Genomic DNA, 114,049 nt, shown 5'->3' on the forward strand with positions numbered 1-114,049 from the left:
AGGCTGGCATCCACCTGGGCCCCGGCGCTCAACTGCTCGGGACAGTGTTCCACCTGGTGCCAGATGATCGAGCGCTGCACCGGGTCGCGCACCGTGCCGAGGATGTCCACGCGCGTGCCGTCGTCCAGGGTGAAGTGGCCGCTGTCGCCGGGTTGCCCGCCGCCGGTAGGGTAGAACAGCGTGTGCTCCAGGGCGATGCCGTGTTCGCTGACGGCAATCACCCGGGCGCTGAAGGCGTTCTGGTAGGGCGCGCTGTCAAACAGCGCCAGGGTTTCCATGGTGTGCACAGACATGTTCAACCTCCGACAATCAATGGGCTGGCTTGCAGCAGGTGACGCACCATTGCGCTCAAGCCAGGGGGGGAAAGCAGGGTGATTTCAAATTCCGGCCCGCAGACTTTCAGGTTCAGCGGCAGGCGTGGCAGGCGGTCGCCCATTTCGATGTGGCGCAGGCGAAATTGCAGGTGATGGCGTTCTTTCACCGTGGGTTCGAGCATCAGCCCCTGCAACGGGTGAAAGTCGGCGTCCAGCACCGTGACCTTGTGGTTGGCGTTGATCTCGCCGACCACGTGCAGGCGCTCATCGAGAGCGAAGGCGCCGAGGTAGCTGCTGTGCTCCGATTCGTCGTTCTTTTGCAATTGGATCTGGTTGACCACCTTGACCTTGGTCCCCGCCGGTACGTCCTGGGTGATCACGCACGCTGGGCTGATGAACACGTTGTCGCCGATCTGCACGTAGCCCAGCACGCGGGCGCCGGAGCCGATTTCGACGTTGTTGCCCAGGCGCGGGTGGCGCTTGCCGTCGGGGTTGTTGGCGATGCCGCGAGCGCCGAGGGTCACGCCGCAGAGGATGTAGCAGTCGTTGCCGATCTCGCAGGTTTCACCGATCACCGTGCCGTAGCCATGGTCGAGCACAAAGCGCCGACCGATGCGTGCTGCCGGGTGAATCTCCGCGCCGGAGAGGATCTTGCCCTGGTTGCTGAGCTTGAGGGCAATGCGCGAAAACATCCCGTTGGTCTGGTCGGGAAAATGCCACACCCGGTGCGCCAGCCGGTAGAACAGCACCGCCTTGAACGAGGCATAGGATTCCAGGATCAACTCGCCGCGTCCGCGCGACGCCGGGTCGCGGTAGGCGTAGGCAATCAGGTCCTCGGCCACCGCCTGGGCGGCGCTCTGGACCAACGGCGCCAAGTGCGGCTCCAGCTGCTTCATCTGCGTGGGCGTCAGGGTCTTGATGAGGTGGGTAAGCAATTCATCGTGCAGATGTTGCATGTCGATAAAGCCGCCCATGGAGGCACCCCCGAATTCTGGATGGTTGGATAACCGGTTATTCAAAACTGGGCAGGTAGCTGTCGGCATTGTCGTAGACCATGGTCAACACCACCGTTTCGGGCGGTAACTCCGGGGCGAGCTTGGCGATGGCCACCATATTGGCGGCCGAGGACAGGCCCAGGCTGATGGCATCGGTACGCATGATGCGTTTCATCATGTCGAGGCATTCCATGCGCGACACCTTGAGCATGCCGTCCAGCACGTCCAGGTTGAGGATGCTCGGGATCAAGCCGATCGACAGGCCCTGGATATGGTGGGGTGCGTGCTGGTTTTTCAGCAGGTCGCATTCCTCCGGTTCCACGCCCATCACGCGCAGGGCCGGCCAGGCGGCCTTGAGGGTTTCGCCGATGCCGGTGATATGGCCGCCGGTGCCGATGCCGCTGACGAAGTAATCCACGCGCTGCTCACCGAAGGCGCTGAGGATCTCCGGCGCGGTGGTGTCGCGGTGGGTCTGCGGGTTGGCGCCGTTGCGTTGCTGGTTGAGCATCACGTAGCTGGGGTTTTCCAGTTGCAACTCCATGCATTTCTCGCCATGGGAATTGTTGCCGAGGCGGCTGTCCGACAGCACCACCTTGGCGCCATACAGGCGCAGCAGTTTCTGCTTTTCGGGGCTGTAGTTATCCGGGATCACCAGCACCACTTTGTAGCCGAGCACGTTGCCAGCCATCACCAGGCCAATGCCGGTGTTGCCGCCGCTGGGTTCGATAATGGTTTGCCCGGAGTCGCGCATCAGCACGCCGCGACGCTCGGCGTCGAGGATCATGCCCAAGGCGATGCGCGCCTTGTGGCTGCCGCCGGGGTTGAGCGATTCCAGTTTGGCGTAGACCTCGATGCCGAGGTCTTCGGAAAACTGCGCCAGGCGCACGATCGGTGTGTGGCCGATGGCGTCGAGAATTGAGTTATGCAACATCAGGTCGTTACCCAGGGCCGTGATCAGTACAAAGGCATATCGGGTTCGACGTCGCGAACCCAATGTTTCATGCCGCCTTGCAGAACTTTGGTGTTGGCGAAGCCGGCCGCCAGCAGGGTGCTGGCCGCTTGCTCGGCGCGGGTTCCGGCGTAGCAGATCAGGTAGTGAGTGTTGTCTCGGCTGAGGCTGTCGAGCTGACCGTCCAGTTCGGCGAGGGGGATATGCACCACGCCCGGCAACTTGCAGACCTCCAGTTCGCTGGCGTCGCGCACGTCCAGCAGTACGTCGGCGCTGCTGTGGCGTTCGAGCAGTTGTTTGAGTACCCGCGGCTTGATGTAGCGCTCTTCGGCCAGGCTGGGCTTGCTCGGTACGGCGTCGGCGCAGACTGTCGGCGCGAGGGGTGCGCTGTGGCGCAGTTCCGAACAGCACGGGCAGTCGGCGCGGCGCTTGAAGCGGATCTCGCTGAATTTCATCGCCAGCGCATCGAAGCGCATCAAGCGGCCGGACAAGGGTTCGCCGATGCCGATCAGCAACTTGATCGCCTCGGTCGCCTGGATCATCCCGACTACCCCCGGCAGCACGCCGATCACTCCGCCAGCGCTGCAATTGGGCGCCAGTTCCGCTGGTGGTGCCTTGGGGAACAGGCAGCGGTAGCAGGGCCCGCCTTTGTAATTGAGCACGCTGATCTGCCCGTCGAAACGGTAGATGGCGCCGAACACCAGGGGTTTGCCCAACTGCACGCAGGCGTCGTTGACCAGGTAGCGCGTGTCGAAATTGTCGGTGCCGTCGATCACCAGGTCGTAGGCGCCGACCAGTTCCAGGGCGTTGTCGGCGGTCAGCGCGGTGTCGTGGGCATTGATCTGGATGTGGCTGTTGAGGTCTTGCAAGCGTTGCTTGGCGGACGCGACCTTGGACATGCCCAGGGTGCTGTTGCCGTGGACGATCTGGCGTTGCAGGTTGCTGCTCTCGACCACATCGAAATCCACCAGCCCCAGGGTGCCGATGCCGGCCGCCGCCAGGTACAGGCTGATGGGTGAGCCCAGGCCGCCGGTGCCGATGATCAGCACCTTGGCTTTTTTCAGGTTCAACTGGCCTTCGCGACCGACGCCGGGCAGGGTGATATGGCGCACGTAACGCTGCACTTCTTCATTGCTCAGACTGTCGACGTCGATGCCGCCGGAGGTGGCGAGCAACACTTCGATCCTGGCCTTTTCCGGTAGCCGGTCGTCCGCCTCGATCAATGCTTCCTCAGCAGTAAACAGGAAGTGTTCCTTGAGCTGATTGTTGTTCTCGTGGAACAGGTGCATACGCAACTGCGGGTGGCTGTCGCAGAGGTTTTCAATGACTTCGCGCAATGTCGATCCGGTGCCCTCAAGGGTCGATTCCGGCAGCTTGGCCACGCGAACCAGAATGTCGGGGAAAGAGACAGCGTTCATGGACAACTCCGTGTGCAGGTCGTTGAGGGGTTGAAGGGCGAAATGCTTGCCATCCCAGGCAAACAGCTTCGAGCCCAGGGCCTGGCCCTGGCGAACATCCACCACCAGGTAGCTGACGGGGTAGATCGGCTCGCCCATGAACAGCGCCTTGTCCTGGTCTTCGTCGCTGAAATAGGCACCGACGTCGGGGTGGGAGTGGTAGATCACCACCACCGGGTTGTCGCTGCGAAGTGCCTTGTTCAGCAGCAGCGTGTCGGCCACGGAAAAGGTGTAGCCGTTGGCCGCGCTGCGCGGGTACATCTCGGGGTTCTTGCGGTGCAGCTCGTTCTGGATATTGCGGCCCAGGTACACGCTGCCGTCGGCGAAGACGAAGCCACAGCATTCCTCGGGGTAGCTGCGGCTGGCGTGGGCATAGATCTGTTCCAGGGCTTCTGGGCGGAGGACGTCCATGTTTCTCTCGCGTTCAAAGAGGCTCAATTTTTCTTGGCCATGAGTTTTTCGATGGGCAACTTGGTGATCGCAAAACCGGCCAGCAGAATGGCCGAATACAGCATGAGGTCGCGGGAAATCGCCACGCCTTCGTACCAGGCGCCGATGATCACCGCGAACACCGGGAAGATGATGAACACGAACGAGAGGATGATCGGGCTCAGGCGCTTGAGCAGCATGAAATACACGATGAACCCGCCCACCGATGCGACCAGGCCCAGGTAGAACAGGGCGCCCCACGAACGCAGGGTGATGGCTTCGAAAGTCGGTGTTTCAAACCACAGGCCGGCGACGAACAGCATCAGCCCGGCGATCCCGATGGGCAGTGTGTTGTAAGTGATCACGCTGATGGCGCTGCCTTTTTGCTTGGTAATGACGTAGCACAAGGCATGCATGATCGCGGCGCTCAGAATCGCCAGTACCCCGAAGAACTCGGCGTGGTCCAGGTGCAGGCCCTGGCTCCTGATGATCATGTAAAGGCTGCCGAAGCCGATACCGATGCCGACCACCTGGGAAAAGTAGATGCGCTCGCGCAGGAACAGCGCGGAGAAAATCAGGATGAACACCGGCATGCAACTGAACAGCAGCGCGGTGAGGCCGGACGAAACATGCATTTCGCCGTAGTTGAGCAGGTAATAGGGCACGCTGAAGTAGGACAGGGTCACGAACACGAAGAACCAACGGCTTTCCCGAGGGAACAGGATTGGCTCGCGGCGCACCATGGCAAAACACAGGAACAGCGGGAACGCGATCAGGAAGCGCAAGCCGGCGGAGGTCAGCGGCGGCACGCTCTCCACGGCGATTTTGATGCCGAGCCAAGTGGTACCCCAACTCAGGCAAACGATGAGAAACATCACACTGGTCACCAGGCCGGCCAACCACTGTTTTTGAGTTTTGGTTTTTGCAGCGTTTTCGAGAACGGCGGACATTGGCATCGTTTATTGCTTCCCTGAGCCGGAATTGAACTCTATATTGAACTTGTAATGAGTTATTTTTTTCGGCGATTGAACCCGTAAAAGCACACTATTAGGGCTAAAGATGGCTGTCAAAACAAATATTGACATGGTGTCAATTATGCGTGAGGGGTTGTCCAATGGGCAGGGCGTCAAGTACAAGCGCCTGTCCGATGTCATGGAACGGGGCATCCTCGAGGGCTTGATTGAACCGGGACGGAAACTGCCGCCCCATCGGGTACTTTCCGACAATCTGGGGGTGACCATCGGCACCATCAGCCGGGCCTACGGCGAGCTGGAACGCCTGGGGTTGGTGGTGGCACGGGTAGGTGACGGCACGTTCGTGCGCAAGCGTGGGATGGAGCGCCAACGGGATGAAGGTTTCCGCAACTTCAGCGAGGAGCCGCGCCAATACTTCGACATGAGCCGCAACATGCATATCCCGGGGCAGGAGACGGTGTTCCTGGCGCAGAGTTTCCAGACCCTGTCGACCAACGCCAAGTTTCTCCAGGATATCAGTGCCTACACGCCGGACGCCGGCCTGCCGCGTTACCGCGAAGCGGGTGCGCAGTGGCTGGTGCAGCGCGATTTTCATCCCATCCCCGAGCAGGTCATTTGCGTCAACGGCGGCCAGCACGGGTTGCTCTGCGCGATGATGGCGCTGCTGCGCGCCGGCGACACGGTGGTCACCGAACAATTGACGTATCCAGGGCTGATCACCGCCGCGCGCATGCTCGGTGTGCGCTTGATCGGCCTGGAGATGGATGACGAAGGTGTGCTGCCCGGGGCACTCGATGAAGTCTGTCGCAATCACCGGGTTTCGGCGTTGTACTGCACGCCCACCATCCAGAACCCGACCACTGCCGTGTTATCGGTCGCACGCCGCGAGGCGCTGGTCAAAGTCTGTCGTGAGCACAACCTGCTGATTCTTGAGGATGAAGCCCACGGTGTGCTGGTGGAAGACCGACCGCCGCCCCTGAGTTATTTCGCGCCCGAGCGTACGATTTTGATCAGCAGCTTGAGCAAGGCCGTGTCGGCGGGGCTGCGTGTCGGCTATGTGCATGCGCCGCCGGCATTGGTCAGCCGTATTTCAGCGGCGCTGCGTTCGACCTGCTGGATGGCCACGCCGGTGACCCTGGAGTTGGCGACCCAGTGGATCGAGAACGGCACGGCGGAATACCTGCTGCGCCAGCAGATCAACGAGATCAGCCGACGCAAGGCGTTGGTGCAGGGCCTGTTGGCCGGCCTGGAATACCGCACGCACCTCAATAGCCCGCACTTCTGGATTGAAGTCCCGGAGCCTTGGCGAGCGTCGGAAATCGAGGCGGAACTCAAGCAGAATAATTACCTGATCGCCACCGCCGAGGCGTTTGCCGTGGGGCAGACCGCAGTGCCGCAGTTTATCCGGGCGAGTATCTGCAATACGTCGGGAGATGATCAGTTGTTGCGGGCGGGGTTTGATGCGCTGGCCACTGCGTTGGGGCAGGGCGGTGGGCGCTTCCACCTTTAGGCGGGTTCGCCGAGTTATCGTTCATCGTGAGCACGCCAGCTCCCACCTTTGGAATGCATTTTCCTGTGGGCGCGGGCTTGCTCGCGATGGTGTCGGTTCAGACAAACAGATTATTTAAAGCGGCGTTCGACGCCTTTCTCCACCAGAATTTTCGCCGAGATCTCTTCCACCGAGAAATGCGTGGAATTGATGTGCGCAATGTTCTCTCGACGGAACAGATTTTCCACTTCGCGCACTTCGAATTCGCACTGGGCATAGCTGGAGTAGCGGCTGTTGGGCTTGCGCTCGTTGCGGATGGCCGTCAGGCGGTCCGGGTCGATGGTCAGCCCGAACAGCTTGTGCGAATGCGCGCGCAGGGCCGTCGGCAGCGTCAGGTGTTCCATGTCGTCTTCGGTCAGCGGGTAGTTGGCCGCGCGGATGCCGAATTGCATGGCCATGTACAGACAAGTCGGGGTCTTGCCGCAGCGCGACACGCCCACCAGGATGATGTCGGCCTTGTCGTAGTAGTGGGTGCGGGCTCCGTCGTCGTTGTCGAGGGCGAAGTTCACCGCCTCGATACGCTCCATGTAGTTGGAGTTATGCCCAATGGAATGGGACTTTCCGACGGAATAGGAGGAATGTTCACTCAACTCTTGTTCCAGCGGCGCCAGGAAGCTCGAGAAAATGTCGATCATGAAACCATTGGACGTAGCAAGGATCTCACGAATGTCTTGATTGACGATGGTGTCGAAAATGATCGGACGAAAGCCGTCTTTTTCTGCCGCCAGATTGATTTGTTGTACCATGGCCCGCGCTTTATCCGCGTTGTCGATATACGGCCGCGTGAATTTGGCGAAAGTAACGTTTTCGAACTGCGCGAGCAGGCTTTGGCCCAGTGTTTCGGCTGTGATGCCGGTGCCGTCGGAAATAAAGAAAGCAGATCGTTTCATTTGAGCCCTGGGCCTTAAGCTGATGGCGAATCTTGGATATGATAGGCGCGATTTTGCCGTCCCTCTGTGGGCCGCATTCTCACTTATTTTCCAGGTCCAGGCCACAAGCGCTGGCGAATGCTCCTACTGAGCAGCCGGCGTCCTGAGCTTTTCCAATACAGAAAGTGGAGAGATCACCTTGGTAGAGTACGTAGTTTCCCTCGATAAGCTCGGCGTCCATGATGTGGAGCACGTAGGGGGCAAGAACGCATCCCTCGGCGAGATGATCAGTAATCTTGCAGGCGCTGGCGTCTCGGTGCCAGGTGGTTTTGCCACCACCGCCCAGGCTTACCGTGATTTTCTCGAACTGAGCGGCCTCAACGCCCAGATCCACGCCGCGCTGGACGCTCTGGACGTCGATGACGTCAACGCCCTGGCCAAGACCGGCGCCCAGATCCGTCAGTGGATCATGGAAGCCGAGTTCCCCGAGAAACTCAACGAAGAAATCCGCACGGCGTTCGCCACGCTGTCGGCCGGCAACCCGGACATGGCTGTCGCCGTGCGCTCCTCGGCCACCGCCGAAGACTTGCCCGACGCCTCTTTCGCGGGCCAGCAGGAGACCTTCCTCAACATCCGCGGCGTGGAAAACGTGATCCGCGCAGCCAAGGAAGTGTTCGCTTCGCTGTTCAACGATCGCGCCATTTCCTACCGCGTACACCAAGGTTTCGACCACAAGCTGGTGGCCCTGTCTGCCGGCGTGCAGCGCATGGTGCGTTCGGAAACCGGCACCGCCGGTGTGATGTTCACCCTGGATACCGAATCGGGCTTTCGTGACGTCGTGTTCATCACCGGCGCCTACGGCCTCGGCGAAACCGTCGTACAAGGCGCGGTAAACCCGGACGAATTCTACGTACACAAGGGCACCCTCGCAGCGGGTCGCCCGGCCATCCTGCGCCGTAACCTGGGCAGCAAGGCCATCAAGATGATCTACGGCGACGAGGCCAAGGCCGGTCGCTCGGTGAAAACCGTCGACGTGGATAAGGCCGAGCGCGCGCGCTTCTGCCTGACCGACGCTGAAGTCAGCGAGCTGGCGAAACAGGCGATGATCATCGAGAAGCACTACCAGTGCCCGATGGACATCGAGTGGGCCAAAGACGGCGACGACGGCAAGCTGTACATCGTGCAGGCGCGTCCGGAAACCGTGAAGAGCCGCACTTCGGCCAACGTCATGGAACGCTACCTGCTCAAGGAAACCGGCACTGTGCTGGTGGAAGGCCGCGCCATCGGTCAGCGCATCGGCGCCGGCAAGGTGCGGATCATCAAGGACGTGTCCGAGATGGACAAGGTCCAGCCCGGTGACGTGCTGGTCTCCGACATGACCGACCCGGACTGGGAACCCGTGATGAAGCGCGCCAGCGCCATCGTCACCAACCGTGGCGGGCGTACCTGCCACGCGGCGATCATCGCCCGTGAACTGGGGATTCCTGCGGTAGTCGGTTGCGGCAACGCCACCCAACTGCTCAAGGATGGCCAGGGTGTGACCGTGTCCTGCGCCGAAGGCGATACCGGCTTTATCTTCGAAGGCGAGCTGGGCTTCGACATCAAGCAAAACTCCATCGATGCGATGCCTGACCTGCCGTTCAAGATCATGATGAACGTCGGCAACCCGGACCGTGCCTTCGACTTCGCGCAACTGCCGAACGCCGGTGTGGGCCTGGCTCGCCTGGAATTCATCATCAACCGCATGATCGGCGTCCACCCCAAGGCCCTGTTGAACTACGACGGCCTGCCGCCGGAAATCAAGGACAGCGTCGACAAGCGCATCGCTGGCTACAACGACCCGGTGGGCTTCTATGTCGAGAAGCTGGTGGAAGGCATCAGCACCCTGGCCGCGGCGTTCTACCCGAAAAAGGTCATCGTGCGTCTGTCGGACTTCAAGTCCAACGAATACGCCAACCTGATCGGCGGCAAGCTCTACGAGCCGGAAGAAGAAAACCCGATGCTGGGTTTCCGTGGCGCCTCGCGTTACATCAGCGAAGCGTTCCGTGATTGCTTCGAGCTCGAGTGCCGCGCCCTCAAGCGCGTGCGCAACGAGATGGGCCTGACCAACGTCGAGATCATGGTGCCGTTCGTCCGTACTCTGGGCGAAGCGAGCCAGGTGGTGGACCTGCTGGCCGAAAACGGCTTGTCCCGTGGTGAAAACGGCCTGCGCGTGATCATGATGTGCGAGCTGCCATCCAACGCCATTCTGGCCGAAGAGTTCCTGGAGTTCTTCGACGGTTTCTCCATCGGCTCCAACGACCTGACCCAGCTGACCCTGGGCCTGGACCGCGACTCGGGGATCATCGCGCACCTGTTCGACGAGCGTAACCCTGCGGTCAAGAAGCTGCTGGCCAACGCCATTCAGGCCTGTAACAAGGCCGGCAAGTACATCGGCATTTGCGGCCAAGGCCCTTCCGATCACCCTGACCTGGCCAAATGGCTGATGGAACAGGGCATCGAAAGCGTCTCGCTGAACCCCGATTCGGTGCTGGAAACCTGGTTCTTCCTGGCGGAAGGCCAAGCGTCCGCCTAAGGTCGACGCGTCAAAAGTGCCGGTCAATCGTCAGGTTGGCCGGCATTCTTATCTGTACAGGGCGGAACTCCTTCCGGACGCCGCCCTTTTTTGTGCAAGAGCATTATGCAAAGCAGCAGCAACCTGTTTCCCGTCGCCCTGATCAGCGCTGAACGTCGTGGCGACCTGAGTGAAGATGTGTACCGGCTCAAACCCGGCAACAGTCCCGACGGCACCGTCGAGCTGGCCGTGACGCGTCTGGGCCTGGCCGATGTCGCGCAAAACCGCGGCATCCCTGTGATTTTGTTACATGGCAGCTTTTCCAACCGGCGCTTCTGGTACTCGCCCAAAGGCGTCGGCCTGGGCGCCTACCTGGCACGCCAGGGGTTCGATGTGTGGATACCGGAAATGCGCGGCCACGGCCTGTCCAAGCGCAATCAGGACTACACCCGCAATCGGGTCGCGGACTACGCCCGCTACGATTTGCCGGCCATCGGTGCGTTCGTGCGCGAACAGAGCGCGCAGATTCCCCACTGGATCGGGCATTCCCTGGGCGGCACCACCCTGGCGGCGGCCTTGGGTGGCCAGTACCTCGGTGCGCCGGCGGTGGCTTCAGTGGCGCTGTTCGGCAGCCAGGTCAGTCGCACCTACTGGCCGTTGAAAATTCCACCGCTGGAGTGGGGCGCTCGCTTGCTCCTGAAGCGCTTTGGCCAGTTGTCCGGCCCGCGGCTCAAGCGCGGCCCCGAGGACGAGCCGGTGGGCGTAATGATCGAGACCATGCGCTGGCATGGCCTCTTCGGCCGGTTTGGCGAGGCTGGTCGTGATTGGTGGAAAGGCCTGGCGGAAGTCGACGTGCCGCTGCTGGTCGTCAGTGCCGCCGGCGACCAGCAGGACCCGGACTGGGCCTGCCGCAAGCTGTACGAACAAGTCGGCTCGGCGCCGCGGCAATACCTGCGCCTGGGGCGCCAACAAGGTTTTACCGGGGATTTCGGGCATGTGGAGATGTTGGTCAGCAAAGCGGCCCAGGCCGAGGTCTGGCCGTTGGTGGCGCAATGGCTGAAAGATCCGCTGACACCATTGTTGGGTGCTCAGGCTGATGCATTGGTCGTAGTTTGACGCAGCGCTCTGCCAAGGGCGTTTCGCTCGTCTTTGGTTGCGGCTAAGATATGACGCGTTAAATGCTTCTGGTCATATTCAGTCGCGCAGTGGCTATTGCGTAACGGCGAAACGGATGGGATGTTTTGCTGCTGCTTCGGCCGGCGCCTCTTTCGAAAGACACGTCTTTGACAGAAAGGAAATTTTCAATGAACCACTACGTCACTCCCGATCTTTGCGACGCCTACCCGGAACTGGTGCAGGTGGCCGAGCCGATGTTCAGCAACTTCGGCGGCCGCGATTCCTTTGGCGGCGAGATCGTCACCATCAAATGCTTCGAAGATAACTCCCTGGTCAAGGAGCAGGCCGACCAGCCAGGCGCCGGCAAGGTGCTGGTGGTCGACGGTGGTGGCTCCCTGCGTCGCGCGCTGCTGGGCGACATGATCGCCGAGAAAGCCGCGAAAAACGGTTGGGAAGGGCTGGTGATCTACGGTTGCATCCGGGATGTCGACGTCGTCGCCCAGACCGACCTCGGCGTGCAGGCGTTGGCTAGCCACCCGATGAAGACTGACAAGCGCGGCATTGGCGACTTGAACGTGGCAGTGACCTTTGCCGGTGTGACATTCCGTCCGGGTGAATACATCTACGCCGACAATAATGGCGTGATCGTGTCGCCCAGCCCGCTGAAAATGCCTGAATAAACCGCAATAACCGACAGGGGTGAGGATGTTCGAGGAAGAAAACGCGCAGTGGGGCCTGGTGCATGCCCTGGTGCTGGATGGTAAAGGCGGTGCGCGTTCGATTGCCCGAACTGAGCTTGACCAATTGCAACTGCAGCCCCAGGAAAGCCTGTGGCTGCATTGGGATCGCAGCCACCCGCAAACCCAGACTTGGCTGCGCAAGGCCAGTGGCTTGAGTGAGTTCGCCTGTGACCTGCTGCTGGAGGAGAACACCCGCCCGCGCCTGTTGCCGTTGCCGGACGCGGAACTCCTGCTGTTCCTGCGCGGGGTCAACCTCAACCCTGGCGCCGAGCCGGAAGACATGGTTTCGGTGCGTATCTTCGCCGCTGCCAGCCGGGTGATTTCCCTGCGCTTGCGCCCGTTGCGCGCCACCGATGAGTTGCTGGTGCAGTTGGCGGATGGCAAGGGGCCAAAAACCGCGTCTGAACTCATCCTGTATATGGCGCAGTACCTGACGCACAAAGTCCAGGACCTGGTGTCCGACCTGTCTGAAATCGTCGACGTAGAGGAAGAAAAACTCGATACCGACGAACGGTATACCCCGGAGCATGGCAGCATTTTGCAGATCCGTCGGCGAGCGGCCGGGCTCAAGCGATTCCTGGCGCCGCAGCGGGATATCTTTGCCCAACTGACGCGGATCAAATTGTCGTGGTTCTGTGATGACGATGCCGACTATTGGAACGAATTGAACAACAGCCTGACCCGCTACCTGGAAGAACTCGAATTGACCCGGGAGCGCGTGGGGCTTGTGCTGGAGGCCGAAGATCGGCGCCTGAGCGTACGCATGAACCGTACAATGTACCGCTTCGGGATCATCACCGGGATCTTCCTGCCGATGAGTTTTCTGACCGGCTTGTTAGGTATCAATGTGGGGGGCATACCGTTCTCCGCCAGCCCTTATGGATTTGTGATTGCCTGCCTGTTGATGGTCTCGGTGGCGCTCGGACAATGGTGGCTATTTCGACGATTGCGCTGGGTTTGAGCTGAATATGACCTGAACGTAGGAAGGGGCCGATGTGACCTCAGGAATTTAACCCTCGTCTTTTAAATCACTTGCGAGAGGTCTTTATGCACGATCCGTTCGAACAGTCTTTGCGTGACATGCTCAATGCTTCGCCATCCAACCGGGATGACGATGCCTGCCTGGGCCGCGTGTTGAAAACCGCCAACCGTCAGGTCGGGGCGGGGGATCTGTTCGGTCTGCTCGGTCGTTGGCTGCCGGCGTTGATGATGGCCCTGAACAATGGTTCGGCCCACGTCTCGCCGGTTTCCCGTCGTAAACCTCTTGCTCGCACTGCTGATAAGGCTGATTGAATATGGAACTTGATCTCTGGACCCAGAGCCTGGTCACCGCGATGACCGCATTGTGGACCAAGGTGGCGAATTTCATTCCCAACCTGTTTGGGGCGCTGGTCCTGGTATTGCTGGGTTTTGTCGTGGCCAAGCTGCTCGACACCCTGCTGTCCAAGCTGCTCGCCAAACTCGGTCTGGACCGTTTGATGGCAGGCACCGGCCTGACCAAGCTGCTCGGCCGCGCCGGGCTGCAAGTGCCGATCTCGACCTTGATCGGCAAGATCGTTTACTGGTTCGTTTTGTTGATTTTTCTGGTTTCTGCGGCTCAATCCCTTGGCCTTGAGCGAGTTTCAGCTACGCTGGACATGCTGGCACTGTATTTGCCGAAGGTATTCGGCGGCGCGCTGGTGCTTCTCGTCGGCGTTTTGCTCGCACAATTAGCCAACGGGTTGGTACGCGGGGCCGCTGAAGGGGTCGGGCTGGACTACGCGGCAGGCCTGGGGCGAATCGCCCAGGGGCTCGTGATCATCATCAGTATTTCCGTCGCGATCAGCCAGTTGGAGGTCAAGACTGACCTGCTCAACCACGTGATTGTGATTGTTTTGATTACCGTTGGTCTGGCCGTTGCGCTGGCCATGGGTCTGGGAAGTCGGGAAATTGCCGGTCAGATTCTGGCGGGAATCTATGTGCGTGAGTTGTATCAGGTAGGGCAGCACGTGCGTGTGGGCGAGGTCGAGGGGCAAATCGAGGAGATCGGTACGGTCAAGACAACTGTGCTGACTGATGACGGCGACCTGGTGTCGCTGTCCAATCGGATTCTCCTGGAGCAGCAGGTCAGTAGCCGCTAACCCGGCAAACCCTGCTAATGTACGCCGCCGCGAACCCGGGTGACCGGGCTGTGGCGGACATTGACCTGACTGTCGGCACGACTTGTTTTGAATAAAGCCCAAACGCTGTCCACGCGCTATGACCCCCGTGAGCTCTCTGATGAGGAGTTGGTCGCGCGCTCGCACACGGAGCTGTTTCACGTAACACGCGCGTATGAAGAATTGATGCGCAGATATCAACGCACTCTGTTCAACGTTTGTTCAAGGTATTTAGGGAACGATAGAGATGCGGATGATGTCTGTCAGGAAGTGATGCTCAAGGTGTTGTATGGCCTGAAGAACTTCGAGGGCAAATCGAAGTTCAAGACCTGGCTCTACAGCATCACGTACAACGAGTGCATCACGCAGTATCGTAAGGAACGGCGAAAGCGTCGCTTGATGGACGCCTTGAGTCTGGACCCCCTTGAGGAGGCGTCTGAAGAAAAGACGCCGGCACCCGAGGAGAAGGGCGGACTTGATCGCTGGTTGGTGCATGTGAACCCGATTGACCGCGAAATTCTGGTGCTACGTTTTGTCGCAGAGCTGGAATTTCAGGAAATCGCTGACATCATGCATATGGGTTTGAGTGCTACAAAAATGCGTTACAAACGTGCTCTTGATAAATTACGTGAGAAATTTGCGGGCGAGACTGAAACTTAGTGCGTGGCAAATATCTCTTACGTGTAGGCAAGTTCTGTTAGACTTGTCGCCGAGTTGTCCCCCGGTTTGTGGGACTGCTTTACAATCACCAGATGGGGATTTAACGGATGAAACTGAAAAACACCTTGGGCTTGGCCATTGGTTCTCTTATTGCCGCTACTTCTTTCGGCGTTCTGGCACAAGGCCAAGGCGCAGTTGAAGGCGAGCTGTTCTACAAGAAGCAGTACAACGATAGCGTCAATCATATCGAAGACGGCTTCAACCCAGGCGCTCGCATTGGTTATTTCCTGACCGACGACCTGTCGTTGGACTTGTCCTACGACAAGACCAACCACACCCGTTCGAACGACGGTACCGGTAGCCAGAAGATCAAAGGCGATACCACCAGCCTCGTGGCCCAGTATCACTTCGGTCAAGCTGGCGTCGACTCCCTGCGTCCATACGTAGAAGGCGGTGTCGGTCACCAGAGCCGTGGCAACGTTCGTGCTGACGGCCACAGCGGTCGCGACCAAACTACCCAGCTCATCGCTGGTACTGGCGTGAAGTACTACTTCACCAACAACCTGTACGCTCGTGCCGGTGTTGAAGCTGACTACGCACTGGACAACGGCAAGTGGGATTACTCCGCACTGGTCGGCCTGGGTGTGAACTTCGGCGGTAACGCTGGCGCAGTTGCTCCAGCTCCTACCCCAGCACCAGCTCCAGAGCCAGTTGCAGAGCCAGAAGCACCGGTTGCTAACGTTGTTCGTGTTGAGCTGGACGTTAAGTTCGACTTCAACAAGTCCGTGGTTAAGCCTAACAGCTACGCCGACGTGAAAAACCTGGCTGACTTCATGAAGCAGTACCCAGCTACCCACGTAGAAGTGGCTGGTCACACTGACTCCGTGGGCCCAGACGCCTACAACCAGAAGCTGTCCCAGCGTCGTGCTGACGCTGTTAAGCAAGTCCTGGTTAAAGACGGCGTAGCTCCTAGCCGCATTAGCTCGGTAGGTTACGGCGAATCCCGCCCAGTTGCTGACAACGCAACTGAAGCTGGCCGCGCTATCAACCGTCGCGTAGAAGCTGCTGTTGAAGCTCAAGCTGCTCAGTAATTACTGAGTAGTAGAAAAAAACCCGGCTTCGGCCGGGTTTTTTTTCGCCTGGGGTTTGCCTCAGGCGCTGGCTGCCGCTGCGACGCTCGCTGCTTGCGAGGTGGCGGCGACACTGCCGATCACCAGGATCGCCGGGCTCTTCAGGGCGAACGCCTGTGCATCCTCGTGCATCTGCGACAAATGGCTACGGTACTCCCGCTGCTGCGGCAATGAGGCATTTTCGATCATTGCCACGGGCATATCCGCGGCCATCCCGCCTTCCAGCAACTGCTGACGAAGCTCTTCCAGCTTCGCCACCCCCATATAGATCACCAGCGTCGTCCCGCCTTCCGCCAGCGCGCGCCAATTAAGGCTGCTGTCGTCCTGGGTGTGCGCTGTGACCAGCGTCACGCCGCGGCTGACACCACGCAAGGTCAGTGGAATCGCGCAGTTCGTCGCGCCCGCCAGCCCGGCTGTGATCCCGTTGACCAACTCGACTTCGACGCCGCGTTCGCGCAGCCACATCGCCTCTTCGCCACCGCGCCCGAAAATGCACGGGTCGCCGCCCTTGAGCCGTACCACGCACTTGCCCTGGCGGGCGTAGCGCAACATCAGGCGGTGGATGAAGTCCTGCGGCGTTGAGCGGCAGCCCCCACGTTTACCGACGGTGATCACCCGCGCTGCCGTGCAGTGTTCCAGTACCTGCGGGTTGACCAGATCATCGATCAGCACCACATCGGCGCAGTTCATCGCCCGAACCGCCTTGAGGGTCAACAGCTCCGGGTCGCCAGGGCCCGCGCCCACCAGCCAGACTTTTGCGTTCATGTGTTTTCCCTCGTCTAGAGATGACGTCAGCGGTGAAAGAGTAAGTAAAGAAGCGTCAGATTGATCAGCATCGAGAGCAACCCCAGGGTGCGCCAGACCTTCAAGGGTTCCCGCTCCAGCAACGGCCGGGGGCGGACACTCAGTTCCCGTCGGTCTGCCTGCTCCAGCACCAGCAGCCATTCTTCGGCGGTTTCATAGCGTTGTGCAGGTTGAGCCGCCACCGCGCGCTCGAGGCTGAGCGGTAACCAGTCCGGCAGGTCGGGGCGGTAGCGGCTGGCGCTGACCGGTTGGGTGAATCTGGGCCGTTGGAAAGCCTCAATTTCACCGTAGGGGTAATGCCCAGTCAGCAAGTAATACAGGCTGACACCTACGCTGTATAAGTCTTGTTGGGCTGTGGGACGGTCGCCCTGGAACGCTTCGGGCGCGATAAAGCTTGGTGTGCCGGGCAGTACATGCGCGCGATCCTCGGAGAGACCCGGGCAGTAGGCCAGGCCGAAATCCAGTACGCGCAACTCACCATCGTCACCCAGCAGCAGGTTCTCCGGTTTGATGTCACGGTGCAGTATTTGCCGACGATGCAACAGACCCACCGCCCGCAGTAAACGTTCGGCCACGAATTGCCATTGCGCCAGGGGCAATGGGCCCTGTTGCAGGAATAATTGCGCCAGGGTTTGCCCCGGATATTCACGCATCACGTAGTACAAGTGCTGACGCCCGCTGGCCGCGTGGACTTCAGGAAACGCGCGCCCGGCCACCCGCCGCAGAAACCATTCCTCCGACAGCAAGGCTTGACCGGCGTCGTTGTCATCGTCACGGCTGAGGGGCAGGGTTTTCAGCAACCAGGGTTGCTGCTGGGCATCGCGGACCCGGTACAGCAACGACTGGCGGCTCTGCGCCAATACGCTTTCCACCTGCCAGCCTTCGAACTGTTGCCCGGCTTTCAGCGCGGGTGGCAGCGGCCATTGCTGCAATTGCACCAGCGCGTCGCCCAGGGTCGCGGCGCCGAGTTTATCGATGCGTACCAGCAGGGCACTGGCGTTGTCCTGGCTGCCGGCCAAGTGTGCGGCGGTGACCAGGGTGTGTACCGCCAGATCGAGGTCGGTCTGCTCGCGCAGGATCGCACTGATGCTGTGATCACCCAAAGTCGCCCACACCCCATCGCTGAGCAGCAGGAAGCATTCGCCCTCGCGCAATTGGCCGTCGAGAAAATCCAGCACCAGGTGTTGATCCAGGCCGAGCGCGCGCTTGAGCACATGCTGCATGCCCGGCTGTTCCCATACATGATCTTCACTGATGCGCTGCAATTCGCCGTCCAGCCAGCGATACGCCCGGCAATCGCCGACGTGGGCCAAGGTGAAGCGTTGCCCGCGAAACACCAGGGCACTGAGGGTGGTCAGCAACGGCTGGCCACCGCCATTGGCCCGCAGCCAGCGATTCTGCGCGAGCAATAGACGTTCGAGCGCCTGGGCCACGCCCCAGGTTTGCGGCGTGGCGTAATAGTCCAGGGCCAGCGCCTGCAAGGTCGAGCGTGCGGCCAGACCGCCGTCGGCGCATTGGCTGACACCGTCGGCGATGGCGCACAGGTAACCCTTGCTCGCGGCCAGCTCCGCCAGGGGCGTGACCACGCGCAGGGCGTCCTGGTTCTCGGCGCGCGGGCCGATGGCGCTGGCCTGGGCGACGCTCAGGTGCAGGCTCATCAGACGCGCGCGGCGGTCACGGCAGCCGAGCCCCAGGTGGTTCTCCAGCGGCGCTTGACGCCGTGCAGGCCGAACCAGGCCAGTACGCCAAGGCTGGCGAACAACCACAGGGCCAGTTGATAGCTGCCGGTGCTTTGTTTGATCGCACCCATGCCTGCTGCCAGGGCGAAACCGCCGATACCGCCGGCCATGCCGATCAGGCCGGTCATTACACCGATCTCACGGCGGAAACGCTGGGGCACCAACTGGAACACCGCGCCATTACCGGCGCCAAGGCCGAGCATGGTGCAGACGAACAGTGCCAGGGCCGCGTAGGAGCTGGGCAAGTTGAAACCCACCGCAGCGATGCAGATCGCCGCCACGCTGTACATGCCCAGCAACGTGCGAATCCCGCCGAAACGGTCGGCCAGGGCGCCGCCGAGTGGGCGCATCAGGCTACCGCCGAACACGCAGGCGGCGGTGTAGTAGCCGGCGGTTACCGGGCTCAGGCCGTATTGGTCGTTGAAGTAGCCGGGCAGGGCGCTGGCCAGGCCGATAAAGCCGCCGAAGGTCACGCTGTAGAAAAACATGAACCACCAGCTGTCACGGTCGCCGAGGGCCTTGAAGTAATCGGCCATGGATTTGGCCTTCGGGCGTTCGGGGGCATTGCGCGCAAGCCAGGCGAAGATGATCAGGGTCAGGATCAACGGAATCAGGGCGAAACCGAACACATTGCTCCAGCCGAACGCCGCTGCAAGCACCGGTGCCAATATGGCTGCGAACACAGTGCCCGAGTTGCCGGCGCCGGCGATGCCCATGGCTTTGCCCTGGTGCTCCGCGGGATACCACTGGGACGCCAACGGTAGGGCGACCGCGAAGGACGCTCCGGCCATCCCCAGGCACAGCCCCAGCAACAGGGCTTGTTCATAGCTGTGGATGCCGAGTTTCCAGGCGCCGAAGAGTGCGGCGATCACAATCACCTGGCCGATCAGCCCGGCGGTCTTGGGCGAGAGTCTGTCCGCCAGCATGCCCATCAGAAAACGCAGCACTGCGCCTGCCAGGATGGGGGTCGCCACCACCAGGCCGCGTTGTTGCGTGGTCAGGTGCAGGTCGGCGGCGATCTGCACCGCCAGCGGGCCCAGTAGGTACCAGACCATGAAGCTCAGGTCGAAATACAGGAACGCGGCAAACAGGGTCGGGGTGTGCCCGGATTTCCAGAAGCTTGATTTCATCACGCACCTCAACGGTTGGGAGTCTTGTAAGAAGGCCTGGTGATGGAACAGCCGGCTACGGCCGCCCCACCGGCCCCGTGTCAAAGGGCCAAAACAAAAAAACGCCGCCACCGGGTTCGCGAGGGCAAACCGGGTGTGCGACGTCTTTGTCGTGAAGGGGCAACCGCCGTTGGTTACCTGTGTTGAATACTTAGCAAGTCCTGGGCCAATCTGCCGTAGCCGCTGTCGAGGAGGGTTAGCCCAGCAACTCGCTCATGGCGATGATCTGCTCCGCCACCTGGATCAGTTTCTGCTGGCGGCTCATGGCCTGGCGGCGCATCAGGGTGTAGGCCTCTTCCTCGTTGCAGTTCTTCATTTTCATCAGCATGCCTTTGGCCAGTTCGATGCGCTTGCGCTCGGCCAGCTGTTGATCGCGGGCCTGCAGCTGGGCGCGCAGGGCCTGGTCGCTTTCGAAGCGGGCCATGGCCACGTCGAGGATCGGCTGCAGGCGTTGGGCCTGGATACCTTCGACAATGTAGGCGCTGACGCCGGATTTGATGGCCTGGCGCATGACGTCCGGGTCGTGCTCGTCGGTAAACATCACGATCGGATGCGGTCGGTCGCGGCTGACCAGCACCACTTGCTCCATCACATCGCGGCCGGGTGACTCGGTATCGATCAGGATTACGTCCGGCCGCACCGTTTCGACGCGCGCAGGCAGATCGATGGTCAGGCCCGACTCATCGATCACCTCAAACCCGGCCTCGGTCAGTGCCGCCTTGAGGCGCCCGACCTTGCGCGGTGTGTCGTTGATCAACAGGATTCGCAACATATCGGTCCTCCTGTCAGCGCAAGGCGTGGCGGCTGGTGTGGTCAGCCAGGGCATGCAGGCGGAAGCTGCGGGCGTAGGCGGCGGGGGCGGAGCCATCCCAGATCTTGCCGTCGATCAGTTGGCTGCTGCGCATGTCCTGGACGTTCGCGGTGACGCCGACGGCATCGGCTGCCTGGCGATACAGCTCCAGTTGCTGCACTTGGCGGGCAATGCCGAGGTAGTCCGGGTCTTCGCGCAACAGGCCCCAGCGGCGAAACTGGGTCATGAACCACATGCCGTCGGAGAGGTAGGGCACGTTCACCTCGCCATCGGCGAAAAAGCGCAGTGCGTGGGGATCTTGCCACTGGTTGCCAAGCCCATCGTCGTAAGTCCCGAGCAGACGCGGCTCGATGCAGTCGAGTGGCGCGTCGAGGTACTCGCGGGCGCTGAGCAGCTGCGCGGTGGAACGGCGGTTTTCGTGGCTCGCCTCGATAAAGCGGCTGGCCTCCAGAATCGCCATCACCAGTACGCGGGCGGTGTTGGGGTATTGGTCGACGAACGCTTGGGTGCAGCCGAGCACTTTTTCCGGGTGGTCCGGCCAGATCGCCTGGCTGGTCGCCAGGGTGAAGCCCTGGTTCTGCTTCACCGCACTGGCGCTCCAGGGTTCGCCGACACAAAAACCGTCGATGCGCCCGGCCAATAGGTGCGCCACCATTTGCGGCGGCGGTACCACCACACTGTTCACATCCTGCAATGGATGGATACCTTGGCTCGCCAGCCAGTAATACAGCCACATGGCGTGGGTGCCTGTGGGAAACGTCTGGGCGAAGGTCAGTTTTGTTCGGCTTTGGTGCACGTGGCGATCCAGTGCCTCAGGAGTGACCACCCCTTGCTGTTGCAGGTCGTGGGACAGGTTGATGCTCTGCCCGTTCTGGTTCAGCCCCATCAGTACCGCCATATCGGTGGCGGCCACGCCGCCGATGCCCAGGTGTACGGCGTAGATCAGCCCATACAGGCTGTGGGCGGCATCCAGTTCGCCGCTGACCAGTTTGTCGCGCAGGTTGGCCCACGACGACTGACGCTTGAGGTTCAGTGTCAAGCCATAGGGTTGCGCGAAGCCCTGGGTGGCCGCGACCACCAGCGAGGCGCAATCGCTCAAGGCCATGAAGCCCAGGTCGAGGCTGCTCTTTTCCGGGGCGTCACTGCCGTTGACCCAGGCCAGCGGGTCGTTTATCGGGCTGTTGCCGTCCGAATCGTTCATCAACACCTACCTTTTCGTTCAAAAAAAAGCGTCGCTCCCTCAGATGGCGGCGCGAGCCATTGCGGGTAACGACGCCTTTGTCCGTAAGCCCGCTCCGACGTTGGCGCGCGCTCTGATACAGAGTGCATAGCAAGGCACATGCCACGGGCGGAACGGCGTGTTACGCCGTCAACTTTCCATCAAGATTGAAACGCCACAGGCTTTCAGTATGGCCGCTTCCCTATGCCAGACTGCCCAGGAAACCCCACGGTGTACGCTGATTCTCCGACAACGATGGCCGCCCATCGGCTGTGCCGCTGGCTGTTTTACGCGGTGTTGATGCTGGGCTGTGCGTCTGCCCGGGGTGAGACTTACCAGGCGCGGGACGAAAGCCTGCACACGTTTTTCAGCGCGTTGTCGCTGCCTCTCGGCCTGCCGGTCGTTGTCAGCCGGGCGGCGGCTCGGCAACGCGTAGACGGAACCTACGATTTCAGCCGGGCACAGCAGGTGCTGGAGGCGGTAGCCGAGCAGCATCACCTGATCTGGTACAGCGACGGGCAGGTGCTCTACCTCTACGCAGCAGATGAAGCGAAGAGCTCGGCGGTGACGCTGCGGCATATTTCCGTCTCAAGGCTGCGCGAGTTCATGCGTCGCTCGGGGCTCGATGAGTCCCGCTACCCGCTGCGGGAGAGCGGGGGCCGGATGTTCTATGTGTCCGGGCCGGCGAACTATGTCGACCAGGTGCTGCACCTTACGCAATTGATGGACCGCCAGCGGGCCGCGCTCCGTGTGGGCCAGCAGGCGTTTGGCGTGGTGCAGGTGCTCAATACCCATGTGGCGGACCGCGAGTACGTCATGGGCGAGGAAAAGGTCAATGTGCCGGGCATGGCGTCGCTGATCGAGACCGTGCTTTCCCGCGAACAACAGGCGCCCGCGCAACGGCCGCCCGGCTTGCTGGCCGACAAGAGCCTGGCCGTGATTCCTTACCCGGATACCAACAGCCTGCTGATCAAGGGCAAGCCTGCCCAGGTGCGTTTTATCGAGCAATTGGTGGCGGAGCTGGATGTGCCCAAGCGCGCGATCGAGGTTTCGCTGTGGCTGGTGGATGTGGACCGTGACGAACTGAAGAAAATCGACCAGGCCTGGGCCGAGGAAACCCACACATCAACTTCGGCGACCCGGGTGCTGGAGCCGTTGGAGGACAATCGCCTGATGGCGCAGATCGCCGTGCTGGAGCGACGACGGCGCGCGCGGGTGGTGACACTGCCGGTGATTCTCACCCAGGAGAACGTTCCTGCGGTGTTCCAGGATAACCACACACTCTACGTGCCGGGGCCCGCCGCCGCTCGCACCGACTGGAAACCCATACGCTATGGCACCCAGGTCAGCGCGTTGCCGCGGTTTGCCGAGGCGAACGAGATCGAGATGCTGCTGAGCCTTGAGGATGACCGCCAGATGGGCGAGGCGGGGCGGCGTCAGAAAATGACCGCAGTCGGGCGGGTCAGCGTCAGCAGTGTCGTTCGGATGCCACAGGGGAAACGCCTGTGGTTGGGCGGGTTTCGCCGGGATGTTGATGCGCAGGGGCGTGCCACTGCGCCTGGCCAGCGTGCCGAAGTACGGCTGTTTGTGATTCAGGCCCGGGCCGTGGGCAACGAGCTCAAGACCCTGGATGGCACCGTCGGGCCGCCACCGCTGACTCAGCCGCAATACGAACGGGTGCACCGTGCGTTTGCGCGGTCGATTCGCGATGTCGATCAATGAGGTAGGCGCTCGTCATGCATCTGGAAATTCTTTTGCAGGAACAACTGATCACGCGCAAGCGGCTGGCGTTGTTTGCACCGGGGAAAGTGCTGCCGCTGGCACCGGAGGTCATCCATTGCGTGGAAGTGCGCGTCAACGGTCAGTTACTGGCTCTGGGCGAGCTGGTGCAGTTGGAAGACCGCCTGGGGGTTGAGCTGCTTGAGGTCTACCAGGAGTGGGTATCGCCTTAGTTATCAGTTCCAGTGAGATTTCTTACAAGGCGATTCCGGAAAGCCCTGCTGATATGGGCTTTCTCCTAGGGTGGCTCGGGGAGGCTTTTTTTATAGTCGTGCAGTCGGCGTATGCGCCATTTCTGGAAATCAGGATTTCAATGTCAGTGGTTGGATGCAGAGGTGTGTATGGCCGTGGTGAATGATGGAGGGATGACGATTTCCCTGGTCTTTGGCCGCTGGACCCTGCATGGCGATGGACGCTTGACCGGCGAGGACGCGGATATCCAGTTGCCGCCCAAGGAATGGCAAGTGCTGCGCTTGTTGTTGGTGTCCGGTGGTGCGCTGATGACCAAAGACTGTTTGCTTGAAATGGCTTGGCGCCAGGGGGAGGTGTCGGAGGAATCGCTGACACGCTGCATTTATTCGTTGCGTAAACATCTGCGCGCCGACAAAGGGTTTATCAAGACGATCTATGGCAGGGGCTATCGCTTTACATGCCCGGTGCGGCCAGCCGAGCGCGCCTCGTTGCAGCCCATCGATGTTTGTTCGGCCTGTGGCAGGTAGCCCCGGGATGCGCAATGCGTGGCGCAAGGGCCTGTTGCTGGTGGTGCTGATGGGCAGCAATAAGGCGCTGGCGTATTGTTGGGATGAGGTGGCCACTCGCTACGATCTTGAGCCGGAATTGCTGCAAGCCATTGCTGCCGTAGAGTCGGGTTACCGTGCGGGCGCGATGAATTACAACAATCGCAACGGCACCCGCGATATCGGCCTGATGCAGATCAACAGCATTCACTTGCCCCGCTTGCTCAAACTAGGCATCACCGAAGACCGGCTGTTGAGTGAGCCGTGCCTGTCAATAGAGGTCGGGGCCTCGATTCTTGCCGAGTTCGTTCAGCGCTTCGGCTATAACTGGACGGCCATCGGCGCCTATAACGCAGGCCCGGGGCCTGGTCCACAGCGTGAGGCGTTGCGCTTGCAGTACGCACAGAAGGTCTGGGCCCGTTACGAAGCGTTGGTCGCGCATCGCTACTGACGATTGGGCGGCACGCCTCGCACGCAGGCCGCCAGCCCGGCTATAATCGCCGCCACTTATCGCCGCCATCCGAGTCTAGCCCGCCCATGTATACCCTGGCCCGCCAGCTGTTGTTCAAACTCTCCCCGGAGACTTCCCATGATCTGTCCCTGGACCTGATCGGTGCCGGTGGCCGCCTGGGGCTCAATGGCCTGGTATGCAAGGCACCGGCGAAAATGCCGGTTTCGGTGATGGGGCTCGACTTTCCCAACCCGGTCGGGCTGGCTGCCGGCCTGGACAAGAACGGTACGGCCATCGATGGCTTTGCGCAGTTGGGTTTCGGTTTCGTCGAAATCGGCACCGTGACCCCGCGCCCTCAACCGGGCAACCCCAAGCCGCGCATCTTTCGCCTGCCGGAGGCCGAGGCGATCATCAACCGCATGGGCTTCAACAACCTCGGTGTCGATCACCTGCTGTCGCGGGTCCAGGCGGCGAAGTACAAGGGCGTCCTCGGGATCAACATCGGCAAGAATTTCGATACGCCGGTGGAGCGCGCGGTGGATGACTACCTGATCTGCCTGGACAAGGTCTACGCCCACGCCAGCTACGTCACGGTGAACGTCAGCTCGCCCAACACCCCGGGCCTGCGTAGCCTGCAGTTCGGTGACTCCCTCAAGCAATTGCTCGAAGCCTTGCGCCTGCGCCAGGAAGACCTCGCCGTGCGCCATGGCAAGCGTGTGCCGTTGGCGATCAAGATCGCCCCGGACATGACGGATGAAGAAACCGTGCTGGTCGCCCAGGCCCTGGTGGAGTCAGGCATGGATGCGGTGATTGCCACCAACACCACCCTCAGCCGTGTCGGCGTTGAAGGCCTGGCCCATGGCGACGAGGCGGGCGGCTTGTCGGGCGCTCCAGTGCGTGACAAGAGCACGCACATCGTCAAGGTGCTGGCCGCCGAGCTGGCCGGGCGTTTGCCGATCATCGCGGTCGGCGGTATCACCGAAGGCAAGCACGCGGCCGAGAAGATCGCCGCTGGTGCGAGCCTGGTGCAGCTGTATTCCGGCTTTATCTACAAAGGCCCGGCGCTGATTCGCGAGGCGGTGGACGCGATCGCGGCATTGCCCAAAAAGGCCTGACACACGCCCAATAAAAAGGGCTCCTCAAGAGGAGCCCCTGGGCCGAAGCCCGCCGCCTGGATAGGGCGTGCGTGGTTAAGTCGTTAGCTATATTCGTGCTGGTGTCGGAATTGAATGCCCTTGATTAGCCGACCGCGTGAAGTTCGTTGAGTCTGTGGATGCCCGCAGTGCCTGTCATACCGTCCCAGTTGTCGCCGCGTCCTTCTCGCCAGCCGTTGATCCAGGCTTGGCGTACCGACGGTAGAGTAAATGGGCAAAGCTCACGGGATTTGCCATGAACGCCGTATTGATATCCGCGTAAAAATGCTCTTTCCAACGGATCACGCTTAAGTCTTCTCATAGGGTGTTTCCCTCACTTGTTGACTGTCTTGATATCCTTCGGCCTCGTCTGAGGCCGGGCAGAGTTTTTCTGCCGTTGGTGCGGCCCGCTGCCGGCGTGGCGAGCCAATGTGCCAGCGTCGTTGTGGCGCTGACCTGTGTTGAGTTCTAACCAATAGGTCACATGGATTCAATGATCGTTTTGTCATAAGCACGTAACAATAACGATGTTATAGCCATAAGCTGGGATGGCTTTTCGCCCCTTTTATTGGGCAAAGCCGGCTATGATGTGCCTTACGAAGAGAATGGCTTAATCCCTTGCTGAAAAAGCCCGCCCGTTGCAGTCGGTTATTATTCGACGAAGGGTCTGAATATTTCTTTTTGTTGCATAACTTATCTCTCTGCCCCGTCAATCAAGGCCCACAGGCCCGCCAGACGGGGTGGGACGGCACATTCGTGCCACGCGGGCACTCTTCAAGAAAAGTGCTTGATTGAAAACCGAGCCGGCGATGCGTCGCCCGTTCATTTATTGCTGAAAAGCCTGGATTGCCCATGTCGGACCGTTTTGAACTCTTCCTCACCTGCCCCAAGGGCCTCGAAGGCCTGCTGATCGAGGAAGCCGCCGGGCTTGGCCTTGAGGAAGCCCGCGAGCACACCTCGGCCGTGCGCGGCATGGCCGACATGGAAACCGCCTACCGCCTGTGCCTCTGGTCGCGCCTGGCCAACCGCGTGTTGCTGGTCCTCAAGCGCTTCCCGATGAAGGACGCCGAAGACCTCTACCATGGCGTGCTGGATATCGACTGGGCCGATCACATGGTCCCGGACGGCAGCCTGGCGGTGGAGTTCAGCGGTCACGGCTCGGGCATCGACAACACCCACTTCGGCGCGCTGAAGGTCAAGGATGCGATTGTCGACAAGCTGCGCACCCCGACCGGCGAGCGTCCGTCCATCGACAAGATCAACCCGGACCTGCGCATCCACCTGCGCCTGGACCGTGGCGAAGCGATTCTCTCCCTCGACCTGTCCGGCCACAGCCTGCACCAGCGCGGTTACCGCCTGCAGCAGGGTGCCGCACCGTTGAAGGAAAACCTCGCTGCAGCCATCCTGATCCGTGCCGGCTGGCCGCGCATCGCTGCGGAAGGCGGCGCGTTGACCGACCCGATGTGCGGCGTCGGCACCTTCCTGGTGGAAGGCGCGATGATCGCCGCCGATATGGCGCCCAACCTCAATCGCGAACTGTGGGGTTTCACCACCTGGCTCGGTCACGTCCCGGCGTTGTGGAAGAAACTGCACACCGAGGCCAGCGAGCGCGCTGCCATCGGCATGAACAAGCCGCCGTTGTGGATTCGTGGCTACGAAGCCGATCCGCGCTTGATCCAGCCTGCTCGCAACAACATCGAGCGTGCCGGTCTCAGCCATTGGATCAAGGTGTACCAGGGCGAAGTCGGCACGTTCGAGCCGCGCCCGGACCAGAACCAGAAAGGCCTGGTGATCTGCAACCCGCCCTACGGCGAGCGCCTGGGCGACGAAGCGAGCCTGTTGTACCTCTACCAGAACCTCGGCGAGCGTCTGCGCCAGGCGTGCATGGGCTGGGAGGCGGCGGTGTTCACCGGCGCGCCGGACCTGGGCAAGCGCATGGGCATCCGCAGTCACAAGCAGTATTCGTTCTGGAACGGCGCTTTGCCGTGCAAATTGCTGCTGATCAAGGTCAACCCGGACCAGTTCGTCACCGGCGAGCGCCGCACCCCGGAGCAGCGCCAGGCCGAACGTGAACAAGCCGCCTACGACCAGGCCCCGACCGAGCCGCAAGAGCGTCAGTACAACAAGAACGGCAACCCGATCAAACCTGCACCGGCGCCGGCCCCTGTGGTCGAACAGGCGCGCCTGAGCGAAGGCGGGCAGATGTTTGCCAACCGCCTGCAAAAGAACCTCAAGCAACTGGGCAAGTGGGCCAAGCGTGAGGGCGTGGATTGCTACCGCGTCTACGATGCCGACATGCCGGAATATTCCATGGCCATCGACCTGTATCACGATTGGGTCCACGTGCAGGAATACGCCGCGCCGAAATCCATCGACCCGGAAAAAGCCTCCGCGCGCATGTTCGACGCATTGGCGGCCATTCCCCAGGCGCTGAACATCGACAAGAGCCGCGTGGTGGTCAAGCGCCGCGAGCGTCAGAGCGGCACCAAGCAGTACGAACGCCAGAGCGCCCAGGGTAAGTTTACCGAGGTCAGCGAAGGCGGCGTGAAGCTGCTGGTCAACCTCACCGACTACCTCGACACCGGCCTGTTCCTCGACCACCGGCCGATGCGTATGCGTATCCAGAAAGAGGCGGCCGGCAAGCGTTTCCTCAACCTGTATTGCTACACCGCCACCGCCAGCGTGCATGCGGCCAAGGGCGGCGCGCGCACCACGACCAGCGTCGACCTGTCCAAGACCTACCTGGACTGGGCGCGCCGCAACTTCTCCCTCAACGGTTTCTCCGACAAGAACCGCCTGGAGCAGGGTGATGTGATGGCGTGGCTGGAAGCCAGTCGCGATGAGTTCGACCTGATCTTCATCGACCCGCCGACCTTCTCCAACTCCAAGCGCATGGAAGGGATCTTCGACGTGCAGCGCGACCACGTGCAACTGCTCGACCTCGCCATGGCGCGCCTGGCACCGGGCGGCGTGCTGTACTTCTCGAACAACTTCCGCAAGTTCGTGCTTGAGGACAACCTCAGCGAACGCTACGCGGTCGAGGAGATCAGCGACAAGACCCTCGACCCGGATTTTGCGCGTAACGCGAAGATCCATCGGGCCTGGAAAATCACTGCTCGCTGATTGCTCCACTCATCAGCCGCAAGCCTGGAATTATCCGGTCTTGCGGCTTTTTTACGCTGGTCAAACGGAGGGCCGCTCGCTATAACTAAATGTCCGGCCAAAGTGATCCCCCCACACGCTGGCGTTGTGAGTGTTGCCTATGCCGTTGCAAGCCGTTCGCCCGAAGATCCTAGGTTTTATCAATGAGCAGGTATCGGCTTGGTTGATGGCATTGGTGGTGTTTCTGGGCGGTAGCGCTTTGACGATCATCGTCGCCTGGGCGACATCCGATCTCTATCAACAGCAGGGGCGCCAGCGTTTCCAGCTGTTGGTCAATGAGCGATTCACCCGTCTGCAGGAGCGTTTCGAGGACCAGGAGCAACGCCTGACCAGCCTGCAACGCTTCTTCGTCAATTCCAATGATGTGTCCCGCGACGAGTTCGACGGTTTTGCCCAGCCTTTGCTGCTGCGTTCCCGGGCCTATGCCTGGGCGCCGCGGGTTATGCGTGATCAGCGCGCTCAGTTTGAACAGGACGTATCGCGCCAGCGCGGTCTGCCGTTCAGCATACGGGAACTGAATTCACGCGGTGAGTTGGCCCCGGCGGTGGAGCGCGATGAATACGTGCCGGTCCTGTACAGCCAGACCCGAAGCCTGCTCGGTTCGCCGCTGGGCTTTGACCTGCTGGCCCAGCCACTGCGGCGCTCGACCCTGGAGCGCGCACAAGCGAGCGGCAAGCTGGCCGTGTCCCAGCCCATGCAGTTGGTGGGGGTGGAACCGGCCTATGCCACCGGCGTGTTATTGGTCGCGCCGGTCATCTCCCCGGGCGGAACGGAACCCTACGGCTTTGTGATGGCCGTGATCAGCATGCGCCAGTTGATGGCCGACGGCTTGCCCAAGTCGGATCGCGATAATCTGGTGACGCAGATCGTCGACACTTCCGACCAGCAAGGGCGCCTGTTGTACGAATCCAGCAATGCCCTGGCCAACAGCGATCTGGTCGCCGCGCGTCGCCTCACCCTCGGCGATCATGTCTACGCCCTGAACCTGCGCCCCAGCCAGGTGTTCGAACAGGGCAACGGCTCGTCGTTGGTCCCGATCCTGGCCGTGGGCGGGCTCTTCAGCCTGTTGCTCAGTGTCTTGCTCTATATGTTGGTCAGCCAGCGTCAGCGCGCCTTGAAACTGGTGGAGCAGCGTACCGTGCAGCTACGCCTGCGCGAGCAGGAACTGCGCAGCGCCCATGGCCAGTTACGCAGTGTGCTGAACGCCGCGACGCAGGTTGCGATCATTGCCACCGACTTGCACGGCGTGATCAACACCTTCAACGCCGGTGCCGAGCAGATGCTGGGGTTCAAGGCCGAGCACATACTCGGCCGCTCGACCCTGGAGAGCCTGCATGTGGCGGCGGAGCTGGATGTGCGTGCGGCGAGTCTGAGCATTGCATTGGGCCGGCGAATCCCGCCGAGCCAGGCGATGCTGGTGGAGAGCCCGGGCAGCCCGCACGAGGCGCGCGAGTGGACCTTGGTGCGCGAGGATGGCAGCCGTTTGACGGTGAATATGTTGGGCACCGTGTTGCTGGATGACCATGGCTTATGGGTCGGGCACCTGGCGATGTACCTGGATGTCACCGAGCAAAAACGCGCCTACGAGGCCCTGGCCGTGCGCGACCGTCTGCTGAAAAAACTCAGCGCCCATGTCCCGGGCGGGATCTTCCAATTCACTCTGGAACCCCAGGACAAGTGGCGGTTTGTCTACGCCAGTGATGGCATGCGCGATATCTATGAGATCGACACAGGGGTGCTGCAACGGGATGCAACGCAGGTCTTGGAGCGCATCCACCCGCTGGACGTCGAGCGGGTGCGTGCGTCGATCCGCTTATCCGCGTTGCAATTGAGCCACTGGCGCGAAGAGTACCGCGTGCAACTGCCGCAACGGGGCCTGCGCTGGATTCGCGGTGAGGCCACGCCGGAAGAACTGCCGGGCGGCGGTACGCTGTGGCACGGCTATGTGTCGGACATTTCCGATCTCAAGCGCGTGGAAGAAGAACTGCGCGCGCTGTCCATCACCGATGCCCTCACTGGGATCCATAACCGTCGGTATTTCCAGGATCGTCTCAAGGCTGAGATGGTCCGCCTCAATCGCACCTCGGGGGCGTTGTCGGTGATCATGCTGGATATCGATCACTTCAAGCGTATCAACGACCAGTACGGCCATGCGGTCGGCGACGGGGTGTTGCAGGAACTGTGCAAGCGCATCAGCCAGCGTCTGCGCCGCACCGATGTGTTCTGTCGCCTGGGTGGCGAGGAGTTCATGGTGTTATGCCCCAACACCGACGGCGCCCAGGCCTACGGTTTGGCGATGGAGCTATGGCGGGCGCTGCGCGATGCGCCGATGGGGACGGTGGGAGTCGTCACCGCCAGCTTCGGGGTGGCCAGTTGGCGGGTCGATGAGGGGATCGACGGGTTACTGCTGCGCGCGGATTCGGCGGTGTACGTGGCCAAGCAGGCGGGCAGGGATCGAGTCGAAGCGGAACGCTTGCCGGTGTGAATGTCGACGTCGTACACAACCTGTGGGCGCGGGTTTGCCCACAGGTTGTGGCGGTGTCTAGAGGACTGGCGCCGCTGCCGCCAGCTTTGGCTGGCGGTACAGGTCCAGCAGCACCTGGTCGAGCACCGACGACGCACCCCACGGCTTCGGATCGTTGAGGATCGCCACCACCACCCAGGTATTGCCGTTGTTGTCGCGGCTGAACCCGGCGATGGCGCGCACGGTGTTCAAGGTACCGGTCTTGACGTGGGCTTCACCGCGCATGGCGGTGGTCTTCAGGCGTTTACGCATGGTGCCGTCGGTGCCGGCGATTGGCATCGAGCTGATGTATTCCGCGGCGTAGGGGCTTCTCCACGCGGCTTGCAACATGGCCGCCATCTCACGCGCGCTGACGCGTTCGGCACGGGACAGGCCCGAACCGTTCTCCATCACCAGGTGCGGTGAGGTGATGCCTTTTTTCGCCAGCCACTGGCGTACCACGCGTTGCGCGGCCTTGGCATCGTCGCCGTCGGCGTCGTTGCGGAACTGCGCGCCCAGGCTCAGGAACAACTGCTGGGCCATGGTGTTGTTACTGTATTTGTTGATGTCGCGGATGATTTCCGCCAGGTCCGGCGAGAAGGCCCGCGCCAGTACCTTGGCGTCCTTGGGCACCGGTGCCTGGATGTCACGGCCCTGGATGGTGCCGCCCAACTCCTGCCAGATCGCCCGCACGGCGCCGGCGGTGTACGTGGCGTGGTCGAGCAACGACAAGTAGGTCTGCGAGCTGCAGCCATCGCCCAACTGGCCGCTGACGGTCACGGTGATGCTGCCATCCGCCGCCGTCACCGGGTTGTAGCGCACGTCGCCGGTACATTGCTTGGCGTTGGACGCCTTGACCTGATTGTCGATGCGAATGCTGGCGATCGGCGGCTCGACCGACACGATCACGCGTCCCGAATCGTTGCGGGTCACGAAGCGCAGGGCCTTGAGGTTGACCAGCAAGGCATCGGGCTTGACCAGGAACGGTTTGTTCTCGTCATTGCCGTCGTCATTGAACTCCGGCAGTTGCGGCGGGATAAAGAAGCTACGGTCCAGCACCAGATCGCCGGTGACTTGCTGCACGCCATTGGCCCGCAGGTCGCGCATCAGCAGCCAGAGTTTTTCCATGTTCAGCTTGGGATCGCCGCCGCCCTTGAGGTACAGGTTGCCGCGCAATACACCACCGCTGAGGGTGCCGTCGGTGTAGAACTCGGTCTTCCACTGGTGGTTGGGGCCGAGCATTTCCAGGGCTGCGTAGGTGGTGACCAGCTTCATGGTGGAGGCCGGGTTCACCGAGACGTCGGCATTGAAGACGGTGGGGGTGCCGGGGCCGTTCAACGGCAGCATCACCAGGGACAATGCGGTGTTCTGCAACTTGGCCTTCTGCAGGGCCTGTGCAACGTTGGGTGGCAGGGTGTTATTGATCGGGGCGGCGGTGGCGGAAAAAGCCAGCGGCAGGAGAACGCCGGCAAGGAGCAATGGACGCAAAGATTTGATCATAAGGAATAAAACCCTACTGCTGAGGAGGGTGAAAAAGGCGAGGGGTATGTAAGAAAATCCCTCAGTAGTCATGAAAGTGTCGGCATTATGCCCCAAGCTGGAACCACTTGTAGCTGAACGATAGCTGCTAATCGGGGTTTTTTTTCCAGGCATTTCGCCGCCTGTCCCAGAGAGTCGGGCAATCGCTGCCTTAAGCTGCTAAAGTGCCGCCCGTTATTACTTATGAGGATTGTTCCAATGGCGACTAACCGTTCCCAGCGTCTGCGCAAAAAACTGTGCGTTGATGAATTTCAAGAGCTGGGTTTCGAACTGAACCTGGACTTCAACGAAGGCCTGAGTGAAGAAGCTATCGACGCTTTCCTCGAAGCATTCATCAAAGAAGCCATGGAAGCCAACGGTCTGGGCTATGTCGGCGGCGATGACTACGGTCTGGTTTGCCTGCAGAAGCGTGGCTCGGTCTCCGAAGCGCAGCGTGCTGCCGTTGACGCCTGGCTGAAAACCCGTTCCGAGCTGACCAAGGCTGAAGTCAGCCCGTTGATGGACGTGTGGTATCCGGAAAAGCCGATCAACGCGGCTAAGTGATACTAAACAAAACGGCGACCTGAGGGTCGCCGTTTTTTTATGCCTTGCGCCAGTTCAGAATCAGCAGCGTCAACACCCCCGCCACGATCCCCCAGAACGCCGACCCGATGGAAAACAACGTCAAGCCTGACGCGGTGACCATAAAGGTGATCAGCGCCGCTTCCCGTTCCTTCGGCTCATTCATGGCGATGCTCAAGCCATTGATGATCGAGCCAAACAACGCCAATGCCGCAATCGACAGCACCAGTTCCTTGGGCAATGCTGCGAACAAGGCCGCCAATGTGGCGCCGAACACCCCGGCAATGCCGTAGAACACGCCACACCAGACTGCCGCCGTGTAGCGCTTGTTACGGTCTTCATGGGCGTGGGGCCCGGTGCAGATCGCCGCACTGATCGCCGCCAGGTTGATGCCGTGGGAGCCGAACGGCGCCAACACCAGCGAGGCCAGGCCGGTGACGGTGATCAGCGGCGACGCTGGCACGTTATAGCCGTCGGCGCGCAACACTGCGACGCCCGGCATGTTTTGCGAGGTCATCGCTACCACGAACAGCGGGATGCCGATGCTGATGGTCGCCGCCAGCGAGAAGTGCGGTGTGGTCCAGACCGGCGTTGCCACTTCCAGGTGAAAGCCGCTGAAATCCAGGAGCCCCATCAGCCCGGACAGCACGCTGCCGATCACCAGCGCGGCGAGTACCGCATACCGCGGCGACAGGCGTTTGATGAGCAGGTAGGTGAAAAACATCCCCAGCACCAGGCCGGTGCGATGCTGCGCGGCGACGAAAATCTCGCTGCCGATCTTGAACAGAATCCCCGCCAGCAAGGCCGCCGCCAGCGACGCCGGGATGCGTCTGACCAGTTTTTCGAAGCTGCCGGTCAGCCCGCAGAGCGTCACCAGCACCGCGCAGGTGATGTAGGCGCCGATGGCTTCGCCGTAACTGACGCCGCCGAGGCTGGTGATCAACAGCGCTGCGCCGGGTGTCGACCAGGCAATGGTGATCGGTGTGCGGTAGCGCAGGGACAGGCCGATGCTGCACACCGCCATGCCGATGGAAATCGCCCAGATCCACGAGGAAATCTGCGCGCTGGTCAAACCGGCGGCTTGGCCGGCCTGGAACATGAGCACCAGGGAGCTGGTATAGCCGGTCATCATGGCGATGAAACCGGCGACGATGGCCGAGGGAGAAGTGTCGGCCAGTGGGCGCAAGGGCGCTTGGGTGGCGTCGGTCATGGCGAGGTGTTCCTTTTACCTGGGAGTTTGCCAGTGAAGGCGCAGATTCAAGCCTAAACTCAAACGTAACGACTCATTGCAATACAGCCGGGCTCGCAAACAGCCGTACAGTGTGTTGGCGCATGGGGTTGTGTACAATGTGCGCTGATTTTAGCTGATACTTGCCAGCGCCTCTTTGTTGCCGTATTACCGTTAATTCGCCGCCGTTCTCCCGATCCGAGTGCCCATGAACGAACAGTTGCAACCTCTCAAGAAACAACCGCGAGCCAGCAAGACCGGCCGCAGCGGAACCCAGGACGATATCGTCTACGCGCATATCTTCGAGGCGATTCTCGAACAACGCCTGGCACCCGGTACCAAATTGAGCGAAGAGGCACTCGGCGAAATCTTTGGCGTGAGCCGCACCATCATTCGCCGCGCGCTGTCGCGCCTGGCCCATGAAGGCGTGGTACTGCTGCGGCCCAATCGCGGCGCGGTGGTGGCCAGCCCGAGTGTCGAAGAAGCGCGCCAGGTGTTCCTGGCCCGGCGCCTGGTCGAGCGGGCGATCACGGAGCTGGCGGTGCAGCACGCCACGGCGGAGCAGTTGGCCGAGTTGCGGCAGATGGTCAACGACGAACGCGACAGCTTCTCCCGCGGCGATCGCGGTGCCGGTATCCGCCTTTCCGGCGAATTCCATCTGAAGCTGGCCGAAGCGGCGAAGAACGCGCCGCTGATCAGCTTCCAGCGCAGCCTGGTGTCCCAGACCTCATTGATCATCGCGCAGTACGAAAGCGGCAACCGTTCGCACTGTTCCTACGATGAACACAGTCAGTTGATCGATGCGATCGAAGCCCGAGACGCGGCGCTGGCAGTGAATTTGATGATGCATCACATGGATCATATCGACAGCAAGCTCAACCTCGACGAGGAAAGCGCGTCGGATGATTTGCATGCGGTGTTCTCGCATTTGTTGCAGAGCAAGAAGCCGGGGCGTTCGTCGGTCAAACTCTAAGCCCGATCAAAAAATGTGGGAGGGGGCTTGCCCCCTCCCACATTTGGGTTTGTGGCATATCTGAAATTAGCGTTGGTGGACCAGATTACCGGCCGCATAGGTCTGCAACACCGCCCGGTCATCCCCCAACGTCATCAATACAAACAACCTCTCGGCAATGTCCTTGGCCTGCTTCATGCGATAGCTGAGCAGTGGCGTGGCGTTGTAGTCCAGCACCAGGAAGTCCGCATCGGTACCCGGCTGCAACGTGCCGATCTTGTCCTCCAACCGCAGCGCCCGCGCACCGCCCAGGGTGGCCAGGTACAGCGACTTGAACGGGCTCAGTCGCGCGCCTTGCAGTTGCATGACCTTGTAGGCTTCGTTCAACGTCTGCAGCAACGAGAAGCTGGTGCCGCCGCCGACGTCAGTGCCCAGGCCCACGTTGAGTTTGTGCTTCTCGGCCATCGGCAGGTTGAACAGCCCGCTGCCGAGGAACAGGTTCGAGGTCGGGCAGAATGCGACTGCCGAGCCGGTCTGCGCCAACCGCGCGCATTCGTCATCGCACAGATGCACGCCGTGGGCAAACACCGAGCGTTCGCCCAATAGCTGGTAGTGGTCGTACACATCCAGGTAGCCGCTGCGCTCGGGGAACAGCTCGTTGACCCACTCGACTTCCTGCTTGTTCTCACTGATGTGCGTCTGCATGTACAGGTCGGGGTATTCGCCCAGCAGTTGCCCGGCCAGCGCCAATTGCTGCGGCGTGCTGGTAGGTGCGAAGCGCGGCGTCACCGCATAGTGCAGGCGGCCCTTGCCGTGCCAGCGTTCGATCAGCGCCTTGCTCTCCTGGTAGCCGGATTCGGCGGTGTCGGTCAGGTAGTCGGGGGCGTTGCGGTCCATCATCACCTTGCCGGCGATCATGCGCAGGTCGAGTTTTTCGGCGGCCTCGAAGAATGCCTGCACCGATTGCGGATGCACGCTGCCGAACACCAGCGCGGTGGTGGTGCCGTTGCGCAGCAGTTCCTTGATGAAAATCTCTGCGACGTCCTCGGCATGGGCCTTGTCGGCGAACTGGCGCTCGCAGGGGAAGGTGTAGGTGTTGAGCCAGTCCAGCAACTGTTCGCCATAAGCGCCGACCATGCCGGTTTGCGGCAGGTGGATATGCGTATCGATCAGCCCGGGGGTGATCAGCGCGTCCTGGTAGTGGGTGATTTCGACCTCGGCGGGCAGGTGCGGCAGCAGGTCGTGGGCGTGGCCCAGGGCGCTGATCCGGCCGTTGTCGATGACCAGCAGGCCGTCTTCGAAATACTCATAGGACGCCTCGATCCCCACTTCGGCGGGGTCGGCGAGGCTGTGCAGGATGGCGGCGCGGTAGGCTTTGCGAGTCGAAGGCATGGTGATCTCAATTTAGATAGCTTGGCTGCGACGCGAAGCCGGCAGCAGTTGGGCAATGGGTTCGGCGCTCGCGGTGTGCTGGCCGAAATGGGCGTTATAGGTGGCGATGATTTCGCCGGCGATGGAGATGGCGATTTCCACCGGCAATTTGCCCTTCACTTCGCTAAGGCCCATGGGACAGCGCATGCGTTGCAGTTGTGCGGCGTCGACGCCGCGATCCCGCAGGCGGTGTTCGAACTTGACGCGCTTGGTCTTTGAACCGATCAGGCCGAAGTAGGCAAAGTCATTGCGCTTGAGCAGGGCGGCGCTGAGTTCCAGGTCCAGCGCGTGATTGTGGGTCATCACGATGCAGTAACTGCCCACGGGCAGGTCGGCAATTTCGTCGACCGGTTCTTCGCTGACGATTTTGCGCACGCCTTGTGGGATGTGTTCCGGGAACTCTTGCTCGCGCGAATCGATCCAGCGCACCCGGCACGGCAGGCTCGCCAGCAACGGCACCAGGGCGCGGCCGACGTGGCCGGCGCCAAATACGGCGATCTGTGCCTGCACCTGGCCCATGGGTTCGAACAGCAGCACGGTCGCGCCGCCGCAGCACTGGCCCAGGCTCGCGCCGAGGCTGAAGCGCTCCAGATGGGTGTGTTGCTGGCCGCGGGCGAGCATGTCGCGGGCGATCTGCATCGCTTTGTATTCCAGGTGCCCGCCGCCGATGGTGTCGAACGTGTGTGCGGCACTGATGACCATCTTCGAACCGGCATTGCGCGGCGTGGAGCCGAGCTCTTCGATGATGGTCACCAGCACGCAGGGTTCGCCCTGGTTTTGCAGGTTGGCGAGGGCGCTGATCCAGTTGTTCATGTCTACCTCAACATTTCTGTTGTCAGTTCTACCGTCATCGGGGGCAAGCCCCCTCCCACACTTGAATGTATTCACAGATCAAAAATGTGGGAGGGGCAAGCCCCTTCCCATACTTGAATGTATTCACAGGTGAAAAATGTGGGAGGGGCGGTGCGACGATTCGACTTGCCCCCGATGGCAGCGCCTCGATTCAGAGCGAAGCCATCTCGGTTTCAGCCTCAACCGCCTTCGCAGCCCCCAACTTCCGCATCTGCTCACAGCCCCACAACACCCGCTCAGGCGTCGCCGGCGCATCGATGTTCGGCTGGTGGCGATAGTCACCCAGGCTCGCCACCGCATCCTTGATCGCGCACCACGAGGCAATCCCGAGCATGAACGGCGGCTCACCCACGGCCTTAGAATGGAACACCGTGTCTTCCGGGTTCTTACGGTTTTCCACCAGCTTCACGCGCAAATCCAAGGGCATGTCGGCCACGGCCGGAATCTTGTAGCTGGCCGGGCCGTTCGTCATCAGCTTGCCCTTGTCGTTCCACACCAGCTCTTCCATGGTCAGCCAGCCCATGCCCTGGATAAAGCCGCCTTCGACCTGGCCGGTGTCGATGGCCGGGTTCAGCGATGCGCCGACGTCGTGGAGAATGTCGGTGCGCAGCATCTTGTATTCGCCGGTCAGGGTGTCGACGATCACTTCGCAGCAGGCCGCGCCGAACGCGAAGTAGTAGAACGGCCGACCGCGCGCCTGGCTGCGGTCGTAGAAGATTTTCGGGGTCTTGTAGAAGCCGGTGCTCGACAACGACACCTGGGCGAAATACGCCTGCTGGATCAGGCTTTCAAAGCTCAGGATCTGCTCGCGCACGCGCACATGGCCGTTGTGGAATGCCACGTCCGCTTCGCTCACCGCGTAGTGGCGCGCGGCAAATTCCACCAGGCGTTGCTTGATGGTTTCGGCGGCGTTCTGCGCGGCCTTGCCGTTCAGGTCGGCACCGCTGGAGGCGGCGGTCGGCGAGGTGTTGGGCACCTTGTCGGTGTTGGTGGCGGTGATCTGCACACGGTCGATGTCCACCTGGAACACCTCGGCCACCACTTGCGCGACCTTGGTGTTCAAGCCCTGGCCCATCTCGGTGCCGCCGTGGTTCAGGTGGATGCTGCCATCGGTGTAGATATGGATCAGCGCGCCGGCCTGGTTGAGGAAGCTGGCGGTGAAGGAGATGCCGAATTTCACCGGGGTCAGCGCCAGGCCTTTTTTCAGGATCGGGCTGTGCGCGTTGTAGCGGCGGATCGCTTCGCGGCGCTCGGCGTATTGGCTGCTGGCCTCAAGCTCGGCAGTCATCTCTTCGAGCAGGTTGTGCTCGACGGTCTGATAGTAGTGGGTGACGTTGCGCTCGGTCTTGCCGTAATAGTTGGCCTTGCGCACCGCCAACGGGTCGAGGGCCAGATGACGGGCGATGGCGTCCATCACTTCTTCGATGGCGACCATCCCTTGCGGGCCGCCGAAGCCGCGATAGGCGGTGTTGGACGCGGTGTTGGTCTTGCAGCGATGGCCGTTGACCGTGGCATCGCCCAGATAATACGCGTTGTCGGCGTGGAACATGGCGCGGTCGACAATCGAGTTCGACAGGTCCGGCGAGCAGCCGCAGTTACCCGCCAGCTCCAACTGGATGCCGTGCAAGCGCCCGCTGTCGTCGAAGCCGACGTCGTATTCGATATAGAAGGGGTGGCGCTTGCCGGTCATCAGCATGTCTTCGACGCGCGGCAGACGCATCTTGGTCGGCTGCCCGGTAAGGCGCGCGACCACCGCACACAGGCACGCCGGGCTGGCGGCCTGAGTCTCCTTGCCGCCGAAACCACCGCCCATGCGGCGCATGTCGACGACGATCTTGTTCATCGACACGTCGAGCACTTCGGCCACCAGCTTCTGCACCTCGGTGGGGTTTTGCGTGGAGCAGTAGACGATCATGCCGCCGTCTTCGGTGGGCATCACCGAGGAAATCTGGGTTTCCAGGTAGAAGTGTTCCTGGCCGCCGATATGCAGCGTGCCCTGGATGCGATGCTTCGCGGCCGCCAGCGCTGTCGCCGAATCGCCGCGTTGATGGGTGTGGCTGTCCAGCACGAAATGCTGGTTGCGGTAGGCCTCGACCACGTCCAGCACCGGCTCCAGGTCTTCGTATTCGATCACTGCGGCCAGCGCCGCTTTACGCGCGGTTTCCAGGTCGCGGGCGGCCACGGCCAGCACCACCTGGCCGACGAACTGCACGGTGTCGATGGCCAGCAGCGGATCACCCGGCAGCAGCGGGCCGATGTCTTTGAGCCCCGGCACGTCTTCGTGGGTGATGACGATACGCACGCCGTCGAAGGCGTAGCAGGGCGCGGTATCGATGTTGAGGATTTTGGCGTGGGCGCGGTCGGACAGGCGCGCATACAGGTGCAACTGGTTGGGGAATTCCAGGCGGTCGTCGATGTACTGCGCTTCGCCGGATACGTGCTTGGCGGCGCTGTCGTGCTTGACGCTGCGGCCGACGCCGGAGGTCAGGTCCTGAGAAAACAGCTCGGCCAGTTCGGCCTGGGTTTTTGCCACGGCGTGATGGTTAGACATAGGCGGTCACCCGAGTTTCGATGTGCGGCGTTTGCAGCTCGATGAAGTATTTGCGCAGCAGGTTCTGCGCGCTGAGCAGGCGGTATTCCTTGCTGGCGCGAAAGTCCGACAGCGGGGTGAAATCCTCGGCCAGGGCGGCGCAGGCGTGCTCCACGGTGGCGGCATTCCAGGGCGCGCCGATCAGCACGGTTTCGCAGTGCTGTGCGCGTTTGGGCGTGGCGGCCATACCGCCGAAGGCGACGCGGGCGTCGCTGATCACACCGTCGTCGATCTTCAGGTTGAACGCCGCGCACACTGCGGAAATATCGTCGTCCAGGCGCTTGGATACCTTGTACGCCCGGAACCCCGAGTGCCCCTTGGGCACGATGATCTTCTCGATGAACTCGCTGTCTTGGCGTGCGGTGACGCGGTAGTCGATGAAGTAATCTTCCAGCGCCAGGGTGCGACGGACGTTGCCCTTGCACAGCACGATCTGCGCGCCGAGGGCGATCAGCAGCGGCGGCGAATCGCCGATCGGCGAGGCGTTGCCGATGTTGCCGCCCAGGGTGCCCTGGTTGCGGATTTGCAGGGAGGCGAAGCGCTGCAGCAGTTCGCCGAAGTCCGGGTATTCGTGGCGCAGCGCGGTGTAGCAATCGGAGAGGGCGGCGGCAGCGCCGATTTCCAGGCGATCGTCGAACGTCTCGATGCGCTTCATCTCGTCGATATTGCCGACGTAGATCATCACCGGCAGCGTGCGGTGGAACTGCGTGACTTCCAGCGCCAGGTCGGTGCCACCGGCCAGCAGGCGGGCTTGGGGGTAGGCGTCGTAGAGGTCGGCCAGGTCGGCGACGGTCAGCGGCACCAGGCAGCGTTTGTCGCCGCTGTTGAGTTCAGCGGTGTGCGTCGGCGCGATAGCCTTGAGGCGGGCGATGGTCTGGGCCTCGCGGCTGTCGAACTGATCCTGGGGTTTGTTGCAGCAGGCCTGTTCGGCGGCGGCGAGGATCGGGCGATAGCCGGTGCAGCGGCACAGGTTGCCGGCCAGGGCTTCATGGGCTTTGTCGCGGTCGGGCGCGTCGCTGTTTTTTTGCAGGGCGAACAACGACATCACAAAACCGGGGGTGCAAAAGCCGCATTGCGAACCGTGACACTCCACCATCGCCTGTTGCACGCTGTGCAGTTGGCCCTGGTGCTTGAGGTCTTCGACGCTGATCAACTGTTTACCGTGCAACGACGACACGAACGTCAGGCACGCATTCAGGCTGCGATAGCGAATCCGCTCGCCCTGCTCATCGCTGTGCAGTTCGCCGACCACCACGGTGCAGGCGCCGCAATCGCCGCTGGCACAGCCTTCCTTGGTGCCGGGTTTGCCCACATGCTCGCGCAGGTAGTTGAGCACGGTCAGGTTGGGGTCCAGGGCGTGCTCGCTACGGAGTTCCTGGTTAAGTAAAAACTGGATCACGGAAGGCCTCACAGACTCATTATTGTTGTTAACCGCTTTGCGCCGAATCTAGTCATGTCTGACTTTTCGGTCAATGATTTTCTGACCTAAAGGTCAAGAAAATGCGGTCACAACCCTATCAATTATGGTCCAGTCTTCTGGAACCGGCGTTTTTGGGGGCTTCTGGCGGTTCATCGTTGCTTATTTCATGCCAAATTCTTGAAGGTGGGCCGAGCGCCATCAGCGGGCATTTGCGCTACACTGGCGCGCTTGTATCGATAGAAGATTTTGAAGGGAAAACATGACGTTCAAGGCGCCGGACAGTCTCGCCGAGCAAATCGCTCACCACCTCGCCGAACGTATCATTCGCGGCGATCTCAAGCCTGGGGAACGGATCCAGGAACAGAAGGTTACGCTGGCACTCAATGTCAGCCGCGGTTCCGTGCGTGAAGCCTTGCTGATCCTCGAACGTCGCCACCTGATCGCGATCCTGCCGCGCCGTGGCGCCCACGTCACCGAACTCACCGCGCACAAGGTGCAGAGCCTGTGTACGTTGATGGCCGAGCTGTACATCCTGCTCGGCAATGCGGTGGCGCAGGGCTGGCAGACCCAGGCCGACATGGCGCCGTTCGTGCAGATCCAGCAGCGCCTGGTGAGCAATTTCGAACGCCAGGACATCCGCGCCTTCGTCGCAGAAAGCTTCAATGTGATGCGTGCCGCGTACCCCTTCGCCAACAACCCGTATTTGCAGGAAACCGTCGAGAACCTGCAGCCGGCGATGAACCGCGCCTATTACCTGGCCCTGGATCAACGCAAGGCTTCCATGAGCGAATACCTCGCGCTGTTCGAGCAATTGCTCGCCGCCGTGCTCGCCCGTGACTTGCCGCAGATTCGCCTGGTGCTGTCGGCCTACGGCCAGCGCAGTTGCTCGCTGGTGATCGCTGCGTTGGCGGACGCCTAAGCGTGCGGCTCAAGTGCATCAAACTGGCGGGGTTCAAATCCTTCGTCGACCCGACCACGGTGAACTTCCCCAGTAACATGGCGGCGGTGGTCGGGCCCAATGGCTGCGGCAAGTCGAACATCATTGATGCCGTGCGCTGGGTGATGGGCGAGAGCTCGGCAAAAAACCTGCGTGGCGAGTCGATGACCGACGTCATCTTCAACGGCTCCACCAGCCGCAAGCCGGTGAGCCAGGCCAGCATCGAACTGGTGTTCGACAACTCTGACGGCACCCTGGTCGGCGAATACGCGGCCTACGCGGAAATTTCCATCCGCCGCAAAGTGACGCGCGACAGCCAGAACAGTTACTTCCTCAACGGCACCAAGTGTCGCCGTCGGGACATCACCGATATCTTCCTCGGCACCGGCCTTGGCCCGCGCAGCTACTCGATCATCGAACAGGGCATGATCTCCAAGCTGATCGAAGCCAAGCCCGAAGACCTGCGTAACTTTATCGAAGAAGCTGCCGGCATCTCCAAGTACAAGGAGCGCCGTCGTGAGACCGAAAACCGTATCCGCCGCACCCATGAAAACCTCGCCCGCCTGACCGACCTGCGCGAAGAGCTGGAGCGCCAGTTGGAGCGCCTGCACCGCCAGGCCCAGGCCGCCGAGAAGTATCAGGAATACAAGGGCGAAGAGCGTCAGCTCAAGGCACAACTGTCGGCCCTGCGCTGGCAGGCGCTGAACGATCAGGTCGGCCAGCGCGAAGCGATCATCGGCACCCAGGAAATCAGCTTCGAAGCCCTGGTGGCCGAACAACGCAACGCCGACGCCAGCATCGAGCGCCTGCGCGACGGGCATCATGACCTGTCCGAGCGCTTCAATCTGGTGCAGGGCCGCTTCTATTCGGTGGGCGGCGACATCGCCCGGGTTGAGCAGAGCATCCAGCACGGCCAGCAACGTCTGCGCCAGTTGCAGGACGATCTGAAGGAAGCCGAGCGCGCGCGCCTGGAGACCGAGTCCCACCTCGGCCACGACCGCACCTTGCTGCTGACCCTCGGCGAAGAGCTGGACATGCTCACCCCCGAACAGGAAATCACCAGCGCCGCTGCCGAAGAAGCCGCCGCCACTCTGGAAGAATCCGAGACCACCATGCACGGCTGGCAGGAGCAGTGGGACACCTTCAACCTGCGCTCCGCCGAACCGCGCCGCCAGGCCGAGGTGCAGCAGTCGCGCATCCAGCAACTGGAAACCAGCATGGAGCGCCTGGCCGAGCGCCAGCGTCGCTTGCAGGAAGAGCGCGTGCTGCTCGCCGCCGACCCGGAAGACGCGGCGATCCTGGAGCTGAGCGAGCAACTCGCCGAAAGCGAAATGACCCTCGAAGAGCTGGAAGCCAGCGAAGAACAGCAAGTGGAGCGCCTGGAGCAATTGCGTCAGCAACTGCAACAGGCGACCCAGGCCCAGCAACAGGCCCAGGGCGATCTGCAGCGGCTCAACGGGCGCCTGGCGTCCCTCGAAGCCTTGCAGCAGGCCGCGTTGGACCCTGGCACCGGCACCGCCGAATGGCTGCGTGACCAGCACTTGGCCGAACGCCCGCGTCTGGCGGAGGGCTTGAAGGTCGAGGCCGGTTGGGAGTTGGCGGTGGAAACCGTGCTCGGCGCCGACCTGCAAGCGGTGCTGGTGGATGATTTTGCCGGCTTCGACCTGGCCGGTTTTGCTCAGGGCGATCTGCGCTTGCTCAGCCCCGCCGCCGATGGCGCGCGCGTGCCGGGCAGCCTGCTGGATAAAGTCGAGGCCGCGCTTGACCTGGCGCCGTGGCTGGGCCAGGTCAAACCGGTGGAATCCCTGGAGCAGGCGCTGGCCCAGCGCGGTCAACTGGGCGCCGGCGAAAGCCTGATCAGTCGCGACGGCTATTGGGTCGGCCGCCACTTCCTGCGGGTGCGCCGCGCCAGTGAGGCGGAAAGTGGCGTATTGGCCCGTGGCCAGGAAATCGTCAAGCTGATCGCCGAGCGTGAAGAGCGCGAAGCCACCCTGGAAAGCCTGGAAACCGAACTGCAGACCCTGCGCGCCACCCAGCGCCAGCAAGAGACCGGCCGCGAACACCTGCGCCGCCTGTTGCAGGACGAAGCGCGCCAGCAGGGCGAATTGAAAGCCCAGTTGTCGGCGAGCAAGGCCAAGGTCGAGCAACTGACCCTGCGCCGCACTCGCCTCGACGAAGAAGTGGCCGAGATGGGCGAGCAGCGCGCCCTCGAACACGAACAGATCGGCGAGGCGCGCCTGCAATTGCAGGAAGCCCTCGACAGCATGGCCGTCGACACCGAGCAGCGCGAATTGCTGCTGGCCCAGCGCGACAGCCTGCGCGAACGCCTCGACCGGGTCCGCCAGGAAGCGCGCCAGCACAAGGACCACGCCCACCAGTTGGCGGTGCGCCTCGGCTCCCTGCGTGCCCAGCACGATTCCACGCGCCAGGCCCTGGAGCGCCTGGAGATGCAGTCCGAGCGCCTGACCGAAAAGCGTGAGCAACTGAGCCTCAACCTGGAGGAGGGCGAAGCGCCCCTGGAAGAGTTGCGGCTCAAGCTCGAAGAACTGCTCGACAAGCGCATGACCGTCGACGAAGAACTCAAGACCGCGCAAATCGCCCTGGAAGACGCCGACCGCGAACTGCGCGACGCGGAAAAACGCCGCACCCAGGCCGAGCAGCAATCCCAACTGATTCGCGGCCAGCTCGAGCAACAGCGCATGGAATGGCAGGCCCTGACCGTGCGGCGCAAAACCCTGCAGGACCAACTGCTCGAAGACGGCTACGACCTGCACGGCGTGCTCAACACCCTGACCGCCCAGGCCAACGAGAAAGACGCCGAAGAAGAACTTGAGCGGATTGCCGCGCGTATCCAGCGACTCGGTGCGATCAACCTCGCCGCCATCGACGAATACCAGCAACAGTCCGAGCGTAAACGTTATCTGGACGCCCAGGACGCCGATCTGGTGGAAGCCCTGGACACCCTGGAAAACGTGATCCGCAAGATCGACAAGGAAACCCGCAACCGCTTCAAAGATACCTTTGATCAGATTAACGGCGGTTTACAGGCGTTATTCCCAAAAGTTTTCGGTGGCGGCAGCGCTTACTTGGAACTGACGGGCGAAGATCTACTCGATACAGGGGTAACGATCATGGCGCGGCCTCCGGGCAAGAAGAACAGCACCATCCATTTGTTGTCCGGCGGCGAAAAAGCCCTGACCGCATTGGCCCTGGTGTTTGCCATCTTCAAGTTGAACCCGGCGCCGTTCTGCATGCTCGATGAAGTTGACGCGCCACTGGATGACGCTAACGTTGGACGTTACGCACGCCTGGTCAAAGAGATGTCCCAGACCGTGCAGTTCATCTATATCACCCACAACAAGATCGCCATGGAAATGGCGGATCAGTTGATGGGGGTGACGATGCACGAGCCGGGCTGTTCGCGATTGGTGGCGGTGGATGTCGAAGAGGCGATGGCGATGGTGGATTCCTGAGCCATGCCGGCAACGAAGATTATCAGCGCGATGTAGGGCGGTTTACCGGTCTGACGAAAGTGGCAAATTGGCATATTTGTTCAAGGCATTTTGACAGACGGTGTAAAGTTATCTTTGGTCGTGCTAGTTTAATGTCAATTTTTCGTATGCGTGGGCAAAACGTCAGTCAGAACATAGAGTTGGCGCCACGTTTTAAAGCGGTTTGCACGGTGCTAAACCCCTTATTTTTCAGCATTTTTTATTAGAGGCACGGGATTACATGGAAATCGGTCTGCGCGAGTGGCTGATCGTCATCGGCATTATTGTCATTGCCGGTATTCTTTTTGATGGCTGGCGCCGTATGCGCGGCGGCAAGGGCAAGCTCAAGTTCCGTCTGGACCGCAACCTGTCCAACTTGCCCGACGACGACGGCAGCGCCGAGCTGCTGGGGCCGCCACGTGTGCTGGATACCCACAAGGAACCGCAACTGGACGAACATGACTTGCCGTCCATGAGCGCCCCTGTGCGCGAAGCCCGCGAGCCGTCTTCCAAGCGTGGCAAACGTGGCAGTGCCGCCGCCGCCGAGCCGCATCAGGGCGACCTGAACCTGGGCGTGGACGACGGCCCGAGCTTCAGCAGCCGCGATGACGATTTCCCTGACGAGAGCCCGGCCAAGAGTGCGCCGCGCCAGTCGGTGAACGATCAGCCGGCCGCCGAAGAAGTCCTGGTGATCAGCGTGATCTGCCGCGACGCCGCTGGCTTCAAGGGCCCGGCACTGTTGCAGAACATCCTGGAAAGCGGCCTGCGCTTTGGCGAGATGGATATCTTCCACCGCCACGAAAGCATGGCCGGTAATGGCGAAGTGCTGTTCTCGATGGCCAACGCGGTCAAGCCGGGCACCTTCGACCTGGACGATATCGACCTGTTCAGCACCCCGGCGGTGAGCTTCTTCCTCGGCCTGCCGGGTCCGCGTCATCCGAAACAGGCCTTCGACGTGATGGTTGCCGCAGCGCGCAAGCTGTCCCAGGAGCTCAACGGCGAACTGAAGGACGATCAGCGCAGCGTCCTGACCGCCCAGACCATCGAACACTACCGTCAGCGCATCGTCGAGTTCGAGCGTCGCGCCCTGACACAGAAACGCTGAGGTTTGGCCTCAAGCGTTGTCGATAGAATAAGCGCACCAACATTTGAGCAGCTTCGGCTGCTCTTTTGCTTTATGAGAGAACACCCATGACCGCCGCCCACACCCGCATCCTCGAATTGCGCGCTGAACTGGATCAGCACGACTACCGTTATTACGTCCTCGACGAGCCGAGCGTCCCGGACGCCGAGTACGATCGCTTGTTCCAGGAACTCAAGGCCCTGGAGGCCGAGCATCCGGAGCTGGTCACGCGTGATTCGCCGACGCAGCGGGTCGGCGGTGCGGCGTTGTCGGCGTTCACCCAGGTCAAGCATGAGATTCCGATGCTCAGCCTGGGCAACGCCTTCGATGAAACCACCATGCTCGAGTTCGATCGCCGGGTGACCGAAGGCCTCGACCTGCCGGCCGGCGACCTGTTTGGCGGCGGTGCTGCGGTGGAATACAGCTGCGAGCCGAAGTTGGATGGCCTGGCGGTCAGCCTGCTGTATCTGAACGGCGAACTGGTGCGCGGCGCCACCCGGGGCGACGGCACCACCGGCGAAGACATCAGCGTGAATGTGCGTACCGTGCGCAATATCCCGTTGAAGCTGCACGGCAGCGGCTGGCCGGCGACCCTGGAAGTGCGCGGCGAGGTGTTCATGTCCAAGGCCGGTTTCGAGCGCCTGAACGCCTCGCAACTGGAAGTCGGCGGCAAGACCTTCGCCAACCCGCGCAACGCCGCCGCCGGCAGCCTGCGCCAGCTGGATTCGAAAATCACCGCCAGCCGCCCGCTGGAGTTCTGCTGCTATGGCATTGGCCAGGTGACGGCGGATATCAGCGACACCCACATCGGCAATTTGCAGCAGCTGCAGAAGTGGGGCATGCCGATCAGCCATGAGCTGAAACTGGCCAAGGGCATCCAGGAATGCCTGGACTACTACCGCGATATCGGCGAGCGGCGTAGCAACCTGCCCTATGAAATCGACGGCGTGGTGTTCAAGGTCAACAGCATTGCCTCCCAGCGCGAACTGGGTTTCCGCGCTCGCGAGCCGCGGTGGGCGATCGCGCACAAATTCCCGGCCATGGAAGAGCTGACCGAGCTGCTCGACGTGGAATTCCAGGTCGGCCGCACCGGCGCCGTCACCCCGGTGGCGCGGCTGAAACCGGTCAAGGTCGCGGGTGTGACCGTGTCCAACGCCACCCTGCACAACATGGATGAAGTGGCGCGCCTGGGCCTGATGATCGGCGACACTGTGATCATCCGCCGCGCCGGGGACGTGATCCCGCAGGTCGTCTCGGTGGTCACCGAGCGCCGCCCGGCACACGCCCGCGCGGTGCATATCCCGGAAAGCTGCCCGGTGTGCGGCTCCCACGTCGAGCGCACGCAACTGGTCAAGCGCAGCAAGGGCAAGGAAACCGTCAGCGAAGGCGCGGTGTACCGCTGCGTCGGTCGCCTGGCCTGCGGGGCGCAGCTCAAGCAGGCGATCATCCATTTCGTCTCGCGCCGGGCGATGGACATCGACGGCCTGGGCGACAAGACCATCGAGCAATTGGTCGACGAAAAACTCATCGCCTCGCCGGCGGATCTGTACATGCTCAAGTACGAACAGATCATCGACCTGGAAGGCTTCGCCGAGGTCTCCAGCAAGAAGCTGATCAGCGCCATCGAACACAGCAAGACGCCGACCCTGGCACGTTTCATCTACGCCCTGGGCATTCCCGACGTGGGCGAGGAGACCGCCAAGGTGCTGGCGCGCTCCCTGGCGTCCCTGGAGCGCGTGCAGCGCGCTTTGCCGGAAGTGCTGACGTACCTGCCGGACGTGGGCCTGGAAGTGGCGCACGAGATCCACAGCTTCTTTGAAGACCGCCACAACCAGGACGTGATCGGCGCGCTGTTGGCGCCGGACAAGTGCGGCCTGCAACTGCAGGACCAAGGCGACCTGAGCGCGGAGTTCGCCGCCAGCACCACCCTCGGCGGTTTGCTCGACAAACTCAACGTGCCCAGCGTCGGCCCCGGCGCCGCGCAGAAACTGGCGGACAAGTTCGGCTCCCTCGAAGGCGTGATCAAGGCCGACTGGCTCGATATGCGCCAGGCGCTGCCCGAGAAGCAGGCCAAGGCCGTGCGCGAGTTCTTCGATAACCCCGACCACGCCCAGCGTGCCCTGGCCATCGAGCAGCAACTCGAGGAATTCGGCATGCACTGGCAGAGCGCGAAAAAAGTGATCGAAGGTTTGCCGGAGGCGGGGCACACCTGGGTGCTGACCGGCTCGCTGGAGCGGATGAGCCGCGACGTGGCCAAGGACAAGCTCGAAAGCCTCGGTGCCAAGGTGGCCGGTTCGGTGTCGGCGAAAACCTATTGCGTGGTGGCCGGGCCGGGTGCCGGTTCGAAGTTGACCAAGGCCAGCGAACTGGGCCTGAAGGTTCTGGACGAAGACGCCTTCGTGGACTTTCTGGCTCGGCACAATATCACTGTCTGACAACTTCTTGTGGCGCGGGCGCTTGCTCCCGCTGGGCTGCGAAGCGGCCCTTCGAAGAAAGTGGAACGATCCCGGGCGCGAAATGATCTAGTCTTCGTCACCCCGGGAGAGATCGCCATGTACCGCTTCTTCGAGCAACTCAGTTCGCGCATCGCCGCACCGTTCACGGCCGAATCCTCGCGCAACAGCAAGGTCTGGCAGTGCCGGTGTGGCCAGTCGCTGTTCTTTCGCAACAGCCAATGCCTGGCCTGCTCGGCGCTGCTCGGCTACCCACCGCAACAAAGCCGCCTGTCTTCATTGCACGCGGGCCCGGTCGCCGACACTTGGCTGCTGGACGACAACCCCGACGCCGGCGCTTTCCGCCGCTGCGCCAACCTCGACAGCCCGGCCGCCTGCAACTGGCTGATTCCCGCCCACAGCACCGCCGCGCTGTGCGTGGCGTGCAGCCTGAATCGCACCATTCCCGACCTGTCGATCGCAGAAAACCCCGAGCGCTGGGGCAAGGTCGAGACCGCCAAGCGCCGGCTGGTGGCGCAACTGATCAGCCTGGGCCTGCAGGTCGTGCCCAAAAGCGTCGACGAAGACAACGGCCTGGCCTTCGACTTCGTCGGCATCGACCTGGAAGGCAATGCGCCGACCACCGGCCATGCCAACGGCCTGATCACCCTCGACATCAAGGAAGCCGACGACGCCCACCGCGAAAAAATCCGCGTGCAGATGCGCGAGCCGTACCGCACCTTGCTCGGCCACTTTCGCCATGAAGTCGGCCATTACTATTGGGATCGGCTGATCGCCAACAGCCACTGGCTTCCAGCGTTTCGCCACCTGTTCGGCGACGAACGCGCCAGTTACGCCGACGCCCTCGACCAGCACTACCAGAACGGCCCGCGCGCGGATTGGCACCACACCTGCGTCAGCGCCTACGCCACCATGCACCCCTGGGAAGACTGGGCCGAAACCTGGGCGCATTACCTGCACATGATGGACGCCGTCGACACCGCCCTGGGCTTCGGCATGAGCGCCCGCGAAATGGACCTGGATTACCAGCCGTTCCCCCGCACCACCCTCTACGACCCCGAACACCCCGGCGGCGCGGCGTTCCTGTCATTCGTCAACGCCTGGATCGAACTGGCCGGCATGCTCAACGAACTGTCCCGCGCCATGGGCCAGCCGGATTTCTACCCCTTCGTACTGCCACCGGCAGTGATCGCCAAGCTGCACTTCATTCACCTGGTCATCCAGGAAGAGGGCGGCAGGGCGGATGAGGCCCTGCAGGCACAGGCATGAAGGAGAGATCCGGGCGGTTAGGGCAAGTGCTTGAACCTCTTCATTTTTTAATCCCGCACTAACGGTTGTAACTTCCGATCAGATCGGTACAATGGCGCGGCTTGCCGAGAGGCCAGCGTCGTTATGGTGACCCCATCGGTCCCCCCGCAACGATTACCCGTGAACCTGGTCAGAGCCGGAAGGCAGCAGCCACAGCGGGAACATTGTGTGCCGGGGTGTGGCTGGTGGGGTTGCCTCCATAACGCTCCTCCTTGTAGTAACCTCCTTCTGCTTCCAATCAAAAACTTTGATTCGTCATCTGCCAGGTTTTATTGCGCAGTGCGTGACGGACACTTCACTATTTTCAAAATGTGCTAACGGGAAACTATCCAATATCGGGCTTCGCTTCAACGACAGGGCTGGGAGTGCCTGAGTCAAAAGTGGATCACCCCGGCAATCGTTGCGTACTGACGATGAGGGAAGATACAGGGAGGTGGAGTTTTATCGCGTTCTACTGATGCCGGAGTCGTTGACTGAGTTACTGGCCTCGATTACTTCAAATCAGGAGCTTCCTGTTCCAGCACCTCTTCAGCAATGTTGCCAAAAAAGTTTCGTGTGATGCTGAAGAACGGGCTCAGTTGTGTTCCTCTCGGTGCAAGGTCAATGCCTGCAAGGCAGTGCAGGCTCATATCCTGATCAATATGTTCGTTGAAAAGCGCTTCCAATTCGCTCCACCACTGATACCGCAACTCCTGAAGAAAGGGGCTATTCAGATTGAGCAGGTCAATGGTGTATTTGGCTCGGTCCTTCTCTTGTGCGGACAGTCCGTCAGCGGCCACTATGCGCCCATCGGACAGGTACGCGAAGAAGCGGCTGCAATCGGATTGATGACAGGACACAAAGCGATTGATATCGACTGCGCTCGATTTTCCAAGCGCATGTCCGCCAAATACCTCTGACGCCTGGCCTTTGAACGTGTGCAGATCGGTCTCGCTATCCAAGGATGAGGCGGCCAGGTTGCTGTAATCGAATGTGCGTTGGGGATTCTGACTTTTGTTTTCGACGTGCTCTATATGCAACCCTAGTCCGATCAGATCGGGTCGAATCTCACTGTAGCAACACAGGCCATATTGCTCCTCTAACAGGTAACCAAGCACTTGCTGTTTAGAGCCGAACCCCGCCCAGCGACTCGTCGCCGCTTTGGCTGTGATGGGGGGATTTGCATGTGAGTTGTTCAATTGATAAGGGCCGTTGCCTCGCTTGTGAATAGCCCTCATCTTTTAAGCGCCCGCTGCCGCTTGATGCTGCGCTGTAGGCGTTGCAGTTGGGGATGCTGTTCACTCAGTGCTGCTGTCAGCCGTTCCATCAATTCAACTGCGGGTTGCTCGTCATAGCGCCCCTTGTCCACCCATTCGGTGAGTTGCAACAACTCGGGCTTTTCAATAACGGGTGGCTGCGGATCTACCTGCATGACGCTATGTAAAACACTGCTGCTGGGTTCACCGTAGGTCATTGCCAGTGGAGGAGAGGCGATCAAGTTGCCATGCACATCCTTGCCAATCACTCGAATGTTTTCGCGCCGCACAGTACTCAATACTTGTGGGCTATGAGTGGTCACAATGAATTGCATGGCTGGGAAAGCGGCTCGTAATGACCCTAGGATTGTCTGTTGCCAGTGAGGGTGGAGAAACATATCCACTTCGTCGATCAAGGCGATACCGGGCGTTTGTGAGGGGGCCTGGTCCCCTAAGTGCGGATTGAGCTTGCAGGCCCGAAAGGCAAGGTCAGCAACCATGGCAATGGCGTTGCGCAGTCCATCGCTCAGCATCTCTACAGGTAATATGCCTTGTTCCGGGTGATGCATGATCAGTTGCTGTTGATGGCTCTCACTGTATTCCAGGCTGTGCCAGCCGGTCGGGCCTTGTATCAATCGGTCAATGGCTTCTTTTACGGACCTGATGATCTGTCCGAAGCGAATGCCTAGGTCGGACAGCTCTGCGTTGCGCTCGAGGGCGATCACCTGTGCTTCCCGATAGCTGCGATAGATCCAGCCATACCATGCTGTGAAAGTTTTGAAGCTCGAAGAGTAGGAGAGGCAATTCAGATAGCCTGAGGTTCTAGAGTACTCAGTTTTGTCGAGAGTAGTTTGAGCCGCTGCGGAGGTGAAACGGCCCTCGAACCAGAGTCGGGACGTCCCTAAGTAAGTTATCAGCGGCAACACGACGGGCTCATCGCGACGTACTTTTTCCTGAAGAGACTTGCTGTATCCAGTCAGTGCTTTCGAGCCTGTGTCGCCAAGGGTATTGGTCGACTTCTTCAAGCTTGTGCGCTGCTGCAACCAATTGTTTTCAAGTTCGTCTGGTCCCCACGGACCCCAGGCCTCGATGACGCTGGCAATTTGAGGCTCCATGTTGCCGCTGGCAAGGTGTGCAAGGCGCACGTCGTCGATTTGAATTGTCGCGGATTTTCCGGTCTGGCTACCGAGGTCAAAACCCTTTACAAAAGGCCATAGAGCAACTCGCGCAGCATCCAGAATGGTGGTTTTACCGCCTCCGTTGGAAGCAATCAATATGGTCAGATGAGGGTCGAAGTCGATCTCGAACTCTCCAAAGCAGCGGTAATTCTGCACGCGCAGTTTGTCGAGCCTCACAGTCGTTTCTCCGATTTCATTCTCTGGCCAGGCATAGGATCTATCCCTCTGCATTCCGGGGGGGTACAGCATACTAAAGAGAAATGACGAAAGCGCTATGTAAAGCTGGCGGGGATGACTCCCTCGCATCCTGGGCGTTCCTGAGGGTGGTAGATAATCGGCGGAAGATAATTCCAACCGCTATCCATCGTTCGACAGCCAATTCACACCTTTTAAAAGCCCTGCTGGACAACCTCAAAGCACCTTGTTAGTTTCCGCCGGCCACTTGTTTCAGAGTATGACAATGGTGCTGATTTGATATTGAAGTGCTATCACTTCTTTAACTAACAAGGATGTCTGTGATGAAAAGCCTGCAAGGGTTACCCCGTCTTATCAGTGCTTCAGTTGGCGCGCGCGGTAAAGCCCGTAACTTGCCCGCCGATGTTCAGTGCATTCAGTATTTATTCAATTTGATCATCCCCAAGATGGGGTTTCCGTTGGCTGAAAACGGCAAGTGCGACGGCCAATTGGTGCAGTGCATCAGCCAGTATCAGTTCCGTCATCTCAAGTACGCCCATCCCGATGGCGTGATCGACCCCACCGGCCGCACGTTCAACAGCCTGATCGAGGAAGCGGTGAAGGTGCCGGTGAAGGCCTTCCCGACGATGCGTATCCCGAGCTTTCTCAATGTGTTCGGCAACAACAGCGGCGATGCGGTACAGGCCACGGTCAATGTGTACCTGGACCGCATGCGCGCGATGGTCGAGGCCGAGCGGCGCAATCGGCAGTTGATACTTCAGGCCACGTGCGACGGGGGCATTACCCTGAGCGATAGCGACTTCCAGAACGCCGCTACGCAGTTGGGCAATGGTATTTCCGTCAATATCATCAGGGCCTTCGCCACCGTGGAATCGGGTGGGCGTTCCGGGTTCGGCCCGGCCAAGTTGCCGGTGATCGCCTTTGAGGGGCACCAGTTTCGCAAGTACACCAAGCGTATCTACGACCAGGCGCACCCGTTGCTGTCGTACCCCTACGTCAGAAAGGCCGGGCCGCAGTGGCAGGTCAATAACAAGGATCAGATCAAGGCCTGGGAAACCATGGCCACCGCATTTGCGCTGAATCAGGAAGCTGCCTTGATGTCGGCGTCATGGGGCATGTTTCAGATCATGGGGTTCAATTTCGCGGCATGCGGTTACACAAGCGTATTTGAGTTCGTTGCCGCATTAAAAGTTAATGCCGGTAATCAACTAAAGGCTTTCCTCGCCTTGTGCAGCCACAGCCCGGCATTGATGAAAGCCATGAAAGCCAAAGACTTTACCGCCATGGCCCGTAACTATAACGGCGAGGACTACGGCAACTATGATGACCTCATGAAAAAAGCCTACGACGCACTTGAGAGGAAAAAATAAGATGATCCGTTATCTCGCGATGGGTGTGTTGTCGTGGTGTGCCGTGGCGCCGGTATTCGCCGGTTCCGCTGTGTTGCATTCGGGCAAGTACGAAGGGTTGATGCTGGCGGTGACGCCCGAGCATCAGGTCGAAGGTTTCTACGCCGAAGAACTGGGCGAGGGCGTGACCCGTGGTTGCGCATTCTACCTGCAGGGCCAGCCCGACGCGTTGACCACCTGGCTTGACGATGCCTACCCCGGCAGCGTGGCGCCTTCGTCCGACGGCGTGACCCTGACCGTCGAACAGGGTCGTCAGCATCCCGGTTGCATCAGTGTGTTGATGCCGGAAATCGCCACCGGCCTGGACCTGAGCCAGACTGCCAACAAGCCATGGATCGGCCTGGTGACCGTGTCCGCCGACAAGGCCTACTTGCTGAGGACCCCGGGCGCCAAGGCGGCCAAGCGTGCGTATATCGTCAAAGGGGATGTGGTCGGCGTGCTGGCGTTCAAGGACGGCTGGGCCCAGGTCGAGTTCGTCAATGCTCAGGATCGGTCGTTCATCGGCTGGATCAGCCAGGATCAGTACGCGCGATTGGCTGCCCCGAAAAGCTGATGTTCGCTCAGGGTTGGCCGAAGGTTTCGCGCAGCAGCCCTGCGAATGCATCACGGGCCAGATGTCGCTGGGTGTCCTTGTGCCAGAACAGCAGGTTATCCACGGCCGCCAGTTCTTCGAACCGGTATGACGCCAGCTGATTGGCCTGCTCATAGCGCGCCAGAATGCCCTCCGGCGCCAGCGCCACGCCGATCCCCGCGTTGACGCAGCCGATGATCGTGCCCCAACTGGCATAGCTGGCGATGGTCGGCTTGAAGTCATGGGGCTTGACCCAGTTTTCCAAGGCGGCGCGATAAGGGCAGCCAGGCGGCCAGACGAGCAGGGTACGCCCTGCCAGGTCCTCGGCACGCTTGATCGGTGCGCTGCAGGCGCTGGCGATCAGCACCAGGCGTTCGCTGTAGACCACGCTGTTTTCGAGCTTGGAGCGTTTGTTGCCGGCGGCCACCAGCGCCACGTCCAGGCGGTGGTGTTGCAGGTCGTCGAGCAGTTGGCCCCAGGCGCCGGTCACCAGTTCGAGGCTGACGTCGGGGTAGCGTCGATGGTATTCCGCCAGCAGCGGTGGCAGGCGGCCGCTGGCGCTGGACTCCACTGCGCCGATCCGCAAGGTGCCCCGCGGGATAGCGTTGGCGTCCACCGCGCGTTTGGATTCGTCCACCAGGGCCAGGATGCGCTCGCAGTAATCGAGGAAGATTTCACCGGCGGCGCTGATCGCCAGCCCGCGTCCGGCACGGATGAACAGTGGCGTGCCCAATTCGCTTTCCAGCTGTTTGATGCGCGTGGTGATGTTCGACGGCACGCAATGCAATTGCGCCGCGGCCTGAGCCACGCTGCCGGTTTGCGCCACGGCTCGCACCATCTTCAGTTGGGCCATTTCCATTGCTCAGTTCCACTGATTTCAGAAGTCAGAAACGCTTAATTGTCCTACGGCGTGACCCGGCCAAGACTGGCGGCATTCCTTCTCTGTTTCTGGATGCCGTTGATGAATTCCCCGTCACGCCTAAAGCTTACGCTAGTCATCGCCAGCGTGATCCTCTGCTGGGCCTATTCGCCGATTGGCGTACACATGGGGCTGCGCAGCTACAGTCCGGGTCAACTGGCGTTGCTGCGGTTTTTGATTGCCTCGGTGTTTATGGGCGGCGTCGCGTTGGTGCTGGATATCGGTCGGCCGCGCCTGCGAGATGTGCCGTGGTTGCTGGTGCTGGGTTTTTTCGGGGTGTTCCTGCATCACACTTGCCTCAACTATGGGCAGCAATGGGTCACGGCGGCGGCGTCCAGTGTGTTGGCGCAGTCGGCGCCGCTGTTCAGTGTGCTGATCGCGTTTTTTGGCTTGAGGGAGCGGGTCAGCGTCTGGCGCTGGAGCTGTGTATTGCTGGGGTTGCTTGGCGTGCTGGTGGTGATCTGGGGTGAGCAGGGCGTGGGCGACATCGACCCGCGTGGCCTCTTGATCCTGCTGGCGGCGGTGTCATGGAGCGTGTATTTCGCCATCCAGAAACACTATGCCCACCGCTACAGCCCGCTGACCCTGGCGTGCTACATGGTGTGGTCGGGCACCTTGATGCTCTGCGTGAACCTGCCAGGCCTGCCCGCCGCCGTGGCGCAGGCGCCCTGGCCGGAAAACCTGGCGGTGCTGGTGCTGGGCATTTTCCCCAGTGCCTTGGCGTACCTGGCCTGGGCTTATGTGTTGAAGCATGTTGAGGTCAGCCGTGCATCGGTGGCGATGTACTTGATTCCGCCGGTGGCCATGGCGATGGCGGCGATATTGCTGGGCGAGCACGTCGCCGGGCAGGTGATGCTCGGCGCGATGATCGTGCTCGCCAGTGTGGCGGCCATCAGCCTGGAAGGCCGTTGGCGGCGCGGCTCAGTTGCTCATGCAGAACGCGCGCAACCGATGACCGTCGAGGTCCTGGGCGACAAAGGTGTAGCCAAAGTCCAGGACGGTCGGTGACTGGATGATCGTGGCGCCCCGCGCCAGCCATTGGGCATGCAGGGCATCCACGGCGGCGTTGTCGGGCAGGGGGAAACCCAATTCGCCGCCACCGCCCGTGACCTGGGTGGCCGGCTCTACGCTGTGGCGCGACCACAGGCCGAGCTTGACGCCATTATCGAGAATGAACAGGGCGAAGGTCGGGTTCAATTCAACCGGTGGCTTGTCCAGCAGGCGGCTGTAGAAGTTGGCGCTGGTGGCGGGGCTGTCGACATACAGCAGGAAGTATTGGGCGACGGCGTTCATGGAGGCTCCTTGAGGACGGGGTGGTTGAGCCCAGTCTAAAAGGCGGCGCTGTCAGTTCTTGTCAGGAGCGTGCAGGGGCACGGCGTTTTCGCCGGTGTACAGCTGGATGATGTCGTCGATTTCGCCTGACATCTTCATCCGCAGCAGGGTGCGCAGGATTTGTTGCACCGGCAGGTCCGGGTCGTTGCGCACGGCGCAGCCCAGGCTTTGCTCCTCGATGACGGCGACTTTGTGCAGTCGCTGTTCCATCGGCAGGTGCTGGTTGAAGCGGTCGACGATCCATTCATTGCTCACCGCATACTTGAAGCGCCCGGCCACCAGTTTGTGCAGGACTTGTTCTTCGCTGCGGGCGTCGTCGCGCCTCAGTTGGCCTTTGGCGAACAATGGGTCGAGCGTGGGGTAGCGATAATTGAGCACCGTTCCGATCGACTGCGGCGCCAGCCGGGCCAATTGCACCGGCTGGTTGCGGACGCTGACCAATACGTTGCGCTGGACCAGCAACGGCAGGCTCCAGAGGTAGTCGCCAGACAGGTTGTCGAGCCAGGCCTGGGCGACATAACAGCGCACATCGATGTCGCCATGGGCCATGGCCGCGGCAATGCGCGCCCGCGCCAGTACGTGGAACTCGGCCGGGCGGCCGACCTGGGTGGCCAGGCTCGACATCAGGTCATACAAAATACCCTGGGTGGGCTGGCCGTCCTCCACTTGCACCATAGGCATCGCCCAACTGTCGGAAACCGAGAAACGCAACGGTGCGGGCGCCGCAAGGCTGGCGGTGGTGAGCATCCATAAGGCGCCCAGGACTACGCGCATACACTCTCCGGGTTCAGGCCTTTTCGGGGCCGCTCAGGCAATCTTAGGCAGATAAGGCAAGCGTGCCGGATGCAATTTCCCCCTTGCTCCGCTAGCATTACCGGCTTCCGCTTCTCAGTTGCGACGGTTTTCGATGAGTTATCAGGTTCTTGCACGTAAATGGCGCCCGCGCTCGTTCCGCGAAATGGTCGGCCAGACCCATGTGCTCAAGGCTCTGATCAATGCCTTGGACAGCCAACGGCTTCACCACGCCTACCTGTTTACCGGTACTCGCGGTGTCGGCAAGACTACCATTGCCCGAATCATTGCCAAGTGCCTGAACTGTGAGACGGGCATCACCTCGACGCCCTGCGGTACCTGCTCGGTATGCCGCGAGATCGACGAAGGGCGTTTCGTCGACCTGATCGAGATCGACGCCGCGAGCCGCACCAAGGTCGAAGACACCCGCGAGCTGCTCGATAACGTGCAGTACGCGCCGAGCCGTGGCCGCTTCAAGGTCTACCTGATCGACGAAGTCCACATGCTTTCCAGTCATTCGTTCAACGCATTGTTGAAAACCCTGGAAGAGCCGCCGCCCTACGTCAAATTCATCCTGGCGACCACCGACCCGCAGAAACTCCCTGCAACGATTTTGTCGCGGTGCCTGCAGTTCTCCCTGAAAAACATGACCCCCGAGCGCGTGGTCGAGCACTTGACCCACGTGCTGGGTGTCGAAAACGTACCGTTCGAAGACGACGCGCTGTGGCTGCTCGGCCGTGCCGCCGATGGTTCGATGCGTGACGCCATGAGCCTCACCGACCAGGCCATTGCCTTTGGTGAAGGCAAGGTCATGGCCGCCGATGTGCGTGCCATGCTCGGCACCCTCGACCACGGCCAGGTGTTCGACGTGCTGCACGCGCTGATCGAAGGCGACGCCAAGGCGTTGCTCGAAGCCGTGCGCCACTTGTCGGAACAGGGCCCGGACTGGAACGGTGTGCTCTCGGAAATCCTCAACGTGCTGCACCGCGTCGCCATCGCCCAGGCCCTGCCCGAAGGCGTCGACAACGGCCACGGCGACCGCGACCGCGTGTTGGCCCTGGCCCAGGCGTTGCCGGCCGAAGACGTGCAGTTCTACTACCAGATGGGCCTGATCGGTCGCCGCGACTTGCCCCTCGCACCAGACCCGCGTGGCGGCTTCGAAATGGTCCTGCTGCGCATGCTGGCCTTCCGCCCCGCCGACGCGACGGACGCGCCGAGACAGCCGCTAAAGCCAGTGGGGATCAGCCAGGCCACAGTTGATTCCGCCAAATCAGTGGCTGGCGCGGCGGTGGTCGCGCCAGCGGTTGCTGCGCCTGCGCCGGTTGCGCCGGTGCCTGAGCCGGTGGTTGTCGCGCCGGTGATCGCGCCGGTGCCGGTTGTCGAGCCCGAACCGGCCCCGGTGGTCGACCTGCCCTGGAATGCCCCGGCAGAGGCTGAACCCGAGGTCGAGCTGCAGCCCGCCGTGGAGCCCGTGCTGGAAACCGCCGGCGAGCAGCCCGAGCTGACGCCGATGCCTACGCCAATGCCGGACAGCGTGGTACCGGATGCGCCGGAATGGGTCAGTGCGCCCGTCCCCGAGCCGACCGTCGCCCAGGTGGACGCCGCAACGCCCGGCATCGACCTGGACGACGAACCGCCGCTGGACGAAGACTACATCGAGCCGGACATCGATTCGGCCTACAGCTACCTCGACGAACTGGCCAGCGAACACACCGCCGAGCCGGCCCCCGAGCCCGAAGCGGAACCCGCTGCCGCACCGGCCACCGGCCTGGCCCTGCAATGGCTGGAGCTGTTCCCGAAACTGCCGATTTCCGGCATGACGGGCAGCATCGCCGCCAACTGCACCCTGATCGCCATCGAGGGCGACCACTGGTTGCTGCACCTGGACCCGGCCCACAGCGCCCTGTTCAACGCGACCCAGCAGCGCCGGCTCAACGATGCCCTCAACCAGTATCATGAGCGCACGCTGAGCATCACCATCGAGTTGATCAAGCCCGAGCAGGAAACCCCGGCCCAGGCCGCGACCCGCCGACGCCTCAATCGCCAGCGCGAGGCCGAGGAGTCGATCCACGGTGACCCGCTCATCCAACAATTGATGCAACAGTTCGGCGCGGTCGTCCGTCACGATACTATTGAACCTGTCGAAGCCCCGGTGCCCCAGGCGTCATGACACCGGGCTACTTATTGATCCACGTACTTTTGAGGTGATTCCCATGATGAAAGGTGGCATGGCCGGCCTGATGAAGCAGGCACAGCAGATGCAGGAAAAGATGGCCAAGATGCAGGAAGAGCTGGCCAACGCCGAAGTCACCGGTAAAGCCGGTGGCGATATGGTCAGCGTGGTGATGACCGGTCGTCACGACATCAAGCGCGTGAGCATCGACCCGAGCCTGCTCGAAGGCGTCAGCGATGACGACCGTGAAGTGCTGGAGGATCTGTTCGCCGCGGCCGTCAATGACGCAGTGCGCAAGATCGAAGCCAACAGCCAGGACAAAATGTCCGGCGTGACCGCTGGCATGCAACTGCCACCGGGCATGAAACTGCCGTTCTGATCGGCCAGCCTTAGCTAGACTGGAATGCCAGGCATCGCGCCTGGCATTTTTTTTTGGCTGTTTTCCCCTGCGTAGCGGCTACGCAAGGGTAACTTTGTCGAACCTCGGTGCCTTGGCCAGTGTCTGCACTTGATGCCATTGAATTCGACCCTCGATAACGGAGCCCCCCGATGCCTCAAGAACCGATGCTTAACCAGCGCATTGTCCTGGTCTCGCGCCCTCACGGCGCGCCAACTGCGGAAAACTTCCGCCTCGAACGTGTGACCCTGCCGGAACTGGCAGACGGCCAAGTTCTGTTGAAGACGCTGTACCTGTCCCTCGACCCCTACATGCGCGGGCGCATGAGTGATGCACCGTCCTACGCCGCTCCGGTGGAAATCGACGAAGTGATGACGGGTGGCGCTGTCAGCCGTATCGAGCAGTCGCGCAACCCGAAATTCGAAGCGGGCGACCTGGTGGTCGGCTCCACCGGCTGGCAAAGCCACAGCATTAGCGACGGTCGCAACCTGATGCCGGTGCCCAACGGTCTGGCCAGCCCGTCGATGGCATTGGGCGTGCTGGGCATGCCGGGCATGACCGCCTACATGGGCCTGATGGACATCGGCCAGCCCAAGGCCGGCGAAACCCTGGTGGTGGCGGCCGCGTCCGGTGCGGTGGGCTCGGTGGTGGGCCAGGTGGCCAAGCTCAAGGGCCTGCGCGTGGTGGGTGTCGCGGGCGGGGCCGACAAGTGCCGTTACGTGGTGGATGAGCTGGGCTTTGATGCCTGCATCGATCACAAAAGCGAGAACTTCGCCGATGAATTGGCCCTGGCCTGTTTCAAGGGCGTGGATATTTACTTTGAAAACGTCGGCGGCAAGGTGTTCGATGCCGTGCTGCCGCTGCTCAACCCCAAGGCGCGGATCCCGCTATGCGGGCTGATCGCCGGCTATAACGCCCATGAAGCGCCCAGCGGCCCTGATCGACTGCCGGCGCTGCAACGCACCTTGCTGACCAAGCGCGTGCGTATCCAGGGCTTTATCGTGTTCGATGACTACGGCGATCGCCAGCCGGAATTCCTCAGCGCCATGGCGCCGTGGGTACGCGACGGCAAGATCAAGTTCCGCGAAGACATGGTCGACGGCCTGGAACACGCGCCTCAAGCCTTTATCGGTTTGCTCGAAGGACGCAACTTCGGCAAGTTGGTGGTGCGCGTCGCGCAGGATTGAGCATTTGACGCTAATCCGGGGCGCGGGTATAAACCGCGTCTCGTTGTTTTGTCGGACCCTTCGCCCATGAGCTTCAGCCCCCTGATTCGCCAACTGATCGACGCCCTGCGCACTTTGCCCGGTGTCGGCCAGAAAACCGCCCAGCGCATGGCGCTGCAACTGCTGGAGCGTGATCGCAGCGGCGGCACCCGGTTGGCCCAGGCCTTGAGCCAGGCCATGGAGGGCGTTGGTCACTGTCGCCAGTGCCGCACCCTCACCGAGGAAGAACTCTGCCCGCAATGCGCCGACCCGCGTCGCGATGACACGCTGTTATGCGTGGTGGAAGGGCCGATGGACGTGTACGCGGTGGAACAGACCGGTTATCGCGGGCGCTATTTCGTGCTCAAAGGCCATCTGTCGCCGTTGGACGGCCTGGGCCCGGAAGCCATCGGCATTCCGCAATTGGTGGCGCGGATCGAAGCGCAGGGCACGTTTACTGAAGTGATCCTGGCCACCAACCCGACCGTGGAGGGTGAAGCGACCGCGCATTACATCGCCCAACTGCTGAGCAACAAAGGCCTGGTCACGTCGCGTATCGCCCACGGTGTGCCGCTGGGTGGCGAACTGGAGTTGGTGGACGGCGGCACCCTGGCGCATTCGTTTGCCGGTCGAAAACCCATCGCGCTTTAAGCCACGCGGCAGGTCAAGGTGTGGGAGGGGGCTTGCTCCCACATGGGTTGTGTGGTGTCGGTGATAATCCTCAACGCTCGCTCAGCGCAAATTGCGTCAGGCAAAACGTCGGAATCTCCATATCTTCCAGGCGTTGTGTGCCACCCAGTTCCGGCAGGTCGATAATCGCCGCCGCTTCGAACACCTTCGCGCCCATGCGCCGCACCAGGTTCGCTGCGGCGATCAGCGTGCCGCCGGTGGCGATCAGGTCATCGAAGATCAGCACCGAGTCGCCTTCACACAGGCTGTCGGCATGCACTTCGAGGAAGGCTTCGCCGTATTCGGTCTGGTAACCCTCGGCCAACACGTCGGCCGGCAGCTTGCCCTGTTTGCGGAACAGGATCAGCGGTTTGTTCAATTGGTAGGCGATGATCGAGCCGATCAGGAAACCCCGGGCATCCATCGCACCGATATGGCTGAAATCGGCTTCGACGTAGCGGTGGACGAAGGTGTCGGCCACCAGGCGCAGGGCCTTGGGCGACTGGAACAGCGGCGTGATGTCACGAAAGATCACCCCAGGCTTGGGGAAGTCGAGGACAGGGCGGATCAGGGATTTGATGTCGAACGAATCGAAGGTCATCGTCGCAGAGTCCAGGGGCGGAAAACGGACTCGAAGTATACCTTGCGGCCTGGCCGATTGGCGCGGCCGCAAGTGTCTGGATCAGCCCTCCAGGGAGCCGCCCGCCAACGCACACAGCTGGATCGGGTCGAGGATGTGTACTTCCTTGCCTTCGGCGGCAAGCAGTTCGTTCTGCTGGAAACGGGTAAATACCCGGGACACGGTTTCCACCGCCAGGCCCAGGTAATTGCCGATTTCATTGCGCGACATGCTCAGGCGGAACTGGTTGGCCGAGAAACCACGGGCACGGAACCGCGCCGACAGGTTGACCAGGAAGGTGGCGATGCGCTCGTCGGCGGTTTTCTTCGACAACAGCAGCATCATTTGCTGGTCGTCCCGGATCTCGCGGCTCATGACACGCATCAGTTGGCGGCGCAGCTGCGGCAGTTGCAGGGCCAGTTCGTCCAGGCGTTCGAAAGGAATTTCGCACACCGATGTGGTCTCCAGTGCCTGAGCCGACACCGGATGAATCTCGGTGTCCATCCCCGACAACCCGACCAGCTCGCTCGGCAGGTGGAAGCCGGTGATCTGCTCTTCGCCACTGTCGCTCAGGCTGAAGGTCTTCAATGCACCCGAACGTACTGCATAGACAGAATCGAACTTGTCGCCCTGGCGATATAGAAACTCGCCTTTTTTCAGTGGGCGTCCACGTTTAACGATTTCGTCCAGCGCATCCATGTCTTCCAGATTCAATGAAAGTGGTAAGCAGAGGGGGGCCAGGCTGCAATCCTTGCAATGGGCCTGGCTGTTAGCGCGCAGCTTAACGGGCTCGGACATTTCTTAAATCCTTGTGGGAAAACACACATAAGACATAAGGGTAACGCACTGTGGGTAGAAGAGGCCAGCATGGACGAAAAACCGATGCCGGGATAAAGATTATTGTATCGATGCCGATACAAGTCAGTGTCCCTTAGAGCCTGGAGGCTCACATCATGCTTTCCATCGGTGAAAACTCTGCTGCCAAGCTGCCGGTTCCGGCGGTTCGCGAGCCCAAGGACCTGGTGGCGGAGGCTAAAGAAGCCAAGGCCGCCAAAGCACTTGAGGACGCCACGTCGGCGCCGCTGCGTCCGGCCAAGGCGGTCGAGGGCGTGACCGTGACTATTTCCGGAGCGGCGTTGAAGGCGGCGGGTACCGCGAAGAAAGCCAACAGCGATATCGAAGAGAGTGGCCTGCCGGATAACATTCAGCAGACGCTGAAAATGATCCGTCAGATCAAGGAGCAGATCGCCAAGAAACAGGCCGAGCTGGCCGCAGTGATGGCGGACACGAGCCTGACGCCTGACCAGGCGCGGGTCAAGGCCAGCAACCTGCAAGCCTCACTCAGCGCACTGCAGGCGAGCCTGGTGACCGCGCAAGCCTCGCTGGCCAAAGCCATGAAAGGCCTGAGCGGCGAAGACGCCATGAAGGCGGCCTCCCTGGCGATGGCATAGAACCTTCAGATCACCCGCGAAAAGCGCTGCCGGTTCTGATGTTCCAGGTAGGCATCGAACACCATGCACACCGAGCGCACCAGCAGCCGCCCGGCCGGTAGAACGCGAATGCCTTGTGCGTCCAGTTCGATCAGGCCGTCGTCGGCCATCGTTTCGAGTTGCGGCCAGATTTCGTCGAAGTAGCCGCGAAAATCGATATTGAACGCCTGTTCGATCTGCTCGAATGTCAGGCTGAAATTACAGATCAATTGCTGAATCACTTCCCGCCGCAACCGATCGTCCGTGGTGCAGACCAGGCCGCGGTTGGTCGCCAGTTGCGCGTCGGCCAGGGCGTTCTGGTAGCTATTGAGGTCGCTGGTGTTCTGGCAATACAGATCGCCGATCTGGCTGATGGCCGACACCCCGAGCCCGATCAGGTCGCAATGGCCGTGGGTGGTGTAGCCCTGGAAGTTGCGTTGCAGGGTGCCTTCTTCCTGGGCAATGGCCAATTCGTCGTCCGGTAGCGCGAAGTGGTCCATGCCGATGTAGCAGTAGCCGGCGTCGGTCAACTGTTCGATGGTGGTTTGCAGCATCTGCAGTTTTGCCGCCGGGGACGGCAGGTCATCGGCGTTGATCCGCCGCTGAGGCATGAAGCGTTCCGGCAAGTGCGCGTAGTTGAACACCGACAGGCGATCCGGTTGCAACTTGATCACTTCTTCCACGGTGCGCGCGAAGTTGATCGGGGTTTGTTTGGGCAGGCCGTAGATCAGGTCGATATTGATCGAGCGGTACTGCAAGGTGCGCGCGGCATCGATCACGGCGCGGGTTTCTTCCAGGCTTTGCAGGCGATTGACCGCCCGTTGCACTTCCGGGTCGAGGTCTTGCAGACCGATACTGACGCGGTTGAAGCCCAGCTCGCGCAGCAGGCCCATGGTTGCCCAGTCGGCTTCGCGCGGGTCGATCTCGATGCTGTAGTCGCCGGAATCGTCATCGAGCAGGTTGAAATGCTTGCGCAGGCAGGCCATCACCTGGCGCAGTTCGTCATGGCTGAGAAAAGTCGGGGTGCCACCGCCGAAATGCAGCTGCTCCACGGTCTGTTTCGGATCGAGGTGGCAGGCGATCAGTTGGATCTCTTGTTCCAGGCGCTGCAGGTAGGGCTGGGCGCGGCCGCGGTCCTTGGTGATGACTTTGTTGCAGGCGCAGTAGTAGCAGATGTTGGCGCAGAACGGCACGTGCACATACAGCGACAACGGGCGTGCAGCCTTGCGGCTGTCGCGCAGGGCGTGGAGCAGGTCGAAGGAGCCGACCTGGCTGTCGAATTGCACTGCGGTGGGGTAGGACGTGTAGCGTGGCCCCGCCAAATCGTAGCGATGAATCAGGTTGCTGTCCCAACGAATGGCGTCGAGCATGCGGGCGTTCCCCCGGATAGACTAGTCGGCCGAGTCTAGGGGCGTGGCGGATATGGCATCTTGATTTGCGTCAACGGGGAGCGGCGCTATGCCACATGGCCTTTTAGTGGCCCATTAGCCAGTGCTGATGGGGGCCGGGCAAGGTCCAGATACCGAACAGAATCACCAGCACGCCGCCGGCGGTACGCACACTGCGTTTGCGCAATAATGCCGTGACGCGTTCGGCGGCCAGCCCGGTCGCCAGCAGCACTGGCCAGGTACCCAGGCCGAACGCCAGCATCAGCACCGCACTGTCCAGCGCATTGCCTTGGCTGGCGGCCCACAGCAGGGTGCTGTAGACCAACCCGCACGGCAACCAGCCCCACAGCGCGCCCAACAGCAGGGCGCGGGGCAGGCTGGACACCGGCAGCAAACGGTTGGCAACCGGCTGGATGTGCCGCCACAGGCCGCGACCGAGGCTTTCGATGCGGGTGAGGCCGCTCCACCAGCCGGCCAGGTACAGGCCCATGCTGATCAGCAGCAGGCCGGCCAGCACGCGCATGAACATCGCCGCCGGGCTGTTGGCCACGGCCCAGCCGGCCAGGCCGATCAGCAGGCCGGCGGTGGCGTAGCTGAGGATGCGCCCCAGGTTGTACGCGAGCAGCAGGCGGAACCTGCGGCTGCGTTGCTCCTTGGGGATCGCCAGGGTCAGCGCACCCATCAGGCCGCCGCACATGCCCAGGCAATGGCCGCCCCCCAGCAGGCCAAGGATCAGCGCGGAGACCAGCAGCGGCGCCAGATCAAGCATGGGGCGGATCTTTCGGGTCGGCCGGGGGCTCGGGGCTGTTGGCCTCGTCGACGGCGGCCAGGTGGTTTGGGTCCTGATCGTCGAACAGCACGCTGTGGGCCGGGCCGTCGAGGTCGTCGTACTGGCCGCTGTCCACCGCCCAGAAGAAGATGTAGATGGCGATGGCCACAATCAGCAGCGCCGCCGGAATCATCACGTATAAAGCTGGCATCTGCACTCCATGCCCGCGCGGCTCAAGCCGGCAACGGGCGGGTTACTGAGGGGGTGCTGGCGGTCGGCGCGCTCGGCAGGCGAGTCAGGCGCAGGGCGTTGAGCACCACGGTCAACGAACTGAGGGACATGCCGACCGCGGCCCAGATCGGCGTGATCCAGCCGAGCGCGGCAAACGGCAGCATAAGGCCATTGTACAGCCCGGCCCACAGCAGATTCTCCATGATCACCCGACGGGTGCGCCGCGCCAAGGTAAACGCTTGCACCAGGGCGTCGAGGCGGTTGGACAGCAGCACCGCGTCGGCGCTGGTTTTTGCCAGGTCGGTGGCCGAGCCCATGGCCACGCTGATATCGGCGGCGGCCAGCACCGGCACATCGTTCACGCCATCGCCGAGCATCAGCACTTTGCGCCCTTCCTTGTGCAGTTGTTGCAGCACTTGCAGCTTGTCATCGGGGCGCAGGCCGCCGTGGGCTTCGTCGATGCCCAGTTCGGCGGCGACGCTGGCGACCATCGGCGAACTGTCGCCCGACAGCAGCAGCGTGCGCCAACCGCGTGCCTTGCAGGCCGCCAGCAGGGCCGGGGCGTCGCTGCGCAGGCGGTCATCCAGGACGAACCAGGCGAGGGCGCCGTCGCGGTCGCCCAACAGCAGCCATTGCCCGGCTTCATCCGGCGCGGCGGGGATCGGGCAGCCGCTGAGTTCACACACATAGCCCGGCTGGCCGATGCGCAGTTGACGTTCGCCCACCCAGCCTTCCAGGCCGAGGCCGGGGGAACTGAGCACTTCGTCGGCGGCCAGGGGCGCGCGCCCGAAGGCACGGGCGATCGGGTGTTCTGAGCGATTTTCCAGGGCGGCGGCGAGGCCCAGGCACTGGTCGCTGTTCAACGCTCCCAGGGGGCGGATCGCACGCAGCGCCAGGCGCCCTTCGGTGAGGGTGCCGGTCTTGTCGAAAATCACCGTGTCGATCTGGTTCAGGCCTTCCAGCACATGGCCGCGGGTCAGCAGCAGGCCGAGTTTGTGCAGGGTGCCGGTGGCGGCCGTCAGGGCGGTCGGCGTGGCCAGCGACAGCGCGCACGGGCAGGTCGCCACCAGCATTGCCAGGACGATCCAGAACGCCCGCGACGCGTCCAACTGCCACCACAACAGGCCGATCAGCACGGCGGCGACCAGCGAGCCGAGCAGGAACCACTGTGCGGCGCGATCGGCGATTTGCGCCAGGTGCGGTTTCTCGGCCTGGGCCCGCTCCAGCAGGCGCACGATGGCGGACAGGCGCGTGTCGTGGCCCAGGGCGCGCACTTCGACGGTCAGCGCGCCCTCGACGTTGAGGGTGCCGGCCGTTACCGCATCGCCGACTTGACGCGGTTGCGGCAGGTATTCGCCAGTGAGCAGGGATTCGTCGATGCTCGACTGACCGTCGAGAATCACCCCGTCCGCCGGCAGCACGGCACCGGGATGAACCAGCACGCGGTCGCCCAGGGCCAGCTCGGGGAGCAGGATGCGTTCGCTCTGGCCTTCAGCGTTCAAACGCAGGCATGAGGCAGGCAGCAGGTTGACCAACTGCGCGGTAGCGGCGGCCGTGCGTTCGCGGGCCCGCCGCTCCAGGTAGCGGCCGGCCAGCAGGAACAGCGCGAACATGCCCACTGCATCGAAATACAGTTCACCGACGCCGGTGATCGCGGTCCAGATGCCGGCCAGGTAAGCCCCGCCAATGGCCAGGGATACCGACACGTCCATGGTCAGGTGGCGGGTGCGCAGGTCGCGCATGGCGCCCTTGAAAAACGGCGCACAGCTGTAGAACACGATGGGCGTGGTCAGAAACATCGCGACCCAGCGCAGGATGACGTGCAGTTCGGCGCTGAGGTCGATATTGAATTCCGGCCAGGTGGCCATGGTCGCCATCATCGCCTGGAACCACAGCAACCCGGCAACGCCGAGTTGGCGCAAGGCCAGACGGTTTTCGCCGGCCAATTGCTCGGCGGCGCGATCTGCCTGATAGGGGTGGGCGGCGTAACCGATATGGCGCAGCTCACTGAGCAGTTGGCTCAGCGGCAGTTGCCCGTCGGCCCAGCGTACCTGCAGGCGATGGTTGGACAGGTTCAGGCGCGCCTCGGCCACGGCGGGCAGGCTGCGCAGGTGTTTTTCGATCAGCCAGCCACAGGCCGCGCAACTGATGCCTTCCATCAACAGCGTGGCTTCGGCCAGTTCGCCATCGTGGCGCACGAAGGGTTTTTGCACATCGGCGCGGTCGTACAGCGCCAGTTCGTCGACCAATTGCACCGGCAGTGCCTCGGGGTTGGCCGAGGCTTCGCTGCGGTGCTGGTAATAGCTTTCCAACCCGCCCGCCACGATCGCTTCGGCCACGGCCTGGCAGCCCGGGCAGCAGAGTTCGCGGCGCTCGCCGAGGATCACGGCGGTGAAGCGGCTACCGGGTGGAACGGGCAGGGCGCAGTGGTAGCAGGGGGTTGGGGTGGTCATGGCGTTAGATCTTTGGTGGCGGGTAGGGCCTCATCGCGGGCAAGCCCGCTCCCACAGTGGATCGCGGTGTCCATGTGGGAGCGGGCTTGCCCGCGATGCGTGAAGCGCAGCCTGTTTACTTCTTCAGGTCTTCAGCACCCTGCAGCGGTTCATCCCCGAGCAGCAAGTCCTTGTCGTGGTTGACCTGTTCTTCTTCGAACAAGCGCCAGGTCCTGTCGCCTTCCACGCCGAGCAGTTCGACGAAGCGCCGACCTTCGACCTTGTCGGTGACCTGGCCGATGTAGCGACCGGGTTCGCTGTCGCTGCGGGCCAGGTTGATCTTGCGGTCCTTCTCGGGCTGAGTCGGCGAAATCAGGTTCAGTTCCAGGGTGCTCGGGTTGCTGTAGCCGGTGAGGTGCAGTTCGACTTCACCGGTCAGCTCATCCAGATGCACCTTGGCGCGCAGTTGCAGGGTCTGGGCCAGGCGTTCGCGGTCCAGGGAGCGGTTGATGCCTTTGCCGGCCTCGTAGTAGTTGTCGTTGACCAGATTGTCCGGGTTGTTCACTGCAATGGTCACCATGGACAAGGTCAAGGTCACCGAGCAGGCCAGGATACCAATGATGATCCAGGGCCAGAGGTGCTTGTACCAGGGGCTTGCGGCAGTGGCTACGGGCATTGTTCAGCTCTCTCGTTAACGAACTTGTGGGCCGATGAATCGGCTCTTGGCTTCAATGTGGACGCTGGCGTCATCGGCATCCTTGAGGATGAATTTCACCTCGTTGGTGCTCGACGGCAATTGCTCCGGCGCACTCGACAGTTCGACCGGCATGCTGACGATGTCGCCGGCAGCCACCTTGATTTCGCGGCGGCCTTGCAGCTTGAGGTCCGGCAGCCCGGCAGCATCAAGCACATACGTGTGGTCGCGCTGGTCTTTGTTCATGATTTTCAGGCTGTAGACGTTCTCGATCCGTCCTTCAGCGTTTTCGCGGTACAGCACACGGTCTTTGCTGACGTCGAAACCCACCAGCGGACGCATGAAAAATGCCGTGGCCAACAGGCTCATCATCGCCAGCAATACCAGCGCATAGCCGATCAGGCGCGGACGCAGCTTGTGGGTTTTCTGCCCCGACAGGTTGTGCTCGGTGGTGTAGCTGATCAGGCCGCGCGGGTAATCCATCTTGTCCATGATGTTGTCGCAGGCGTCGATACACGCGGCGCAGCCGATGCATTCGATCTGCAGGCCATCGCGGATGTCGATGCCGGTCGGGCACACCTGCACGCACATTGTGCAATCGATGCAATCGCCGAGGCCCTGGGCTTTGTAGTCGGCGCCTTTTTTACGCGGGCCACGCACTTCGCCACGACGTGGGTCGTAGGAGACGATCAGGGTGTCTTTGTCGAACATCACGCTTTGGAAGCGTGCATAGGGGCACATGTAGATGCACACCTGCTCGCGCAGCCAGCCGGCGTTGCCGTAGGTGGCGAGGGTGAAGAAACCGACCCAGAAATACGACCAGCCATCAGCCTGGCCGGTGAAGAAGTCGAACACCAGTTCGCGGATCGGCGAGAAATAACCGACGAAGGTCATGCCGGTGACAAAACCGATCAGCAGCCACAGCGTGTGTTTGCTGAACTTGCGCAGGAACTTGTTGGCGCCCATCGGCGCCTTGTCCAGCTTGATGCGCTGGTTACGGTCGCCTTCGGTGACTTTTTCGCACCACATGAAGATCCACGTCCACACGCTTTGCGGGCAGGTATACCCGCACCAGATGCGCCCCGCGTACACCGTGATGAAGAACAGGCCAAAGGCCGCGACGATCAGGATGCCCGAGAGGAGGATGAAGTCCTGGGGCCAGAAGGTCGCACCGAAAATGAAGAACTTACGTTCCGGCAGGTCCCACCACACGGCCTGGTGACCACCCCAGTTCAGCCACACCGTGCCGAAGTAGAGCAGGAACAGACCGGCGCCGCCAAGCATGCGCAGGTTGCGGAACAGGCCCGTGAAGGCGCGGGTGTAGATTTTCTCTCGCGACGCGTAGAGGTCGACACCGTTGTTGGAGTTTTTGGCAGGTGGAGTAACGTCTTGTACCGGTATTTGGTTGCTCATCATTGCATCCCACGGCGGTGGAGATTTGCCTCGGCCAGTACGTGCCGGTCGGGGTCAAATGAAGGGTCTTGCAGTGGCGTAATGATACGCCCCCGATGACGCGCAAAGGGTGCGACCTTTGGTCGCGTTGGGGGAAATCAATTGATGGTGTAGGTGACGTGGATCAATTGACTTGTGAAGTATGGACGGTTTTTGCGCGTGGAGCGGTCATTCGTCCCATGGGTTAATCAGTGAAACGCCGCTGGATTTGAATTCACTGACATTGCGCGTAACGACGGTTAACCCATGAACCAGAGCAGTAGCGGCGATCAGCGCATCGATTTCATTGGCCCGGTCAGGAACATGCAGATGTGCACAACGTACATGGGCAGGCTTGCCGCGATCGGTGATAAAAACCGGCCCTATGCGGGCGGCTTTTTTGGCACCGCTTGTGTCTTGGTTGAATTCGCGGCTTGAGATGGTAGTGATGGTCATGGGATCGCCCTCCCTTCGTTAGACTCTATGTAGCTACGTAACTACCGGTGTGCCGCGCGTGGCAAGCCCGGTGCAGCAAGCGGTGGGTGTATTTCATTCTGGCGATCTATCGCAGTGGCAAAAATTATTGCCGAGGCTGCCTTTGACATGTTCTCTGTACAGCATGTGATCAATTTCTACGTCTAAAGCCCTCGCTAAATTATGAGGAGTCAAATACCCCAAAATGTGCGATCTCCGAAATATATCGATGTAGGTTGAATGCTACTGCGGTTGTAGGAAATATTTATATACAGATGCTTTTTTGTTGAAAAGGAACGGAGCGGGCGTTTGTGCCACAAATAATATGCACATAAAAAGTGGTCATTTACTTGAGGTTTTTAATGAGTAATATTAACGGGGTTTCTAATAGTCCTGTAGTTACAGTGCCTCGCGCTTCGGCACCTTCGATAACTCCAGCTCCCACAAATCATCTCAAAACCTCCACCAGTGAAGGCTTGGTTTTTCTTCTGCGTACTTCTTTTGAGAAATTTTCCGATCCGAGTGAGCCGGGCGTTATCAGCAGGGAGTCGCTGGCGAAGAAAGCGTATTCTCCTGAAGGTAACAGTGACAGTATCTACGAATCACAACTGGCACGGGAGGTTTTAGAGCGGAATCGCCTGTTTGAACAGTTAGATGGATTTGGCGAGCATAAACAAGATGGGAAGATCACCCAAGAAAGTCTGGGTGCTTTTGAGGCAAAAGAAAACGGACGATTCAGTACCATGAACGATAAGGATATTGGGAGGTACTTTTTTGATAATTTTAATGATTTTAGATATCTGGATCCCCTGAGCGAAAGTTATCGCGAAGAGCTGGGAGTACCAACGTTGGAGAGTGTCGCAACTTCGTCGACGTCCGGTTCAGAAAAAAAGATGTTCGCACGTGAACTCTTAGGTCGTCCTGAACTGCTGGAGCAGTTGGGACTCGGATATAGGAGTGCGAGGGTTACACGCGGTGATGTCGAGCAAGCTCTTCCAACTATCAAGTAGGTGCGTGAAAAACTTAGATAGTTGCTGAGCGAGGCAGTTATAGCTGCCAGAAAAAAGCCCCGCCAGTTTGTACTGTACGGGGCTTTTGTGTTTCTGATGAAGCTTACTGCTCTTGAGCCTTCTTATCCCCATGGGACAAGCTGTAAACATATGCGGCCAGCAAATGCACCTTGTCGTTCCCTTGCAGTAATTCCTGTGCAGGCATCTGGCCCTGGCGGCCGTAACGGATGGTCTGCTGCAGTTGGGCGAAGCTTGAACCGTAGATGAACGCGCCCGGGTGAGTCAGGTCGGGTGCGCCCATGGCGGGCGTGCCTTTACCGGCCGGGCCGTGGCAGGCCACGCAGTTGGCGGCGAAGAGTTTCCCGCCGTTGGCCACATCGGCCTTGGCGCCTTCCGGCAGTTTGCGGCCGTCGAGGTTGGTCACCACGAAGCCCGCCACGTCGGCCACGCCCTGTTCGCCGATGACTTCGGCCCAGGCCGGCATCACCGCGTGGCGGCCTTTCATGATGGTTTCCTTGATGGTCGCGGGCTCGCCGCCCCAGCGCCAGTCGGCGTCGGTCAGGTTAGGGAAGCCGTAGGCTCCCTTGGCGTCCGAACCGTGGCATACCGAGCAGTTGGAGGCAAACAGACGGCCGCCCATCTTCAGGGCCTGCGGGTCTTTGGCAACCTCTTCAATCGGCATCGCGGCGAATTTGGCGAAGATCGGCCCGAACTTGGCGTCCGACCTGGCCATTTCCTTTTCCCACTCATGCACGCCGGTCCAGCCGGTCTGGCCGTTGGCGAAGGCGGTCTGCTTGTCGTTGTCGAGGTAGTTGTAGCCCGGCAGCAGGCCTTTCCAATTGCCCAGGCCGGGGTATAGCACCAGGTAGCCGAGGGCGAAGACGATGGTGCCGACGAACAGCATGAACCACCATTTCGGCAGTGGGTTGTCGTACTCCTCGATACCGTCGAACGAGTGGCCGACAGTCTCGTCCGTTTGCTCGGCGCGCTGGCCCTTGCGGGTCGACAGCAGCAGCCAGGTCAGGGCGAAAATGGTACCCAGACTGAGGACTGTGACGTACAGACTCCAGAACGTAGTCATTCTTTGTTACTCCTAGAAGCTTGCTCGACGTGCTTGATGGCTTCGGGGTCATCCGCAAAGGGCAGCATGGTTGCGTCGTCAAACTCCGACTTGCGCTTGGGGCTGAACACCCACAGCGCCAGGCCGATAAAGGCCACCATCACGACAACGGTGCCCAGGCCACGAATCATCCCGATATCCATGAAGAATCACCGTTTGCTTTTGATGATGGTGCCAAGGCCTTGCAGGTAGGCCACCAATGCGTCCATTTCGGTCTTGCCCTTCACGGCTGCGGCTGCACCGGCGATGTCTTCGTCGGTGTAGGGCACGCCCAGGGTGCGCAAGACTTCCATCTTCTTCGCGGTGTCCTTGCCGTCGAGCTTGTTTTCCACGAGGAACGGGTACGCCGGCATTTTCGACTCAGGCACAACGTTGCGCGGGTTGTACAAGTGCGCGCGTTGCCAGTCATCGGAGTAGCGTCCGCCGACACGGGCCAGGTCCGGCCCGGTACGCTTGGAACCCCACAGGAACGGGTGGTCCCACACGCTTTCACCGGCCACGGAGTAGTGGCCATAACGTTCGGTTTCGGCGCGGAACGGACGGATCATCTGCGAGTGGCAGCCGACACAGCCGTTGGCGATGTAGATGTCGCGGCCTTCCAGTTCAAGGGCGGTACGCGGTTTCATGCCTTCGACCGGCTTGTTGGTCACGTCCTGGAAGAACAGCGGAACGATCTGGGTCAGGCCGCCGATACTCACGGCGATGACCATGAAGAAGGCCAGCAGGCCGATATTCTTCTCGACTACTTCGTGCTTCATCAGTGGGCTCCCACAACGGCGATCTTGGCGGCGGCTTCGGCTTCTGCAGGGTCGGAGGCACGCACGGTGCGCCAGACGTTGTAGGCCATGAACAGCATGCCGGAGGCAAAGAACGCGCCGCCCAGGGCACGGACGATGTAGCCCGGGTGGCTGGCTTGCAGCGCTTCGACGAAGGAGTAGGTGAGGGTGCCGTCATCGTTGATCGCACGCCACATCAGGCCTTGGGTAATGCCGTTGACCCACATCGAGGCGATGTAGAGCACGGTGCCGATGGTGGCCAGCCAGAAGTGCGTATTGATCAACCCGACGCTGTGCATCTGCGCACGCCCGAAGATTTTCGGGATCATGTGGTACAGCGCGCCGATGGAGATCATCGCTACCCAGCCGAGCGCACCGGCGTGTACGTGGCCGATGGTCCAGTCGGTGTAGTGCGACAGCGAGTTGACGGTCTTGATCGCCATCATCGGCCCTTCGAAGGTCGACATGCCGTAGAACGCCAGCGAAACCACCAGGAAGCGCAGGATCGGGTCGGTGCGCAGCTTATGCCAGGCGCCCGAGAGGGTCATCATGCCGTTGATCATGCCGCCCCAGCTTGGCGCCAGCAGGATGATCGACATCGCCATGCCCAACGACTGTGCCCAATCCGGCAGCGCGGTGTAGTGCAGGTGGTGCGGACCGGCCCAGATGTACAGGGTGATCAGCGCCCAGAAGTGGACGATGGACAGACGGTAAGAGTAGATGGGACGTTCGGCCTGTTTCGGCACGAAGTAGTACATCATCCCCAGGAAACCGGTGGTGAGGAAGAACCCCACGGCGTTGTGGCCGTACCACCACTGGATCATCGCATCCGTCGCTCCGGCGTAGGCCGAATAGGACTTGAACAGGGTGACCGGCAACGACGCATGGTTGACGATGTGCAGCATCGCCGTCACCAGGATGAAGGCACCGTAGAACCAGTTACCCACATAGATGTGCTTGGTCTTGCGCTTGGCGATGGTGCCGAAGAACACCACCGCGTAGATCACCCAGACAATCGCGAGCAAAATGGCGATGGGCCATTCCAGCTCGGCGTATTCCTTGGTGGTGGTGTAGCCCAGCGGCAACGAGATGCCGGCCCCGACGATCACGGCTTGCCATCCCCAGAAGGTGAAGGCGGCGAGGCCGTCGGAAATCAGTCGCTTCTGGCAGGTTCGCTGCACGACATAGTAGGAGGTGGCAAATAATGCACATCCGCCGAAGGCGAAAATCACCAGGTTAGTGTGCAGCGGGCGTAGGCGGCCGAAGGTCGTCCATGGCAGGCCGAAATTCAATTCCGGCCAGACCAGTTGCGAGGCGATGAAGACCCCGAGCCCCATGCCAAGGATCCCCCAGACCACCGTCATGATGGCGAACTGGCGGACTACCTTATAGTTATAAGCAGTCGGACTGATTGCTGTGCTCATTCTAAGGTTCCACGGTTTAGGTTTTTTTATAGGTAAAAATCGGTCGCAAGTATGTAGAAACCGAGGTGCCATTGCAACGCAAGGGTGACCTGTGTCAATGCGTGCCACGCCAGATTCTGCGCCCTTTCCATGTTTGATGTAAGGACAAAATCCGAAATCAAAAACTGATCGATCGGACAGGAAATTTTGCGTGACGCGTCGGCGGGTGACTCGCTGTGTGTCGACACGCTGCTGAAGCGATGAACGGTCAGTGGCACGACAGCCGGTCGCTGCCAGCCTTTGCGCCTGTCATCCCTGCAGAAGTATGCAACCCAGCGCGTGCAAGTCGACCGTCGACCGGTCTGTACCGATCCGCTGTGCAGACAAGCGTAGACCCGAATGGCAGGAGGGGAAAGCAGTGCTTTGGAAGGGTGCGACACTTGGTCGCGTAGGAGGGTTGAGCTACCGCCCCCGGATCAGGGGCGGCAGTTCAGGGGTGGAGCGTTACTCTGCCTGGCGTTGCGGCGTTGCGCCGTCAGCGTTGTGGGAGAGGCTGTAAACATAAGCGGCGAGCAGGTGAACCTTGTCATTGCCTTGCAGCACTTCCTGCGCCGGCATCTGGCCTTGACGGCCGTGGCGAATGGTTTGCTGCAACTGCGCCAGGCTGGTGCCGTAGATAAAGCCGCTTGGCTCGGTCAGGTTCGGCGCGCCCATGGCTTCGGTGCCGTGGCCTTGCGGACCGTGGCAGGCCACGCAGGTGGTGTTGAACGTGGCTTGGCCGGCGACCAGGTCGGCGCCGCTGTCGGCTGGCAGTGGCAGCTTGGCCAGGTCGTGACGCACATAGGCCGCGACGTTTTTCACACCGTCTTCGCCCAGCACTTCGCCCCAGGCCGGCATCGCCGCGTGGCGACCGCCCATGATGGTGGTCTTGATCGCCTCGGCGGAACCGCCCCAGCGCCAGTTATTGTCCGCCAGGTTCGGGAAGCCATACGCGCCCTTGGCATCCGAGCCGTGGCACACCGCGCAGTTGGAGGCAAACAGGCGCCCGCCCATTTTCAGCGCTTGTGGGTCTTTGGCGACTTCTTCCACTGGCATGGCCGAGAATTTGGCGAAGATCGGCCCGAACTTGGCGTCGGCCTTGGCCATTTCCTTGTCCCATTCCTTGGTCGAGGTCCAGCCGCCTTCATAGCCCGGCAGGACGCCTTTCCAGTTGCCCAGGCCCGGGTAGAGGATCAAGTAGCCGACGGCGAACAGCAGGGTGCCGGCGAACAGCATGAACCACCACTGAGGCAGCGGGTTGTCGTATTCCTCAATGCCGTCGAAGGCGTGGCCCATGGTCTGGTCGACACTGCCCTTGGTCTCGCCCTTGCGGGTGCCGAACAGCAGCCAGGTCAGGCCGATCAGGCTGCCGATGGTCAGTACGCAGATCCATGTACTCCAGAAGGTAGTCATGGCCGATTGCTCCTTGTTGCAGGCGCTTCTTGAGCGTCGGATGGGGTGGCGGTGGGTTCGTCGGCAAACGGCAGCAGGCGTGCCTGCTCGAATTCCGCATTGCGTCGGTTGTTGAATACCCACAGCGAGAGGCCGATAAAGGCGATGGCAACGACTAGCGTGCCGAGGCCGCGGATGGTGCCCGCATCGAATTCAAATCCCATGGCTCACCTCTTGCTCTTGATGGCGGTGCCGAGGACTTGCAGGTACGAAACCAGCGCGTCGATCTCGGTCTTGCCCTTGAGGCTGGCCACTGCGCCGTTGATGTCGTCGTCGGTGTAGGGCACGCCGAGGGTACGCATCACTTTGAGCTTGGCTTCGGTGTGGCTGCTGTCGAGCGGTGCCGTCACCAGCCATGGGTAAGCCGGCATTTTCGACTCAGGCACTACGTTGCGCGGGTTGTACAAGTGCGCGCGGTGCCAGTCGTCCGAGTAGCGTGCGCCGACGCGCGCCAGGTCTGGCCCGGTACGCTTGGAGCCCCACAGGAACGGGTGATCCCAGACGCTTTCGCCCGCAACCGAGTAGTGCCCGTAGCGCTCGGTCTCGGCACGGAACGGACGGATCATCTGCGAGTGGCACTGTACGCAACCTTCGCGGATGTAGATGTCGCGGCCTTCCAGTTGCAGCGCGGTGTAGGGCTTCATGCCTTCCACCGGTTTGTTGGTCACGTCCTGGAAGAACAGCGGGACGATCTGGGTCAGGCCGCCGATGCTCACGGCAAGCACCATCAGCAGCATCAGCAGGCCGACGTTCTTTTCAATCGTTTCGTGTTTCATCACTGACTCCTCAGGCCGTCTGCGCGGCAGGGGTGGCTTCGACAGGTTGTGCCGAGCGCACGGTGCGCCATGTGTTGTAAGCCATCAGCAACATGCCGCTGAGGAACACCGCACCGCCCACCAGTCGCACGACGAAGCCAGGGTGGCTGGCCACCAGGGTTTCGACGAAGGAGTAGGTCAAGGTGCCGTCTTCGTTGATCGCACGCCACATCAGGCCCTGGGCGATGCCGTTGACCCACATCGAGGCGATGTAGAGCACGGTGCCGATGGTGGCCAGCCAGAAGTGCGCGTTGATCAGGCCGACGCTGTACATCTGCTCGCGGCCGAAGACTTTCGGGATCATGTGATACAGCGCGCCGATGGAGATCATTGCCACCCAGCCGAGCGCGCCGGCGTGTACGTGGCCGATGGTCCAGTCGGTGTAGTGCGACAGCGAGTTGACGGTCTTGATGGCCATCATCGGCCCTTCGAACGTCGACATGCCGTAGAACGCCAGCGAGACGACCAGGAAGCGCAGGATCGGGTCGCTGCGCAGCTTATGCCAGGCGCCCGAGAGGGTCATCATGCCGTTGATCATGCCGCCCCAGCTTGGTGCCAGCAGCACCAGGGACATCACCATGCCCAACGACTGTGCCCAGTCCGGCAACGCGGTGTAGTGCAGGTGGTGCGGACCGGCCCAGATGTACAGGGTGATCAGCGCCCAGAAGTGGACGATGGACAAGCGATAGGAATACACCGGACGTTCGGCTTGCTTGGGTACGAAGTAGTACATCATCCCGAGGAAGCCGGCAGTCAGGAAGAAACCTACTGCGTTATGCCCATACCACCACTGCACCATGGCATCCGTCGCACCGCCGTACAGCGAGTAGGACTTGGTCAGGCTGACCGGGATTTCCAGGTTGTTGACGATATGCAGGATGGCCACGGTGATGATGAACGCACCGAAGAACCAGTTACCGACATAGATGTGCTTGGTATTGCGCTTGGCCACAGTGCCGAAGAACACAATGGCATAAGCCACCCAGACGATAGTGATCAGGATGTCGATCGGCCATTCCAGCTCGGCGTATTCCTTGGAACTGGTGTAACCCAGTGGCAAGGTGATCGCTGCCAGGACAATGACCAGTTGCCAGCCCCAAAAGCAGAACTGCGCGACTTTCGGCGCGAACAGCTGGGTTTGGCAGGTGCGCTGCACCGAGTAGAAGGAGCTGGCAAACAGCGCACAACCCCCGAAGGCGAAGATCACCGCGTTGGTGTGCAGCGGGCGCAAGCGGCCAAAGCTGGTCCAAGGCAAGTCGAAGTTGAGTGCAGGCCACACCAATTGAGCCGCGAGAAAAACCCCGAGCCCCATGCCGACGATGCCCCACACCACCGTCATAATCGCGAATTGGCGGACCACCTTGTAGTTATAGGCGGTACTTAAAGTAGTGTTCATGGTTCCCCATCCACGGTTCAACCCAAGCAAATGCGACACTTGGGCTGGAGTTATAGGCAGACTAAAAAGCGAGGTAAGCATGGGCAAAGAGCACAAGGCCAGTATTGACGGGGATCAATGGGCACGGTGTGTGCAGGAGCATGGCTGGCTGTGGGATATCGCCTCGGGTGCGTCAGCGCATACGCCTGTGACGCTGATCCTGGCCCACGGCGCCGGTGCACCGATGGACTCATCTTTCATGAACGACATGGCTGCGCGCCTTGCCAGGCATGGCGTCAATGTGGTGCGCTTTGAGTTTCCCTACATGGCCCAGCGCCGGTTGGACGGGGGCAAACGCCCGCCCAACCCGGCGCCGAAACTGCTGGAAAGCTGGCGCGAGGTGTATGCCGAGGTGCGACGCCATGCCGCTGGGAAACTGGCCATCGGTGGCAAGTCCATGGGCGGGCGCATGGCCAGTTTGCTCGCCGATGAATTGGAGGCCGATGCCTTGGTGTGCCTGGGCTATCCGTTCTATGCGGTGGGCAAGCCGGAAAAGCCGCGAGTCGCGCATTTGGCCGGGTTGAACACGCCGACATTGATTGTGCAGGGCGAACGCGATGCCTTGGGTAATCGAGCCGCGGTGCAGGGGTATGACTTGTCACCGAGCATCGAGGTGCTGTGGCTGGCGGCGGGGGATCATGATTTGAAACCGTTGAAGGCTTCAGGGTTCAGCCATGAGCAGCATTTGGAGGCGGCGGCGGTGCGAGTGGCTCAGTTTATCGGCGCCTGTTAGAGCGCTATCGGGGGCAAGCCCCCTCCCACATGAGGTGTACGCGGTTAAATGTGGGAGGAAACAAGCCCTCTCCCACATTCGACTGCATTCCAAGGTATGTACGCGGTTAAATGTGGGAGGGGGCTTGCCCCCGATAGCGGTTTAACGGTTAAAACGCTCTACCAGCGAATACTGAGTATTGGCGGTAACAGTAAGCTCTTCACTCAACTGCGCCGAGTTCAATGCCTGTTCCGAGGTCTGGTCCGCCAACAGCGCGATGGTGCTGATATTGCGGCTGATCTCTTCGGCCACCGAGCTTTGCTCTTCCGTGGCGGCGGCGATCTGGGTGGTCATGTCAGTGATGTTGGCCACCGCTTCGCTGATGCCCACCAGTGCCTGGTCCGCTTCCATCACCCGCGCCACGCCTTCTTCGGCCTGGCGATGCCCGGCGTCCATGGTTTGTACGGCAGCGGCGGCGGTCTGCTGCAGCTTGGCGATCAGGGTATGGATCTGCCCGGTCGATTCAGCGGTACGCTGCGCCAATTGGCGGACTTCATCGGCGACCACCGCAAAACCACGGCCCATCTCACCGGCACGCGCCGCTTCGATCGCGGCGTTCAAGGCCAGCAGGTTGGTCTGGTCGGCGATGCCTTTGATCACGTCGACCACGCCGCCGATTTCATCGCTGTCCTTGGCCAGTTGGGTGACCGTCACGCCGGTCTCGCCAACCGCGGCCGACAGCCGCTGAATCGCCTCGCGGGTTTCCCCGGCGATATCGCGGCCGCGCCCGGTCAGGCGATTGGCTTCCTGGGTGGCATCGGCCGTGCGCTGCACATGGCTGGCGACTTCCTGGGTGGTCGCCGCCATCTGGTTGACTGCGGTAGCCACTTGTTCGGTTTCCACACGCTGGCGTTCCAGGCCGCTGGAGCTGTTGTGCGCCAGGGTGTTGGACTGCGCGGCCTGCTCGTTGAGGTGTTCGGCGGTGTCCTGCAAGCGCGTGAGACAGGTCTTCAGACGTGCCTCCTGGCTGAGGATCGACATTTCCAGTCGCGCCTGGGCGCCACGGCTGTCGGTATACATCTGCGCGATCAACGGGTCGGAGGTGGTCTGTTCGGCCAGGCGCAGCAAACGCTTGAGGCCGCGCTGTTGCCAGCTCAGGCCCAGCAGGCCCAGCGGCACCGACAAGCCTGCCGCGAGGGCAAAGCCCCAGTGGGAATTGAGCGATGCGCCAATCATGAAGCTCAATTGGCTGACCAGAATAAACGGCAGCCAGTCCTGCAGCACCGGCAGCCACTTGTCCCGCCGAGGAATGGCGGACTTGCCCTGATTGATGCGGTGGTAGAGCGCTTCGGCCCGGCGGACCTGCTCGGCGGTGGGCTTGATACGCACCGATTCATAGCCGACCACCTGGTTGCCATCGAACACCGGCGTCACATAGGCGTTGACCCAGTAGTGATCGCCGCTCTTGCAGCGGTTCTTGACGATGCCCATCCATGGCAAGCCTTGCTTGAGCGTGGACCACATGTGTGCGAACACAGCCGCCGGAACGTCCGGGTGGCGTACCAGGTTATGCGGGGCACGCACCAATTCGTCGCGGGAGAAACCACTGATTTCGACGAAAGCGTCGTTGCAATAAGTGATGACACCCTTGGCATCTGTGGTGGAGATCAACCGTTGCTGAGCGGGGAAGGTACGTTCGCGCTGGGTAACGGGCTGGTTATTACGCATGGTTATTCAATCCGCAAGGCTTTCAAGGGGTATCGGCGGTGGCGATCATTTATTTAACTTATTTTCGTAATAATCAGCCGGCGAGCATTGGGTAGGAAAACAGTCCGAAATGCAGCAAATTCAGGCCGAAATGCGTGGCAATCGCCGCACCCAGGCCGCCAAAACGATAAGCAAGGCCATAACCGGCCCCGGCGATGCTGGCCAGCAGCACCCACTGCCAGCCCGCGCTCAGGTGCGCCAGGCCGAACAGCAGCGAGGCCAGCAGCAATGCGAGGTTTTCGCCGTAGGGCAAGTGTTTGAGGCGCTGGCTCAGGCCGCCCTGAATGTAGCCGCGAAACAGCGCTTCTTCCACCAGCGTCACCAGCAACAGGTTATTCAGCACCCACAGCCACGCCTGCTCCGGCCACTTCGGCGCCCAACTGATGATCCCCAGCAACGCCGCGCCGCCCAGGGCTGCGATGGCCGTCAGCGCCAGCGCCAGGGCGGTGACGCAGATCGACAGGCGCAATGAACGCCGCGCCACAATCCACGGGCAGGCCAGCAGCAGCCAGAAACCGATCAGTGGTTTGTCTTGGTTGAGGTACATCGAGAAGGGCACGGCATCGGCGCTGAAACGCTGGGGGGCGATACCGCGCCCGTTGTAGAACCCCGGTAGCCAGTGCATCGCCAGGCCCAAGGCCAAGACGATGAACAACCCGTGGCCGACGTAGCGCGCCCACGGGGTACGTTGTTGGCGTACCGCATACCCGGCGATCAACAACAGCGCCACGGAGATGGCCGCGAGCACACCCAGTTGGCCGTAGAGCAACGCCAGTGCATAGCCGATGGACAGGAGGACGAGATACACCCAGGGCAATGCGGTCATGTGACATCCTTGGAAAAAACTGCTCGGTAGTATAGCGAGTGGGTTCCGGCGCCAAAATGAAAATGCCGTCACGCGAAAAGAGCGCTGCCGGAGCGATTGCAAAATATGTCGGCGGTTGGTTATAGTCGCCGCGTCTTCACCTCCTCAAAAGATCAGCCCATGCCTGCATTCCTGTGCATAGCGGTAGTCGATTCAGCGTCCAGCGCTGTGGTCGTGCCGTGCGGGAACCTGCAGCCTGCGCAGATCAGCCACTACCCCCCACCTGTCAGTAGCACGCCGGTGTACGCAGTCGTATCACCGCCGGGTGTTGGCATTTCGGGCTGATCAGCTGATTGCTGTTGCCCTATGCCCGCCTGAAAAAAACCTACTGAGTTTCAGCCTTGCTTGGCTGAATCGGCTTTTTTGCCTGATTACAGGTGGTAACCATGTCTGTTATGTCAAAACAATCCGTGGCCGCGGCGGCCTCGACGAGCCTGTTCGTATTGCTGTGGAGCAGCGGGGCGATTTTCTCCAAGTTGGGCCTGGCCCATGCGTCGCCCTTTGCCTTTTTGCTGATCCGTTTTGCCATCGCCCTGGCGGGGTTGGTGATGCTGGTACCGATCCTCAAACTGAAACTGCCACAACCCGGCAAGCCGCTGTGGTATGCGGCGGCGACGGGGCTGGTGTTGTTGGGGGCGTATCAGATTTTCTATCTGCTGGCCCTGGACCTCAACGTCACGCCGGGGATGATGGCGACCATCATGGGCGTGCAGCCGATCCTGACCGTGGTGCTGATGGAGCGCCAGCGTTCCTGGCGCCGGATGTTCGGCCTGGGCCTGGGGTTGGCCGGCTTGATCATGGTGGTGTACCAAGGCATCGGGTTGTCGCGGATGTCCCTGGCCGGGATGCTGTTCGGTTTGCTGGCCCTGGCAAGCATGACCTTCGGCTCGATCATGCAGAAGCGCATCACCGATAACCCGTTGGGCACGCTGCCCGTGCAATACCTGGCCGGGTTGGTGTTGTGCTCGGTGTTCGTGCCGTTCCAGCCGTTCCACTTTGAACACACCGCCAGTTTTTACCTGCCGGTGCTGTGGATGGGCCTGGTGGTGTCGCTGCTGGCGACGCTGTTGCTGTACCGCCTGATCGCCCGCGGCAACCTGGTCAATGTCACCAGCCTGTTCTACCTGGTGCCGGCGGTGACGGCGGTGATGGATTACCTGATCTTCGGCAATCGGCTCGCGTGGTTGAGCTTACTGGGGATGGGGTTGATCATCATTGGCCTGGTCTTTGTGTTCCGTCAACGCTAACCAGCGGACACGCTGTAGGGGCAGGCATGCTCCTACAGCGCTTTGGCCAATTTCCCTGGCCGCAACACCAACCACAATGCCCCCGCGATCAATATCCCGCCATACAGATGCGCCATCGACAGCGGCTCATCCAGCAGCAACGCACCCCACAGTACCCCGAACGGCGGGATCAGGAACGTGGTGGTCATCGATCGCACCGGGCCAATGGCTGTCAGCAGGCGAAAGTACAGGACGTAGGCAAACGCCGTACACATCAGCCCCAACCCGAGCAACGACAACCACACGTGCCAGCCGCCCCAGCTTGCCGGCGGATGAACGATGGCGCTGTAGGCAAACAGCGGCAGCAGGAACAAGGTCGCGCCGAGCATGCTGCCCAGGGCCGCGAGCCGACTGTCGAGCCCGCCGCGCTGATCCAGCCAGCGGCGCGCGAGAAACCCGGCAAAACCGTAGCAAGTGGTGGCCAACAGGCAGGCCAACGCGCCCATCAACAATTCCAGGTCAAACGCCACCGGCCCGGCGCGGGTCAGCACGCCCACGCCAAACAGGCCCAGGCACACCCCGGCGACTTTCGATGGCGTCAGGCGTTCGCTGAAAAACAATCCGCCAATCAGCACGCCCATTAACGGCGTGGTGGCATTGAAGATCGCCGAGTAACCCGCCGGCAACACCTGGGCCGCCACGGAGTACAGGGTCGCGGGTATGCCGGAGTTGATCACGCCCAGCAGCAGGATGGTCTTGAACTTGCCTTGGAAGTCCCAGTTCACGCGCATCACCGCGAGCATCACCAGCAACCCGGCGGCGGCAATCGACACGCGGAAGAACGCGGTCGGCAGCGTGCCGATTTCCGGGGCGATAATACGCATGAACAGGAAACTCGCGCCCCAGATCGCGGCCAGCCCCAGCAGGTATAGGGTGTCGACAGGTCTCACGGAAAACTCCTACATCAATCGGACGGCGAGTGTTGCCCAGCGCCCGGCTCGACACAATCGCTGATTACCGGAAAAACCGCGTCACCGGCCTCTGCTGGCCAATTTGCGCCGGAGCAGCGCTGAGTGTTTCCGGCAACGCCCATCAATCGGCGAAATGAACGAAAGTCCACAAACCAACATGCTAAATGACTGCTTCTCCTGCCTGCATTCACTGGCTAAGCTCTGGGCTTCCAGATACCCGTCCGAGGTTTCCCGCATGTCGCAGCGCACACCCGCCCTCGCTATCGCCCAGATGATCCTCGATGGCTTCGACGATTACCGCGAGCACTTCCGCCAGATCACCGATGGTGCCCGTGAACGTTTCGAAAAGGCCCAGTGGCAGCAGGGCCAGGCGGCTTCGGCGGCGCGTATCAACCTGTATGAGGAGAAAGTCAGCGAAGTGACGAGCCGCCTGCGGGCGAGCTTCGATGACGCCACCCTGATGGACATCGAGGCCTGGCCGTTGGTGAAAAGCGCCTACATCGGCCTGATCGACCTGCGCTTTGACGATGAGCTGTCCGAGACCTGGTACAACTCGATCTTCTGTGGCCTGTTCAGCCATGACCTGATCAGTGACGGCTGCATGTTCGTCCACACCACGCGGCCGAGCCTGCGCCGGGCGAGGGCGGCGCAAACCCGGGTCTACACCCCAGTCGGCAAAATTTCCGACATGCTGGCGCAGATTTTCGCTGATTACAGCTTCAGCGAGCCTTACGCGGACCTGCCGGCCGACCTGCGCCGCCTCGAAGTGCAACTGCGCGAGAACCTGCCCGACTGGGTGTGCAAGGACCCTGAGCTGAAGGTCGAGCTGTTTTCCTCGGTGCTCTACCGCAACAAGGGTGCCTACCTTGTCGGACGCATCTACACCCGCGACGAGCAGTGGCCCCTCGTGATTCCGCTGCTGCACCGCGAAGGGCAGGGCATCCAGATCGACGCGCTGATCACCGACGAAGCCGATGTGTCGATCATTTTCTCCTTCACCCGCTCCTACTTCATGGTCGACGTGCCGGTGCCGGCGGAGTTCATCGGCTTCCTCAAGCGCATCCTGCCGGGCAAGCACATTGCCGAGCTGTACACCTCGATCGGCTTCTACAAGCACGGCAAGTCGGAATTCTATCGCGCGCTGATCAACCACCTGGCCACCACCGACGATCAGTTCATCATGGCTCCCGGTATCCGCGGCATGGTCATGAGCGTGTTTACGTTGCCGGGCTTCAACACGGTGTTCAAGATCATCAAGGACCGCTTCTCGCCGTCGAAAAACGTCAGTCGCGCCACCGTGATCGAGAAGTACCGCTTGGTCAAAAGCGTGGACCGCGTCGGGCGCATGGCCGATACCCAGGAGTTCGCCGATTTTCGCTTTCCGTTGAGCAAGTTCGAGCCCGAGTGCCTGGCCGAATTGCTCGACGTGGCCGCCAGCACCGTTGCCGTCGAAGGCGACACCGTGCTGATCCGCCACTGCTGGACCGAACGGCGCATGACCCCGCTCAACCTCTACCTCGACAACGCCAACCCCGCCCAGGAACGCGAAGCCTTGGAAGACTATGGCCTGGCGATCAAGCAACTGGCGGCGGCGAACATTTTCCCCGGCGACATGCTGCTGAAGAACTTCGGCGTCACCCGCCACGGCCGCGTGGTGTTCTACGACTACGACGAGATCTGCTACCTCACCGAAGCCAACTTCCGCCACATCCCCGCGCCCCGCACGCCGGAGGATGAAATGGCCTCGGAGCCCTGGTACTCCATCGGCCCGCTGGATGTGTTCCCCGAAGAGTTCCCGCCGTTCCTGTTCGCCGACGCCGGCCAGCGCAAGCTGTTCGATCAACTGCACGGCGAGTTGTACGATGCTGACTACTGGAAGGGCCTGCAGGACGCGATTCGCGCCGGAAAGGTCATCGATGTGTTTCCGTACCGGCGCAAGGAACGCGAGAACGAATGAGGGGCGCGCATGCCGGCGGTTTTCTGCGACAATCCGCCCCCTGCATAAATAGACGACCAAAACGCACCTGATGACTGACCAAGCGCCCGCTATCGACCAACTGCTGAAAAACCTCGATCACGCCATGCTCGCCGACCGCCACCGTTTGCGGCGGCAGTTGCTCGAGCTGCGCAAGAAGCCCGATGAGGAGAAGCTGGCGCAGTGGGTGACGCGCATGCAGGCGTCCTGCGCCCAGGTCACGGCGCGGCGCGCCAGCCTGCCGCTGATCCGCTACGACGACAGCCTGCCGATCGCCGCCAAGCGCGACGAAATCAAGGCGGCGTTGCTCAAGCATCAGGTGCTGATCATCGCCGGCGAGACCGGTTCGGGTAAGACCACCCAGTTGCCGAAAATCTGCCTGGAGATCGGTCGTGGCCAATACGGCCTGATCGGCCACACCCAGCCACGTCGGATCGCAGCGCGCAGCGTCGCCAGCCGGGTTGCCGAAGAGTTGGCCACGCCGCTCGGCGCACTGGTCGGTTATCAGGTGCGCTTCGAAGACCAGAGTGATTCCAACACCCTGATCAAGCTGATGACCGACGGTATCCTGCTGGCGGAAACCCAGAACGACCGCTACCTCGAACGCTACGACACGATCATCGTCGACGAAGCCCACGAACGCAGCCTGAACATCGACTTCCTGCTCGGCTACCTGAAAACCCTGTTGCCGCGTCGCCCGGACCTGAAAGTCATCATCACCTCGGCCACCATCGACCTGGAGCGCTTCTCCAAGCATTTCGACGATGCGCCGATTGTCGAAGTGTCGGGCCGCACCTTCCCGGTGGACACCTGGTATCGCCCGCTGACCCTGGAACAGGACGAGGAGGGCAACCGCGTCGAGGACGACTTGACCGTCGACCAGGCGATCCTCGCCACCCTCGATGAAATCGCCGCCTACGAGCGCAGCGAGCGGCGCAGCCCTGGCGACGTGCTGGTGTTCCTGCCGGGCGAGCGCGAGATTCGCGATGCCGCCGACATGCTGCGCAAGGCCCAGCTCAAGCACACCGAGATTTTGCCGCTGTACGCGCGCCTGTCACCGGCCGAACAGCAGCGCATTTTCCAGTCCCACCCGGGCCGGCGCGTGGTGCTGGCGACCAACGTCGCCGAAACCTCGCTGACCGTGCCGGGCATTCGTTATGTGATCGACAGCGGCACCGCGCGCATCAGCCGCTACAGCTACCGCGCCAAGGTGCAGCGTCTGCCCATCGAGGCGATCTCCCAGGCCAGCGCCAACCAGCGTAAAGGCCGCTGCGGCCGGGTCGAGCCGGGGATTTGCATCCGCCTGTACAGCGAAGAAGACTTTATCGGCCGTCCGGAATTTACCGACCCGGAGATCCTGCGCACCAACCTGGCGGCTGTGATCCTGCAGATGCTGCACCTGCGCCTGGGCGAAATCAGCGACTTCCCGTTTATCGAACCGCCGGACGGCAAGGCCATCAGCGATGGTTTCAACCTGCTGCAAGAACTGTCGGCGGTCGACCGCAACAGCCAACTGACCCCGCTGGGCCGCCAGTTGGCGCGCTTGCCGGTGGACCCGCGCATGGGCCGCATGCTGCTCGAAGCCGCCAAGCTGGGCAGCCTGCAGGAAGTGCTGATCGTGGCCAGCGCCATGTCGATCCAGGACCCGCGCGAGCGCCCGCCGGAACGCCAACAGGCCGCCGACCAGGCCCACGCACAATGGAAGGACGCCGATTCGGACTTCGCCGGGCTGGTCAATCTGTGGCGTGGCTTTGAAGAGCAGCGCCAGGCACTGACCGCCAGCCCGCTGCGCAACTGGTGTCGCAAGAACTTCCTCAACTACTTGCGCCTGCGCGAGTGGCGTGATTCCCATCGCCAGTTGAGCCTGATCTGCCGCGACATGCAGCTGAGCCTCAACAAGGAACCGGCCGACTTCGCGAAACTGCACAAAGCCGTACTGTCGGGCCTGCTCAGTCAGATCGGGCAGAAAACCGAAGACGGCGATTACCTCGGTGCGCGTCAGCGGCGCTTCTGGATTCACCCGTCGTCGGGCATCGGCAAGAAACGTCCGCAGTGGCTGATGACCGCCGAGCTGGTCGAAACCACCAAGCTGTACGCACGCATGGTGGCGAAGATCGATGCCGACTGGATCGAACCGCTGGCTGGGCACCTGATCAAGAAAAACCACTTCGAACCGCATTGGGAGAAGAAGCGCGGCCAAGTGGTGGCGTTCGAGCAGATCACCCTGTTCGGGCTGATCGTGGTCGGGCGCCGGCCGGTGCATTACGGGCCGGTTGACCCGGTGGTGTCGCGCGAGCTGTTTATCCGCGAAGGCCTGGTGCGCGGCGAAATCCAGTCCCGGGCCAAGTGCCTGACCGCCAATCAGCAGTTGCTGGAGCAGCTCGACGAGCTGGAAGCCAAGGCGCGTCGGCGCGACATCCTGGCCGACGAAGAGACGCTGTACGCGTTCTACGATGCGCGCTTGCCGGCGGAGATCCACCAGACCGCGACGTTCGACAGCTGGTACAAGGTCAACAGCCAAAAAGACCCGCAATTGTTGATCATGCGCGAGGAAGACGTGCTGGCCCGCGACGCCAGCGAAGTCACCGCAGCGCATTACCCGGACACCCTGCACCTGGGCGATCTGGCGCTGGCCTTGAGTTACCACTTCGAACCCAATCACCCGCGTGACGGCGTGACCTTGCGCGTGCCGGCGCCGCTGTTGCCGGCCTTGCCCGCCGAACGCCTGGAATGGCTGGTGCCGGGGGTGATCGAAGCCAAGTGCATCGCCCTGGTGCGCAACCTGCCCAAGGCCCTGCGCAAGAATTTCGTGCCGGTGCCGGACTTCGTCAGGGCCGCCCTGCAACGTATCGAATTCGCCCAGGGCTCGCTGCCCCAGGCGCTGGGGCGCGAACTGCTGCGCATGACCGGCGCGCGCGTCAGCGATGAAGCCTGGGCCGAGGCCGCGCAGCAGGTGGAAAGCCACCTGAAGATGAACCTGGAAGTGGTCGACGGCCAGGGCAAGTTTCTCGGCGAAGGCCGCGACCTGGCCGAACTGACCGCGCGCTTTGCCGAGGCCAGCCAGGCCGCGTTGGCCGTGCCGCAAACGGCAAAAAGCCAACAGCCGGTGGAAGCCAAGGTGTTCGCGGCGGTGGCCGAGAAGACCCAGCAAAAGATCGCCGGGCTGTCGATGACGGTGTACCCGGCGCTGGTGGAAGAAAACGGCACGGTCAAGGAAGGACGTTTCTCCACCGCCGCCGAGGCCGAGTTCCAGCACCGTCGCGCCTTGCAGCGCCTGCTGATGCAGCAATTGGCCGAACCGGCAAAATTCCTGCGCGGCAAATTACCCGGCCTGACCGAGCTGGGCCTGATGTACCGCGAACTGGGGCGCATCGAGGCGCTGGTGGAAGATATTTTGCTGGCCAGCCTCGACAGCTGCGTGCTGGAAGGCGAAGCCAGCCTGCCGCGTGACGGCGCCGGGCTGGCGGCGCTGGCCGAGCGCAAGCGTGGCGGCTGGACCGAACACGCCGAGCGCCTGGCGCGCTTGACCCTGGACGTGTTGAAACTCTGGCACGGCCTGCAAAAGCGCTTCAAAGGCAAGATCGACCTGGCCCAGGCGGTGGCCTTGAACGATATCAAGCTGCAACTGAGCAATCTGGTTTATCCCGGCTTTGTGCGCGAAACTCCGGCGCAGTGGTTCAAGGAGTTGCCGCGTTTCCTCAAGGCGATCGAGCTGCGTCTGGAAAAACTGCCCAGCCAGGTGCAAAAAGATCGGGTGTGGAGCGGCGAGCTGGCGGGCCTGTGGGCGCAGTACCAGAATCGTTTGAACAAGCATGCCCAGGAAGGCAAGCACGACCCCCAGCTAGCGCTCTATCGCTGGTGGTTGGAGGAATATCGGGTGTCGTTGTTTGCCCAGCAGTTGGGCACCCGGGTGCCGATTTCCGACAAGCGCCTGAGCAAGCAATGGAGCCTGGTCGAAGCGTGATCACACCAATGGGCAATGGCGCTTATCCGGGATATGGCGCCAAATCCCCAGGGTTGTGGCAAACTTCGCGGTTATAAATGCCGGGAGCGTCGTGATGGGCTGGTGTGCAGCCGCGGCGCGATGGAATAAAGCGTTGCCAGTTTGATGCCCGCTGGACGGAATCAAACGACTTACAGTTTGGTACGACGGTACCAATATCTTCTGCCTGACAGATTTAGAGGAACGACCGTGCATAACGTCGTCATCAGCGGCACTGGCCTGTACACCCCGGCCAACAGCATCTCCAACGAAGAGCTGGTGCAGTCTTTCAATACCTACGTGCAGCAGTTCAACACGGAGAACGCCGCCGCCATCGAGCGCGGTGACGTGCAGGCGCTGACGGAGTCCAGCGCAGCCTTCATCGAGAAGGCGTCGGGCATCAAGAGCCGTTTTGTGATGGACAAGGACGGCATCCTGGACCCGCAGCGCATGACCCCGCGCCTGCCCGAGCGCAGCAACGACGAATGGTCGGTACTCTGCCAGATGGCCATCGGCGCCGCCGAACAGGCCCTGCAGCGCGCCGGCAAGACCGCCGCCGACATCGACGGGGTGATCGTCGCCTGCTCCAACCTGCAACGCGCCTACCCGGCCATCGCCATCGAAGTCCAGGAAGCCCTGGGCATCGCCGGTTTCGGCTTCGACATGAACGTGGCGTGTTCCTCGGCGACCTTCGGCATCCAGAACGCCGCCAACAGCATCAAGCTGGGCCAGGCCCGGGCGATCCTGATGGTCAACCCGGAAGTCTGCACCGGCCACTTGAACTTCCGCGACCGCGACAGCCACTTCATTTTCGGTGACGCGGCCACTGCGGTGATCCTCGAGCGCGCAGACCTGGCGACCTCCGAGCACCAGTTCGACGTGGTGAGCACCAAGCTGCTGACCAAGTTCTCGAATACCATCCGCAACAACTTCGGCTTCCTCAACCGCGCGGCGGAAGAGGGCATCGGCGCGCCCGACAAGCTGTTCGTGCAGGAAGGCCGTAAAGTCTTCCGGGATGTCTGCCCGATGGTCGCTGAGTTGATCGGCACGCACCTGGCGGAAAACCAGTTGAACGTGAACGACGTGAAGCGCTTCTGGTTGCACCAGGCCAACCTGAGCATGAACCACCTGATCGTGAAGAAGCTGCTGGGGCGTGAAGCCACGGTGGAAGAAGCGCCGGTGATTCTCGACACCTACGCCAACACCAGCTCGGCGGGTTCGGTGATCGCGTTCCACACTTACCAGGACGACCTGCCCAAAGGCGCCGTGGCGGTACTCAGCTCGTTTGGCGCTGGCTATTCGATCGGCAGCGTGATCCTGCGCAAACGCTGATCCTGCGGCTCGCCGCGGTCAAATGTGGGCGCTGGCAAGCCAGCCTCCACATAGATCGCGTTCTCACTTGGAAACCGAGGTCTCGAATGGCAGTAGCGGACGACGCGCACCTGCTTGAACGCTTGCTCAAGGGCGAGCAGCGGGCCTACAAGGAATTGGTCAGCCAATACCAAAGCGCCATGCGCGCGGTGGCCTATGCGATTGCCGGTCAGCGTCATGCCGACGAAGTGGTACAGGACGCCTGGCTGTCGGTGGTACGCAACCTGCCAAAGTTCGAAGGGCGCTCCAGCCTCAAGACCTGGCTGCTCACCATCACCGCCAATGCCGCCAAGAGCCGCTACAAACAGAATCGTCGCGAAGTGTTACTCGATGATTTGCCCTCGCCCCACGGCACGATCGGCGATGAGCGTTTCAGCGCGGATGACGGTCACTGGGCGGTCGCCCCTTTTGCCTGGCACCAGGACACCCCGGAAGCCCTGCTCACGGAGGACGAACTGCGCAAATGCCTGGAACATACGTTGCTGAGTTTGTCGGAATTGCAAAGCAGCGTACTGGTGCTGCGTGAACGCCAGGGCCTGGAGTTGGAGGAGATTTGTAATCTTCTGACGCTTTCGCTCTCCAATGTGCGGGTGCTGTTGCATCGCGCACGGCTTAAAGTCTTCGCCACGGTGGAGCATTTTGAGGAAACCGGCGAATGTTGACGTGTAAAGAGCAAGTGGCACGTTCCAGTGACTTTCTCGATGGTCAGTTGACCTTTCGCGAGCGGCTGCTGGTGCGTCATCACTTGATGTTCTGCCCTAATTGCCGGCGTTTTATCCGTCAGATGCGCTTGCTGCAGGCCACATTGCGGATCATGCCGCAGGCGCCGGTACAGGATGTGGATGCCTTGGCTGAACGGCTGGCCGCCGAGCGGCGCAAGGATCAGTAACGGCGGGGGAAAGGCAGACTCGCGTGGGGGAATCGGACGGATGATGGGGACCGATTCACCCACGCCAGGCTGTTACAGCCACCCCGGGCCATCCTGGCCCAAGGCGTGTCGCACTTACATTTAGAACTTGGCTTCAGCATCCAACTGCAGGGTGTTGGTGTTGGCATCACGCTGCGTGCGGCTGGCGTAGTCAGCCTTGGTCAGGAAGTACGTGGCGCCGACAGCGAAGTTCTTGTCGATGTCGTAGCTGACCTTCATCTTATGACCGCGCGAACCGGTGGTGCCGTTGGCGAAGTCCGAATCGGTGAAGGCGCCTACCACAGCGTTACGTTGTGTATCGCGGTAGTTGTAGTCCAGGTTGAAACCGAACACCTTGGACTTGGCACCCAGCAACCAGGCGGTGTCCTGATCGTTGGAAGCATCGTTGTTCTTCACGTACTGACCGTAGAACGCCAGCGGCACGGCCAGGCCACCGATGTCGGCTTGGGCAAAACCTTCGTACAGACGGAATTGTTCGTTCGCCGAGTTGCCGTTGACCGCCAGTGCGCAAGGCGTGGTGCTGCTCGTACAGGTGCTGTTTTCGTCGTTCTGGTAGGCGTAGATACTGCCGCCCAGGGTCATTTTCAGGTTGTCGGTCACCGAGAAACGCGTGCCCAACTGGCCGGAAGTCAGGCGCAGGTCGTGGCGGAATTGCACGCCGTCGCCGTCGACGTTGTCCTTGAGGTTGTAGTTACCGAGGCTGCCGAACAGCTCGGCGCTGCTACCCAGCGGGTATTTGTAGGTCAGGGCCAGACCTTCCGGGTTGATATCGCTATCCCAGATCACGTCGCCCATGTTTACCCATGGCTGGAGCATCTTGCCGCCGATGACGTGCAGGTTCTTGATCTGCTTCGGGTGGTAGTCGATGTAGCCGAGGTCCAGCCAGATCGACTTCTTGTCGAAGTAGTTGTCCTGGTCCTGGTTGGTGGAGCGCGCATCATCGCTGCTGCCGGTGGCGATACGAATGCCGGTGTCGACCTGGTCGTTGATCTCGGTGTAGGCGCCGAGACGGGCACGGATGCGCTGACGGTCCTTGTCACGGCCACCGTTGTTGGATTCGCCCTGGATCTTCACGGTTTCCTGACGGAAGCGCACGTCACCCTTGAACTGGGTCTTGGCGGCCCAGGCAAGTTTCTGGTCGAACACGCTCAGGTCGTTGGCTTTTTTCGCGGTGGCCGCGATCTGTTCGTTGGTCTCTTGTTGAGCTTGCTGTGCGATCTGCTTTTCTTTCTGATCCTTGGCCAGCTCAGCTTGCAGTTCAGTGTACTGCGAAGCCGAGATTTGACCGTTGGCCTTGAGCATGTCGAGCAATTTAGCGTCGACTGCAGCGCTGGCCGGAACGCTCAGGGCCAGCAGCAAGCCGCCACAAAGGGCCGCCGCAGTTTTAGTGGAAGCAAGACGCATATCAATCTCCGAAAGTGAGGAGGGATGGCAAACCATCCAGGACACAACCGACCGATGACGGACGGAAAAAATAACTGCCGGGGTAGAACCAGGCGCGCTAAAAACAGGCGTCAGTATCGCGATCGTTTATGACGGCGCAGTGGCGAACTGATGTCAGGTAGATGACAAATTATTTATGAACGGAACTATTGGTTTAGAGCCTTGTCCGGCGATTTGGAGGTGTGTCGGCAGCGGCGATAAGCGATACTCGCGAGGCTTTCACGCCCTGAAGTAGTGAGGATGCCGATGCCGCTGCAACGCCTGGACAGCCTGTCCGAAATCGCCCCGCAGGCCTGGGACGCCCTGGTGCCGCAGGCCCAGCCCTTCGTGCGACATGCGTTCCTGAGCGCGCTGGAAGACAGCGCCAGCCTCAGCCCGCATTCGGGTTGGCAGCCTGAGCATTTACTGCACTGGGACGGTGATCGGCTGGTGGCGGCATTGCCCGGTTATCGCAAATGGCATTCCTCTGGCGAGTACGTCTTCGACCACGGTTGGGCGCAGGCCTGCGAGCGGGCCGGTATCGATTACTACCCCAAGCTGTTGGTCGCCGTGCCGTTCAGCCCGGTCAGCGGCCCGCGCCTGTTGGCCGCCAGCGCTGAAGACGGTTTCGAGTTGCTCGGCAGCCTGCCCGGTTACCTGGAAATCGAAGGGCTCTCCAGCGCCCATATCAACTTCACCGACCCGCTGGCGGATGACGCCCTGGCCCGACAGCCGGGCTGGTTGCCGCGCCTGGGCTGTCAGTTTCACTGGCAGAACCGCGGCTACCGGGATTTCCAGGACTTCCTTGACGCCTTGAGTTCGCGCAAGCGCAAACAGATGCGCAAGGAACGCGAACAGGTGGCGGGGCAGGGCATCGAGTTCGAATGGTTGCAAGGCCATGAACTGAGCGAGGTGCAGTGGGATTTCGTCTACGCCTGCTACGCCAACACCTACGCGGTGCGCCGCCAGGCGCCGTACCTGACCCGTGCGTTTTTCAGCCTGCTGGCCGAACGCATGCCCGAAGCGATCCGCGTGGTGCTGGCCAAACAAGGCACGCGCCCGGTCGCGATGGCGTTCAGCTTGATCGGCGGCGACAGCTTCTTTGGGCGTTACTGGGGCTGCCTGGCGGAATTCGACCGCCTGCATTTCGAAACCTGCTTCTACCAAGGCATGGATTACGCCATCGCCCACGGCTTGCAGCGCTTCGATGCCGGTGCCCAGGGCGAGCATAAATTGATTCGTGGGTTCGAGCCGGTGATCACCCGGTCATGGCACTACCTGCGTCATCCAGGGTTGAAGACGGCCGTCGAAGACTTCCTGGAGCGCGAGCGGGTGGGGATTCTGGCGTATGCCGAAGAGGCGAGGGCAGCCCTGCCGTATCGGCAGGGCTGAACCCGTTTTGCCTCAGGCCGGCTCCTCCTTGCCCAACCATCGATAGACCACGCCGCCGATCACCGCGTCGAGGATCGGCGCGAGCCAGAACATCCACAATTGCTGGATCGCCCACCCGCCCACGATCAGCGCCGGTCCCGTACTGCGGGCCGGGTTGACCGAGGTGTTGGTCACGGGAATCGAGATCAGGTGGATCAAGGTCAGCGCCAGGCCGATGGCGATGGGGGCGAGGCCCTTCGGGGCACGCGGGTCGGTGGCGCCGAGGATGATCAGCACGAACATCGCTGTCATCACCAGCTCACAGACAAACCCCGCTGCCATTGAATAGCCGCCAGGCGAATGCTCGCCATAGCCGTTGGAGGCCAGGCCTGACGCCAGTTCGAACCCCGGTTTGCCGCTGGCGATCACATACAACAGCGCCGCGGCGACAATGCCGCCAATGACCTGGGCAACGATGTACGCCGGTAACTCCCTGGCTGGAAACCTGCCGCCCACGACCAGCCCCACCGATACCGCCGGGTTGAGGTGACAACCGCTGATGTGCCCGATGGCGACCGCCATGGTCAGTACCGTGAGCCCGAAGGCCAGGGCCACCCCCAACAACCCGATGCCGACTGCGGGAAACGCCGCGGCCAACACCGCACTCCCGCAACCGCCCAGCACCAGCCAAAACGTACCTAAACCTTCTGTGACTGAACGCTTGAACAAAGACATGTACCCGTCCTTGATAGATCGCTCTACCGAATCAGTAAATCAGTGATGCTCCCTGCGATTTACTTCAGCGCCCGTCTTGGCACTGCACTGAGTACAGCACGGTTGCGGCACAAATCCAGGACACCCATGTGGGAGCAAGCCCCCTCCCACCTTTTGAGTTGTGTAGGCCCGGCAGTTTCAGTCGATGCCGACGAAGCCTCCGGTCTGGTGCTGCCACAGCCGCGCATACAGCCCGCCGTGGGCGAGCAACTGGGCATGGCTGCCGGTCTCGGCGATCTGGCCTTTCTCCAGCACCACCAGGCGGTCCATCCGCGCAATGGTCGACAAGCGGTGCGCAATCGCAATCACCGTCTTGCCTTGCATCAGGGTTTCCAGGCTTTCCTGGATCGCCGCTTCGACTTCCGAATCCAGCGCCGAGGTGGCTTCGTCCATGATCAGGATCGGCGCATCCTTGAGCAGCACCCGCGCGATGGCGATGCGCTGGCGTTGCCCGCCGGACAGTTTCACGCCGCGCTCGCCCACATGGGCATCCAGCCCGGTGCGGCCTTCGGCGTCCGACAGCTGCGGGATGAACTCATCGGCACGCGCCTTGCGTATGGCCGCCCAGAGCTCCTCGTCGCTGGCGTCCGGCTTGCCATACAACAGGTTCTCGCGGATCGAGCGGTGCAGCAGCGACGTGTCCTGGGTGATCATGCCGATCTGTTCGCGCAGGCTTTCCTGGGCGACCTCGGCGATGTTCTGGCCGTCGATCAGGATGCGCCCGCCTTGCAGGTCGTACAGGCGCAGCAGCAGGTTGACCAGGGTCGATTTGCCTGCGCCGGAGGGGCCGATCAGGCCGATTTTTTCACCGGCCTCGATGGTCAGGTTCAGGCCGCCAATGATCCCGCTCTTCTTGCCGTAGTGGAAATCCACCTGCTCGAAGCGCACTTCGCCATGGGGCACGGTCAGGCGTGGAGCGTTGTCGCGGTCGACCACGGCCAGCGGCTGGGCGATGGTTTTCAGGCCGTCCTGCACCATGCCGATGTTTTCGAAAATGCCATTGACCACCCACATGATCCAGCCGGACATGTTGACGATGCGAATCACCAGGCCGGTCGCCAGGGCAATCGCGCCCACGGAAATCAGCGAATGGGTCCACAACCACAGGGCCAGGCCGGTGGTGGTGACGATCAGCAGGCCGTTCATGGTGGTGATCACCACGTCCATGCTGGTCACCACGCGGCTGGCCAACTGGGTTTTTTCGGTCTGCTCGATGATCGCTTCCTTGGCGTATTCCTGCTCGGATTGGGTATGCGCGAACAGCTTCAAGGTGGTGATGTTGGTGTAGCCATCGACGATGCGGCCCATCAACTTGGAGCGCGCCTCGGAGGAAATCACCGAACGCGCTTTCACCCGCGGCACGAAGTAGCGCAATGCCAGGCTGTAGCAGACGATCCAGGTCACCAGCGGGATCATCAGGCGCCAGTCGGCTTCGGCAAACAGCACCAGGGAACTGATGGCGTAGATCGCCACGTGCCAGATCGCATCCACGGCCGCCACGGCGGAATCGCGCAGGGAGTTGCCAGTTTGCATGATGCGCTGGGCGATGCGCCCGGCGAAGTCGTTCTGGAAGAAGTTCAGGCTCTGCTTGAGCACGTAGCTGTGGTTTTGCCAACGGATCAGGCTGGTCATGCCGGGGCTGATGGTCTGGTGGACCAGCAGGTCATGCAGGGCGCCGAAGATCGGGCGCAGCAGCAGGGCGACCACGCCCATCCAGATCAGCTCGGTGCTGTGGATCTGGAAAAAGTTCGCGGGCGGCGTGCCCTGGGCCAGGTCGATGATGCGGCTCAGGTAGCTGAACAGCGCGACTTCGATCAGTGCGCCGATCAGGCCCACCACCAACAGCGCGGCGAAACACGGCCACACCTGACGCAGGTAGTAGAGGTAGAAGGGCAGGACTTTATCGGGAGGGGCGGCGCTGGGCGCGTCGCGGAAAATATCGATCAGTTGTTCGAAACGACGATAGAGCATTAGGGTTGACGCCCGCCCGGCGGGCTCTCCTGTTCAAAGGCGCGCGACGCCTTGTGAGCGCCGCGCGGAACTACCTGCGGACCTCAGTCGATGCGCTTGGCCGACTTGATCAGGACAGGATCGATTGGCACGTTCTGCATGCCTTGTTTGGTGGTGGTCTGCGAGTTGACGATGATGTCGACCACGTCCATGCCTTTGACCACTTTGGCGAACACGGCATAACCGGCATCGCGGCCTGGATCGAGGAAGGCATTGTCCGCGACGTTGATGAAGAATTGGCTGGTGGCCGAATCCGGGTTCGAGGTGCGGGCCATCGACAGCGTGCCACGCACGTTATGCAGGCCGTTGCTGGCTTCGTTCTTGATCGGTGGGTTGGTGTCTTTTTGCGCCATCTGCGCGGTGAACCCGCCGCCCTGGACCATGAAGCCCGGGATCACACGGTGGAAAATCGTGTTGGTGTAGAAGCCCTTGTCGACGTAGGCCAGGAAGTTCTTGCTACTGATCGGCGCCTTGACCGGGTCCAGTTCGATTTCAATGTCGCCGTTGGTGGTGGAGATCAATACGTGGGGCGCCTTGGCGGGCTCGGCGGCCATCAGGTTGGCAGCGAACAGAACGGAACCGGCAAAGAAGGCGATTTTTTTCAGCATGGGTCAGTGATCCTGGGTAGTGGTTTCGACTGTCTTTAGAAAATCGAGCAGGGTAGCGTTAAAGACATCGGGTTGATCCAAGGGTGTGGCATGGCGGGAATCTTCGATGACCACCAGCCGCGCATCGGGCAGCAGTTTTACATAGATTTCTTTGTGCGCCACAGGGGTGTAGTCGTGGTCGGCGCTGATGACCAGGGTTGGACAGGCAATTCTGCAAAGTCGTTCCTGCACGCCCCAGCCCACAATTGCATCGAAGCTGGCGAGATAAGCACGTTTGTCGTTTTTTGCCCAGCGCTCGGCCATCTTGCGGCGCAGGTCGGCTTGCTGCGGTTTGGGAAACAGCCGGTCGCCCAGGGCCTTGCCGATGGTGGCCAGGCTGAGGACGCGTGCCAGGGTCCAGCGCTTGGCCCATTGCCAGTAATCGTCGGCGCTGCGCACCTTGACCTCGGGCGCGCTGTTGACGATGCACAGGCTCTTGACCCGCGCCGGTTCGTCCACCGCCAGTTGAAACGCGATCATGCCGCCCATGGACAAGCCCACCACGTGCGCGGCGGGCAGGTCCAGGTGTTCGATCAGGGCGATCAGATCGAGGGTGAAACCTTTGATGCTGTAGCGCTCCCGGGGTTTGTCGGAACGCCCATGGCCACGCACGTCCACCACGATCAGGCGGTAATGTCGGGCCAGCACCGGAATCTGCAGTTCCCAATCCTGGCTGCTGGAGCCCAGGCCGTGGATCAGAATCAGCGGGGTGCCGTGACCATATTCCTCGTAATGCAGGCTGCACCCTTCATGTTCGAACCAGGCCATGCATGAACTCCGTTTCAGGCTTGCTGCGGTGCGGCGAAAGGCGCATCCAGGGGGGCGGTGTCAAATGTGCGCAGCAGCTCCACGAGGATCTGCGTCGCTGGCCCCAAGGGTTTGTCCTTGTTCGAGTACAGGTAGAACGTCGGGTGACGGCTGCCACCCTGCTCCAAGGGTAGCTGCTTGAGCACGCCGTCGGCGAGTTCGCGCTCGATCATGTGCCGGGGCAACCAGGCAAAGCCCAGGCCGCTGCCGACGAAACTGGCGGCTGTGGCGAGGCTGCCGACGGTCCAGCGCTGTTCGGCGCCGAGCCAGCCGACATCGCGCGGCTGCTGGCGCCCGGAGTCGCGGATCACCACTTGCATCTGGCTTTCCAGGTCCTGGAAGCTCAGTTCGCGGTTCATGCGGTGCAAGGCATGCTCGGGGTGAGCGACGGCGACAAACTCCACGTTGCTCATCTCGGTGCCGAGATAGCCGGGGATGTTGAAGCTGCTGATCGCCAGGTCGGCCACGCCTTCGATCAACAGCTCTTCAACCCCCGACAACACCTCTTCGCGCAGGCGCACGCGGCAGCCGCGGCTTTGCGGCATAAAGGCGGTCAGGGCGCGCACCAAGCGTGCATTCGGGTAGGCGGCATCGACCACCAGGCGTACTTCGGCTTCCCAGCCCTGTTCCATATGGTGGGCGAGGTCTTCGAGTTGGCTGGCGTTTTTCACCAACTGCCGGGAGCGGCGCAACAGCACTTCGCCGGCGTCGGTGAGTACGGCCTTGCGCCCGTCGATGCGCAGCAGCGGCACCCCGAGCTGGTCTTGCATGCGGGCCACGGTGTAGCTCACCGAGGACTGCGAACGGTGCAGCGCTTCGGCCGCCTGGGCAAAGCCGCCATGGTCGACCACGGCTTGCAGCGTGCGCCATTGATCGAGGGTAACGCGGGGCGCTTTCAAGATGAGCTCCTCTTGTCCTAAGCTGACAGTCCTTATTGGAGACTGCCGAATGAGAAAATTGTGTTGTGTGGTGCTGGCACTGCTGCCGCTCAGTGCGTTTGCCTACCCCATCGATGTGACAAAAAAGATCGACGGCGTGAGCGTGGATTACACCGCGTCCGACGTGGACGGTGACATCAGTTCGATCCAACTGAACAACTACGGCACGCGCGACGCGCTGTGTTCGGTGACTTTCACCAACGGCCCGGAATCACCCCGTCGCCGTACTGTCAGCGTGCCGGCGGGCAAAAGCACCAACACCACCGTCAAGTTCAACCGCGCGATCATCAAGATGCGTATCGCACTGGAATGTGCACCGAAATAAAGCGACAGCGGAGCATGCCTACAGCAATACTCCGCTTATAAACAAATTTCTAGATGGGTTGTAGCAGTTTTTTGCGCTTTTTTATCGAATTGGCTCTGGTTAATCTTTTCTCCATCGACTTACAGCAATTACAGATGGAGCCTACGCAGCCATGTCCAACGTACTGATCATCGAAAGCAGCGCCCGCCAGCAGGATTCGATCTCCCGCCAACTGACCCGGCAGTTCATCAGCCAATGGCAGGCTGCGCACCCGGCGGATCAGATCACCGTGCGCGACGTGGCGCTCAACCCGCTTCCGCACCTGGACGCCAACCTGCTCGGCGGCTGGATGAAATCGGCGGATCAGCGCAGCGCCAGCGAACAGGCATCCCTGGATCGCTCCAACACCTTGACCGACGAATTGCTCGCCGCCGACGTGTTGGTGATGGCGGCGCCGATGTACAACTTCGCCATCCCCAGCACCCTCAAAGCCTGGCTGGATCACGTGTTGCGTGCAGGTGTGACCTTCAAGTACACCGCCACCGGCCCCCAGGGTTTGTTGATCGGTAAGCGGGCCTTCGTGCTCACCGCCCGGGGCGGGATTCACACCGGCGCAAGCTCCGATCACCAGGAACCTTACCTGCGTCAGGTGATGGCATTCATCGGGATTCATGACGTGACGTTCATTCACGCCGAAGGGGTGAACCTGAGCGGCGACTTCCAGGAAAAAGGCATCAACCACGCCAAGGCGTTGCTGGCGCAAGTCGCGTGATCCTTTAATCGTCACATAATCGCGCGGTGTTTATATCTCACCACGCAAACCCTTCAAGTCCGCGTAAAAACCTCCCTTTGCACTTGTTGCTCCTGAGTGCTCCTGCCCGACTGCCGCTATCGCGAGGTCGGGTTTTTTTTGCGCCGAGTTTCGTGAGCCGCCGAAAACCTTTAATGTCCCGCCCATTCGATACGAGGCGCGCATGGGCTACTTACTGGTTGTCACCCTGATACAGGCATTTTCCTTCAGCTTGATCGGCGAATACCTTGCCGGTCACGTCGACAGCTACTTCGCGGTGCTGGTGCGCGTGCTGCTGGCCGGGCTGGTGTTCATTCCGCTGACGCGCTGGCGCTCGGTGCAGCCGACCTTCATGCGCGGCATGCTGGTCATCGGTGCGCTGCAATTTGGCGTGACCTACGTTTGCCTGTACCTGAGCTTTCGCGTGCTCACGGTACCCGAGGTGCTGCTGTTCACTATCCTCACGCCGCTGCATGTGACCCTGATCGAAGACGCCCTCAACCGACGCTTCAACCCCTGGGCCCTGGTCGCCGCGCTGGTCGCGGTGGCGGGTGCGGCGGTCATCCGCTTCGATCAAGTCACCCCGCACTTCCTTGGGGGCTTCCTGCTGCTGCAACTGGCCAACTTCACCTACGCCGCCGGGCAAGTCATGTACAAGCAGTTGGTGGCGCGCTACCCCAGTGATCTGCCGCACTACCGGCGCTTCGGTTATTTCTACCTCGGTGCGCTGCTGGTGGTGTTGCCGGCATTCCTGGTGTTCGGCAAGGCTGATTTCCTCCCCGAAGCGCCGCTGCAGTGGGGCGTGCTGGTGTTCCTCGGGCTGGTCAGCACGGCCCTGGGCATGTACTGGTGGAACAAGGGCGCGTGCCTGGTCAACGGCGGAACCCTGGCGGTGATGAACAACCTGCATGTGCCGGTGGGGCTGTTATTGAACCTGTTGATCTGGAACCAGCACGAGCCGTTGGGCCGACTGGCCCTGGGCGGTTTGGTGATTCTGGCGGCAGTGTGGATCAGTCGGTTGGGCATAAAGCCCGGGCCTGGCGTACAGTCTGCGAGGTGATAGGCCCAGGGCAGGCGTGAGCGGGAATGAAAGTCTGTTATAGAAGAGAAAAGTGTGGGGGCGGCAGAGTGGACAAGGTTGACGAACAGATCATTGCTGCCTTGAAGGACGACTCCCGGGTCAGCCTGGCGCAGCTGGCGCGACAAGTTCACAAGTCGCGAACCGCCGTGGAATCGCGGGTTCAGAAACTGATCGAGAAGGGCATTATCCTCGGCTTCACCATCAACGTCGCCGCCGATGAAGAAGCCCAGCAATCGGCGTTTTTGATGCTCACGCTCAATGGCAGCAACTGCCACCTGGTGTTTCCGAAGATCTACCAGTTCCGTGAAGTGGTTCAGGCTTATTCGCTGTTCGGCGACGTCGACATGATGCTCGAGGTCAAATACCGCAACTTTGAAGAGCTGATGGTGTTCAAGGACAACCTGCTGAAGATCGAGCATGTGCGCGAGGTGGTGGTCAACCCGGTGCTCAAGGCCTGGCGGTAGCCGCTGCTGTTCTGGCAGCGGCTATGCGGTTCCAGCCTCAGGCGTGATCGTGTACGGTCTCGAGAAAGTGATGACTCAAGGCCGGCATTCGCTGGCGCAGGGTGTCGACGAACTCTTCGATGACGGCCTGGTTGAAGGCCAACGGCGTATCGTCGTGCCCCAGCACCACCACCAGCAGGCTCGACGAGTCCTTCGTCAGCCTGAAGTCATGGGCGTCGGCGTCGACCTTGCCGATGCTCGCCAGGGGCACGTCACCGCAGGTATAGACGATATCGCCCGCTGGAATCGTAATCTCCTTCTTGGCGAACAGCGGGCGGAAAGCCCTGGGCGCCTCCGAGCGCATGACGTAGATGTCGTCCCGCCGATGGTAGGTGTGTACGCCGATGCTGACCCCATGCCGGATCGCCACGGCGTTATAGGCATCGACGATGTTGTTGATGGGGTATACGCCCTTGGCGATGAAGCGCCGCAACAGTTTCTCGTTGGCGCTGACGGTGTTTTCGTAGCCGAGCTTCTTGAGTTGCTTGGCAAAGCCTTCGTAAATGACGTTGGAGTCCAGCTCGTTGAGGTGGGACGCAACGTGATTCAGGTTGCTTTGCAGGACACTGACGAAGCTCTGGTCGTCCGACACGGTAATGTCTTCGATAACCGCCGCGCACGCGTTGTTGATGCCCAGATCACTGGCTGACTTTCGGATGATCAAACGACTTTTCATGGTCTTAACACCACAGCTGTTTACGTAGATTGGCGCTGCTGATGTCCAGTTGCGGCGCCGAGAGGTGTTGCAGCCAGAACAGCCCCGGGCAGGTGGCGAAGTCGATCGTGACCGGCGTGGTGTCGCCCGGGCGGATGAAGTAGCGGTGGCCGCAATAGGCCTCGTCCTCCATTACGCTCTGCAGGGCCTGCGGCGAGGGTGCGGCGAAGGTGCGTTGTTCATCGGAGCAGAAGAACCCGATCCGACCGTGGCTGATCTGGCTGACCGCATCGGCGCGCGGGCGTGGGCGGCCGAGGTAGCTGTCGATGGCCAGCGAGAGCAAATCCGGGTGATACACCTGTTGAAACAGCAGCGGTGCGATGCCGCCATGCAAGCGGCCGCCGGCTTCAATCATCACCGGGCCGTGGGCAGACCAGATGATCTCCATATGAATCGGGCCGACCTCGATGCTCAGCGCCGCGGCCGCCTGGCGGGCATAGTCGGTCAGCGGTTGCAGGTCTTCGGCGCGGGGGTCGAGGGTGTCCAGGCTTTCGTAGACAAACATGCTGCCGTTTCTCTGGACCTTGGTGTACCTGCACACCGAGGCAATGATGTACACGCCGTCAAAGGCGACCATATCCACCACATATTCCGGGCCCGACACGAACGGCTGCACGATGAAACCGAGGTTGATTTCCCCCAGGTCGTTTTTGCGCTGCCAGGCCGCAGTGTCCAAGGCACTCTTGACGCCGGCCCGGCCTTGGGCGAACACCACGCCTTCGGTGGCGGCGGAATTGAGCGGCTTGACCACGTAGGTGGTCTTGTCGTCCAGCGTGGCAACCACCTCTGCAATGCGCGTCGGTGAGCTCAGCAGTTGCGATTCGATGTTCGCCAGCCCGTGTTTTTTCAGGGCGTGCTGCATGGAGAACTTGTTGCGACGCAGGTCGCTGGTGACGCGGCTGTTGCCGGGAACGCGCAGGACTTCGGTGAGGTAGTCGGTCAGGTAGATCGCGGTTTCGCAACCGGCGATCACGGCGCTCAGTGACAGCGGTTCGAGGATCTCCAGCAAACCCTCTTCCCAGTGGTAGACCGCCTCGAAGTTTTCCCTGATCAGGTCATCGGTGAAATGCGCGGGCAAGCTGTCGGTGGAAATCACGGCAAAGCACCTCACGCCCTGAGCCTTGAGCAAGGGCGCGTAGAGTTTACCTGTGGAGAACGGGTCAACGATCAGTACGGTTTCCAAAGCAGGTACTCCTATTTTGTGGTGGCGGTGGCCGCGACGGCAGGGGTGAGGTTCCACGCCAGTACGGCAGCGGCCAACAGCGCGGCGGAGACGATCATCAGCACGCGCGCACCTTCGAGGCCGAGGAAGCTTGTGGTGGTGAAGAACGTCAGGATCATCGGCGCCGAGCCACTGACCAGCAGGTAGTAGAGTGAGCTTTTGGCGGCGATCACGTCGGCGATCCGTGCGTTGGGCGCCGACTCGATCAGGGTTTTACGCAATTGGATGCGCAGGCTGTTGATGCAGAAACCCAGCAGGAAAGCGGCGGCCATCATCACGTAGAGGTTATGGAAATAGACGATTGCCACGTCGGCCAGGATCACCAGCAGGATCGCGCTGTAGCTGTTGAGCTTGATCCGTGGCAGCACCGCGGCACTGAACGCACCGAGGCCCGCCAGGCCGCTGGCGACGCCAAACAGGGTGGCGTTCCATTCGTTGAGCTTCTGGAACACGATCGGCACCAGGCTGTTGAAGGCGCCGATATGGAAGCCGATCATGCTCAACACGATGATCAGGATGTACAGGTTGCGCGGCAACTGTAGGGACTGCGCCGTGTGGGTGTCGACGACTTGCTCGGTGGCGTCGGCGGTGGGCGTGGCCGCGACAAAAAGAATCGCCGCCAACGACAGGATCGCCCCCAGGCTGATGATCTGCAGGGTCTGGTTGACCGTGAACACATCCACAATCACCCCGCCCAGCAGCGCACCGCCAAAGGCCCCGATCTGGATGGAGGTTTGCATCAAGCGCGCCGAGGTGTCGCTGTTGGTCAGCCCGGCCAGCACCAGCTTGGTGTTTTTCGATTCCAGGGTACTGATGGTGAAGTAGTCGGTGACCCCCACCACGAAGGCAATCGCCAGGAAACCGATCGGCAACAGCGCCGCGTCGGTAAACGACAGTCCCAGCACGGCGGCGAACGCGGTCAGGCGAATGTACAACAGCCGTTTCATGCTCAGTTCAATGGTGAAGAAACGGCCGATGTACTGCTCGCACAGATACGGCACCACGGTCGCCACGCATAAGGTGGCGCCCACCAGGAAGGTCGAGCCGGTGGTCTCCAGGCCGAACCAGACCATGGCAATCACAATCGCCATGTCCAGGCCGGTGAAGAGGGTCACGATCGAATAAAACGCAGCAAGGGTCGATTTATTATTCATGGGCACCATCAGTCGTAACGAGAGAGTTTAAGGAGAGGCACGCACCGCTCGGTGTCACCAATGACGGTGCTGATCTGGTTTCTGACGCGAACGGTGGGCAGCGACTTCTTTTCCAGGTTGCAGACCTTGTAGGCGTTGTCGTGCCAGGGGCAGATCACGCTTTGCCCGTCACCCGTCACTTCCCCCATGTGCAGCGGGCCGCCGCGATGGGGGCAGGCGGTCGGCAGCAGTTGAGTCGAATGTGCATGGCGCTTGAGAAAGTAGGTTTTCCCTTCCACCGCCACATAGTGGGTATGGCTGAGGTTCAGGCTGATGGCTTTCATGGGGCGGCGTCCTCAAATGGCCGTGACGGTGTAAGTGCAGGACGGGCTGACGACGCGGGTGCCATGCAGCATGCCCTTGGGAATCACCACGCCTTCCCCGGCCTTGAGGCGCACGCTCAGTTCGGGGCTGGCGACGAAATCCAGCTCGCCGGACTCGACCCAGAACAGCTCGTCGTTGGGGTGGGTGTGCAGCACCGAAAGCTCGTGTTCAGGCTCGGTGATCGTCAGGTCCACTGGCTTGCGGCCTTGGAGGGCGCTGGCTTGGGCACGGTGTTCGTCCAACTCGTCATGCCACTTGATATGGGCATACAGCTCTTCGTCGGCGATGTCCTGCAGTAAGCGGAACTCCTCGAAACCGCGGATAAGGTCGGGGATGATCGCGTTGCCGAACTGCTTGATCATCGGCAGGATCAGGCGTTGCAGGGCCATTCTTCCGTGATGCACATCGATGTGTGAGTGCTCGTCGAAGTATTCGGTGGAGACGGTGCCGTTGAAGATGGTCTTGATGGCGCGCGACTGATGCTGGGTGGTCAGGGCCAGCGTGGCTTCGGTGTAGTACATGGCGCCGATATAGCGGAACAGCTCGCCATGGTTGGCCGACACGTAGTGGAAGTAGTTGGTGAGCGACAGCGAGGCCGGGGTATAGAACTGCCAGTAGTGATGCACGTGATGGGACATGTCCATGTCTTTGAGCATGTCTTCAAAAATGGTGCTGTGCTTTTTCTTGTCGATGCCGTAGCCGTATTCGTCGATCAGGATCTTGAACAGCTCGCTGGTGTACACGCCGCTGTTGCCCAGCACATTGCGCGCCATGGCCGAGGCTTCACTGAGGAAGTCGCCGGCGCATTGCGTCATGAAGAACCGCGCGGCACGTTCGGGATGGCGGCTGGTGGTCAGGACCTCATGGAGTTTTGAGTCGGAGCGGGCCACATCGTCCAAGACCTTGTCGGTGTGGGCGACAAAGGCGTCCAGGCACCAGGGGCCGTTGATGTGCACCTCTTCCTTGAGCCAGTTGTAGAGGTAGTGCTCCAATAACGGACGAATCTTTTTACCCGACGCGGCATGCAATGGGTCATAAAAGTCCCTGAATACCTTGAGATCCAGCGCCATGGGCGGCTTGGGTAAAAAGACCAAGTCTTGCTCATAGATATTCAATAATAAACGTTGCGCCAAAAGATGCTGGCTGTGTGAGAGTTGCTCGCTTGTCAGGCAACTGCTGATAATCGAATCGGTCACGTCCTGCGGCCTTGAAGGCCGCTGGTAGGGGCTGTCGGTATAAAAGTCGCGAGGTTGAGAAAAGGCAGTTGCACCGCAGTAATGAGTCAATGCTTCCGCATCCGAACTTAATACAAAGTGTGCCGCATCATCTGAAAGCTTAGTTGTCCATAACATAAGTAACGCCTTCTCACAGAGTTGTTCGATGGCCAGATGCTATAGCTTTGGTTTTTCTAAAAACAGATTAAAAACCGGGTGCCTGAATAGTGAAATTCACTAAACGTATAGGTAGAGTTTTCTTAGTTGCGGCGGCGGTTTGATTTTGCCGCGTGCGGCAACTAGACATGTTCCTCGGCTATTTACCGAGTTGGCCTGGCCTGTAGCGCAAGGCCTGATTGGGCGCGGGGGCGTGTGGTGATTCGACCGGCGAGGGGCACGCGAGCCCCGCGCCGTCTGCCTTGTCAGCGCTCCAGCGCTTGGGCGGTCGTGGTGTTCTGCGTCATTGCGAACAGCCCGCTGCGCAGGTCCGTGCCGCTCGGCTGTTGATACAGGCTCAAGCCGAATTCTGGCAGCACCGCCAGCAGGTAGTCGAAGATATCCCCTTGAATCCGCTCGTAATCCGACCACGCCGTGGTGCGGGTGAAGCAGTAGATTTCCAGCGGCACGCCCTGGGCGGTGGTCTGCATCTGACGCACCATGCAGGTCATGTTCGGCTGGATGTCCGGGTGGCTTTTCAGGTAAGCCAGGGCATACGCGCGGAAGGTGCCGAGGTTGGTCATGCGCCGGCGGTTGGCCGACAACTGCGCGCTTTGGCCCTGGGCTTCGTTCCAGGCCTTGAGTTCGGCCTGCTTGCGGCTGATGTAGTCGGTGAGCAGGTGGACCTGGGTCATGCGGACTTCTTCATCGTCGCGCAGGAAGCGCACGGCGCTGGCATCGATAAACAGGCTGCGCTTGATCCGACGCCCGCCTGACGCCTGCATGCCGCGCCAGTTCTTGAACGACTCGGACATCAGGCGCCAGGTCGGAATCGAGACGATGGTCTTGTCGAAATTCTGCACCTTGACCGTGTGCAAGGTGATGTCCACCACGTCACCGTCCGCGCCGACCTGGGGCATTTCGATCCAGTCGCCGACCCGCAGCATGTCGTTGCTGGTCAACTGCACGCTGGCGACGAACGACAGCAAGGTGTCCTTGTAGACTAACAAGATAACCGCCGACATCGCACCCAGGCCGGACAGCAGCAACAGCGGCGAGCGGTCGATCAGGGTGGCGACGATGATGATCGCGCCAAACACGAACAGAATCATCTTCGCCAACTGCACATAGCCCTTGATCGAGCGGGTACGTGCATGTTCGGTGCGCGCATAGATGTCCAGCAGGGCGTTGAGCAGCGCGCTGATGGCCAGCACCACGAACAGGATGGTGAACGCCAACGCCACGTTGCCGATGAACAGCGTTGCGGTCTTGCTCAGGTCCGGCACCAGGTGCAGGCCGAACTGGATCACCAGCGACGGCGTCATCTGCGCCAGGCGGTGGAAGACTTTGTTGTGGCGCAGGTCGTTGAGCCAGTGCAGGGCCGGTTGCCGGCCGAGCAATTTGACCGCATGCAGGATGAGGTAACGCGCCACCCGTCCGAGCAACAGCGCCACCACCAACAACACCAGCAAGCCCAGGCTGGAATGCAGCAGCGGGTGTTCATCGAGGGCGTTCCAAAGGTCTTTGACGTTGAGCCAGAGCTGTTTGATATCCATGGGTGAAACCGATTCTTCTGTAAGACAAGACCGGTCGATTAGAGCATTTAAGAGCAGCTACATTGGCGTTACAGACAAACGCCTTAACAAAAAAGCAGCTGATTAGCCCTGTTCGCGTAAAGAAACTCGGTTTGGACGCTCGAAACCGTTACCCTATGCAGCTGATATTTTGTATTTCTTCGAGGTAGCACCCGTGTTTTCCCAATTCGCCCTGCACGAACGCCTGCTCAAAGCCGTGGCCGAGCTTAAATTTGTCGAGCCTACGCCTGTGCAGGCAGCGGCCATCCCGCTCGCGCTCGAAGGGCGTGACCTGCGGGTGACGGCTCAAACCGGGAGTGGCAAGACGGCCGCTTTCGTCCTGCCTATTCTTAACCGCCTGATCGGCCCGGCCAAAGTCCGCGTCAGCATCAAGACCCTGATCCTGCTGCCGACCCGCGAGCTGGCCCAGCAGACCCTGAAAGAAGTCGAACGTTTCTCGCAGTTCACCTTCATCAAGTCCGGCCTGATCACCGGTGGCGAAGACTTCAAGGTCCAGGCCGCCATGCTGCGCAAGGTCCCGGACATCCTCATCGGCACCCCGGGCCGCATGATCGAGCAACTCAACGCTGGCAACCTCGACCTCAAGGAAGTCGAAGTGCTGGTGCTCGACGAAGCCGACCGCATGCTCGACATGGGCTTTGCCGATGACGTGCAGCGCCTGGTGGCCGAGTGCGTGAATCGTCAGCAGACCATGCTGTTCTCCGCCACCACCGGCGGTTCGACCCTGCGCGACATGGTTGCCAAGGTCCTGAACAACCCCGAGCACCTGCAGGTCAACAACGTCAGCGACCTGAACGCGACCACGCGCCAGCAGATCATCACCGCTGACCATAACGTCCACAAAGAACAGATCCTCAACTGGCTGTTGGCCAACGAGACCTATCAGAAGGCCATCGTGTTCACCAACACCCGCGCTGCGGCTGATCGCATCTACGGCCGCCTGGTGGCGCAGGACTACAAAGCGTTCGTCCTGCACGGCGAGAAAGACCAGAAGGACCGCAAGCTGGCAATCGACCGCCTCAAGCAAGGCGGGGTGAAGATCCTGGTCGCCACCGACGTCGCCGCGCGCGGCCTGGACGTCGACGGCCTGGACATGGTCATCAACTTCGACATGCCCCGCAGCGGCGACGAATACGTCCACCGTATCGGTCGCACCGGGCGTGCTGGCAACGATGGCCTGGCGATCTCACTGATCTGCCACGGCGACTGGAACCTGATGTCGAGCATCGAGCGCTATCTCAAGCAGTCGTTCGAGCGCCGCACCATCAAGGAAGTCAAAGGCACCTACACCGGGCCGAAGAAGGTCAAGGCTTCGGGCAAGGCCGTAGGCGTGAAGAAGAAAAAAGTCGACGGCAAGGGTGACAAGAAGAAGGCCGGTGCCAAGTCGCCGACCAAGCGCAAGATCGCCAACCGGCCGAAGACCGACAACCTGTCGTTGGTCAGCAAGGACGGCATGGCGCCGCTCAAGCGCCGCAAGCCAGAAGCACCGGCTGCCGAATAAGGCTGGGCCGCGATAAAAAAACCGGACGCTGTCCGGTTTTTTTTTGCCTGCGGTTTTTTGCCTTGGCCGCAGCTTCTTTCCGCCCAGTTGAGGCGGCGAACGTCTGGAAAGTACACAGAAGTGACGCCTGTCCATTCGGCTGAACGGCCGCTGACGAGACGTGTCCCAACTCTGAACGGGCTGCTTTTCCTTTTGGCCCGCAGGAGGAATCAGGATGACGACTTACAACTGGGATCTGATCGAACGGCTGTTGCATGAAGTGCAGAATGGCGAGGGCAGCTTTGCCCCGCGTAAGTACGCCGAGCAGGAGGCCGCCGAGAAGGTCATGGCGGGCGAGTCCACCGGCAATCTGGATGTGTTGAAAAAAACCGCTGCGGATTACGAGGCGCTGTTGCTCAAGCGCGGGTTTATCGAGTCGCGGCCCGAGGACGAGGGTGGTAATGGTGAGAACTTTATCCTGACGCCACGAGGAGCCCAATTGCTGGCGTTGATCGACAGCTCGATACCGGGCCACGCTCACCCGCGTCAGGTGCTCGATGAGCAGGCGGATGCGCTGGAACCGGCGACGTTCGACGACGTGGCGTCCAAGGCGGCGATTGCCTGAAGGGCCTGTGGGCGCGATGTTGCTCCCACGTTCTAGTCTGCGGCGGCGTTGAGGCATTTGAGCGCCTTGAAATCGCTGCGCACGCCCGCGATTTTGTGCGTCAATTTCTGGCGTTGTTGTACGCTGCTTTGCGCCATTAGATCCACGATCAGGCTGCGCGCGGCTGTTTCCGTCTGGGCATCG

The 114,049-nt window shown here is 61.3% G+C and carries 102 protein-coding genes and 1 other RNA gene (2 of these 103 cut by a window edge); 47 read left to right on the plus strand and 56 right to left on the minus strand.

Annotated features, from left to right (window positions below; genetic code table 11):
• The 5 genes in view from TU80_RS02785 to TU80_RS02805 are tightly spaced (at most 37 nt apart) and all read right to left on the minus strand, a layout consistent with a single transcriptional unit that may run on beyond the window.
• A protein-coding gene (locus TU80_RS02785; protein ID WP_046382419.1) for an alanyl-tRNA editing protein crosses the window boundary here: on the minus strand, nt 1–293 show its 5' portion. Its footprint begins 436 nt before the window's first position; the window shows 293 of its 729 coding nt (coding positions 1–293); its start codon is at nt 291–293; the stop codon falls past the left edge of the window.
• A 2-nt stretch (nt 294–295) separates the two neighbouring features.
• A complete protein-coding gene (locus TU80_RS02790; protein WP_046382420.1) occupies nt 296–1,288 on the minus strand; it encodes a serine O-acetyltransferase in 993 nt (330 codons plus the stop codon).
• Between the two features lie 37 nt (nt 1,289–1,325).
• Nucleotides 1,326–2,240 carry a PLP-dependent cysteine synthase family protein gene (locus tag TU80_RS02795; RefSeq protein WP_046385199.1) on the minus strand — a complete coding sequence of 305 codons (915 nt, stop codon included), beginning with the start codon at nt 2,238–2,240 and terminating at the stop codon, nt 1,326–1,328.
• A gap of 23 nt (nt 2,241–2,263) precedes the next feature.
• Entirely contained in the window at nt 2,264–4,126 is a 1,863-nt protein-coding gene (gene moeB / locus TU80_RS02800; protein ID WP_046382421.1) for a molybdopterin-synthase adenylyltransferase MoeB, read from the minus strand.
• Nucleotides 4,127–4,149: 23 nt separating this feature from the next.
• Nucleotides 4,150–5,043: a DMT family transporter gene (locus TU80_RS02805; RefSeq protein WP_162231523.1), complete on the minus strand. Its 894-nt coding sequence runs from the start codon at nt 5,041–5,043 to the stop codon at nt 4,150–4,152.
• Between the two features lie 160 nt (nt 5,044–5,203).
• Here TU80_RS02805 and TU80_RS02810 point away from each other — a divergent pair, with 160 nt between their 5' ends.
• A complete protein-coding gene (locus tag TU80_RS02810; protein WP_026139808.1) occupies nt 5,204–6,628 on the plus strand; it encodes an aminotransferase-like domain-containing protein in 1,425 nt (474 codons plus the stop codon).
• 110 nt (nt 6,629–6,738) lie between these two features.
• Here the strand turns inward: TU80_RS02810 and ppsR are convergent, their stop codons facing one another.
• Nucleotides 6,739–7,557 (minus strand): posphoenolpyruvate synthetase regulatory kinase/phosphorylase PpsR, encoded by an 819-nt coding sequence (ppsR, locus tag TU80_RS02815; RefSeq protein WP_046382423.1) that lies wholly within the window; start codon nt 7,555–7,557, stop codon nt 6,739–6,741.
• 178 nt (nt 7,558–7,735) lie between these two features.
• Here ppsR and ppsA point away from each other — a divergent pair, with 178 nt between their 5' ends.
• The 8 genes from ppsA to TU80_RS02855 all read left to right on the plus strand — a co-directional run bounded on the left by ppsA (nt 7,736) and on the right by TU80_RS02855 (nt 15,835).
• Nucleotides 7,736–10,111, plus strand: coding sequence for a phosphoenolpyruvate synthase (gene ppsA, locus TU80_RS02820; RefSeq protein WP_026139809.1), 2,376 nt, complete (start codon nt 7,736–7,738; stop codon nt 10,109–10,111).
• A 105-nt stretch (nt 10,112–10,216) separates the two neighbouring features.
• A complete protein-coding gene (locus TU80_RS02825) occupies nt 10,217–11,206 on the plus strand; it encodes an alpha/beta fold hydrolase (protein ID WP_057003805.1) in 990 nt (329 codons plus the stop codon).
• Between the two features lie 188 nt (nt 11,207–11,394).
• Nucleotides 11,395–11,886: a ribonuclease E activity regulator RraA gene (rraA, locus tag TU80_RS02830; protein WP_017845207.1), complete on the plus strand. Its 492-nt coding sequence runs from the start codon at nt 11,395–11,397 to the stop codon at nt 11,884–11,886.
• A 25-nt stretch (nt 11,887–11,911) separates the two neighbouring features.
• Nucleotides 11,912–12,907 carry a zinc transporter ZntB gene (locus TU80_RS02835; protein ID WP_017845208.1) on the plus strand — a complete coding sequence of 332 codons (996 nt, stop codon included), beginning with the start codon at nt 11,912–11,914 and terminating at the stop codon, nt 12,905–12,907.
• 86 nt (nt 12,908–12,993) lie between these two features.
• A complete protein-coding gene (locus tag TU80_RS02840) occupies nt 12,994–13,239 on the plus strand; it encodes a hypothetical protein (protein WP_005790375.1) in 246 nt (81 codons plus the stop codon).
• A gap of 2 nt (nt 13,240–13,241) precedes the next feature.
• Nucleotides 13,242–14,066: a mechanosensitive ion channel family protein gene (locus TU80_RS02845; protein WP_017845209.1), complete on the plus strand. Its 825-nt coding sequence runs from the start codon at nt 13,242–13,244 to the stop codon at nt 14,064–14,066.
• Nucleotides 14,067–14,153: 87 nt separating this feature from the next.
• Entirely contained in the window at nt 14,154–14,744 is a 591-nt protein-coding gene (sigX, locus tag TU80_RS02850; RefSeq protein WP_046382425.1) for an RNA polymerase sigma factor SigX, read from the plus strand.
• A 107-nt stretch (nt 14,745–14,851) separates the two neighbouring features.
• A complete protein-coding gene (locus tag TU80_RS02855; protein WP_046382426.1) occupies nt 14,852–15,835 on the plus strand; it encodes an OmpA family protein in 984 nt (327 codons plus the stop codon).
• Between the two features lie 60 nt (nt 15,836–15,895).
• Here the strand turns inward: TU80_RS02855 and cobA are convergent, their stop codons facing one another.
• The 5 genes from cobA to TU80_RS02880 form a co-directional block, all read right to left on the minus strand.
• Nucleotides 15,896–16,639: a uroporphyrinogen-III C-methyltransferase gene (gene cobA, locus TU80_RS02860; protein ID WP_057003806.1), complete on the minus strand. Its 744-nt coding sequence runs from the start codon at nt 16,637–16,639 to the stop codon at nt 15,896–15,898.
• 26 nt (nt 16,640–16,665) lie between these two features.
• Nucleotides 16,666–18,336 carry a bifunctional protein-serine/threonine kinase/phosphatase gene (locus tag TU80_RS02865; RefSeq protein WP_046382428.1) on the minus strand — a complete coding sequence of 557 codons (1,671 nt, stop codon included), beginning with the start codon at nt 18,334–18,336 and terminating at the stop codon, nt 16,666–16,668.
• Complete coding sequence (locus TU80_RS02870; RefSeq protein WP_017845214.1) at nt 18,336–19,547, minus strand: nitrate/nitrite transporter; 1,212 nt, start codon at nt 19,545–19,547, stop codon at nt 18,336–18,338. Before TU80_RS02870 ends, TU80_RS02865 begins: the two co-directional genes overlap by 1 nt.
• A gap of 235 nt (nt 19,548–19,782) precedes the next feature.
• Complete coding sequence (locus TU80_RS02875; protein WP_046382429.1) at nt 19,783–20,358, minus strand: ANTAR domain-containing response regulator; 576 nt, start codon at nt 20,356–20,358, stop codon at nt 19,783–19,785.
• A gap of 13 nt (nt 20,359–20,371) precedes the next feature.
• Nucleotides 20,372–21,598, minus strand: coding sequence for a CmpA/NrtA family ABC transporter substrate-binding protein (locus TU80_RS02880; protein WP_017845216.1), 1,227 nt, complete (start codon nt 21,596–21,598; stop codon nt 20,372–20,374).
• A gap of 273 nt (nt 21,599–21,871) precedes the next feature.
• Between TU80_RS02880 and sctC the strand changes: the two genes are divergently transcribed.
• The 5 genes from sctC (at nt 21,872) to TU80_RS02905 (ending at nt 25,698) form a co-directional block, all read left to right on the plus strand.
• Nucleotides 21,872–23,338: a type III secretion system outer membrane ring subunit SctC gene (sctC, locus tag TU80_RS02885; protein WP_057003807.1), complete on the plus strand. Its 1,467-nt coding sequence runs from the start codon at nt 21,872–21,874 to the stop codon at nt 23,336–23,338.
• A 14-nt stretch (nt 23,339–23,352) separates the two neighbouring features.
• Nucleotides 23,353–23,568, plus strand: a complete 216-nt coding sequence (locus TU80_RS02890) for a FliM/FliN family flagellar motor switch protein (protein ID WP_017845218.1) — start codon at nt 23,353–23,355, stop codon at nt 23,566–23,568.
• Between the two features lie 168 nt (nt 23,569–23,736).
• Nucleotides 23,737–24,114, plus strand: coding sequence for a winged helix-turn-helix domain-containing protein (locus TU80_RS02895; RefSeq protein ID WP_057003808.1), 378 nt, complete (start codon nt 23,737–23,739; stop codon nt 24,112–24,114).
• A 7-nt stretch (nt 24,115–24,121) separates the two neighbouring features.
• A complete protein-coding gene (locus tag TU80_RS02900; protein ID WP_057003809.1) occupies nt 24,122–24,583 on the plus strand; it encodes a transglycosylase SLT domain-containing protein in 462 nt (153 codons plus the stop codon).
• A gap of 86 nt (nt 24,584–24,669) precedes the next feature.
• Nucleotides 24,670–25,698 (plus strand): quinone-dependent dihydroorotate dehydrogenase, encoded by a 1,029-nt coding sequence (locus TU80_RS02905; RefSeq protein WP_046382434.1) that lies wholly within the window; start codon nt 24,670–24,672, stop codon nt 25,696–25,698.
• Nucleotides 25,699–25,822: 124 nt separating this feature from the next.
• Here TU80_RS02905 and rmf read toward each other — a convergent pair whose 3' ends face one another.
• On the minus strand, nt 25,823–26,038 hold the full coding sequence (rmf, locus tag TU80_RS31255) for a ribosome modulation factor (RefSeq protein ID WP_002553055.1): 216 nt from the start codon (nt 26,036–26,038) through the stop codon (nt 25,823–25,825).
• A 530-nt stretch (nt 26,039–26,568) separates the two neighbouring features.
• On the opposite strand from rmf, the gene rlmKL reads away from it, so the two are divergent.
• A complete protein-coding gene (gene rlmKL / locus TU80_RS02910; protein ID WP_057003810.1) occupies nt 26,569–28,839 on the plus strand; it encodes a bifunctional 23S rRNA (guanine(2069)-N(7))-methyltransferase RlmK/23S rRNA (guanine(2445)-N(2))-methyltransferase RlmL in 2,271 nt (756 codons plus the stop codon).
• Between the two features lie 139 nt (nt 28,840–28,978).
• Nucleotides 28,979–31,363, plus strand: a complete 2,385-nt coding sequence (locus TU80_RS02915; protein ID WP_057003811.1) for a sensor domain-containing diguanylate cyclase — start codon at nt 28,979–28,981, stop codon at nt 31,361–31,363.
• A 57-nt stretch (nt 31,364–31,420) separates the two neighbouring features.
• Here the strand turns inward: TU80_RS02915 and dacB are convergent, their stop codons facing one another.
• The gene (gene dacB, locus TU80_RS02920; RefSeq protein ID WP_046382437.1) at nt 31,421–32,881 is read right to left on the minus strand and encodes a D-alanyl-D-alanine carboxypeptidase/D-alanyl-D-alanine endopeptidase; all 1,461 of its coding nucleotides are present in this window, start codon (nt 32,879–32,881) and stop codon (nt 31,421–31,423) included.
• 237 nt (nt 32,882–33,118) lie between these two features.
• Between dacB and TU80_RS02925 the strand changes: the two genes are divergently transcribed.
• Nucleotides 33,119–33,463, plus strand: a complete 345-nt coding sequence (locus tag TU80_RS02925; protein ID WP_046382438.1) for a YggL family protein — start codon at nt 33,119–33,121, stop codon at nt 33,461–33,463.
• Nucleotides 33,464–33,500: 37 nt separating this feature from the next.
• Here TU80_RS02925 and TU80_RS02930 read toward each other — a convergent pair whose 3' ends face one another.
• Nucleotides 33,501–34,691, minus strand: a complete 1,191-nt coding sequence (locus TU80_RS02930; protein ID WP_046382439.1) for a benzoate/H(+) symporter BenE family transporter — start codon at nt 34,689–34,691, stop codon at nt 33,501–33,503.
• 226 nt (nt 34,692–34,917) lie between these two features.
• Between TU80_RS02930 and TU80_RS02935 the strand changes: the two genes are divergently transcribed.
• Nucleotides 34,918–35,682, plus strand: a complete 765-nt coding sequence (locus tag TU80_RS02935; RefSeq protein ID WP_046382440.1) for a GntR family transcriptional regulator — start codon at nt 34,918–34,920, stop codon at nt 35,680–35,682.
• Nucleotides 35,683–35,748: 66 nt separating this feature from the next.
• Here TU80_RS02935 and guaD read toward each other — a convergent pair whose 3' ends face one another.
• The 4 genes from guaD to xdhA all read right to left on the minus strand — a co-directional run bounded on the left by guaD (nt 35,749) and on the right by xdhA (nt 41,933).
• Nucleotides 35,749–37,053 carry a guanine deaminase gene (gene guaD / locus TU80_RS02940; protein WP_057003812.1) on the minus strand — a complete coding sequence of 435 codons (1,305 nt, stop codon included), beginning with the start codon at nt 37,051–37,053 and terminating at the stop codon, nt 35,749–35,751.
• Between the two features lie 12 nt (nt 37,054–37,065).
• Entirely contained in the window at nt 37,066–37,905 is an 840-nt protein-coding gene (gene xdhC / locus TU80_RS02945) for a xanthine dehydrogenase accessory protein XdhC (RefSeq protein WP_046382442.1), read from the minus strand.
• A gap of 190 nt (nt 37,906–38,095) precedes the next feature.
• Nucleotides 38,096–40,495, minus strand: a complete 2,400-nt coding sequence (gene xdhB / locus TU80_RS02950; protein WP_057003813.1) for a xanthine dehydrogenase molybdopterin binding subunit — start codon at nt 40,493–40,495, stop codon at nt 38,096–38,098.
• Nucleotides 40,488–41,933, minus strand: a complete 1,446-nt coding sequence (xdhA, locus tag TU80_RS02955) for a xanthine dehydrogenase small subunit (RefSeq protein ID WP_057003814.1) — start codon at nt 41,931–41,933, stop codon at nt 40,488–40,490. The genes xdhB and xdhA overlap by 8 nt, the downstream gene beginning before the upstream one ends.
• Nucleotides 41,934–42,213: 280 nt before the next feature.
• Between xdhA and TU80_RS02960 the strand changes: the two genes are divergently transcribed.
• The 6 genes from TU80_RS02960 (at nt 42,214) to ffs (ending at nt 51,457) form a co-directional block, all read left to right on the plus strand.
• Nucleotides 42,214–42,873 (plus strand): GntR family transcriptional regulator, encoded by a 660-nt coding sequence (locus tag TU80_RS02960; protein ID WP_017845232.1) that lies wholly within the window; start codon nt 42,214–42,216, stop codon nt 42,871–42,873.
• 2 nt (nt 42,874–42,875) lie between these two features.
• Entirely contained in the window at nt 42,876–46,364 is a 3,489-nt protein-coding gene (gene smc / locus TU80_RS02965; protein ID WP_046489415.1) for a chromosome segregation protein SMC, read from the plus strand.
• Between the two features lie 259 nt (nt 46,365–46,623).
• Complete coding sequence (gene zipA / locus TU80_RS02970) at nt 46,624–47,487, plus strand: cell division protein ZipA (RefSeq protein WP_017845234.1); 864 nt, start codon at nt 46,624–46,626, stop codon at nt 47,485–47,487.
• Between the two features lie 86 nt (nt 47,488–47,573).
• Nucleotides 47,574–49,940: an NAD-dependent DNA ligase LigA gene (ligA, locus tag TU80_RS02975; RefSeq protein WP_057003815.1), complete on the plus strand. Its 2,367-nt coding sequence runs from the start codon at nt 47,574–47,576 to the stop codon at nt 49,938–49,940.
• Between the two features lie 117 nt (nt 49,941–50,057).
• On the plus strand, nt 50,058–51,227 hold the full coding sequence (locus TU80_RS02980) for a zinc-binding metallopeptidase family protein (RefSeq protein ID WP_057003816.1): 1,170 nt from the start codon (nt 50,058–50,060) through the stop codon (nt 51,225–51,227).
• Nucleotides 51,228–51,360: 133 nt separating this feature from the next.
• Nucleotides 51,361–51,457: signal recognition particle sRNA small type (gene ffs, locus TU80_RS31260), an RNA gene on the plus strand.
• 300 nt (nt 51,458–51,757) lie between these two features.
• On the opposite strand, the gene TU80_RS02985 is transcribed toward ffs, so the two are convergent.
• Both TU80_RS02985 and TU80_RS02990 read right to left on the minus strand, forming a co-directional pair.
• Entirely contained in the window at nt 51,758–52,483 is a 726-nt protein-coding gene (locus TU80_RS02985) for a retron system putative HNH endonuclease (protein ID WP_234427216.1), read from the minus strand.
• Nucleotides 52,480–53,856, minus strand: coding sequence for an AAA family ATPase (locus TU80_RS02990; RefSeq protein ID WP_267907257.1), 1,377 nt, complete (start codon nt 53,854–53,856; stop codon nt 52,480–52,482). Before TU80_RS02990 ends, TU80_RS02985 begins: the two co-directional genes overlap by 4 nt.
• 341 nt (nt 53,857–54,197) lie before the next feature.
• Between TU80_RS02990 and TU80_RS02995 the strand changes: the two genes are divergently transcribed.
• Together TU80_RS02995 and TU80_RS03000 are read left to right on the plus strand one after the other, a co-directional pair.
• On the plus strand, nt 54,198–55,244 hold the full coding sequence (locus TU80_RS02995) for an N-acetylmuramidase family protein (RefSeq protein WP_057003817.1): 1,047 nt from the start codon (nt 54,198–54,200) through the stop codon (nt 55,242–55,244).
• A 1-nt stretch (nt 55,245) separates the two neighbouring features.
• Nucleotides 55,246–55,836 carry an SH3 domain-containing protein gene (locus tag TU80_RS03000; protein WP_057003818.1) on the plus strand — a complete coding sequence of 197 codons (591 nt, stop codon included), beginning with the start codon at nt 55,246–55,248 and terminating at the stop codon, nt 55,834–55,836.
• Between the two features lie 7 nt (nt 55,837–55,843).
• On the opposite strand, the gene TU80_RS03005 is transcribed toward TU80_RS03000, so the two are convergent.
• Nucleotides 55,844–56,713 carry a LysR family transcriptional regulator gene (locus tag TU80_RS03005; protein ID WP_057003819.1) on the minus strand — a complete coding sequence of 290 codons (870 nt, stop codon included), beginning with the start codon at nt 56,711–56,713 and terminating at the stop codon, nt 55,844–55,846.
• Between the two features lie 102 nt (nt 56,714–56,815).
• On the opposite strand from TU80_RS03005, the gene TU80_RS03010 reads away from it, so the two are divergent.
• The gene (locus TU80_RS03010) at nt 56,816–57,781 is read left to right on the plus strand and encodes a DMT family transporter (protein ID WP_057003820.1); all 966 of its coding nucleotides are present in this window, start codon (nt 56,816–56,818) and stop codon (nt 57,779–57,781) included.
• Here TU80_RS03010 and TU80_RS03015 read toward each other — a convergent pair.
• The gene (locus tag TU80_RS03015) at nt 57,695–58,066 is read right to left on the minus strand and encodes a VOC family protein (RefSeq protein WP_057003821.1); all 372 of its coding nucleotides are present in this window, start codon (nt 58,064–58,066) and stop codon (nt 57,695–57,697) included. The genes TU80_RS03010 and TU80_RS03015 overlap by 87 nt on opposite strands.
• Before the next feature lie 51 nt (nt 58,067–58,117).
• Nucleotides 58,118–58,879 carry a substrate-binding periplasmic protein gene (locus tag TU80_RS03020; RefSeq protein WP_057003822.1) on the minus strand — a complete coding sequence of 254 codons (762 nt, stop codon included), beginning with the start codon at nt 58,877–58,879 and terminating at the stop codon, nt 58,118–58,120.
• Between the two features lie 133 nt (nt 58,880–59,012).
• Here TU80_RS03020 and dnaX point away from each other — a divergent pair, with 133 nt between their 5' ends.
• The 4 genes from dnaX (at nt 59,013) to recR (ending at nt 63,323) form a co-directional block, all read left to right on the plus strand.
• A complete protein-coding gene (gene dnaX / locus TU80_RS03025; protein ID WP_046489423.1) occupies nt 59,013–61,067 on the plus strand; it encodes a DNA polymerase III subunit gamma/tau in 2,055 nt (684 codons plus the stop codon).
• A 43-nt stretch (nt 61,068–61,110) separates the two neighbouring features.
• Entirely contained in the window at nt 61,111–61,449 is a 339-nt protein-coding gene (locus tag TU80_RS03030; protein ID WP_017527493.1) for a YbaB/EbfC family nucleoid-associated protein, read from the plus strand.
• A 170-nt stretch (nt 61,450–61,619) separates the two neighbouring features.
• Nucleotides 61,620–62,654: an NADP-dependent oxidoreductase gene (locus TU80_RS03035; protein WP_046382453.1), complete on the plus strand. Its 1,035-nt coding sequence runs from the start codon at nt 61,620–61,622 to the stop codon at nt 62,652–62,654.
• A 66-nt stretch (nt 62,655–62,720) separates the two neighbouring features.
• Nucleotides 62,721–63,323: a recombination mediator RecR gene (gene recR, locus TU80_RS03040; RefSeq protein WP_017845247.1), complete on the plus strand. Its 603-nt coding sequence runs from the start codon at nt 62,721–62,723 to the stop codon at nt 63,321–63,323.
• 70 nt (nt 63,324–63,393) lie between these two features.
• Here the strand turns inward: recR and TU80_RS03045 are convergent, their stop codons facing one another.
• Both TU80_RS03045 and fnr read right to left on the minus strand, forming a co-directional pair.
• Nucleotides 63,394–63,942 carry an adenine phosphoribosyltransferase gene (locus tag TU80_RS03045; protein ID WP_057003823.1) on the minus strand — a complete coding sequence of 183 codons (549 nt, stop codon included), beginning with the start codon at nt 63,940–63,942 and terminating at the stop codon, nt 63,394–63,396.
• An 81-nt stretch (nt 63,943–64,023) separates the two neighbouring features.
• Complete coding sequence (gene fnr / locus TU80_RS03050) at nt 64,024–64,758, minus strand: fumarate/nitrate reduction transcriptional regulator Fnr (protein ID WP_017845249.1); 735 nt, start codon at nt 64,756–64,758, stop codon at nt 64,024–64,026.
• A 155-nt stretch (nt 64,759–64,913) separates the two neighbouring features.
• On the opposite strand from fnr, the gene TU80_RS03055 reads away from it, so the two are divergent.
• Nucleotides 64,914–65,411, plus strand: coding sequence for a hypothetical protein (locus tag TU80_RS03055; RefSeq protein ID WP_079444494.1), 498 nt, complete (start codon nt 64,914–64,916; stop codon nt 65,409–65,411).
• A gap of 5 nt (nt 65,412–65,416) precedes the next feature.
• On the opposite strand, the gene hemN is transcribed toward TU80_RS03055, so the two are convergent.
• From hemN to TU80_RS33780, 7 genes are all read right to left on the minus strand, one after another.
• Nucleotides 65,417–66,799 (minus strand): oxygen-independent coproporphyrinogen III oxidase, encoded by a 1,383-nt coding sequence (gene hemN / locus TU80_RS03060; RefSeq protein ID WP_046382454.1) that lies wholly within the window; start codon nt 66,797–66,799, stop codon nt 65,417–65,419.
• 103 nt (nt 66,800–66,902) lie between these two features.
• Complete coding sequence (locus tag TU80_RS03065) at nt 66,903–67,586, minus strand: sulfite exporter TauE/SafE family protein (RefSeq protein WP_046382455.1); 684 nt, start codon at nt 67,584–67,586, stop codon at nt 66,903–66,905.
• Complete coding sequence (gene ccoS / locus TU80_RS03070; RefSeq protein ID WP_057003824.1) at nt 67,579–67,797, minus strand: cbb3-type cytochrome oxidase assembly protein CcoS; 219 nt, start codon at nt 67,795–67,797, stop codon at nt 67,579–67,581. The genes TU80_RS03065 and ccoS overlap by 8 nt, the downstream gene beginning before the upstream one ends.
• Nucleotides 67,798–67,819: 22 nt before the next feature.
• The gene (locus TU80_RS03075) at nt 67,820–70,270 is read right to left on the minus strand and encodes a heavy metal translocating P-type ATPase (RefSeq protein ID WP_017845254.1); all 2,451 of its coding nucleotides are present in this window, start codon (nt 70,268–70,270) and stop codon (nt 67,820–67,822) included.
• A 115-nt stretch (nt 70,271–70,385) separates the two neighbouring features.
• A complete protein-coding gene (locus tag TU80_RS03080) occupies nt 70,386–70,925 on the minus strand; it encodes a FixH family protein (protein ID WP_017845255.1) in 540 nt (179 codons plus the stop codon).
• Nucleotides 70,926–70,940: 15 nt separating this feature from the next.
• On the minus strand, nt 70,941–72,356 hold the full coding sequence (gene ccoG, locus TU80_RS03085; protein ID WP_057003825.1) for a cytochrome c oxidase accessory protein CcoG: 1,416 nt from the start codon (nt 72,354–72,356) through the stop codon (nt 70,941–70,943).
• Between the two features lie 207 nt (nt 72,357–72,563).
• The gene (locus TU80_RS33780; protein ID WP_315968195.1) at nt 72,564–72,830 is read right to left on the minus strand and encodes a PIN domain-containing protein; all 267 of its coding nucleotides are present in this window, start codon (nt 72,828–72,830) and stop codon (nt 72,564–72,566) included.
• Between the two features lie 380 nt (nt 72,831–73,210).
• Between TU80_RS33780 and TU80_RS03090 the strand changes: the two genes are divergently transcribed.
• On the plus strand, nt 73,211–73,858 hold the full coding sequence (locus tag TU80_RS03090) for a hypothetical protein (protein WP_143041265.1): 648 nt from the start codon (nt 73,211–73,213) through the stop codon (nt 73,856–73,858).
• Between the two features lie 103 nt (nt 73,859–73,961).
• On the opposite strand, the gene ccoP (TU80_RS03095) is transcribed toward TU80_RS03090, so the two are convergent.
• From ccoP (TU80_RS03095) to ccoN (TU80_RS03130), 8 genes are all read right to left on the minus strand, one after another.
• On the minus strand, nt 73,962–74,939 hold the full coding sequence (ccoP, locus tag TU80_RS03095; protein WP_017845257.1) for a cytochrome-c oxidase, cbb3-type subunit III: 978 nt from the start codon (nt 74,937–74,939) through the stop codon (nt 73,962–73,964).
• The gene (locus tag TU80_RS03100; RefSeq protein ID WP_016775513.1) at nt 74,936–75,121 is read right to left on the minus strand and encodes a CcoQ/FixQ family Cbb3-type cytochrome c oxidase assembly chaperone; all 186 of its coding nucleotides are present in this window, start codon (nt 75,119–75,121) and stop codon (nt 74,936–74,938) included. The genes ccoP (TU80_RS03095) and TU80_RS03100 overlap by 4 nt, the downstream gene beginning before the upstream one ends.
• A gap of 6 nt (nt 75,122–75,127) precedes the next feature.
• Nucleotides 75,128–75,736 carry a cytochrome-c oxidase, cbb3-type subunit II gene (ccoO, locus tag TU80_RS03105; protein WP_017845258.1) on the minus strand — a complete coding sequence of 203 codons (609 nt, stop codon included), beginning with the start codon at nt 75,734–75,736 and terminating at the stop codon, nt 75,128–75,130.
• The gene (ccoN, locus tag TU80_RS03110; protein ID WP_057003827.1) at nt 75,736–77,178 is read right to left on the minus strand and encodes a cytochrome-c oxidase, cbb3-type subunit I; all 1,443 of its coding nucleotides are present in this window, start codon (nt 77,176–77,178) and stop codon (nt 75,736–75,738) included. Before ccoN (TU80_RS03110) ends, ccoO (TU80_RS03105) begins: the two co-directional genes overlap by 1 nt.
• Before the next feature lie 483 nt (nt 77,179–77,661).
• Nucleotides 77,662–78,609 carry a cytochrome-c oxidase, cbb3-type subunit III gene (gene ccoP, locus TU80_RS03115; RefSeq protein WP_057003828.1) on the minus strand — a complete coding sequence of 316 codons (948 nt, stop codon included), beginning with the start codon at nt 78,607–78,609 and terminating at the stop codon, nt 77,662–77,664.
• Nucleotides 78,606–78,812: a cbb3-type cytochrome oxidase subunit 3 gene (locus TU80_RS03120; protein ID WP_017845261.1), complete on the minus strand. Its 207-nt coding sequence runs from the start codon at nt 78,810–78,812 to the stop codon at nt 78,606–78,608. Before TU80_RS03120 ends, ccoP (TU80_RS03115) begins: the two co-directional genes overlap by 4 nt.
• 3 nt (nt 78,813–78,815) lie before the next feature.
• The gene (ccoO, locus tag TU80_RS03125) at nt 78,816–79,424 is read right to left on the minus strand and encodes a cytochrome-c oxidase, cbb3-type subunit II (protein ID WP_017845262.1); all 609 of its coding nucleotides are present in this window, start codon (nt 79,422–79,424) and stop codon (nt 78,816–78,818) included.
• 10 nt (nt 79,425–79,434) lie between these two features.
• Nucleotides 79,435–80,859 (minus strand): cytochrome-c oxidase, cbb3-type subunit I, encoded by a 1,425-nt coding sequence (gene ccoN, locus TU80_RS03130; protein ID WP_017845263.1) that lies wholly within the window; start codon nt 80,857–80,859, stop codon nt 79,435–79,437.
• Between the two features lie 79 nt (nt 80,860–80,938).
• Here ccoN (TU80_RS03130) and TU80_RS03135 point away from each other — a divergent pair, with 79 nt between their 5' ends.
• Nucleotides 80,939–81,631 (plus strand): alpha/beta family hydrolase, encoded by a 693-nt coding sequence (locus TU80_RS03135; RefSeq protein ID WP_017845264.1) that lies wholly within the window; start codon nt 80,939–80,941, stop codon nt 81,629–81,631.
• A gap of 141 nt (nt 81,632–81,772) precedes the next feature.
• Here the strand turns inward: TU80_RS03135 and TU80_RS03140 are convergent, their stop codons facing one another.
• Together TU80_RS03140 and TU80_RS03145 are read right to left on the minus strand one after the other, a co-directional pair.
• Nucleotides 81,773–83,338: a methyl-accepting chemotaxis protein gene (locus tag TU80_RS03140; RefSeq protein ID WP_057003829.1), complete on the minus strand. Its 1,566-nt coding sequence runs from the start codon at nt 83,336–83,338 to the stop codon at nt 81,773–81,775.
• A gap of 73 nt (nt 83,339–83,411) precedes the next feature.
• Nucleotides 83,412–84,203 carry a CPBP family intramembrane glutamic endopeptidase gene (locus TU80_RS03145; protein WP_057003830.1) on the minus strand — a complete coding sequence of 264 codons (792 nt, stop codon included), beginning with the start codon at nt 84,201–84,203 and terminating at the stop codon, nt 83,412–83,414.
• A gap of 425 nt (nt 84,204–84,628) precedes the next feature.
• Between TU80_RS03145 and TU80_RS03150 the strand changes: the two genes are divergently transcribed.
• Nucleotides 84,629–85,489 (plus strand): DMT family transporter, encoded by an 861-nt coding sequence (locus TU80_RS03150; RefSeq protein ID WP_057003831.1) that lies wholly within the window; start codon nt 84,629–84,631, stop codon nt 85,487–85,489.
• Nucleotides 85,490–85,521: 32 nt separating this feature from the next.
• Here the strand turns inward: TU80_RS03150 and TU80_RS03155 are convergent, their stop codons facing one another.
• Nucleotides 85,522–86,418, minus strand: coding sequence for a DMT family transporter (locus TU80_RS03155; RefSeq protein WP_017845268.1), 897 nt, complete (start codon nt 86,416–86,418; stop codon nt 85,522–85,524).
• 256 nt (nt 86,419–86,674) lie between these two features.
• On the opposite strand from TU80_RS03155, the gene aceK reads away from it, so the two are divergent.
• The 5 genes from aceK (at nt 86,675) to TU80_RS03180 (ending at nt 94,656) form a co-directional block, all read left to right on the plus strand.
• The gene (aceK, locus tag TU80_RS03160) at nt 86,675–88,396 is read left to right on the plus strand and encodes a bifunctional isocitrate dehydrogenase kinase/phosphatase (protein WP_057003832.1); all 1,722 of its coding nucleotides are present in this window, start codon (nt 86,675–86,677) and stop codon (nt 88,394–88,396) included.
• A 70-nt stretch (nt 88,397–88,466) separates the two neighbouring features.
• Nucleotides 88,467–92,378: an ATP-dependent RNA helicase HrpA gene (hrpA, locus tag TU80_RS03165; protein WP_057003833.1), complete on the plus strand. Its 3,912-nt coding sequence runs from the start codon at nt 88,467–88,469 to the stop codon at nt 92,376–92,378.
• Nucleotides 92,379–92,606: 228 nt separating this feature from the next.
• Nucleotides 92,607–93,728, plus strand: coding sequence for a beta-ketoacyl-ACP synthase III (locus TU80_RS03170; RefSeq protein WP_017845271.1), 1,122 nt, complete (start codon nt 92,607–92,609; stop codon nt 93,726–93,728).
• A gap of 86 nt (nt 93,729–93,814) precedes the next feature.
• A complete protein-coding gene (locus tag TU80_RS03175; RefSeq protein WP_017845272.1) occupies nt 93,815–94,429 on the plus strand; it encodes an RNA polymerase sigma factor in 615 nt (204 codons plus the stop codon).
• Entirely contained in the window at nt 94,423–94,656 is a 234-nt protein-coding gene (locus tag TU80_RS03180; RefSeq protein WP_017845273.1) for an anti-sigma factor family protein, read from the plus strand. The genes TU80_RS03175 and TU80_RS03180 overlap by 7 nt, the downstream gene beginning before the upstream one ends.
• 120 nt (nt 94,657–94,776) lie before the next feature.
• On the opposite strand, the gene TU80_RS03185 is transcribed toward TU80_RS03180, so the two are convergent.
• Nucleotides 94,777–96,099 (minus strand): putative porin, encoded by a 1,323-nt coding sequence (locus tag TU80_RS03185; protein ID WP_057003834.1) that lies wholly within the window; start codon nt 96,097–96,099, stop codon nt 94,777–94,779.
• Nucleotides 96,100–96,384: 285 nt separating this feature from the next.
• On the opposite strand from TU80_RS03185, the gene TU80_RS03190 reads away from it, so the two are divergent.
• On the plus strand, nt 96,385–97,509 hold the full coding sequence (locus TU80_RS03190; RefSeq protein WP_057003835.1) for a GNAT family N-acetyltransferase: 1,125 nt from the start codon (nt 96,385–96,387) through the stop codon (nt 97,507–97,509).
• 12 nt (nt 97,510–97,521) lie between these two features.
• On the opposite strand, the gene aqpZ is transcribed toward TU80_RS03190, so the two are convergent.
• From aqpZ to TU80_RS03215, 5 genes are all read right to left on the minus strand, one after another.
• On the minus strand, nt 97,522–98,223 hold the full coding sequence (gene aqpZ / locus TU80_RS03195) for an aquaporin Z (protein ID WP_057003836.1): 702 nt from the start codon (nt 98,221–98,223) through the stop codon (nt 97,522–97,524).
• A gap of 177 nt (nt 98,224–98,400) precedes the next feature.
• Nucleotides 98,401–100,233: an ABC transporter ATP-binding protein gene (locus TU80_RS03200; RefSeq protein ID WP_046382464.1), complete on the minus strand. Its 1,833-nt coding sequence runs from the start codon at nt 100,231–100,233 to the stop codon at nt 98,401–98,403.
• 83 nt (nt 100,234–100,316) lie between these two features.
• On the minus strand, nt 100,317–100,880 hold the full coding sequence (locus TU80_RS03205) for a peptidylprolyl isomerase A (protein ID WP_017845278.1): 564 nt from the start codon (nt 100,878–100,880) through the stop codon (nt 100,317–100,319).
• A gap of 3 nt (nt 100,881–100,883) precedes the next feature.
• Nucleotides 100,884–101,687: an alpha/beta fold hydrolase gene (locus TU80_RS03210; RefSeq protein ID WP_017845279.1), complete on the minus strand. Its 804-nt coding sequence runs from the start codon at nt 101,685–101,687 to the stop codon at nt 100,884–100,886.
• Between the two features lie 14 nt (nt 101,688–101,701).
• Nucleotides 101,702–102,625, minus strand: a complete 924-nt coding sequence (locus tag TU80_RS03215; RefSeq protein ID WP_057003837.1) for a PA3225 family LysR-type transcriptional regulator — start codon at nt 102,623–102,625, stop codon at nt 101,702–101,704.
• Between the two features lie 49 nt (nt 102,626–102,674).
• Here TU80_RS03215 and TU80_RS03220 point away from each other — a divergent pair, with 49 nt between their 5' ends.
• From TU80_RS03220 to TU80_RS03235, 4 genes are all read left to right on the plus strand, one after another.
• The gene (locus TU80_RS03220; protein ID WP_026139816.1) at nt 102,675–102,989 is read left to right on the plus strand and encodes a hypothetical protein; all 315 of its coding nucleotides are present in this window, start codon (nt 102,675–102,677) and stop codon (nt 102,987–102,989) included.
• 151 nt (nt 102,990–103,140) lie between these two features.
• Nucleotides 103,141–103,740: an FMN-dependent NADH-azoreductase gene (locus TU80_RS03225; RefSeq protein WP_057003838.1), complete on the plus strand. Its 600-nt coding sequence runs from the start codon at nt 103,141–103,143 to the stop codon at nt 103,738–103,740.
• Between the two features lie 202 nt (nt 103,741–103,942).
• Complete coding sequence (locus TU80_RS03230; RefSeq protein ID WP_017845283.1) at nt 103,943–104,818, plus strand: carboxylate/amino acid/amine transporter; 876 nt, start codon at nt 103,943–103,945, stop codon at nt 104,816–104,818.
• Between the two features lie 68 nt (nt 104,819–104,886).
• Nucleotides 104,887–105,303, plus strand: a complete 417-nt coding sequence (locus TU80_RS03235; protein ID WP_017845284.1) for an Lrp/AsnC family transcriptional regulator — start codon at nt 104,887–104,889, stop codon at nt 105,301–105,303.
• A 37-nt stretch (nt 105,304–105,340) separates the two neighbouring features.
• Here TU80_RS03235 and TU80_RS03240 read toward each other — a convergent pair whose 3' ends face one another.
• From TU80_RS03240 to TU80_RS03265, 6 genes are all read right to left on the minus strand, one after another.
• Nucleotides 105,341–106,018 carry a phenylalanine--tRNA ligase beta subunit-related protein gene (locus tag TU80_RS03240; protein ID WP_017845285.1) on the minus strand — a complete coding sequence of 226 codons (678 nt, stop codon included), beginning with the start codon at nt 106,016–106,018 and terminating at the stop codon, nt 105,341–105,343.
• 4 nt (nt 106,019–106,022) lie between these two features.
• On the minus strand, nt 106,023–107,240 hold the full coding sequence (locus TU80_RS03245) for an ATP-grasp domain-containing protein (RefSeq protein ID WP_046382467.1): 1,218 nt from the start codon (nt 107,238–107,240) through the stop codon (nt 106,023–106,025).
• Between the two features lie 11 nt (nt 107,241–107,251).
• Complete coding sequence (locus TU80_RS03250) at nt 107,252–108,433, minus strand: MFS transporter (RefSeq protein WP_057003839.1); 1,182 nt, start codon at nt 108,431–108,433, stop codon at nt 107,252–107,254.
• 8 nt (nt 108,434–108,441) lie between these two features.
• Complete coding sequence (locus tag TU80_RS03255; RefSeq protein WP_017845288.1) at nt 108,442–108,756, minus strand: Rieske 2Fe-2S domain-containing protein; 315 nt, start codon at nt 108,754–108,756, stop codon at nt 108,442–108,444.
• A gap of 12 nt (nt 108,757–108,768) precedes the next feature.
• A complete protein-coding gene (locus tag TU80_RS03260; RefSeq protein WP_234427217.1) occupies nt 108,769–109,992 on the minus strand; it encodes an iron-containing redox enzyme family protein in 1,224 nt (407 codons plus the stop codon).
• 440 nt (nt 109,993–110,432) lie between these two features.
• On the minus strand, nt 110,433–111,722 hold the full coding sequence (locus tag TU80_RS03265; RefSeq protein ID WP_046382470.1) for a mechanosensitive ion channel family protein: 1,290 nt from the start codon (nt 111,720–111,722) through the stop codon (nt 110,433–110,435).
• A gap of 193 nt (nt 111,723–111,915) precedes the next feature.
• On the opposite strand from TU80_RS03265, the gene TU80_RS03270 reads away from it, so the two are divergent.
• The gene (locus TU80_RS03270) at nt 111,916–113,262 is read left to right on the plus strand and encodes a DEAD/DEAH box helicase (protein WP_017845291.1); all 1,347 of its coding nucleotides are present in this window, start codon (nt 111,916–111,918) and stop codon (nt 113,260–113,262) included.
• A gap of 214 nt (nt 113,263–113,476) precedes the next feature.
• Nucleotides 113,477–113,866, plus strand: a complete 390-nt coding sequence (locus tag TU80_RS03275; RefSeq protein ID WP_046382471.1) for a hypothetical protein — start codon at nt 113,477–113,479, stop codon at nt 113,864–113,866.
• Between the two features lie 32 nt (nt 113,867–113,898).
• Here the strand turns inward: TU80_RS03275 and TU80_RS03280 are convergent, their stop codons facing one another.
• A protein-coding gene (locus TU80_RS03280; protein WP_046382472.1) for a DUF6279 family lipoprotein crosses the window boundary here: on the minus strand, nt 113,899–114,049 show its 3' end. Its footprint extends 716 nt past the window's final position; only the last 151 of its 867 coding nucleotides appear in the window; its start codon lies beyond the right edge, outside the window — the gene reads right to left on this strand; the stop codon is at nt 113,899–113,901.

The sequence above is a fragment of the Pseudomonas veronii genome (genome assembly GCF_001439695.1).
Taxonomy (GTDB): Bacteria; Pseudomonadota; Gammaproteobacteria; order Pseudomonadales; family Pseudomonadaceae; genus Aquipseudomonas; species Aquipseudomonas veronii.

What these genes read in the sequence shown, in the direction of transcription:
- TU80_RS03010 (WP_057003820.1), top strand. Translation starts at nt 56,816, where the DNA reads ATGAATTCCCCGTCACGCCTAAAGCTTACGCTAGTCATCGCCAGCGTG.
- dnaX (WP_046489423.1), top strand. Translation starts at nt 59,013, where the DNA reads ATGAGTTATCAGGTTCTTGCACGTAAATGGCGCCCGCGCTCGTTCCGC.
- TU80_RS03225 (WP_057003838.1), top strand. Translation starts at nt 103,141, where the DNA reads ATGTCCAACGTACTGATCATCGAAAGCAGCGCCCGCCAGCAGGATTCG.
- TU80_RS03180 (WP_017845273.1), top strand. Translation starts at nt 94,423, where the DNA reads ATGTTGACGTGTAAAGAGCAAGTGGCACGTTCCAGTGACTTTCTCGAT.
- TU80_RS03150 (WP_057003831.1), top strand. Translation starts at nt 84,629, where the DNA reads ATGTCTGTTATGTCAAAACAATCCGTGGCCGCGGCGGCCTCGACGAGC.
- TU80_RS03080 (WP_017845255.1), bottom strand. Translation starts at nt 70,925, where the DNA reads ATGCCCGTAGCCACTGCCGCAAGCCCCTGGTACAAGCACCTCTGGCCC.
- TU80_RS02880 (WP_017845216.1), bottom strand. Translation starts at nt 21,598, where the DNA reads ATGAACGATTCGGACGGCAACAGCCCGATAAACGACCCGCTGGCCTGG.
- ligA (WP_057003815.1), top strand. Translation starts at nt 47,574, where the DNA reads ATGACCGCCGCCCACACCCGCATCCTCGAATTGCGCGCTGAACTGGAT.
- TU80_RS03190 (WP_057003835.1), top strand. Translation starts at nt 96,385, where the DNA reads ATGCCGCTGCAACGCCTGGACAGCCTGTCCGAAATCGCCCCGCAGGCC.
- TU80_RS02930 (WP_046382439.1), bottom strand. Translation starts at nt 34,691, where the DNA reads ATGACCGACGCCACCCAAGCGCCCTTGCGCCCACTGGCCGACACTTCT.
- TU80_RS02810 (WP_026139808.1), top strand. Translation starts at nt 5,204, where the DNA reads ATGGCTGTCAAAACAAATATTGACATGGTGTCAATTATGCGTGAGGGG.
- TU80_RS03220 (WP_026139816.1), top strand. Translation starts at nt 102,675, where the DNA reads ATGAGAAAATTGTGTTGTGTGGTGCTGGCACTGCTGCCGCTCAGTGCG.
- TU80_RS03065 (WP_046382455.1), bottom strand. Translation starts at nt 67,586, where the DNA reads ATGCTTGATCTGGCGCCGCTGCTGGTCTCCGCGCTGATCCTTGGCCTG.
- xdhB (WP_057003813.1), bottom strand. Translation starts at nt 40,495, where the DNA reads ATGTCTAACCATCACGCCGTGGCAAAAACCCAGGCCGAACTGGCCGAG.
- hemN (WP_046382454.1), bottom strand. Translation starts at nt 66,799, where the DNA reads ATGCTCGACGCCATTCGTTGGGACAGCAACCTGATTCATCGCTACGAT.
- TU80_RS03185 (WP_057003834.1), bottom strand. Translation starts at nt 96,099, where the DNA reads ATGCGTCTTGCTTCCACTAAAACTGCGGCGGCCCTTTGTGGCGGCTTG.
- TU80_RS02905 (WP_046382434.1), top strand. Translation starts at nt 24,670, where the DNA reads ATGTATACCCTGGCCCGCCAGCTGTTGTTCAAACTCTCCCCGGAGACT.
- TU80_RS02795 (WP_046385199.1), bottom strand. Translation starts at nt 2,240, where the DNA reads ATGTTGCATAACTCAATTCTCGACGCCATCGGCCACACACCGATCGTG.
- TU80_RS02900 (WP_057003809.1), top strand. Translation starts at nt 24,122, where the DNA reads ATGCGCAATGCGTGGCGCAAGGGCCTGTTGCTGGTGGTGCTGATGGGC.
- TU80_RS03055 (WP_079444494.1), top strand. Translation starts at nt 64,914, where the DNA reads ATGCTTTCCATCGGTGAAAACTCTGCTGCCAAGCTGCCGGTTCCGGCG.
- TU80_RS03200 (WP_046382464.1), bottom strand. Translation starts at nt 100,233, where the DNA reads ATGCTCTATCGTCGTTTCGAACAACTGATCGATATTTTCCGCGACGCG.
- TU80_RS33780 (WP_315968195.1), bottom strand. Translation starts at nt 72,830, where the DNA reads ATGACCATCACTACCATCTCAAGCCGCGAATTCAACCAAGACACAAGC.
- TU80_RS02840 (WP_005790375.1), top strand. Translation starts at nt 12,994, where the DNA reads ATGCACGATCCGTTCGAACAGTCTTTGCGTGACATGCTCAATGCTTCG.
- TU80_RS02865 (WP_046382428.1), bottom strand. Translation starts at nt 18,336, where the DNA reads ATGAGCCTGCACCTGAGCGTCGCCCAGGCCAGCGCCATCGGCCCGCGC.
- TU80_RS02960 (WP_017845232.1), top strand. Translation starts at nt 42,214, where the DNA reads ATGACGTTCAAGGCGCCGGACAGTCTCGCCGAGCAAATCGCTCACCAC.
- TU80_RS02925 (WP_046382438.1), top strand. Translation starts at nt 33,119, where the DNA reads ATGGCGACTAACCGTTCCCAGCGTCTGCGCAAAAAACTGTGCGTTGAT.
- TU80_RS03145 (WP_057003830.1), bottom strand. Translation starts at nt 84,203, where the DNA reads ATGACCGCATTGCCCTGGGTGTATCTCGTCCTCCTGTCCATCGGCTAT.
- ccoS (WP_057003824.1), bottom strand. Translation starts at nt 67,797, where the DNA reads ATGCCAGCTTTATACGTGATGATTCCGGCGGCGCTGCTGATTGTGGCC.
- TU80_RS03015 (WP_057003821.1), bottom strand. Translation starts at nt 58,066, where the DNA reads ATGAACGCCGTCGCCCAATACTTCCTGCTGTATGTCGACAGCCCCGCC.
- ccoP (WP_057003828.1), bottom strand. Translation starts at nt 78,609, where the DNA reads ATGACTACCTTCTGGAGTACATGGATCTGCGTACTGACCATCGGCAGC.
- TU80_RS03275 (WP_046382471.1), top strand. Translation starts at nt 113,477, where the DNA reads ATGACGACTTACAACTGGGATCTGATCGAACGGCTGTTGCATGAAGTG.
- moeB (WP_046382421.1), bottom strand. Translation starts at nt 4,126, where the DNA reads ATGGACGTCCTCCGCCCAGAAGCCCTGGAACAGATCTATGCCCACGCC.
- TU80_RS03210 (WP_017845279.1), bottom strand. Translation starts at nt 101,687, where the DNA reads ATGGCCTGGTTCGAACATGAAGGGTGCAGCCTGCATTACGAGGAATAT.
- dacB (WP_046382437.1), bottom strand. Translation starts at nt 32,881, where the DNA reads ATGATCAAATCTTTGCGTCCATTGCTCCTTGCCGGCGTTCTCCTGCCG.
- TU80_RS03000 (WP_057003818.1), top strand. Translation starts at nt 55,246, where the DNA reads ATGATCCGTTATCTCGCGATGGGTGTGTTGTCGTGGTGTGCCGTGGCG.
- xdhC (WP_046382442.1), bottom strand. Translation starts at nt 37,905, where the DNA reads ATGAACAACTGGATCAGCGCCCTCGCCAACCTGCAAAACCAGGGCGAA.
- ccoN (WP_057003827.1), bottom strand. Translation starts at nt 77,178, where the DNA reads ATGAGCACAGCAATCAGTCCGACTGCTTATAACTATAAGGTAGTCCGC.
- TU80_RS03175 (WP_017845272.1), top strand. Translation starts at nt 93,815, where the DNA reads ATGGCAGTAGCGGACGACGCGCACCTGCTTGAACGCTTGCTCAAGGGC.
- TU80_RS02895 (WP_057003808.1), top strand. Translation starts at nt 23,737, where the DNA reads ATGGCCGTGGTGAATGATGGAGGGATGACGATTTCCCTGGTCTTTGGC.
- ccoN (WP_017845263.1), bottom strand. Translation starts at nt 80,859, where the DNA reads ATGAACACTACTTTAAGTACCGCCTATAACTACAAGGTGGTCCGCCAA.
- rmf (WP_002553055.1), bottom strand. Translation starts at nt 26,038, where the DNA reads ATGAGAAGACTTAAGCGTGATCCGTTGGAAAGAGCATTTTTACGCGGA.
- TU80_RS03240 (WP_017845285.1), bottom strand. Translation starts at nt 106,018, where the DNA reads ATGAAAAGTCGTTTGATCATCCGAAAGTCAGCCAGTGATCTGGGCATC.
- aqpZ (WP_057003836.1), bottom strand. Translation starts at nt 98,223, where the DNA reads ATGTCTTTGTTCAAGCGTTCAGTCACAGAAGGTTTAGGTACGTTTTGG.
- TU80_RS02935 (WP_046382440.1), top strand. Translation starts at nt 34,918, where the DNA reads ATGAACGAACAGTTGCAACCTCTCAAGAAACAACCGCGAGCCAGCAAG.
- ccoP (WP_017845257.1), bottom strand. Translation starts at nt 74,939, where the DNA reads ATGACTACGTTCTGGAGTCTGTACGTCACAGTCCTCAGTCTGGGTACC.
- TU80_RS02875 (WP_046382429.1), bottom strand. Translation starts at nt 20,358, where the DNA reads ATGTTGCGAATCCTGTTGATCAACGACACACCGCGCAAGGTCGGGCGC.
- TU80_RS03030 (WP_017527493.1), top strand. Translation starts at nt 61,111, where the DNA reads ATGATGAAAGGTGGCATGGCCGGCCTGATGAAGCAGGCACAGCAGATG.
- TU80_RS02985 (WP_234427216.1), bottom strand. Translation starts at nt 52,483, where the DNA reads ATGAGGGCTATTCACAAGCGAGGCAACGGCCCTTATCAATTGAACAAC.
- TU80_RS03075 (WP_017845254.1), bottom strand. Translation starts at nt 70,270, where the DNA reads ATGACCACCCCAACCCCCTGCTACCACTGCGCCCTGCCCGTTCCACCC.
- TU80_RS03005 (WP_057003819.1), bottom strand. Translation starts at nt 56,713, where the DNA reads ATGGAAATGGCCCAACTGAAGATGGTGCGAGCCGTGGCGCAAACCGGC.
- TU80_RS02855 (WP_046382426.1), top strand. Translation starts at nt 14,852, where the DNA reads ATGAAACTGAAAAACACCTTGGGCTTGGCCATTGGTTCTCTTATTGCC.
- ccoO (WP_017845262.1), bottom strand. Translation starts at nt 79,424, where the DNA reads ATGAAACACGAAACGATTGAAAAGAACGTCGGCCTGCTGATGCTGCTG.
- zipA (WP_017845234.1), top strand. Translation starts at nt 46,624, where the DNA reads ATGGAAATCGGTCTGCGCGAGTGGCTGATCGTCATCGGCATTATTGTC.
- TU80_RS03090 (WP_143041265.1), top strand. Translation starts at nt 73,211, where the DNA reads ATGAGTAATATTAACGGGGTTTCTAATAGTCCTGTAGTTACAGTGCCT.
- aceK (WP_057003832.1), top strand. Translation starts at nt 86,675, where the DNA reads ATGTCGCAGCGCACACCCGCCCTCGCTATCGCCCAGATGATCCTCGAT.
- sctC (WP_057003807.1), top strand. Translation starts at nt 21,872, where the DNA reads ATGGCCGCCCATCGGCTGTGCCGCTGGCTGTTTTACGCGGTGTTGATG.
- recR (WP_017845247.1), top strand. Translation starts at nt 62,721, where the DNA reads ATGAGCTTCAGCCCCCTGATTCGCCAACTGATCGACGCCCTGCGCACT.
- TU80_RS03255 (WP_017845288.1), bottom strand. Translation starts at nt 108,756, where the DNA reads ATGAAAGCCATCAGCCTGAACCTCAGCCATACCCACTATGTGGCGGTG.
- fnr (WP_017845249.1), bottom strand. Translation starts at nt 64,758, where the DNA reads ATGTCCGAGCCCGTTAAGCTGCGCGCTAACAGCCAGGCCCATTGCAAG.
- TU80_RS02825 (WP_057003805.1), top strand. Translation starts at nt 10,217, where the DNA reads ATGCAAAGCAGCAGCAACCTGTTTCCCGTCGCCCTGATCAGCGCTGAA.
- TU80_RS03100 (WP_016775513.1), bottom strand. Translation starts at nt 75,121, where the DNA reads ATGGATATCGGGATGATTCGTGGCCTGGGCACCGTTGTCGTGATGGTG.
- cobA (WP_057003806.1), bottom strand. Translation starts at nt 16,639, where the DNA reads ATGAACGCAAAAGTCTGGCTGGTGGGCGCGGGCCCTGGCGACCCGGAG.
- ccoG (WP_057003825.1), bottom strand. Translation starts at nt 72,356, where the DNA reads ATGAGCAACCAAATACCGGTACAAGACGTTACTCCACCTGCCAAAAAC.
- TU80_RS02980 (WP_057003816.1), top strand. Translation starts at nt 50,058, where the DNA reads ATGTACCGCTTCTTCGAGCAACTCAGTTCGCGCATCGCCGCACCGTTC.
- TU80_RS03140 (WP_057003829.1), bottom strand. Translation starts at nt 83,338, where the DNA reads ATGCGTAATAACCAGCCCGTTACCCAGCGCGAACGTACCTTCCCCGCT.
- TU80_RS02835 (WP_017845208.1), top strand. Translation starts at nt 11,912, where the DNA reads ATGTTCGAGGAAGAAAACGCGCAGTGGGGCCTGGTGCATGCCCTGGTG.
- TU80_RS03250 (WP_057003839.1), bottom strand. Translation starts at nt 108,433, where the DNA reads ATGAATAATAAATCGACCCTTGCTGCGTTTTATTCGATCGTGACCCTC.
- guaD (WP_057003812.1), bottom strand. Translation starts at nt 37,053, where the DNA reads ATGCCTTCGACTCGCAAAGCCTACCGCGCCGCCATCCTGCACAGCCTC.
- TU80_RS02915 (WP_057003811.1), top strand. Translation starts at nt 28,979, where the DNA reads ATGCCGTTGCAAGCCGTTCGCCCGAAGATCCTAGGTTTTATCAATGAG.
- TU80_RS02870 (WP_017845214.1), bottom strand. Translation starts at nt 19,547, where the DNA reads ATGAAATCAAGCTTCTGGAAATCCGGGCACACCCCGACCCTGTTTGCC.
- TU80_RS03230 (WP_017845283.1), top strand. Translation starts at nt 103,943, where the DNA reads ATGGGCTACTTACTGGTTGTCACCCTGATACAGGCATTTTCCTTCAGC.
- TU80_RS03265 (WP_046382470.1), bottom strand. Translation starts at nt 111,722, where the DNA reads ATGGATATCAAACAGCTCTGGCTCAACGTCAAAGACCTTTGGAACGCC.
- TU80_RS03020 (WP_057003822.1), bottom strand. Translation starts at nt 58,879, where the DNA reads ATGCGCGTAGTCCTGGGCGCCTTATGGATGCTCACCACCGCCAGCCTT.
- rraA (WP_017845207.1), top strand. Translation starts at nt 11,395, where the DNA reads ATGAACCACTACGTCACTCCCGATCTTTGCGACGCCTACCCGGAACTG.
- TU80_RS03205 (WP_017845278.1), bottom strand. Translation starts at nt 100,880, where the DNA reads ATGCTGAAAAAAATCGCCTTCTTTGCCGGTTCCGTTCTGTTCGCTGCC.
- ccoO (WP_017845258.1), bottom strand. Translation starts at nt 75,736, where the DNA reads ATGAAGCACGAAGTAGTCGAGAAGAATATCGGCCTGCTGGCCTTCTTC.
- TU80_RS02890 (WP_017845218.1), top strand. Translation starts at nt 23,353, where the DNA reads ATGCATCTGGAAATTCTTTTGCAGGAACAACTGATCACGCGCAAGCGG.
- rlmKL (WP_057003810.1), top strand. Translation starts at nt 26,569, where the DNA reads ATGTCGGACCGTTTTGAACTCTTCCTCACCTGCCCCAAGGGCCTCGAA.
- TU80_RS02995 (WP_057003817.1), top strand. Translation starts at nt 54,198, where the DNA reads ATGAAAAGCCTGCAAGGGTTACCCCGTCTTATCAGTGCTTCAGTTGGC.
- ppsR (WP_046382423.1), bottom strand. Translation starts at nt 7,557, where the DNA reads ATGAAACGATCTGCTTTCTTTATTTCCGACGGCACCGGCATCACAGCC.
- TU80_RS02845 (WP_017845209.1), top strand. Translation starts at nt 13,242, where the DNA reads ATGGAACTTGATCTCTGGACCCAGAGCCTGGTCACCGCGATGACCGCA.
- TU80_RS03035 (WP_046382453.1), top strand. Translation starts at nt 61,620, where the DNA reads ATGCCTCAAGAACCGATGCTTAACCAGCGCATTGTCCTGGTCTCGCGC.
- hrpA (WP_057003833.1), top strand. Translation starts at nt 88,467, where the DNA reads ATGACTGACCAAGCGCCCGCTATCGACCAACTGCTGAAAAACCTCGAT.
- TU80_RS02790 (WP_046382420.1), bottom strand. Translation starts at nt 1,288, where the DNA reads ATGGGCGGCTTTATCGACATGCAACATCTGCACGATGAATTGCTTACC.
- TU80_RS03135 (WP_017845264.1), top strand. Translation starts at nt 80,939, where the DNA reads ATGGGCAAAGAGCACAAGGCCAGTATTGACGGGGATCAATGGGCACGG.
- TU80_RS03120 (WP_017845261.1), bottom strand. Translation starts at nt 78,812, where the DNA reads ATGGGATTTGAATTCGATGCGGGCACCATCCGCGGCCTCGGCACGCTA.
- TU80_RS03045 (WP_057003823.1), bottom strand. Translation starts at nt 63,942, where the DNA reads ATGACCTTCGATTCGTTCGACATCAAATCCCTGATCCGCCCTGTCCTC.